88 protein-coding genes, 1 tRNA gene and 1 pseudogene are annotated in these 96,790 nt (G+C 66.0%); 29 read left to right on the forward strand and 61 right to left on the reverse strand.

Features of this window, described 5'->3' with window-relative positions; translation table 11 throughout:
• Window positions 1–65: 65 nt before the first annotated feature.
• The 7 genes from gltA to ASD15_RS16295 form a co-directional block, all read right to left on the reverse strand.
• A complete protein-coding gene (gltA, locus tag ASD15_RS16265) occupies window positions 66–1,367 on the reverse strand; it encodes a citrate synthase (RefSeq protein ID WP_057155971.1) in 1,302 nt (433 codons plus the stop codon).
• 99 nt (window positions 1,368–1,466) lie between these two features.
• Window positions 1,467–1,739: a succinate dehydrogenase assembly factor 2 gene (locus ASD15_RS16270; RefSeq protein WP_373888185.1), complete on the reverse strand. Its 273-nt coding sequence runs from the start codon at window positions 1,737–1,739 to the stop codon at window positions 1,467–1,469.
• Window positions 1,740–1,749: 10 nt separating this feature from the next.
• Complete coding sequence (locus ASD15_RS16275) at window positions 1,750–2,460, reverse strand: succinate dehydrogenase iron-sulfur subunit (protein ID WP_057155973.1); 711 nt, start codon at window positions 2,458–2,460, stop codon at window positions 1,750–1,752.
• A 15-nt stretch (window positions 2,461–2,475) separates the two neighbouring features.
• Window positions 2,476–4,254 carry a succinate dehydrogenase flavoprotein subunit gene (sdhA, locus tag ASD15_RS16280; protein ID WP_057155974.1) on the reverse strand — a complete coding sequence of 593 codons (1,779 nt, stop codon included), beginning with the start codon at window positions 4,252–4,254 and terminating at the stop codon, window positions 2,476–2,478.
• 2 nt (window positions 4,255–4,256) lie between these two features.
• Complete coding sequence (gene sdhD, locus ASD15_RS16285; RefSeq protein WP_057155975.1) at window positions 4,257–4,622, reverse strand: succinate dehydrogenase, hydrophobic membrane anchor protein; 366 nt, start codon at window positions 4,620–4,622, stop codon at window positions 4,257–4,259.
• A gap of 1 nt (window position 4,623) precedes the next feature.
• Complete coding sequence (sdhC, locus tag ASD15_RS16290) at window positions 4,624–5,046, reverse strand: succinate dehydrogenase, cytochrome b556 subunit (protein ID WP_057155976.1); 423 nt, start codon at window positions 5,044–5,046, stop codon at window positions 4,624–4,626.
• 207 nt (window positions 5,047–5,253) lie between these two features.
• Window positions 5,254–6,099 carry a GntR family transcriptional regulator gene (locus tag ASD15_RS16295; protein WP_057155977.1) on the reverse strand — a complete coding sequence of 282 codons (846 nt, stop codon included), beginning with the start codon at window positions 6,097–6,099 and terminating at the stop codon, window positions 5,254–5,256.
• Between the two features lie 289 nt (window positions 6,100–6,388).
• On the opposite strand from ASD15_RS16295, the gene ASD15_RS16300 reads away from it, so the two are divergent.
• The 5 genes from ASD15_RS16300 to ASD15_RS16320 all read left to right on the forward strand — a co-directional run bounded on the left by ASD15_RS16300 (window position 6,389) and on the right by ASD15_RS16320 (window position 13,202).
• The gene (locus ASD15_RS16300; RefSeq protein WP_057155978.1) at window positions 6,389–7,378 is read left to right on the forward strand and encodes a malate dehydrogenase; all 990 of its coding nucleotides are present in this window, start codon (window positions 6,389–6,391) and stop codon (window positions 7,376–7,378) included.
• A gap of 159 nt (window positions 7,379–7,537) precedes the next feature.
• Entirely contained in the window at window positions 7,538–8,539 is a 1,002-nt protein-coding gene (locus tag ASD15_RS16305) for a CoA ester lyase (protein ID WP_057155979.1), read from the forward strand.
• Window positions 8,539–9,045 carry a hypothetical protein gene (locus ASD15_RS16310; RefSeq protein ID WP_057155980.1) on the forward strand — a complete coding sequence of 169 codons (507 nt, stop codon included), beginning with the start codon at window positions 8,539–8,541 and terminating at the stop codon, window positions 9,043–9,045. Before ASD15_RS16305 ends, ASD15_RS16310 begins: the two co-directional genes overlap by 1 nt.
• 62 nt (window positions 9,046–9,107) lie before the next feature.
• A complete protein-coding gene (gene acnA, locus ASD15_RS16315; protein ID WP_057155981.1) occupies window positions 9,108–11,816 on the forward strand; it encodes an aconitate hydratase AcnA in 2,709 nt (902 codons plus the stop codon).
• Between the two features lie 120 nt (window positions 11,817–11,936).
• Complete coding sequence (locus ASD15_RS16320) at window positions 11,937–13,202, forward strand: DUF2863 family protein (protein ID WP_057155982.1); 1,266 nt, start codon at window positions 11,937–11,939, stop codon at window positions 13,200–13,202.
• Between the two features lie 72 nt (window positions 13,203–13,274).
• Here ASD15_RS16320 and ASD15_RS16325 read toward each other — a convergent pair whose 3' ends face one another.
• The 5 genes from ASD15_RS16325 to ASD15_RS16345 form a co-directional block, all read right to left on the reverse strand.
• Window positions 13,275–13,562 (reverse strand): hypothetical protein, encoded by a 288-nt coding sequence (locus ASD15_RS16325; RefSeq protein WP_057155983.1) that lies wholly within the window; start codon window positions 13,560–13,562, stop codon window positions 13,275–13,277.
• Window positions 13,563–13,590: 28 nt separating this feature from the next.
• A complete protein-coding gene (locus ASD15_RS16330; protein ID WP_057155984.1) occupies window positions 13,591–14,055 on the reverse strand; it encodes a CYTH domain-containing protein in 465 nt (154 codons plus the stop codon).
• Window positions 14,056–14,057: 2 nt separating this feature from the next.
• On the reverse strand, window positions 14,058–15,182 hold the full coding sequence (locus tag ASD15_RS16335) for a M14-type cytosolic carboxypeptidase (RefSeq protein ID WP_057155985.1): 1,125 nt from the start codon (window positions 15,180–15,182) through the stop codon (window positions 14,058–14,060).
• Window positions 15,183–15,261: 79 nt separating this feature from the next.
• Window positions 15,262–16,728, reverse strand: coding sequence for a catalase (locus ASD15_RS16340; RefSeq protein ID WP_057155986.1), 1,467 nt, complete (start codon window positions 16,726–16,728; stop codon window positions 15,262–15,264).
• Window positions 16,729–16,804: 76 nt separating this feature from the next.
• Window positions 16,805–18,343, reverse strand: a complete 1,539-nt coding sequence (locus ASD15_RS16345) for a succinate CoA transferase (RefSeq protein ID WP_057155987.1) — start codon at window positions 18,341–18,343, stop codon at window positions 16,805–16,807.
• Between the two features lie 97 nt (window positions 18,344–18,440).
• On the opposite strand from ASD15_RS16345, the gene ASD15_RS16350 reads away from it, so the two are divergent.
• Entirely contained in the window at window positions 18,441–19,352 is a 912-nt protein-coding gene (locus ASD15_RS16350; protein ID WP_057155988.1) for a LysR family transcriptional regulator, read from the forward strand.
• On the opposite strand, the gene ASD15_RS16355 is transcribed toward ASD15_RS16350, so the two are convergent.
• The gene (locus tag ASD15_RS16355; RefSeq protein ID WP_057155989.1) at window positions 19,318–20,382 is read right to left on the reverse strand and encodes a patatin-like phospholipase family protein; all 1,065 of its coding nucleotides are present in this window, start codon (window positions 20,380–20,382) and stop codon (window positions 19,318–19,320) included. The two genes, ASD15_RS16350 and ASD15_RS16355, sit on opposite strands and share 35 nt — an antisense overlap.
• 127 nt (window positions 20,383–20,509) lie before the next feature.
• Here ASD15_RS16355 and ASD15_RS16360 point away from each other — a divergent pair, with 127 nt between their 5' ends.
• The 3 genes from ASD15_RS16360 to ASD15_RS16370 all read left to right on the forward strand — a co-directional run bounded on the left by ASD15_RS16360 (window position 20,510) and on the right by ASD15_RS16370 (window position 23,083).
• Window positions 20,510–20,689: a hypothetical protein gene (locus ASD15_RS16360; protein WP_057155990.1), complete on the forward strand. Its 180-nt coding sequence runs from the start codon at window positions 20,510–20,512 to the stop codon at window positions 20,687–20,689.
• A gap of 139 nt (window positions 20,690–20,828) precedes the next feature.
• A complete protein-coding gene (locus ASD15_RS16365; protein ID WP_157200969.1) occupies window positions 20,829–21,155 on the forward strand; it encodes a PEP-CTERM sorting domain-containing protein in 327 nt (108 codons plus the stop codon).
• Window positions 21,156–21,262: 107 nt separating this feature from the next.
• Window positions 21,263–23,083, forward strand: coding sequence for an FAD-binding protein (locus ASD15_RS16370; protein ID WP_057155992.1), 1,821 nt, complete (start codon window positions 21,263–21,265; stop codon window positions 23,081–23,083).
• A 136-nt stretch (window positions 23,084–23,219) separates the two neighbouring features.
• Here the strand turns inward: ASD15_RS16370 and ASD15_RS16375 are convergent.
• Window positions 23,220–23,296 (reverse strand) — tRNA-Pro (locus ASD15_RS16375).
• 62 nt (window positions 23,297–23,358) lie between these two features.
• Between ASD15_RS16375 and ASD15_RS16380 the strand changes: the two genes are divergently transcribed.
• Window positions 23,359–24,201 carry a Sir2 family NAD-dependent protein deacetylase gene (locus ASD15_RS16380; protein ID WP_057155993.1) on the forward strand — a complete coding sequence of 281 codons (843 nt, stop codon included), beginning with the start codon at window positions 23,359–23,361 and terminating at the stop codon, window positions 24,199–24,201.
• On the opposite strand, the gene ASD15_RS16385 is transcribed toward ASD15_RS16380, so the two are convergent.
• Both ASD15_RS16385 and ASD15_RS16390 read right to left on the reverse strand, forming a co-directional pair.
• Window positions 24,198–24,911, reverse strand: a complete 714-nt coding sequence (locus tag ASD15_RS16385; RefSeq protein ID WP_373888179.1) for a fumarylacetoacetate hydrolase family protein — start codon at window positions 24,909–24,911, stop codon at window positions 24,198–24,200. The two genes, ASD15_RS16380 and ASD15_RS16385, sit on opposite strands and share 4 nt — an antisense overlap.
• 5 nt (window positions 24,912–24,916) lie before the next feature.
• Entirely contained in the window at window positions 24,917–25,528 is a 612-nt protein-coding gene (locus ASD15_RS16390) for a TetR/AcrR family transcriptional regulator (protein WP_057155994.1), read from the reverse strand.
• A gap of 125 nt (window positions 25,529–25,653) precedes the next feature.
• On the opposite strand from ASD15_RS16390, the gene ASD15_RS16395 reads away from it, so the two are divergent.
• Window positions 25,654–26,142 carry a GNAT family N-acetyltransferase gene (locus ASD15_RS16395; protein WP_082551872.1) on the forward strand — a complete coding sequence of 163 codons (489 nt, stop codon included), beginning with the start codon at window positions 25,654–25,656 and terminating at the stop codon, window positions 26,140–26,142.
• Between the two features lie 15 nt (window positions 26,143–26,157).
• Here the strand turns inward: ASD15_RS16395 and ASD15_RS16400 are convergent, their stop codons facing one another.
• The 3 genes from ASD15_RS16400 to ASD15_RS16410 are packed head-to-tail and all read right to left on the reverse strand — an operon-like array spanning window position 26,158 to window position 31,915.
• Window positions 26,158–27,579, reverse strand: coding sequence for an efflux transporter outer membrane subunit (locus ASD15_RS16400; protein WP_057155995.1), 1,422 nt, complete (start codon window positions 27,577–27,579; stop codon window positions 26,158–26,160).
• A 1-nt stretch (window position 27,580) separates the two neighbouring features.
• Window positions 27,581–30,721 carry an efflux RND transporter permease subunit gene (locus ASD15_RS16405; RefSeq protein ID WP_057155996.1) on the reverse strand — a complete coding sequence of 1,047 codons (3,141 nt, stop codon included), beginning with the start codon at window positions 30,719–30,721 and terminating at the stop codon, window positions 27,581–27,583.
• A gap of 12 nt (window positions 30,722–30,733) precedes the next feature.
• Complete coding sequence (locus tag ASD15_RS16410) at window positions 30,734–31,915, reverse strand: efflux RND transporter periplasmic adaptor subunit (protein WP_057155997.1); 1,182 nt, start codon at window positions 31,913–31,915, stop codon at window positions 30,734–30,736.
• A gap of 299 nt (window positions 31,916–32,214) precedes the next feature.
• Here ASD15_RS16410 and ASD15_RS16415 point away from each other — a divergent pair, with 299 nt between their 5' ends.
• Complete coding sequence (locus ASD15_RS16415; RefSeq protein ID WP_057155998.1) at window positions 32,215–33,723, forward strand: ATPase domain-containing protein; 1,509 nt, start codon at window positions 32,215–32,217, stop codon at window positions 33,721–33,723.
• Window positions 33,724–33,728: 5 nt separating this feature from the next.
• A complete protein-coding gene (locus ASD15_RS16420) occupies window positions 33,729–35,234 on the forward strand; it encodes a response regulator (protein ID WP_057155999.1) in 1,506 nt (501 codons plus the stop codon).
• A gap of 125 nt (window positions 35,235–35,359) precedes the next feature.
• On the opposite strand, the gene ASD15_RS16425 is transcribed toward ASD15_RS16420, so the two are convergent.
• Window positions 35,360–37,246 carry an MFS transporter gene (locus ASD15_RS16425; protein WP_057156000.1) on the reverse strand — a complete coding sequence of 629 codons (1,887 nt, stop codon included), beginning with the start codon at window positions 37,244–37,246 and terminating at the stop codon, window positions 35,360–35,362.
• Window positions 37,247–37,344: 98 nt separating this feature from the next.
• Window positions 37,345–38,076, reverse strand: coding sequence for a helix-turn-helix transcriptional regulator (locus ASD15_RS16430; protein WP_057156001.1), 732 nt, complete (start codon window positions 38,074–38,076; stop codon window positions 37,345–37,347).
• Between the two features lie 132 nt (window positions 38,077–38,208).
• On the opposite strand from ASD15_RS16430, the gene ASD15_RS16435 reads away from it, so the two are divergent.
• From ASD15_RS16435 to ASD15_RS16450, 4 genes are read left to right on the forward strand one after another with little or no spacing between them, the layout of a single operon-like run.
• Window positions 38,209–38,646, forward strand: a complete 438-nt coding sequence (locus ASD15_RS16435) for a hypothetical protein (RefSeq protein WP_057156002.1) — start codon at window positions 38,209–38,211, stop codon at window positions 38,644–38,646.
• A 1-nt stretch (window position 38,647) separates the two neighbouring features.
• Window positions 38,648–39,445, forward strand: a complete 798-nt coding sequence (locus ASD15_RS16440) for a DUF2145 domain-containing protein (protein WP_057156003.1) — start codon at window positions 38,648–38,650, stop codon at window positions 39,443–39,445.
• Between the two features lie 34 nt (window positions 39,446–39,479).
• The gene (locus ASD15_RS16445) at window positions 39,480–42,812 is read left to right on the forward strand and encodes a DUF2339 domain-containing protein (protein WP_229418213.1); all 3,333 of its coding nucleotides are present in this window, start codon (window positions 39,480–39,482) and stop codon (window positions 42,810–42,812) included.
• On the forward strand, window positions 42,809–44,290 hold the full coding sequence (locus tag ASD15_RS16450) for a DUF3999 family protein (RefSeq protein ID WP_057156005.1): 1,482 nt from the start codon (window positions 42,809–42,811) through the stop codon (window positions 44,288–44,290). Before ASD15_RS16445 ends, ASD15_RS16450 begins: the two co-directional genes overlap by 4 nt.
• On the opposite strand, the gene ASD15_RS16455 is transcribed toward ASD15_RS16450, so the two are convergent.
• Both ASD15_RS16455 and ASD15_RS16460 read right to left on the reverse strand, forming a co-directional pair.
• On the reverse strand, window positions 44,287–45,573 hold the full coding sequence (locus tag ASD15_RS16455; protein ID WP_057156006.1) for a sensor histidine kinase: 1,287 nt from the start codon (window positions 45,571–45,573) through the stop codon (window positions 44,287–44,289). The genes ASD15_RS16450 and ASD15_RS16455 overlap by 4 nt on opposite strands.
• Window positions 45,573–46,214, reverse strand: a complete 642-nt coding sequence (locus tag ASD15_RS16460) for a response regulator transcription factor (RefSeq protein ID WP_057156007.1) — start codon at window positions 46,212–46,214, stop codon at window positions 45,573–45,575. The genes ASD15_RS16455 and ASD15_RS16460 overlap by 1 nt, the downstream gene beginning before the upstream one ends.
• Window positions 46,215–46,362: 148 nt before the next feature.
• Between ASD15_RS16460 and ASD15_RS33210 the strand changes: the two genes are divergently transcribed.
• Window positions 46,363–46,998: an energy transducer TonB gene (locus tag ASD15_RS33210; protein WP_057156008.1), complete on the forward strand. Its 636-nt coding sequence runs from the start codon at window positions 46,363–46,365 to the stop codon at window positions 46,996–46,998.
• On the opposite strand, the gene ASD15_RS31775 is transcribed toward ASD15_RS33210, so the two are convergent.
• The 29 genes from ASD15_RS31775 to ASD15_RS16610 all read right to left on the reverse strand — a co-directional run bounded on the left by ASD15_RS31775 (window position 46,950) and on the right by ASD15_RS16610 (window position 73,609).
• A complete protein-coding gene (locus tag ASD15_RS31775; RefSeq protein ID WP_162249906.1) occupies window positions 46,950–47,567 on the reverse strand; it encodes a 4'-phosphopantetheinyl transferase superfamily protein in 618 nt (205 codons plus the stop codon). The genes ASD15_RS33210 and ASD15_RS31775 overlap by 49 nt on opposite strands.
• A 36-nt stretch (window positions 47,568–47,603) precedes the next feature.
• Window positions 47,604–48,131: an Sbal_3080 family lipoprotein gene (locus tag ASD15_RS16475; protein WP_082551874.1), complete on the reverse strand. Its 528-nt coding sequence runs from the start codon at window positions 48,129–48,131 to the stop codon at window positions 47,604–47,606.
• 12 nt (window positions 48,132–48,143) lie between these two features.
• Window positions 48,144–48,593, reverse strand: coding sequence for a hypothetical protein (locus ASD15_RS16480; protein ID WP_057156010.1), 450 nt, complete (start codon window positions 48,591–48,593; stop codon window positions 48,144–48,146).
• A 31-nt stretch (window positions 48,594–48,624) separates the two neighbouring features.
• Entirely contained in the window at window positions 48,625–49,353 is a 729-nt protein-coding gene (locus ASD15_RS16485) for a class I SAM-dependent methyltransferase (RefSeq protein ID WP_057156011.1), read from the reverse strand.
• 3 nt (window positions 49,354–49,356) lie between these two features.
• Window positions 49,357–49,953: a hypothetical protein gene (locus ASD15_RS16490; RefSeq protein ID WP_057156012.1), complete on the reverse strand. Its 597-nt coding sequence runs from the start codon at window positions 49,951–49,953 to the stop codon at window positions 49,357–49,359.
• Window positions 49,954–49,971: 18 nt separating this feature from the next.
• Window positions 49,972–51,204, reverse strand: a complete 1,233-nt coding sequence (locus ASD15_RS16495) for a beta-ketoacyl-ACP synthase (RefSeq protein ID WP_057156013.1) — start codon at window positions 51,202–51,204, stop codon at window positions 49,972–49,974.
• Window positions 51,201–51,926, reverse strand: coding sequence for a 3-oxoacyl-ACP reductase FabG (fabG, locus tag ASD15_RS16500; RefSeq protein WP_057156014.1), 726 nt, complete (start codon window positions 51,924–51,926; stop codon window positions 51,201–51,203). The genes ASD15_RS16495 and fabG overlap by 4 nt, the downstream gene beginning before the upstream one ends.
• Window positions 51,919–52,398, reverse strand: coding sequence for a hotdog family protein (locus ASD15_RS16505; protein WP_057156015.1), 480 nt, complete (start codon window positions 52,396–52,398; stop codon window positions 51,919–51,921). The genes fabG and ASD15_RS16505 overlap by 8 nt, the downstream gene beginning before the upstream one ends.
• Complete coding sequence (locus tag ASD15_RS16510; RefSeq protein ID WP_057156016.1) at window positions 52,395–53,579, reverse strand: beta-ketoacyl-ACP synthase; 1,185 nt, start codon at window positions 53,577–53,579, stop codon at window positions 52,395–52,397. Before ASD15_RS16510 ends, ASD15_RS16505 begins: the two co-directional genes overlap by 4 nt.
• Window positions 53,576–54,148, reverse strand: coding sequence for a DUF3261 domain-containing protein (locus ASD15_RS16515; protein WP_057156017.1), 573 nt, complete (start codon window positions 54,146–54,148; stop codon window positions 53,576–53,578). The genes ASD15_RS16510 and ASD15_RS16515 overlap by 4 nt, the downstream gene beginning before the upstream one ends.
• Window positions 54,132–56,501, reverse strand: a complete 2,370-nt coding sequence (locus ASD15_RS16520) for an MMPL family transporter (RefSeq protein WP_373888180.1) — start codon at window positions 56,499–56,501, stop codon at window positions 54,132–54,134. The genes ASD15_RS16515 and ASD15_RS16520 overlap by 17 nt, the downstream gene beginning before the upstream one ends.
• Window positions 56,502–56,515: 14 nt before the next feature.
• Window positions 56,516–57,118 carry an outer membrane lipoprotein carrier protein LolA gene (locus tag ASD15_RS16525; RefSeq protein ID WP_057156018.1) on the reverse strand — a complete coding sequence of 201 codons (603 nt, stop codon included), beginning with the start codon at window positions 57,116–57,118 and terminating at the stop codon, window positions 56,516–56,518.
• Window positions 57,115–57,549, reverse strand: coding sequence for a thioesterase family protein (locus ASD15_RS16530; protein WP_057156019.1), 435 nt, complete (start codon window positions 57,547–57,549; stop codon window positions 57,115–57,117). The genes ASD15_RS16525 and ASD15_RS16530 overlap by 4 nt, the downstream gene beginning before the upstream one ends.
• Window positions 57,542–59,098 carry a histidine ammonia-lyase gene (gene hutH, locus ASD15_RS16535; RefSeq protein WP_057156020.1) on the reverse strand — a complete coding sequence of 519 codons (1,557 nt, stop codon included), beginning with the start codon at window positions 59,096–59,098 and terminating at the stop codon, window positions 57,542–57,544. The genes ASD15_RS16530 and hutH overlap by 8 nt, the downstream gene beginning before the upstream one ends.
• Entirely contained in the window at window positions 59,085–60,029 is a 945-nt protein-coding gene (locus ASD15_RS16540) for an acyltransferase (RefSeq protein ID WP_057156021.1), read from the reverse strand. The genes hutH and ASD15_RS16540 overlap by 14 nt, the downstream gene beginning before the upstream one ends.
• Window positions 60,026–60,781 carry a glycosyltransferase family 2 protein gene (locus ASD15_RS16545; RefSeq protein WP_229418214.1) on the reverse strand — a complete coding sequence of 252 codons (756 nt, stop codon included), beginning with the start codon at window positions 60,779–60,781 and terminating at the stop codon, window positions 60,026–60,028. Before ASD15_RS16545 ends, ASD15_RS16540 begins: the two co-directional genes overlap by 4 nt.
• Window positions 60,774–61,862 carry a cyclopropane-fatty-acyl-phospholipid synthase family protein gene (locus ASD15_RS16550; RefSeq protein ID WP_057156023.1) on the reverse strand — a complete coding sequence of 363 codons (1,089 nt, stop codon included), beginning with the start codon at window positions 61,860–61,862 and terminating at the stop codon, window positions 60,774–60,776. The genes ASD15_RS16545 and ASD15_RS16550 overlap by 8 nt, the downstream gene beginning before the upstream one ends.
• Window positions 61,863–61,876: 14 nt before the next feature.
• The gene (locus tag ASD15_RS16555) at window positions 61,877–63,649 is read right to left on the reverse strand and encodes an AMP-binding protein (RefSeq protein ID WP_057156024.1); all 1,773 of its coding nucleotides are present in this window, start codon (window positions 63,647–63,649) and stop codon (window positions 61,877–61,879) included.
• Window positions 63,650–63,667: 18 nt separating this feature from the next.
• The gene (locus ASD15_RS16560) at window positions 63,668–64,213 is read right to left on the reverse strand and encodes a hypothetical protein (RefSeq protein WP_057156025.1); all 546 of its coding nucleotides are present in this window, start codon (window positions 64,211–64,213) and stop codon (window positions 63,668–63,670) included.
• 1 nt (window position 64,214) lies between these two features.
• The gene (locus ASD15_RS16565; protein WP_229418215.1) at window positions 64,215–64,487 is read right to left on the reverse strand and encodes an acyl carrier protein; all 273 of its coding nucleotides are present in this window, start codon (window positions 64,485–64,487) and stop codon (window positions 64,215–64,217) included.
• A 1-nt stretch (window position 64,488) separates the two neighbouring features.
• Window positions 64,489–64,749 carry a phosphopantetheine-binding protein gene (locus ASD15_RS16570; RefSeq protein WP_057156026.1) on the reverse strand — a complete coding sequence of 87 codons (261 nt, stop codon included), beginning with the start codon at window positions 64,747–64,749 and terminating at the stop codon, window positions 64,489–64,491.
• Window positions 64,742–65,515: a 1-acyl-sn-glycerol-3-phosphate acyltransferase gene (locus ASD15_RS16575; protein ID WP_057156027.1), complete on the reverse strand. Its 774-nt coding sequence runs from the start codon at window positions 65,513–65,515 to the stop codon at window positions 64,742–64,744. Before ASD15_RS16575 ends, ASD15_RS16570 begins: the two co-directional genes overlap by 8 nt.
• The gene (locus tag ASD15_RS16580) at window positions 65,508–66,248 is read right to left on the reverse strand and encodes a beta-ketoacyl synthase chain length factor (RefSeq protein WP_057156028.1); all 741 of its coding nucleotides are present in this window, start codon (window positions 66,246–66,248) and stop codon (window positions 65,508–65,510) included. The genes ASD15_RS16575 and ASD15_RS16580 overlap by 8 nt, the downstream gene beginning before the upstream one ends.
• Before the next feature lie 156 nt (window positions 66,249–66,404).
• The gene (locus ASD15_RS16585) at window positions 66,405–67,454 is read right to left on the reverse strand and encodes an AbrB family transcriptional regulator (RefSeq protein WP_057156029.1); all 1,050 of its coding nucleotides are present in this window, start codon (window positions 67,452–67,454) and stop codon (window positions 66,405–66,407) included.
• 5 nt (window positions 67,455–67,459) lie between these two features.
• Complete coding sequence (locus ASD15_RS16590; RefSeq protein WP_057156030.1) at window positions 67,460–68,527, reverse strand: ABC transporter ATP-binding protein; 1,068 nt, start codon at window positions 68,525–68,527, stop codon at window positions 67,460–67,462.
• 39 nt (window positions 68,528–68,566) lie between these two features.
• Window positions 68,567–70,351, reverse strand: coding sequence for an iron ABC transporter permease (locus ASD15_RS16595; RefSeq protein ID WP_057156031.1), 1,785 nt, complete (start codon window positions 70,349–70,351; stop codon window positions 68,567–68,569).
• 30 nt (window positions 70,352–70,381) lie between these two features.
• Window positions 70,382–71,467, reverse strand: coding sequence for an ABC transporter substrate-binding protein (locus ASD15_RS16600; protein WP_057156032.1), 1,086 nt, complete (start codon window positions 71,465–71,467; stop codon window positions 70,382–70,384).
• 40 nt (window positions 71,468–71,507) lie between these two features.
• Window positions 71,508–72,515, reverse strand: a complete 1,008-nt coding sequence (locus tag ASD15_RS16605) for a tripartite tricarboxylate transporter substrate-binding protein (protein ID WP_082551875.1) — start codon at window positions 72,513–72,515, stop codon at window positions 71,508–71,510.
• A gap of 32 nt (window positions 72,516–72,547) precedes the next feature.
• Window positions 72,548–73,609 (reverse strand): porin, encoded by a 1,062-nt coding sequence (locus tag ASD15_RS16610; RefSeq protein ID WP_057156033.1) that lies wholly within the window; start codon window positions 73,607–73,609, stop codon window positions 72,548–72,550.
• Window positions 73,610–73,810: 201 nt separating this feature from the next.
• On the opposite strand from ASD15_RS16610, the gene ASD15_RS16615 reads away from it, so the two are divergent.
• The 5 genes from ASD15_RS16615 to ASD15_RS16635 all read left to right on the forward strand — a co-directional run bounded on the left by ASD15_RS16615 (window position 73,811) and on the right by ASD15_RS16635 (window position 79,535).
• Window positions 73,811–74,506, forward strand: a complete 696-nt coding sequence (locus ASD15_RS16615; RefSeq protein WP_057156034.1) for a response regulator — start codon at window positions 73,811–73,813, stop codon at window positions 74,504–74,506.
• 113 nt (window positions 74,507–74,619) lie between these two features.
• A complete protein-coding gene (locus ASD15_RS16620) occupies window positions 74,620–76,002 on the forward strand; it encodes a sensor histidine kinase (protein WP_229418229.1) in 1,383 nt (460 codons plus the stop codon).
• 167 nt (window positions 76,003–76,169) lie between these two features.
• Entirely contained in the window at window positions 76,170–77,603 is a 1,434-nt protein-coding gene (locus ASD15_RS16625; protein ID WP_057156035.1) for a sensor histidine kinase KdpD, read from the forward strand.
• Window positions 77,593–78,177 (forward strand): hypothetical protein, encoded by a 585-nt coding sequence (locus tag ASD15_RS16630; RefSeq protein ID WP_057156036.1) that lies wholly within the window; start codon window positions 77,593–77,595, stop codon window positions 78,175–78,177. The genes ASD15_RS16625 and ASD15_RS16630 overlap by 11 nt, the downstream gene beginning before the upstream one ends.
• Window positions 78,177–79,535 (forward strand): sigma 54-interacting transcriptional regulator, encoded by a 1,359-nt coding sequence (locus ASD15_RS16635; RefSeq protein ID WP_057156037.1) that lies wholly within the window; start codon window positions 78,177–78,179, stop codon window positions 79,533–79,535. Before ASD15_RS16630 ends, ASD15_RS16635 begins: the two co-directional genes overlap by 1 nt.
• Before the next feature lie 87 nt (window positions 79,536–79,622).
• On the opposite strand, the gene ASD15_RS33670 is transcribed toward ASD15_RS16635, so the two are convergent.
• Complete coding sequence (locus ASD15_RS33670) at window positions 79,623–81,236, reverse strand: methyl-accepting chemotaxis protein (RefSeq protein ID WP_057156038.1); 1,614 nt, start codon at window positions 81,234–81,236, stop codon at window positions 79,623–79,625.
• Between the two features lie 310 nt (window positions 81,237–81,546).
• Here ASD15_RS33670 and ASD15_RS16645 point away from each other — a divergent pair, with 310 nt between their 5' ends.
• Window positions 81,547–81,873: a BON domain-containing protein gene (locus ASD15_RS16645; protein WP_057156039.1), complete on the forward strand. Its 327-nt coding sequence runs from the start codon at window positions 81,547–81,549 to the stop codon at window positions 81,871–81,873.
• Window positions 81,874–81,970: 97 nt separating this feature from the next.
• Here the strand turns inward: ASD15_RS16645 and ASD15_RS16650 are convergent, their stop codons facing one another.
• From ASD15_RS16650 to ASD15_RS16660, 3 genes are all read right to left on the reverse strand, one after another.
• Window positions 81,971–83,269: a right-handed parallel beta-helix repeat-containing protein gene (locus ASD15_RS16650; RefSeq protein ID WP_057156040.1), complete on the reverse strand. Its 1,299-nt coding sequence runs from the start codon at window positions 83,267–83,269 to the stop codon at window positions 81,971–81,973.
• A gap of 124 nt (window positions 83,270–83,393) precedes the next feature.
• Window positions 83,394–84,716, reverse strand: a complete 1,323-nt coding sequence (locus ASD15_RS16655; protein ID WP_057156041.1) for a homoserine dehydrogenase — start codon at window positions 84,714–84,716, stop codon at window positions 83,394–83,396.
• Between the two features lie 53 nt (window positions 84,717–84,769).
• Window positions 84,770–86,002 (reverse strand): pyridoxal phosphate-dependent aminotransferase, encoded by a 1,233-nt coding sequence (locus tag ASD15_RS16660; protein ID WP_057156042.1) that lies wholly within the window; start codon window positions 86,000–86,002, stop codon window positions 84,770–84,772.
• Between the two features lie 200 nt (window positions 86,003–86,202).
• Between ASD15_RS16660 and ASD15_RS16665 the strand changes: the two genes are divergently transcribed.
• The 3 genes from ASD15_RS16665 (at window position 86,203) to ASD15_RS16675 (ending at window position 89,225) form a co-directional block, all read left to right on the forward strand.
• Window positions 86,203–86,580 (forward strand): Mth938-like domain-containing protein, encoded by a 378-nt coding sequence (locus tag ASD15_RS16665; RefSeq protein WP_057156043.1) that lies wholly within the window; start codon window positions 86,203–86,205, stop codon window positions 86,578–86,580.
• Window positions 86,581–86,697: 117 nt separating this feature from the next.
• On the forward strand, window positions 86,698–87,162 hold the full coding sequence (locus tag ASD15_RS16670) for a peroxiredoxin (protein WP_082551877.1): 465 nt from the start codon (window positions 86,698–86,700) through the stop codon (window positions 87,160–87,162).
• Window positions 87,163–87,383: 221 nt separating this feature from the next.
• On the forward strand, window positions 87,384–89,225 hold the full coding sequence (locus ASD15_RS16675) for a PhoH family protein (RefSeq protein WP_057156045.1): 1,842 nt from the start codon (window positions 87,384–87,386) through the stop codon (window positions 89,223–89,225).
• Between the two features lie 57 nt (window positions 89,226–89,282).
• Here the strand turns inward: ASD15_RS16675 and ASD15_RS16680 are convergent, their stop codons facing one another.
• Window positions 89,283–90,047: a DUF4349 domain-containing protein gene (locus tag ASD15_RS16680; RefSeq protein ID WP_057156046.1), complete on the reverse strand. Its 765-nt coding sequence runs from the start codon at window positions 90,045–90,047 to the stop codon at window positions 89,283–89,285.
• 107 nt (window positions 90,048–90,154) lie between these two features.
• Between ASD15_RS16680 and ASD15_RS16685 the strand changes: the two genes are divergently transcribed.
• On the forward strand, window positions 90,155–90,355 hold the full coding sequence (locus tag ASD15_RS16685) for a heavy-metal-associated domain-containing protein (RefSeq protein WP_057156047.1): 201 nt from the start codon (window positions 90,155–90,157) through the stop codon (window positions 90,353–90,355).
• Window positions 90,356–90,358: 3 nt separating this feature from the next.
• Here ASD15_RS16685 and ASD15_RS16690 read toward each other — a convergent pair.
• Window positions 90,359–91,065: pseudogene (locus ASD15_RS16690) on the reverse strand (glutathione S-transferase).
• A 100-nt stretch (window positions 91,066–91,165) separates the two neighbouring features.
• Here ASD15_RS16690 and ASD15_RS16695 point away from each other — a divergent pair.
• Entirely contained in the window at window positions 91,166–91,927 is a 762-nt protein-coding gene (locus tag ASD15_RS16695; RefSeq protein ID WP_057156131.1) for a sulfite exporter TauE/SafE family protein, read from the forward strand.
• On the opposite strand, the gene cueR is transcribed toward ASD15_RS16695, so the two are convergent.
• From cueR to ASD15_RS33220, 3 genes are all read right to left on the reverse strand, one after another.
• Entirely contained in the window at window positions 91,917–92,303 is a 387-nt protein-coding gene (gene cueR, locus ASD15_RS16700) for a Cu(I)-responsive transcriptional regulator (protein WP_057156048.1), read from the reverse strand. The two genes, ASD15_RS16695 and cueR, sit on opposite strands and share 11 nt — an antisense overlap.
• A 14-nt stretch (window positions 92,304–92,317) precedes the next feature.
• Window positions 92,318–93,169, reverse strand: coding sequence for a FecR domain-containing protein (locus ASD15_RS16705; protein ID WP_057156049.1), 852 nt, complete (start codon window positions 93,167–93,169; stop codon window positions 92,318–92,320).
• The coding region (locus tag ASD15_RS33220) for a filamentous hemagglutinin N-terminal domain-containing protein (RefSeq protein ID WP_057156050.1) at window positions 93,138–96,790 on the reverse strand (3,653 nt) is incomplete at its 5' end. The genes ASD15_RS33220 and ASD15_RS16705, both read right to left, overlap by 32 nt.

Here is a 96,790-nt window from a genome sequence, read left to right on the forward strand (position 1 = left end):
TCGCGACCGGACATAAAAAAAGCGGGCCGAAGCCCGCTTTCTGTTGTGCTGCTACCGGCCGGCGATTAACGCTTGTCCAGCGGCGGCACGTCGCGGTTGGTAGCGCCGACGAACAGCTGGCGCGGACGGCCGATCTTCTGCTCTGGATCGGCAATCATTTCGTTCCACTGCGCGATCCAGCCGATGGTACGGGCCATGGCGAAGATACCGGTGAACAGCGACACTGGGATGCCCAGCGCGGACTGCACGATGCCCGAGTAGAAGTCCACGTTCGGGTACAGCTTGCGCGACACGAAGTATTCGTCGTTCAGTGCAATCTTTTCCAGTTCCATGGCCAGCTTGAACAGCGGGTCGTCCTGCAGGCCCAGCTCTTCCAGCACTTCGTGGCAGGTTTCGCGCATCAGCTTGGCGCGCGGGTCGAAGTTCTTGTACACGCGGTGACCGAAGCCCATCAGCTTGACGCCGGAGTTCTTGTCTTTCACTTGCGCGATGAAGGCAGGGATGTTCTCGACCGAGCCGATTTCCTTCAGCATGGTCAGTGCCGCTTCGTTGGCGCCGCCGTGGGCAGGGCCCCACAGGCAGGCGATACCGGCAGCGATACAGGCGAACGGGTTGGCGCCCGACGAACCGGCCAGGCGGACGGTCGAGGTCGATGCGTTCTGCTCATGGTCCGCGTGCAGGATCAGGATGCGGTCCAGCGCGCGCACCAGCACGTCGTTGACCTTGTATTCTTCGCAAGGATTGCCGAACATCATGCGCATGAAGTTGGCGCTGTACGACAGGTCGTTGCGCGGGTACACGAACGGCTGGCCGATCGAGTATTTGTAGGCCATGGCGACCAGGGTCGGCATCTTGGCGATCAGGCGGATGGCCGATACTTCACGGTGCTTGGCATCGTTGATGTCCAGCGAGTCGTGGTAGAACGAGGCCAGCGCGCCGACGGTGCCGACCAGCACCGACATCGGGTGCGCGTCGCGGCGGAAGCCGCGGAAGAAGAATTGCATCTGCTCGTGGACCATGGTGTGCTTGGTCACGGTGTCGACGAATTTGGCCTTCTGCTCGACATTCGGCAGTTCGCCGTTCAGCAGCAGGTAGCACGACTCCATGAAGTCGGCGTTCACGGCCAGCTGTTCGATCGGGTAGCCGCGGTACTGCAGCTCGCCCTTGTCGCCGTCGATGTAGGTGATCGACGAGTTGCACGCTGCGGTGGACATGAAGCCCGGGTCGTAGGTGAACTTGCCGGTGCCGGCGTACAGTTTGCGGATGTCGATGACGTCCGGGCCGACCGTGCCCTTGTAGATAGGGAACTCGACCGATGGGCTGCCGTCAGAGAACGACAGTGTAGCTTTGTTGTCAGAGATGTTCATGGACTCTTCCTTCTTGGAGAGATGCGGCTTATAAAAAAAACTTCTAAACTTCCGGCGGCGCGGGCGGCCCGCCCAGCATATGGGCCGCCCTGGCGCAGATCAGGCGAGACGCAGACGTTGCAGCAGTGCGCGCACATGCGGCAGATCGATCTCGCCTTCCGGCTCTGCGCGAGCCAGCACCAGATCCATCAGCGCATTGTCCGACAAGTCGAGGAGCCGCGTGAACGCGTCCACTTCCTCGTCGGTCAATTCAGTTTCATGCGCATCGAGGAAACGAGTCAGGATGATATCGTTTTCCAGCAAACCCCGGCGTGCGCGCCAGCGCAGGCGCGCACGGTTTGCCGGGTCGGCCTGATGCGCAGGCTTTTCCATGTCGCTCATATCAAATCGAGCGGCGAACCATCAGTTCCTTGATCTTGCCGATCGCCTTGTTCGGGTTCAGGCCTTTAGGGCAGACGTCGACGCAATTCATGATCGAGTGGCAGCGGAACAGGCGGTACGGGTCTTCCAGGTTGTCCAGGCGCTGGCCGGTCGCTTCGTCGCGCGAGTCGGCGATGAAGCGGTAGGCTTGCAGCAGGCCGGCAGGACCGACGAACTTGTCCGGATTCCACCAGAACGACGGGCACGAGGTCGAGCAGCACGCGCACAGGATGCATTCGTACAGGCCGTCGAGTTCTTCGCGTTCGGCAGGCGACTGCAGGCGCTCTTTCTCCGGCGGGATCGAATCGTTGATCAGGAACGGCTTGATCGAATCGTACTGCTTGAAGAACTGGGTCATATCGACGATCAGGTCGCGGATCACCGGCAGGCCTGGCAGAGGACGCAGCACGATAGGCTCGGTCAGCTCGTTCAGGTTGGTGGTGCAGGCCAGGCCGTTCTTGCCGTTGATGTTCATGGCGTCCGAACCGCACACGCCTTCGCGGCACGAGCGGCGCAGGGCCAGCGAGTCATCGACGTCGGACTTGATGCGCTGCAGCGCGTCCAGCAGCATCTTGTCGGTGTCTTTCAGTTCAACCGTCAGGTCCTGCATGTACGGCTTGGCATCCTGGTCCGGATCGTAGCGGTAAATCTTGAATTTGAGAGTGCGTGGCATGGTAATGAGCCCTACTTAGAAAGTACGTGGTTTCGGCTTGAAGGTATCGACCGTCAGCGGCTTGGTGACGACAGCCTTGTATTCCAGGCGGTTGCCTTCCGAATACCACAGGGTGTGCTTCATCCAGTTGTCGTCGTCGCGGTTCGGGAAATCGCTGTGCGCGTGGGCGCCGCGCGATTCCTTGCGCGCTACTGCCGAAGTGATGGTCGCTTTCGCCGTTTCGATCAGGTTGTCCAGTTCCAGCGCTTCCACGCGGGCGGTGTTGAACACCTTGGACTTGTCCTTGAACGACACGTGCTTGCGGCGCTCGTCGAGCACCATGATTTCCTTGGCGCCCTGGGTCAGCAGGTCGTCGGTACGGAACACGCCGCAGTACTTCTGCATCGTGGCGCGGATGTCGTTGGCGACGCCCTGCACTTTTTCCGAGCCGGTCGAGGTTTCCAGCTTGTTCAGGCGGCCCATTGCGAAGTCGGCGGCGTCCTTCGGCAGAGGCTTGTTCTCTTTCTGCTTCAGGTTCTGCGCCACCACGTGGTTGCCGGCCGCGCGGCCGAACACCACCAGGTCGAGCAGCGAGTTGGTGCCCAGGCGGTTGGCGCCGTGCACCGATACGCAGGCGCATTCGCCGATCGCGTACAGGCCGTTGACCACTTTCTGGCTGCCGTCGCCGTTCGGCGTGACCACCTGGCCGTGGATGTTGGTCGGGATGCCGCCCATCTGGTAGTGGATGGTCGGTACGACCGGGATCGGCTCCTTGGTGGCGTCCACGTTGGCGAACTTGTGGCCGATTTCCAGGATCGACGGCAGGCGCTTGGCGATGGTGTCGGCGCCGATATGGCGCAGGTCCAGCATCACGTGGTCCTTGTTCGGACCGCAGCCGCGGCCTTCCTTGATCTCCTGGTCCATCGAGCGCGACACGAAGTCGCGCGGCGCCAGATCCTTCAGGGTCGGCGCATAGCGCTCCATGAAGCGTTCGCCTTCCGAGTTGATCAGGATACCGCCTTCGCCGCGCACGCCTTCGGTGATCAGCACGCCCGCGCCGGCCACGCCGGTCGGGTGGAACTGCCAGAATTCCATGTCCTGCAGCGGCAGGCCGGCACGCGCCGCCATGCCCATGCCGTCACCGGTGTTGATGAAGGCGTTGGTCGATGCGGCGAAGATGCGGCCTGCGCCGCCGGTGGCGAAGATGGTGGTCTTCGCTTCCAGGATCATGCATTCGCCGGTTTCCATTTCCAGTGCCACCACGCCCACCACGTCGCCTTCGGCGTCGCGGATGATGTCGAGCGCCATCCACTCCACGAAGAAGTGGGTGCGGGCGCGCACATTGCGCTGGTACAGCGTGTGCAGCAGCGCGTGGCCGGTGCGGTCGGCCGCGGCGCAGGCGCGCTGCACGGCTTTTTCACCGAAGTTGGCGGTGTGGCCGCCGAACGGACGCTGGTAGATGGTGCCGTCCGGATTGCGGTCGAACGGCATGCCGAAGTGTTCCAGCTCGTACACGACCTTCGGTGCTTCGCGGCACATGAATTCAATCGCGTCCTGGTCGCCCAGGTAGTCGCCGCCCTTGACGGTGTCGAACATGTGCCAGAACCAGTTGTCCTCGGCCATGTTGCCCAGCGAGGCGCCGATGCCGCCCTGCGCCGCCACGGTGTGCGAGCGGGTCGGGAACACTTTCGACAGCACGGCCACGTTCAGGCCGGCTTCCGCCAGTTGCAGGGAGGCGCGCATGCCGGAACCGCCGGCGCCGACGATGACCGCGTCAAAGCGGCGGGTAGGGATTGCAGATTTGATTGCTGCCACGATTACACACTCCAGAGTATTTGTACCGACCAGACGGCGCAGCCAACCAGCCAGCCGATGGTGATGATTTGCAGCGTCAGACGGAGGCCCACGGCTTTCACGTAGTCCATCCAGATGTCGCGCACGCCTACCCATGCGTGGTAGAACAGGCCGAACAGGGTCACGGCGGTAAACAGCTTGAACCACTGCTGGGCGAACAGGCCGGCCCAGCCTTCGTAGGAGAAGTTGCTGCCGGTGAGGAAGCAGATCAGCAGCACGGCGGTGTAGATCACCATCAGTACCGCGGTCACGCGCTGGGCCAGCCAGTCGCGCATGCCGTAGCCGGCGCCGACGACCAGGCGCTTAGGTCCGATATTGTTGTTTGCCATGTCAGAATACTCCAAACAGTTTCAGTGCGACCAGGGCGGTCAGCGCCAGGCTGATGACCAGCACAGTGGCTGCCGACTTGCGCGCCGAGTCTTTATCCAGGCCCACGTGGGTGTCCATGATCAGGTGGCGTACGCCAGCGCAGAAATGCTGCATGTAGCCCCATACCAGCGCCAGGATCACCAGCTTGACGAACCAATGCGACGCGATGCCCTTGAAATGCTCGAAAGAGATCTCAGATAGCAGGCTCTTCTCCAGCAGGTACAGCACCACGGGCAGCAGCGCGAACATCAGGAAACCGGAAATGCGGTGCAGGATGGACACTACGCCGGCCAGCGGCAGGCGGTAGTTGGACAATTCAGTGACGTGGATATTGCGAAATTGCGGCCGTTCTTTTTTTGGTGCTTCTCTTACGGCTTCTGACATGACGAGACCTCCCTATACGTGATGCTAAATTTGTGAGACTGCGATTTTCGCCGATTTTCGCAGTCCAGACCAATATGTATTGTTACATATAACCAAAATTATGTTTTGTCGTAGCCAGCCTTTGCAAAATATGCAAGGTAGCGTGTTGTTAGCGCAACATGGCCCGACCGGCGTCCGGGCAGCGCGTCTCCCTTATTTGGTCACTGCCTAGTTCAAGTCATTCTGGTAATGATGCCGTTCGGTCGAATAGAGGCCACGGCGCAGCTCCACCGGCTTGTCGCCGTAGGTGAAGGACACGCGTTCGGCCATCAGCAAGGGTGTGCCTTGCGCGACCTGCAGCAGTGCGGCAGCGCCCTCGTCGGCGCTGCAGGCACGGATTTTCTCGGCGGCGCGGATCATGCGGGTGCCGAACTCGGATTCGAACAGGCCGTACATCGGCCCCTTGTACTCGACCAGCCGCTCGGCGGTCAGTCCCTTGAAGATCAGCCCGGGCAGCCACAGCTCCTCGACGATGGTGGGCATGCCGTCGAAGGACTGCACGCGCTTGATGAACACCACGGCGTCGCCGGACTTGAGCTCCAGCAGGCGCGCCACGTCGGCCGGCGCGCGGGTGCGCTTGACTTCAATGAACTTCGATTCTGGGTAGTGCGGCACGCCCTCGTCGGGCATCAGGCGCAGGAAACGGAAATGGGCGCGCGCCTCGTGGTGGGTGGACACAAAGGTGCCCTTGCCCTGCTTGCGCATCACCAGGTTTTCCGCCGCCAGCTCGTCGATGGCCTTGCGCACCGTGCCCTGGCTCACCTTGAAGCGCGCCGCCAGCTCCACTTCGCTCGGGATCAGCTCGCCCGGCTTCCACTCGCCCGATTGCAGGCTTTGCGTGATCAGGGCCTTGATCTGCTGGTACAGCGGGGAGAAGGTGGGCGAGGGAGCGGCCGATGGGGCTGCGGCGGGCGCTGCGGACGGGGCAGCGGAGGCTGCCGGCGCCGGCGTCGGGCTGACCGTGCCGCTCGCGGCGGCGCCATTGTTGGTCAGATTGGACGAGGCGGAATTCATAGACCCGGATTTCACCACAAAAGCCCGATCCCGTCCAGCAAAACCCGACAACTTATCTGTCTTATATAAGACATAAGATATGATTGACAGAAGCGACATACCAGCCTACACTCGGCGGCGATGTCCCTCTTGGCCTTCGCGCGCCCGCGCGCGCCGGAACAAGAAGAGCATAGTCGCTGTACCGGTCAAAGGCAATCAATAAACCCGGCCGGTTTTGGTATCATTACAGTTTTCCGCAAGCGTAGGCCCAGCTTCAAGATCGTTTTCTATTCCACTTTGGAGATTCATCATGGCTAAAACCCCAATGCGTGTTGCCGTTACCGGCGCCGCCGGCCAGATCGGCTATTCCCTGCTGTTCCGCATCGCCAACGGCGACATGCTGGGCAAAGACCAGCCGGTCATTCTGCAACTGCTTGAAATCGCTGACGAAAAAGCGCAAAAAGCGCTCAAAGGCGTCATGATGGAAATCGACGACTGCGCATTCCCGCTGCTGGCCGGCATGAGCGCCCACTCCGACCCGATGACCGCCTTCAAGGACGCCGACGTGGCCCTGCTGGTGGGCGCACGCCCACGCGGCCCGGGCATGGAACGCAAGGACCTGCTGGAAGCGAACGCGCAGATCTTCACCGTGCAGGGCAAGGCGCTGGACGCGGTCGCTTCGCGCAACGTGAAAGTGCTGGTGGTGGGCAACCCGGCCAACACCAACGCCTACATCGCCATGAAATCGGCGCCGTCGCTGCCGGCCAAGAACTTCACCGCCATGCTGCGCCTGGACCACAACCGCGCGCTGTCGCAAGTGGCCGCCAAGACCGGCACCCAGGTGAAAGACATCGAGAAGCTGTGCGTCTGGGGCAACCACTCGCCAACCATGTACGCCGACTACCGCTTCGCCACCGTTGACGGCAAATCCGTCAAAGAGCTGATCAACGACCAGGAATGGAACGCCAACACCTTCCTGCCGACCGTGGGCAAGCGCGGCGCCGCCATCATCGAAGCGCGCGGCCTGTCGTCGGCTGCTTCGGCCGCCAACGCCGCCATCGACCACGTGCGCGACTGGGTACTGGGCACCAACGGCAAGTGGACCACCATGGGCATCCCATCGGACGGCTCCTACGGCATCCCGGAAGGCACCATGTTCGGTTTCCCTGTGACCACCGCGAACGGCGAATACACCATCGTTCAAGGCCTGGAAATCGACGCTTTCTCGCAAGAGCGCATCAACATCACGCTGAAGGAACTGACCGAAGAGCGTGAAGGCGTGAAACACCTGCTGCCATAACCGGCCAGCCTGGCTATGGAACCGGTTAAGCCGACCATACGCCGCACCCGCCGCACTGCCGAGAGCAGTGCGGCGGTTCCGTCTGCGCCCGCCGCAGCACCCGCTTCCCCCGCAGCAAGCCCTTCTGCACCTTCCGCACCAACAACTCCTACTTCCCGCATGCATCCATCCGAGGTTTTATTCCAGGGCACGCGCCAGCCGCTGCTTTTGCCGGCCTGCGACCACTACGCCGGCTCCGAAAAGCTGATGCGCAAATCGATTGCCTTGCAACAAGAACTTGGCCCCCTGTTCGACATCACCTTCGACTGCGAAGACGGCGCCTCCGCCGGCAACGAGGAAGCGCATGCGCGCCTGGTGGCCGCATTGCTGCTCAGCGAAGACAACAAGTTCAACCGCGTCGGCGCGCGCGTGCACGACCTGCACAGCCCGCACTTCGAGCGCGACGTCGACATCATCTGCGGCGCGGCCGCGCACAAGCTGGCCTACGTGGTGCTGCCCAAGCCGGACAGCGTGCAGCAGGTCATGCGCGCCATCGACGTCATCAACGCCTACGCGCAGAAAGCCGGCCGCACCAACCTGCCGGTGCACGTGCTGATCGAAACCCACGGCGCGCTGCACGACGTGTACGCCATTGCCGCCCTGCCCCAGGTCGAGTGCCTGTCGTTCGGCATCATGGACTTCGTGTCCGGCCACTACGGCGCCGTGCCGGGCAACGCCATGCGCACGCCGGGCCAGTTCACGCATCCGCTGGTGGTGCGCGCCAAGCTGGAGATTGCCGCCGCCTGCCACGCGCACGGCAAGGTGCCCTCGCATAACGTGACCACCGAAATCAAGGACCCCGCCGTGGTGGCCAACGACGCCCAGCGCGCCGCCGCCGAGTTCGGCTACACGCGCATGTGGAGCATCCACCCGAACCAGATCAAGCCGGTGATCAAGGCCTTCACGCCGCGCCTGTCCGAAGTCAACGAAGCCACCCACATCCTGCAGGACGCCGAACGCGCCCAGTGGGGTCCGATCTCGCAAAACGGCCGCCTGCACGACCGCGCCAGCTACCGCTACTACTGGACCGTGCTGCAGCGCGCGCGCCTGGCGGGCCTGGCCCTGCCGGAAGCGGCGGCCGCCCTCATCACCCCTGTCGAACCCGCAACGGAAGGCAAGTAATGTCCATCTCCAAACTATTCGTGGCCTGCAGCTTCGCGCTCGGCTCGCTCTCGCTGTGCCTGGCGCCCGCCGCCCAGGCCGAAGTCAACACCGTCGCCAAGAAGACCGCCAAGGGCGCCAAGAAAGCGGCCAAGCCGTCCGAAACGGGCGCCGCCCCGCCGGTGTCGCCGGAAGACGCGGAAGAAGCCGCCGAACCGGGCGTGGAAGGCTCGGCCGTGGTCGACTTCCACTGCGAGCTGGGCAACAAGATCACCATCTACCAGAACGCCGGCGACGACAACTTCATCGCCCTGCGCTGGAAGAAGCGCCTGCACCGCCTGAAACGCGTGGGCACCACCACCGGCGCGCTGCGCTTCGAAAACAAGCTGTATGGCCTGATCTGGATCGGCATTCCCGCCAAGGGCATGCTGCTGGACTCCAAGCAGAACCGCCAGCTGGCCAACGAATGCCGCAACGCCGAGCAGCTGCAGCCGGCAGCGGCTACCGAACCGGCGGCGCAAGGCTGAGTTTTTAGTCCAAGGCAGTACTCGTAAATTAATAACAGACGATACCCACTGAAGGAGAGGTCATGTCCCGCAACACACTGAACACGCTGAAGGATTTCAACATTGCTGGCAAGAAGGGGAAGTTCTACTCCCTGCCGGCGCTGGAAAAGAGCCTGGGCATCAACGTCTCCCGCCTGCCGGTATCGATCCGCGTGGTGCTGGAGTCCGTCCTGCGCAACTGCGACGGTAAGAAGGTCACCGAAGAGCACGTCAAACAGCTGGCCGGCTGGGGCGCGACCGCAGAACGCACCGACGAGATTCCATTCGTTGTGGCCCGCGTGGTGCTGCAGGACTTCACCGGCGTGCCGCTGCTGGCCGACCTGGCCGCGATGCGCAACGTGGCCTCGAAAATGGGCGTCAACCCGAAGAAGATCGAGCCGCTGGTGCCGGTTGACCTGGTGGTCGACCACTCCGTCACCATCGACCACTTCCGCGAGCCGAAGGCGCTGGACCTGAACATGAAGCTGGAATTCTCGCGCAACAATGAGCGCTACCAGTTCATGAAGTGGGGCATGCAAGCTTTCGACACCTTCGGCGTGGTGCCGCCGGGCTTCGGCATCGTGCACCAGGTGAACCTGGAGTATCTGGCGCGCGGCGTGCACAAGGCCGCCGACGGCGTGTACTACCCGGACACCCTGGTGGGCACCGACTCGCACACCACCATGATCAACGGCATCGGCGTGGTGGGCTGGGGCGTGGGCGGCATCGAGGCGGAAGCCGGCATGCTGGGCCAGCCGGTCTACTTCCTGACCCCGGACGTGATCGGCGTAAACCTGACCGGCGCGCTGCGCGAAGGCTGCACCGCGACCGACCTGGTGCTGACCATCACCGAACTGCTGCGCAAGGAGAAAGTGGTGGGCAAATTCGTCGAGTTCTTCGGCGAAGGCACCGAGACGCTGTCGCTGACCGACCGCGCCACCATCGCCAACATGGCCCCGGAATACGGCGCCACCATGGGCTTCTTCCCGGTCGACGACGCCACCATCGACTACTTCAAGGGCACCGGCCGCACCAAGGCCGAGATCGACGCCTTCGAAGCCTACTTCAAGGCCCAGAACCTGTTCGGCGTGCCGAAAGCGGGCGAAATCGACTACACCCGCGTGGTGGCGCTGGACCTGACCAGCGTGACGCCATCCCTGGCCGGTCCCAAGCGCCCGCAGGACCGCATCGAAATCGGCAACGTGAAGAACAACTTCACCGAACTGTTCTCGAAACCGACCACCGAAAACGGCTTCAACAAGAATCCGGCCGATCTGACCTGCGAATACACCACGTCGAACGGCGTCAAGGTGCACAACGGCGACGTGCTCATTGCCGCCATCACCTCCTGCACCAACACCTCGAACCCGTCGGTACTGCTGGCGGCCGGCTTGCTGGCCAAGAAGGCGGTGGAAGCCGGCCTGACCGTGGCGCCGCACATCAAGACCTCGCTGGCCCCCGGCTCGCGCGTGGTGACCGAGTACCTGACCGCCGCCGGCCTGCTGCCCTACCTGGAACAACTGGGCTTCGGCGTCACCGCCTATGGCTGCACCACCTGCATCGGCAACGCCGGCGACCTGACGCCGGAACTGAACGCGGCCATCGCCACCCACGACATCGTGGCCTCGGCCGTGCTGTCGGGCAACCGCAACTTCGAAGCGCGCATCCACCCCAACATCCGCTCCAACTTCCTGGCCTCGCCGCCGCTGGTGGTGGCCTACGCCATCGCCGGCAACATGACGCGCGACCTGATGACCGAACCGGTCGGCAAGGGCAAGGACGGCAAGGACGTGTACCTGGGCGACATCTGGCCGACCTCGCAGGAAATCGGCAAGCTGATGAAGTTCGCCATGAACTCGAAAGTGTTCAAGGACAATTACGCCGACGTCAAGGGCGCACCGGGCGAGCTGTGGGAAGCCGTGTCGACCACCGAAGGCCAGGTCTACAACTGGCCTGACTCGACCTACATCGCCGAGCCGCCGTTCTTCGACGGCTTCGAGATGACCCCGAAAGCGGCCGCCTCCGGCATCACCGGCGCGCGCGCACTGGGCGTGTTCGGCGACTCGATCACCACCGACCACATCTCCCCGGCCGGCTCGATCAAGGAAGACGGCCCGGCCGGCAAATGGCTGAAGGACAACGGCGTGCTGAAAGCCGACTTCAACTCCTACGGTTCGCGCCGCGGCAACCACGAGATCATGATGCGCGGCACCTTCGCCAACGTGCGCATCAAGAACAAGATGATCCCGGCCAAGGCGGACGGTTCGGCGGTGGAAGGCGGCATCACCATCCACCAGCCATCGGGCGAACAGCTGTCGATCTACGACGCGGCCATGAAGTACGTGGCCGAAGGCACCCCGACCATGATTTTCGGCGGCGAAGAGTACGGCACCGGCTCCTCGCGCGACTGGGCCGCCAAGGGCACCCAGCTGCTGGGCGTGAAGGCCGTGATCACCCGCTCGTTCGAGCGCATCCACCGCTCCAACCTGGTCGGCATGGGCGTGCTGCCGCTGCAATTCATCGGCACCGATTCGGTTGAATCGCTGGGCATCACCGGCAAGGAAGTGTACGACCTGAAGGGCCTGGAAGGCGAGATCAAGCCGCAGCAACTGGCCACCCTGGTGATCCACCGCGCCGACGGCTCGTCGCAGGAAGTCAAGGTCCTGCTGCGCATCGACACGCCGATCGAGGTGGACTACTACAAGCACGGCGGCATCCTGCCGTTCGTGCTGCGCCAGCTGCTGGCCGCGTAACCGGCCCGCCCTGCTGTCAAAAACGCCGGATTCGTCCGGCGTTTTTTATTTGGGCCGCCTCCCCGGCCCGAATCCACTACAATACGGATAACAGAACTTTCCAGAGACTAGTACAGCGCTATGCGTCGCCCATCCAAAGAATCGCCACACAAACTCACTGCCGACAGCCAGCGCCTCGTCACCCTAGCCCAGGCCGTCGGCCAGGCCGCCAGCCGCCTCGAAGAGCGCAGCTGGGAACACAGCCTGGACGCCCAGCTGCAGAAGCTGCTCAAGACCGGCCACCAGGACACCATCGACGCCGCCTTGAACGGCCTGTTCCGGGAAGACCTGAACGCCTACGACGTGCTGATGGACGGCGTGGAAGCGGTCAGCGAGTCCAGCACCATCACGGTGGAGGCGGACGGCGCCAGCACGCAGTACGACGTGCTGCTGGTGGCCGCGCCGATCCTGGCCTGGACCCGTTTCGCCATCGCTTCCGGCCCGATCCCGGCCGACGTGCTGAACACCTTGTCGGCGCACTTCTCGGCCCACCTGCTGGCCGACGGCACGCACATGGCCATGGCCTCGATGCTGTATTCCATCGACCAGCTGCCGCGCAGCCACGCCGAGGCCTACAGCAAGACCCACAAGCTGGCCCAGGCCGCGCTGAAGGGCGTGGCCTTCAAATCGGAAGCCAAGGCGCCGGACACCGCGCCCTTCCTGGCCGACACCCGCTATCTGCTGGTAGCCGTGGTGGCGCCGCACGGCGGCCCGATGTTCCGCTGGCAGATGCCGGCGCTGCAGGCGAACTTTGCCGAAGAGCGCAAGGCCGCGCTGGAGCAGTGGCGCATCCAGGCGCTGCCGACCGTCAACCGCCTGCTGCCGGGCTGCGGCGTCGAGCTGCTGCTGCCCGAAGCGTACTACATGGCCTGCCGCGAAGCGGACAAGCTGATCCGGCCGGTGTCGATCCGCGCCGCGGTGCACTACCTGACGCACACCCTGTCGGTGGAGCCGTCCGAGTTGCGCGCCGTGATCGCCGGCTTCGGCGAGGAGGCGGCCGACGGCCAGATCGACGAATACCGCGTCGCCTTCACCCCGCGCCAGAGCGCGGACGTGGTGTACGGCGTGGTGTGGCCGCTGTACGGCCAGGAAGACGAGGAAGGTACGCCGCCGGAAGGGCCGATCTCGGGCAGCATCGCCGAGCTGCTCAAGCCGCGCACCCCGGTGGAAGAGATCGTCGAGCACCTGAACGCGCTGGGCGTGACGCAAGTGAAGAAGCTGGGCGAGCGCTACGTGTCCGAATACTGCGACGACTGCGGCGCGCCGCTGTTCGCCGACCCGACCGGCGAGCTGGTGCACGCCGAAATGCCGGAAGACACCCCGGCCGGGAACGAGCACTTCCATTAAGCGTTCATCGGCGGGTTACGCAGGGCAAGCCCTGCTAACCCGCCCTGCGCAAAAAGCCCTCGCGAGAGGGCTTTATTTTTTCGGCTGCGGCTGGGGCCGCTGTTCCGGCGGCGCGGCCGGAACATAGATGACTATGGGCTGCTGAGCCTGCTGCCCTGGCTGCGCGGCCGGCGGCGACGCCGGTTTCAACGTATTCGTTATTCCCACGAACAGCCCGCCAAAACCGATAAACAGGCCTATCACCGTTGCCAGCGTCCAGCGCGCGAAATCAGCGCGCAAGGCCTCCACGTCGGCCTTGGTCGCCAAGGTCGCCAAGGTCGCGTCGATACGCGCGGCGAACTCTTTCCAGTCGTCTTCCATCCTGTCAGTCTAGGATGGAAGACGGCATTTACCAAGCGGAGTACGGGTGCTTGATCAGGTTGGAGTTGAGGTAGCGCATATCGTGCGTGACTTCTTCCCCGGCCCAGTCCGGCTTGTCGAAGGCCTGGTCTTCGGATGGCAGCTCGATTTCGGCCACCACCAGCCCGGCGTTCACGCCGAGGAACTCGTCCACTTCCCACACGAAGCCCGCGTGCGGAATGCGGCGGCGGTATTTCTCGATGATGGGCTGCTCGCACAGCTTCTCAAGAAACTCCTGCGCGTCCGCCATCGGGATCTCGTACTCCCACTCGCCCCGGCTGGCGCCCACGTTCTTGCCCTTGATGGTCATCACCGCGCGCTCGCCTTCGATGCGCACGCGCACCACGCGCTGCGCGTGCGAGGACAGGTAGCCCTGGCGCAGCAGCACGGGTTCGCCCTGCTGCATCCAGGCGTCGCTGGTGACCAGGAACTTGCGTTCGATCTCGACGCCCATGCTCAGTCGTCCAGCGACAGCAGGATGGGCTGCAGGATGGCGCGGCCCAGCGCGGCGCTGCGGGCGCCGTTCCAGCCCACGTAGGCGTCCGGCAGGTCGGCGTTGTCCTTGAACGGCATCTCCAGGGTCAGCGCCAGGCACTTGAAATGGTGGCCGATGTACTTGGAGGCCAGGGTCAGCATGTCTTCCTTGTACTTGCTGGCGGCGTAGCCGTATTTATCCTGGAAGTCCGGGCTGGCGTTCTTGTAGCGCTCGATGAAGGCCTTCTGCGACGCGGCCTGTTCGGGCGTGAAGTTTTCCAGCATCTCGTTGCCGGCCACGAAGTTGTACGGCAGCGCCTCGTCGCCGTGGATGTCGAAGAACATGTCGACGCCGGTTTCGTGGATCTTGTTCTTCACGTACAGCACTTCCGGCGAGCGCTCCAGCGATGGCGTCATCCACTCGCGGTTCAGGTTGGCGCCGGCGGCGTTGGTGCGCAGATTGCCGCGCACCGAGCCGTCCGGGTTCATGTTCGGCACGATGTAGAAGCAGCAGCGCTGCAGCAGCTTGCGCGCGATCGGATTGGCATCGTCCAGCAGCGCATCGACCAGGCCTTCGACGAACCACTCGGCCATCGATTCGCCCGGGTGCTGGCGCGCGATGACCCACACTTTCTTCTCCGCCTCCGGTTCGCCGATGACGACCAGGTTCATGTCGCGCCCGTCCACCGTGCTGCCCAGGTCCAGCACGCGCGCGGCCGGATTCTCGGCCACTTCGCCCAGCAGGCGCAGGTGGCGTTCCCACGAATACGGCTCGAAGTAGGCGTAGTAAACGCTGTCCAGGTCCGGCGTGTGCTTGATGGTCATCACCTCGCCGTCGAAGGAGGTCGGCACGCGGAACCAGTTCTCGCTGTCGTAGCTGGCCACGGCGTTGTAGCCCTCGTAGCCCTTGGCGTAGGTGGCCTGGCCCGCATTCAGGAAACGCATGGTGACGGCCTGGCCGCGCGCGCCCTGCAGGCGGAAGTGGAACCACTGGCGGATGTCGGCAGCGTTGTCGTCGCGCAGGTTCAGTTCTATGGTGGCGGCGCTGTCGGCGCGCAGCACCTCGATGGCGCCGGAGTCGAAGTTCTGGCTGATTTTGATGGTCATGGCGGTCCCGTGTAGATAGATCCAAGACCGTCATTTTAACCGCAGCGGGGCGGGGGCGCAGCGCCCCCTTGCCCTCGCTTTAGTCCACGTTGCACCCGCGCGCCTTCAGGGCCGCGCGCACGCCGGCGCCGTAGGCCGGGTCGGCCTTGTCGAAATGCCCCAGCTGGCGCTGGATAATCTCGTCGCTGACCTGGCTCATGGGACCGGCCAGGTTGTTGAACAGGTTTTGCCGCTCCTGGGCCGGCATCAGCCGGAACAGGTTGCCGGCCTGGGTGTAGTCATCCTCGTGCCCACGGCCGTCGTAGCGCGCCGCCGCGCCGGCCAGCGCCAGCTCCGGTTCGCCGTTGCCCAGCCCCTTGCCATGGATGCCGCCCGCCTCCACCGCCGCGTAGTTCTGCGCCGCGCCGCCGTTGCTGACGGCCATGGCGCCGTCGCGCTGCTGGTTGTGGAAGGGGCAGCGCGGCGCGTTCACCGGCAGGTGCTGGTGGTTGGTGCCCACGCGGTACAGCTGCGCGTCGTGGTAGGCGAACAGGCGTGCCTGCAGCATCTTGTCCGGCGAATAGCCCATGCCCGGCACCGCGTTCGACGGCGACAGCGCGGCCTGCTCCACTTCGGCGTGGTAGTTGACCGGGTTGCGGTTCAATTCGAACAGGCCCACCGGCTGCAGCGGGAAGTCGCCATGCGGCCAGACCTTGGTCAGGTCGAACGGATTCCAGCCGGTGCGCTCGCCCCACGCCGCCAGCTCGGCGTCGGTGGCGACCTGGATTTTCACATCCCACTGCGGGAAATCGCCGGCGGCGATGGCGCCGAACAGGTCGCGTTGCGCGTAGTCCGGGTCTTCGCCGGCGATGCGGGTCGCCTCTGCCGCGCTCAGGTTCTTGATGCCCTGGCGTGTCTTGAAGTGCCACTTCACGTACACGCGCTCGCCCGCCTCGTTGATCAGGCTATAGGTGTGGCTGCCGAAGCCATCCATGTGGCGGTAGCCGTCCGGGGTGCCGCGGTCCGAGAACAGCATGGTCACCTGGTGCAGGCTTTCCGGCGCCTTGCTCCAGAAGTCGAACATCATGGCGGGCGATTTCAGGTTGGTCTGCGGATCGCGCTTCTGGGTATGGATGAAGTCCGGGAACTTGATGCCATCCTTGATGAAGAACATCGGGGTGTTGTTGCCCACCAGGTCCCAGTTGCCTTCCTCGGTGTAGAAGCGCACCGCGAAGCCGCGCGGATCGCGCTCGGTGTCGGCGCTGCCCTTCTCGCCACCCACGGTGGAAAAGCGCACGAAGGTTGCCGTCTGCTTGCCGATGGCCGAGAACAGCTTGGCCTTGGTGTAGCGGCTGATGTCGTGCGTGACAGTGAACGTGCCGTAGGCGCCGGAACCTTTGGCGTGCACCACGCGCTCCGGAATGCGCTCGCGGTTGAAATGCTGCAGCTTCTCGATCAGGTGGAAGTCCTGCAGCAACACCGGCCCGCGCGGGCCGGCGGTGATGGAATTCTGGTTGTCGGCGACGGGGATGCCGGACGCGGTCGTAATTGGTGGCTGCTGGCTCATTGCTTGCTCCTCAAGAATATTGTTCGGTGTGAATTCATTCTAGAGAAGCAGGCAACATTTACAAAGACAATTGATTTTATTGGTTCAATAGTTTTTTATAATTACCACCCTGCCACAGCTCGCGCATCGTGCCCTGCTCGCGGTAGCGCGTGTGCCAGCTATAGGCTTTCTCCAGCACGTGCGGAGTCTGGCCGCCGCGCGGCAGCGCTTCTTCCAGATAGGCGCGCAGCTGCGGGCGGTAGTCCGGATGCGCGCAACGCTCGATGATGAGCGGCGCGCGTTCGCGCGGCGCCAGCCCGCGCAGGTCCGCCAGGCCCCATTCGGTGACCAGCACGTCCACGTCGTGTTCGGTGTGGTCGACGTGCGGCGTCATCGGCACCACGCTGGAGATGGCGCCGTCCTTGGCCACCGATTTGCTGACGAAGAAGGACAATTGGCCGTTGCGGGCAAAGTCGCCCGAGCCGCCGATGCCGTTCATCATGTGGGTGCCGCCCACGTGGGTGGAATTCACGTTGCCGTAAATGTCGAACTCCAGCGCCGTATTGAGCGCGATGACGCCCAGGCGCTTGACCAGCTCCGGGTGGTTGCTGATCTCTTGCGGGCGCAGCACGACGCGGTCGCGGTAGCGGCCGATGTCGCGCAGGAAGCGCTCATGCATCGCTGCCGACAGGGTGATCGAGGAGGCGGACGCCATGCCCAGCTGGCCCGAATCCAGCAATTCGATGGCGCTGTCCTGCAGCACTTCCGAATACATGGACAGGTTGCGGAAAGACGAGCCGGTGAGACCGTGCAGCACGGCGTTGGCGATGGTGCCGATGCCCGCCTGCAGCGGCAGCAGCTCCGGCCCCATGCGCCCCGCCGCCACTTCCGCCTCCAGGAAGGCGATGATGTGGCCGGCGATGGCCTGGGTTTCCGCGTCCGGCGGCAGCACGTTGGAGGGGCTGTCCGGGCTATCGGTGATAACGATGGCGGCAATGCGCGCCGGGTCGATATCGATGGTGGCGGCGCCGATGCGCTGGCCGGTGTGCGTGAGCGGAATCGGCTCGCGGCCGGGCCGCTGCGCGGGCAGGTAGATGTCGTGCAGGCCTTCCAGCGCCAGCGGCGCGCTCAGGTTGATTTCGATGACGACTTGCGCAGCCTGCGCGGCGAAGCTGGCCGAATTCCCGACCGACATGGTGGGCACGATGCCGGCGGCATCGCCCTGCCGCGTGATGGCCACCGCTTCGATCACCGCGATGTCGACCGGCGTCAGGCTGCCGCCGCGCAGCTGCTCGGCGGTTTCGGACAGGTGCTGGTCGATGAACATCACCTCGCCGCTGTTGATCTTCCTGCGCAGCGCGGCGTCGGACTGGAACGGCATGCGGCGCGCCACCACGCCCGCATTGGCCATCAGGCCGTCGCTGTCGCTGCCCAGCGATGCGCCGGTGATCAGCGTGAGCGCCAGCGGTTCGCTGCGGGCGCGCTCCACCAGCGCCAGCGGCAGCGCCTTGGCGTCGCCGGCGCGGGTGAAACCGCTCATGCCGACCGTCATGCCGCTGCGGAACAGCCGCGCGGCGTCGGCCGCCGTCATTACCTTGTCCATCAGCGCCGGCAGGCGGATACGGTCTTCATGCATGATGTGCTCCAGGTCATTATGTTTTGGTGGGACCAGTATAAAATCGGGCATTCATGCATTGCATGACTTAATTTCCTCAACTCCAGTCGGAAAACTCATGGATATCCGTTCGCTGCGCTACTTCATCGAAACCGCCCGCCTGAGCAGCTTCACGCAAGCCGCCGAAGCGCTGCACGTCACCCAGTCCACCATCAGCAAGATGGTGCGCCAGCTGGAGCATGAAGTGGGCGCGCCGCTGCTGGTGCGCGACGGCCGCCGCCTGACGCTGACCGACACCGGCGCCGTGGTCTACGCGCGCGGCGAGGAAATGCTGGCCACCTTGCGCCGGCTGCAGCTGGAAGTGCGCGACACGCAGGCGCGCCAGCGCGGCACGCTGGCGATCGGCATTCCGCCCATGATCAACCTGCTGTTCACGCCGGTGCTGAAAGCCTTCCGCGAGCGCCATCCCGGCATTGCGCTGGCGCTCAGCGAGGACACCGGCCAGGCCATCGAGCGGCAGGTGGCGGCGGGCGAACTGGAGCTCGGCATGACGGTGCTGCCGGCCGACGCCACGCTGGCCCTGCAGGCCGAGCCCATCGCCAGCTATCCGCTGTACGCGCTGGCGGCCGCCGGCACCTTCCAGCGCAGCCGCCGCACGCTGCGGCTGAAGGAGCTGGCCGCGCTGCCGCTGGTGTTACTGAAAGACGATTTCGCCTTGACGCGCGCGCTGCGCAATGCCTTCGCGCAGGCCGGCATCACGCCAGCCATCGCGGCGCAAAGCGGCCAATGGGACTGGCTGGTGGAAATGGCATCGGTCGGCATCGGCGTGGCGCTGGTGCCGGAGCCCTTTGTGCACCGGCTGGCCGACGAGCGCCTGCACGCGGTGCGCATCGTGGAGCCGGCGCTGGCCTGGGATGTGGCGCATGTCTGGAACGGCCGCTACCTATCGCACGCGGCGCGCGCGTGGCTGGCGGTATGCCAGGACGTGCTGGGCCTTAAAAGTCCTCGTGGATCGCCACGCCCTCGATAGGATCGACCACGCTGTCCCACGGGCGGGCCGCCAGCGCGCGCCGGGTATCCTCGTAGCCGGCCTTCCAGCGGTGGTGGATGCCGGCGGCGGTGAAGTCGATGTCCTTGGTGTGGTCTTCGCTGTCCAGGCGCGGCGCCTTCAGCATCACGATGTGCATGCGGCTGCCGCACCCCCAGCCGGCCAGTTCGCGCGCTTCCGGGCTGCGCCGCATCTCGGGCGGCAGCTGCAGGGTGAGCTGGCGTATCACGTGCCGCAGGCGGTGCATGCGGCGCTGCTGCTCGATGTTGGCGACGCGGCTGGCGTACTGGATTTCCTTGTGCTTCTCAAGCACGTCAAGCACGCTTTGCGGCTCCTTGCCGTCCGGGTTCCATACCTGCACCGAGAAGATCACCGAGTCGAGCCGGGGCTCGTCATCCAGCACCGCTTCGATCGGCGTGTTGGAATAAATGCCGCCGTCCCAGTATGGCTCGCCGTCGATGCGCACTGCGGGAAACGCGGGCGGGATCGCCCCGGAGGCCATCACGTGTTCCACGCTCAGCGCCTCCTTCTTGCTGTCGAAGTAGCGCATCTCGCCGTTGCGCGCATTGACGGCGCCCACCGTGAAGCGGGTGCCGTTGCTGTTCAGGTAGTCGAAATCGACCAGCATGGCGAGCGTCTTGTGCAGCGGGCCGGTACGGTAGAAGGACGCGTTCTCCACGCCGACCTTGGCGTTCGGGTTCCACCAGGTTGCCGGGTTCAGCGCAAAGAAGGCCGGGATGCCCTGCGACAGCGTAAGCGCGTTGGCGAACTCGCGCGGCATGCCTGGATACAGGGCCGAATGCTGCTCCATCATGGTCCAGAATTGGCGCAAGCGCTCCACCCGCCGCGCCGGCGGATTGCCGGCGATAATGGCGCCATTGAGCGCGCCGATGGAGGTGCCGATCACCCAGTCCGGCTCGATGCCAGCTTCGTTCATGGCCTGGTACACGCCCAGCTGATAGGCGCCCAGCGCGCCGCCGCCCTGCAGTACGAGCACCACTTGTCCCGGCATTGCCGCTGCGTTGGGTTTCACTTGCTCTCCGAGTAAGGGGGTATAAGCTGATTGTACCCAAAGTCAACCGAACGCTGGTTCGCGGCGGAAATCGCTATCATTGCAGTGCACAAAAACAGGAGCCGCCATGCACACTCAACAGCCCCAACGCAGCAACCAGGTCCTGGCGCGCCACGTCGACGAAGGACTGACCATCGACCGCCGCATCGGCGCCGCCAATGCCTGGGCCTACATGCTGCACAAGGCGGTGCCGGCCGGCGTCATCACGCGCGTGCTGGCCTATCCCGAACAGCGCCGCCGCAGCTGAGCGGCAAGGGTAAACCAAGGTCAAGGAAACTTTTGCATCGCAGCAGAAACATTGCAAATTTGAAATTATTAATCAAGCGACATCCCGTCCGATTTCGTGCTAAGGTGGCCGCAGATACGCAATCGCTCTGGGAGTCACCATGCAAAATGTATTGAAGAAAAGCCTGCTCGCACTACTGCTGGCAGGCGCCGCCACCGGCACCGCACGCGCTGCCGATATTTTGTACCAAGCAAGCAACAAGGCCCTGCTGCCGCCGGTCCCCGGCGAAGTCAACTATCTGAATGAAGCGGATTTGATCAGCCTGGCCAACGCGGCGCCCGCCGCCAGTGCGGCGCAAGCGCAGCTGCCGGCCGTCAGCCCGATTCCGGAACCCCCCATGTATATCATGCTGCTGATAGGCGTAGGCCTGGTCAGCCTGGTAGCGCGACGATCGGCGCCGCCGCCAAAATTCAGCACAGAAACATAAGCTCCCCCGGCCCGCCCCGGCCTGCCCCGGTTCGCCCCATTTCCTTCGATTCAGCGCGCACTTTGCACTAATCTGGCCTCCGTCATGAACTGCCGGAGGCTGGCCCGATGAAAAGAAGAACCTTGCTGAAACTGGCGGCGCTGCCCCTGGCACTGTCCGCGCTGCGCCCTGCGTTTGCCGGCGCTATCGCCCCGCTGACCGGCCTGCGCGCACGGGTCCGCCCCGGCGATCGGGGCTGGCCGTCAGCCTCCAGCTGGGCCGGCTTGCGCCGTAGCGTGACCGGCAAGCTGAGCAAACTTGAACCCTTCTTTGCCGCCTGCCAGGCTGGCCAGACCAGCCCCGCCTGCACCACCGCGCTGGCCCACCTGGCCAATACTTTCGAGATTGGCGACCAGCCCGCCCTGACGCAAACCAGCGGCTGGATCGACGCGTGGACGTCGCAGCCCAGCGCCTATGCACTGGCCGCCGCCAACACGGCCGACGTGGTTGCCGCCGTCAATTTCGCCCGTACACACAAGCTGCGCCTGGTGGTCAAAGGCGGCGGCCACAGCTACCAGGGCACGTCCGATGCGCCCGATTCGCTGCTGGTGTGGACCCGCCGCATGAACGAGGTGCACCTGCACGAGGCCTTCGTGGCGCAAGGCTGTGCGGACGCGCCCCAGCCCGCCGTCAGCATGGGCGCCGGCGCCATGTGGATGGACGCCTACGATGCCGTCACCACGCGCGGCGGCCGCTATGTGCAGGGCGGCGGCTGCACCACGGTGGGCGTGGCCGGACTGGTGCAAAGCGGAGGCTTCAGCAATTTCTCCAAGAACTACGGCACGGCAGCGGCCGGGCTGCTGGAAGCGGAAGTCGTCACCGCCGACGGCCTGGTACGCATCGCCAACGCCTGCACCAACCCGGACCTGTTCTGGGCGCTCAAGGGCGGCGGAGGCGGCAGCGTCGGCGTGATCACGCGGCTGACCTTGCGCACGCGCGAACTGCCGGCCACGTTCGGCGCCGTGTTCTTCAAGGTCAAAGCGCTGTCGGCATCCGCGTACCGCGAACTGATCGCCCGCCTGGTCGCCTTTTACGCCAGCGCGCTGTTCAATCCGCACTGGGGCGAGCAGATCTGCTTCAACGCAGACTCGGTCGACGTCTCGCTGGTGTTCCAGGGACTCAGCCAGCAGCAGGCCGATGCCGTCTGGGCGCCGCTGCTTGATTGGCTGCGCGCCCGGCCCGAGTACATTGTCGACAAGCCCTATCAGTCGCTCGCCCTGCCGGCCCGGCATTTCTGGGACGCGGAATTCTTCCGGAAAAATGCGCCCGGCTATATGGTGCCCGACGGGCGCCCCGGCGCGCCGCCCCACCACGCGCTATGGAAAGGCGACCTGGAGCAAGCCGGCTGGTACATCCACGGCTACCAGTCCGCGTGGATGCCCGCGTCGCTGCTGGATACGGAGCGGCAAGCCGCACTGGCCGAGGCCATCTTCCGCGGCAGCCGCCTCTGGCAGCTGGGCTTCCACTTCAACAAAGGCCTGGCCGGGGCGCCGGCGGCGGAAATCGCAGCGGCGCGCGACACGGCCATGCACCCCGGCGCGCTGGACGCATTCGCCCTGCTCATCATTGCCGGCGGCGAAGGGCCGCAATTCCCCGGCATGCCGGGCAGCGGCCCGGACCGGGCGCACGCAAGAAACCGTGCCCGCCAGATCGGCAAGGCCATGGACGAGATGCTGACAGTGGCGCCCGGCGCCGGCGCCTACGTGTCCGAAAGCGACTACTTCCAGCGCGACTGGCAGACCGCTTTCTGGGGCAGCAACTACCGGCGGCTGGCGCAGATCAAGCAGAAATACGATCCGCAAGGCCTGTTCTTCGTCCACCACGGCGTGGGCAGCGAACGCTGGAGCAGCGACGGTTTCACGCCGGCCAAGGCCGCGTCGAACACCTGAAGCCCGGATCGTGGCAGAGCTAATCGGCGTGAAGACGACGACGTCCCGGGTGCCCATGGGCGCCGCGAAGGTGGGCATCTGGACCGCAGAATAGAAAAAGCCGGCGACTGCCGGCTTTCAATGAAAAATTAGTTGTTGGTCGGGGCGAGAAGATTCGAACTTCCGACCCCTTGCACCCCATGCAAGTACGCTACCAGGCTGCGCTACGCCCCGACGAACGAAAGCATTATAGCAGCAGGTTTGGGATTTTGGTAAGAGTGCTTTATGCTTAACATATGATTAATTCCATCAACCTTGCCGCCGAGCTGATTGCCCAGGCCGATGCGCTCATCGTAGCTGCCGGCGCCGGCATGGGCGTCGATTCGGGGCTGCCGGATTTTCGCGGCAACGAGGGCTTCTGGAATGCCTACCCTGCGCTGGGCCGCGCGCGGCTGGACTTCAGCAGCATCGCATCGCCGCAGGCGTTCCGGGACGATCCGGCGCTGGCCTGGGGCTTTTACGGGCACCGGCTGGCGCTGTACCGCGCCACCGTGCCGCACCAAGGCTTCGCGCTGCTGCGCGAATGGGGAGTCCGCATGGAACACGGGGCCAGCGTCTTCACCAGCAATGTGGACGGGCAGTTCCAGTTGGCGGGCTTCGATCCGCAGCGGGTGCTGGAGTGCCACGGCTCCATCCACCATTTGCAATGCATGCGGCCCCGCAGCGGCCGTGGCTGCGGCGGTATCTGGCGCGCGGACGGCTTCGTGCCGGAAGTGGACACCGATGCCTGCCGCCTGCGCAATGCGCCGCCCGCCTGCCCCCACTGCGGCGCGCTGGCGCGGCCGAATATCCTCATGTTCGGCGATGGCGAGTGGCTGGAGGACCGCACGGCGGCACAGGAGGCACGCATGCATGCCTGGCTGGCGCGCGTGCGCCGGCCGGTGGTGGTGGAACTGGGCGCGGGCACGGCGATTCCGTCGGTGCGCCACTTCAGCCACAGCGTGGTGCAGCACTACGGCGGGCGGCTGGTGCGCATCAATCCGCGCGCGCCGCAGGTGCCAGGCCCGCGCGACGCCGGCATTGCCATGGGCGCGCTCGACGGCCTGCGGGCCATCGCCGCCGCCCTCGATAAGCTTTAGACCACCTTCAGCGCGATCGGCGCCAGGCCTTCGATCTTCGCCACCATGGTCTGGCCGCGCGTGACCGCGCCGACGCCTTCGGGCGTGCCGCTGAAAATCAGGTCGCCCGGCTGCAGGGTGAACAAGGTGGACAGGTTGGCGATGGTTTCGCTGATGGACCAGATCAGGTGCGTGATGTGGCTGGACTGCCTGACCGCGCCATCGACCTCCAGCGTGATGGCGGCCTGCGCGATGCCGTCCGCCTGCGCTGCGGGCGTGATCACGCCGATGGGCGCCGAGTAGTCGAAGGCCTTGCCGATTTCCCACGGCCGTCCGGCATCCTTCATCTGGCCTTGCAGGTCGCGCCGGGTCATGTCGAGGCCGACCGCGTAGCCGAATACGTGCTGCAGCGCGTCCTCCACGGCGATATCGCTGCCGCCCTTGCCGATGGCCACCACCAGTTCGCACTCGTAGTGGTAATTGCTGGTCTTCGGCGGATACCGCAGCTCGGACACGCCCTGCGGCGGCACCGGCAGCACGGCCATGGCGTCGCCCGGCTTGCAGAAGAAGAACGGCGGTTCGCGGCTGGGATCGGAGCCCATTTCGCGGGCGTGGCCGGCGTAGTTGCGGCCGACGCAGTAAATGCGGCGCACCGGGAACCGCGCGTCCGTGCCGGCCACCTGCAGCCCGGCGATGTCGTGGGCGGGGAAGATGTAGGAAGTGGTCATCATGTCCTTTATGAGAACAGCATGGCCTTCATGGCGATGCTCATATAGCGCGACAGCGCCGGCTCGTTCAGTTTCGGATTATGCACCACACGCACGTCCAGCCCCTGGAACAGGCAGATCATGGCTTCGACCAGGCCGTCCATGGTGAAGTCGTCGGTGGGCAAGCCGTGCCGCTCGCGGGCGGCCTTGAGGATGGCGCGAAACTGCAGGCGCGCACGCACGTCGGCATCGTGCACCACTTCAGCGATCTTGGGATTGCGCGCCGATTCGGCCGATATCTCCAGCGCCAGCGGCCAGGTATTCGGGTCGAGGTGCTCGTTCACGTGGCGCGGCGCGTCGTCCACCATCGACTGCAGCGGGTCGGCCTGCTGCTCCAGGTCGCGCATCAGCTGCGACACCCGTTCCACGTTCTGTTCGACGAAGGCGGCAATGATGGCGTCCTTGCTGTCGAAGTAGTTATAGATATGGCCTGCGCTCATGCCGGCCGCCTTGGAAATTTCGGCCATGCTGGCGCCGTGAAAGCCGCTGCGCCCGAAACAGGCCGCCGCCGCGTCCAGCACCTGCTTGCGGCGCACCAGCGCGCGCTCCGGGTCGATATGGCGTTTTTCGGTGGTGCTCATGCGGGATTCCTCGTGTTCGATGCGGTACTGTGGCCAACACCGCGCATTTTGTCAATTTGGCGTGTAACAGCGAGCCGGATTGGTGATACCATAAAGACAACATAAACCAGCACAGGGTGTCGTCCATGATGACCTACAAGACCGCGCCATCGATTGAGCTACGCCCAGCCACGCCGGCCGACCAGCCCTTCCTGCAGCGCCTCTACGCCAGCACGCGCGGCATGGAATTCCGCCTGCACGGCTGCGACGCGGCCACCGAGGCGATGTTGCAAAATGTCCAATTCAAGGCGCAGCAGACCGATTTCCAGCTGCAATACCCGGACGCCGAAGCCACCATCATCGTCGAGCGCGAACGCCCGATCGGCCGCCTGTATGTGCAGTACAGCGACGACGAGGTGCGGCTGATCGACATCACCCTGCTGCCCGAGTACCGGGGCCGCGGCATCGGCAAGGGCTTGCTGCGCGGCCTGCAGGCGCACGGCCAGCGCCTGCACCTGCCGGTGCGGCTCAATGTCCTGATCGGCAATCCGGCGCAGCGGCTGTGCCAGCGCTGCGACTTCATCATGCAAGGCCTGGACGGCCTGCACGCCGCCATGGAATGGCGGCCGTCCTAGCCGCAGCCCCCATCGTTACCGGTAACCGCCGCCCAGCACCTTGTACAAGGTGACCTGGTTGTCGGCGCGCGCCAGGCGGGCCGAGATCAGGCTTTGCTGGGCCGCGTACAGCGCGCGCTGCGACACCAGCGCGTTCAGGTAGGACTCGGAGCCTTTCTGGTAGCGCGCTTCATGGATGCGGAAGCTCTTTTGCGACGCGTCCGCCAGCGCCACCTGCGAGGCCAGGCGCTCGTCCAGCGTGCCGCGCTGGGCCAGCGCATCCGCCACTTCGCGGAAGGCCGACTGGATGGCCTGCTCGTAGCGCGCCACGGCGATGTCGCGCTCCACCTTGGCCACGGTCAGGTTGGCCGTGTTGGCGCCGCCGTTGAAGATGGGCAGATGAATCTGCGGCAGGAAGCTCCAGGTGCCCGAACCGGCCTTGAACAGCCCGGACAGGTTGCCGCTGGCGCTGCCGGCCGTGCCGGTCAGCGAAATGCTGGGGAAGAAGGCCGCGCGCGCCGCGCCGATATTGGCGTTGGCCGCTTGCAGCGTGCGCTCGGCGCCCAGCACGTCCGGACGGCGCTGCAGCACTTCGGACGGCAGGCCGGCCGGCAGCTCGGCCATCGCCGCCACGCTGGCCAGCGGCGCCTGCTGCTGTTGCAGCTCGGCCGGCACGGCCGCGCCCACCACCAGCGCCAGCGCATTCTCGCCCTGCGCCACCTGCGCGGTGTATACCGCCATGTCGTTGCGGGCCGCTTCCACGCTGGTCTGCGCTTCGTACATGTCCAGCCCGGAGGTGGCGCCCGCCGCGAAGCGGCGCTTGCTCAGCTCATAGGTGATCTGCTGGCTTTTCAGCGTGTCCGCCGCCAGGCGCAGGCGCTCGCGGTCCGCTTGCAGCGCCAGCCAGGTGCTGGCCGTTTCGGCCACCAGGCTGATTTGCTGCGCGCGGCGCGCTTCCTCGGTGCCCAGGTACTGCTGCAGGGCCGCCTCCGACAGGCTGCGCACCTTGCCGAAGAAGTCCAGCTCGTAGGACACGCCCAGGTTGGCCGTGTACTGGCGGTTGATTTGCCCTTGTCCGCCGGCGCTCATATTGTCCGCGGTGCGGGTGGCGCTCTGGCCGCCGGAGGCGGTTACGCTGGGCACCAGCGCGGCGCGCTGGATGCCGTACTGCGCGCGCGCCTTCTCGATGTTGAGCGCCGAAACGCGCAGGTCGCGGTTGTTGGCCAGCGCCAGCGCGATCACCTGGCGCAGGCGCTCGTCGGCAAAGTAGTCGCGCCAGGCGATGTCGGCGGCCGGCTTGGCGTCCGCCGCCACCGGGGCCGGCTGGTAGGCATCGCCTTGCGGCCAGCCCGCCGTCACCGGCGCGGCCGGGCGTTGGTACACCGGGGCCAGGCTGCACGCGCTCAGGAAGGTCGCCGCGCAAGCCGCGGCGGCCAGGGAAAGTAAAGTCTTTTGCATATCAATGCACTCCTGCTACGGTGCTGGCAGCGGCGGCAGGCTCGTGTTTCTGGAACAGGCCGCGCACCAGCACGAAGAATACCGGCACGAAGAAGATGCCGAGGAAGGTGGCCGTCAGCATGCCGCCCAACACGCCAACGCCGATGGCGTTCTGGCTGCCCGAACCGGCGCCGCTCGCGATGGCCAGCGGCAGCACGCCCAGGCCGAAGGCGATCGAGGTCATCAGGATGGGACGCAGGCGCAGGCGCACCGCTTTCAGCGTGGCCGCCTTCAGTTCCATACCCTGCTCCTCCAGCTCCTTGGCGAATTCCACGATCAGGATGGCGTTCTTTGCCGCCAGGCCGACCACGGTCAGCAGGCCGACCTGGAAGTACACGTCGTTCGCCAGGTGGAAGCCCCAGGTGGCCAGCACCGTGCCGATCACGCCCAGCGGCACCACCAGCAGCACCGAGAACGGCACCGACCAGCTTTCGTACAACGCGGCCAGGCACAGGAACACCATCAGCAGCGACAAGGTGTACAGCACCGTGGTCTGGGAACCCGAATCGCGCTCCTCCACCGACAGGCCATTCCACTCGAAGCCGATGCCGGCCGGCAGCTGGGCCGCCAGCTTTTCGATTTCGGCCATGGCCGCGCCCGAACTGACGCCCGGCGCCGGCATGCCCTGCACGTTCACCGACGACAGGCCGTTGAAGCGTTCCAGGCGCGGCGAGGCGTAGATCCACTGGCCGCTGGCGAAGGCGGAGAACGGCACCATCTCGCCGGCGTTATTGCGGACGAACCACTTGCCCAGGTCTTCCGGCGCCATGCGCGAATCCGGCTGGCCTTGCAGGTACACCTTCTTCACGCGGCCGCGGTCGACGAAGTCGTTCACATAGGACGAGCCCCAGCCCGTGCTCAGCACGCGGTTCACGTCGGCGATGGACAAGCCCAGCGCGGTGGCCTTCTGCTGGTCCACGGTGATCTTGTACTGCGGCGTATCGTCCTGGCCGTTGGGGCGCACACCCACCAGCAGCGGGCTCTTGGAAGCCATGCCCAGCAGCTGGTTGCGCGCGCCCATCAGGGCTTCGTGTCCCAGCCCGGCCTGGTCCTGCAGCTGCAGGTCGAAGCCGCTGGCGTTGCCCAGCTCCAGCACCGCAGGCGGCGCGAAAGCGAACACGAAGGCGTCGCGGATCTGCGAGAAGCTGCCCATGGCGCGGCCGACGATGGCTTTCACGTTGGCTTCCGCGCCCGGACGCTCGGCCCAGTCCTTCATGCGCACGAAGGCGATGCCGGTGTTCTGGCCGTTGCCGCCGAAGCTGAAGCCGGCCACGGTGAAGATGGAGGCCACGTTCTGCTTTTCATTGGTCAGGAAATGCTGCTCCACCTGTTCGATCACTTTCAGGGTGCGCTGCTGCGTGGCGCCGGCCGGCAGCTGGATCTGCGCGAACAGCACGCCCTGGTCCTCTTCCGGCAGGAAGGAAGTGGGCAGGCGCATGAACACCACCGCCAGGATGGCGATCAGCACGCCGTACAGCAGCATGGAGCGCTTGCCGCGCTTGAGCATGCCGCCCACCCAGCCTTCGTACTTGCTGCTGCCGCGCTCGAACGTACGGTTGAACCAGCCGAAGAAACCGGTGCTGGCAGGCTGGTGGCCCTTGGCCACAGGCTTGAGCAAGGTGGCGCACAGCGCCGGAGTAAACACCATGGCCACCAGTACCGACAGCGTCATGGCCGACACGATGGTGACGGCGAACTGGCGGTAGATCACGCCGGTGGAGCCGCCGAAGAAGGCCATCGGCACGAACACGGCCGACAGCACCAGGGCGATGCCCACCAGCGCGCCGGTGATCTGGCTCATGGACTTGGTGGTCGCCTCTTTCGGCGGCAAGCCTTCTTCCGTCATCACGCGCTCGACGTTTTCCACCACCACGATGGCGTCGTCGACCAGCAGGCCGATCGCCAGCACCATGGCGAACATGGTCAGGGTGTTGATGGAGTAGCCCAGCACCGACAGCACGCCGAAGGTCCCCAGCAGCACCACCGGCACGGCCATGGTCGGGATCAGCGTGGCGCGGAAATTCTGCAGGAACAGATACATCACCAGGAACACCAGGATCACCGCCTCCACCAGCGTCTTCACCACTTCTTCGATGGACAGCTTGACGAAGGGCGTGGTGTCGAAGGCCACTTCGGCCTTCATGCCGGCCGGGAACTGCCTGGACAGCTGCTCGATCTTGGCATTGACGGCCTTGGCCGTGTCCAGCGCGTTGGCGCCGGTGGCCAGCTTGATGGCCACGCCGGTGGCGGCGTTGCCGTTAAAGCGGGCCACGGTGTTGTAGCTCTCGCTGCCCAGCTCCATGCGGGCCACATCGCGCAGGTGCACGGTGGCGCCGCTGGCGGTGGTCTTCAGCAGGATGGCGCCGAACTGCTCGGCCGTCTGCAGGCGGCTCTGCGCCGACACGGTGGCGTTCAGCTGCTGGCCCGGCATGGCGGGCGCGCCGCCCAGCTCACCGGCCGACACTTCCGTGTTCTGCGCGGTGATGGCAGCCGTCACGTCGGCCGGGGTCAGCTGGTAGCTTTGCAGCTTGGTCGGGTCCAGCCAGATGCGCATGGCGTACTGGGAGCCGAACAAGGTCACGTCGCCCACGCCTTCCACCCGGCTCAGCGGGTCGATCACGTTGGCGGCCACGTAGTCGCCCAGGTCGGCCTGCTTCATGCTGCCGTTTTCGGACACGAAGCCCAGCACCATCAGGAAGTTCTTGGTGGACTTGGAGACCACCAGGCCTTGCTGCGTGACGGCGGCCGGCAGCAGCGGCGTGGCCAGCTGCAGCTTGTTTTGCACCTGCACCTGCGCGATGTCCGGGTTGGTGCCGTTGTTGAAGGTCAGCGTGATGCTGATGCCGCCGGTGGAATCGCTGCTCGAGCTCATGTAGCGCAAGCCGTCGATGCCCTTGAGCTTCTGTTCGATCACCTGGGTGACGGCGTCTTCCACCGTCTTGGCCGAAGCGCCCGGATAGGCGCCGCTGATGGTGATGGCCGGCGGCGCAATGCTGGGGTACTGCGCGATCGGCAGGCCGAGGATGGCGATCAGGCCGCCCAGCATGATGACGATAGCCACCACCCAGGCGAAGATCGGCCGGTTAATAAAGAAACGTGCCATGGTCGTCCTCGCTTACTGCGCCGCGCGCTTGGTTGCCGCTGCCGCGGTGCCGGGGGTGGAAGGAGCCGGAGCCGCCGCCACCTGCGCCGGCGCGCCCGGGCGCACTTTCTGCAAGCCGTCGATGATGACCCGGTCGCCCGCCGCCAGGCCGGACTTGACCAGCCACTGGTCGCCCACGGTACTGCCGGTGGCCAGCACGCGCTGCTCCACTTTGCCTTCCTTGTTCAGGATCATGGCGGTCGCTTCGCCTTTCGCGTTGCGGGTCACGCCTTGCTGCGGCACCAGGATGGCCTGCTCGTCCACGCCGCTGGACACCACGGCGCGCACGAACATGCCCGGCAGCAGATCATGCTTCGGATTCGGGAACAGCGCGCGCAGCACCACGTTGCCGGTGCCGGGGTCCACGCTGGCGTCGGCGAACTGCAGCTTGCCTTCCTGCGCGTACTTGCTGCCGTCGGCCAGCAGCAGCGTCACTTTGGCCTGGCCGCCCTCTTTCTTCAGGCTGCCGCTTTCCAGCTCGCGCTTCAGGCGCAGCATGTCGGTGCTGGACTGGGTCACGTCGACGTAGATCGGGTCCAGCTGCTGCACGGTGGTCAGCGCGCCGGCCTGGCCGGCGGTCACCAGCGCGCCGGGCGTGACGTTGGAACGGCTGATGCGGCCCGAAATCGGCGCGGCCACCCTGGTGTAGTCGAGATTGATGCGCGCCGTGTCCAGCGCGGCCGCAGCCGCCTCCACGTCGGCCTTGGCCTGTTCGGCGGCGGCCACCGCGTCGTCATAATCCTGGCGGCTCACGCCTTCAATTGCCACCAGGTCCTTGTAGCGCGCCACTTTCGGGGTGGCGGCCATCAGGTTGGCCTTGGCCTTGGCCAGCGCGGCCTTGGCCGAGTTGTAGGCGGCCTTGTAGGTGGCCGGATCAATCTGGTACAGCTGGGCGCCGGCCTGCACGTCCCCGCCTTCGGCGAACAGGCGCTGCTGGATCAGCCCGCCCACTTGCGGGCGCACTTCGGCGACCTGATAGGCGGCGGTGCGGCCCGGCAATTCGGTGGTGATGGCCAGGCTGCGCGGGGCCACGGTGTGCACGGCCACGGCCGCCACCTGCGCCGGCTTTCCGGCGCCAGGTGCTGCGGCAGTGGTGGGTTGGCAGCCGGCGCTGAGTGCGGCTGCGGAAAGAAGGAGCAAGGAAACAGGTTTCATGGTTCGCTTTCGACGGTGTCGGATTTTATCTTTTTATAGAATGAACGATCATTCTAAGTCTGTCAAGAAAAAAAACCCGCCAGCGGCGGGTCGGAACACTGCAGCAGGGGCACTGCAGCGGGGAGTAAAACCGGGTTTTACCCGCCTATTGTAATAAATCGACAATGCTTCAACTAACACAATTGTAACCAGATGTAGTTTTCCAGAATCAACTAATTGCCAAATGTGCTCTAACGTACAGTGCCTTTTTTTTGCCTGCGTTATTATTTTCACGACCTATCTCCCAATGGCGACACACTATGGAACAGCAAAATAACGATTCGAGCCGCTTTCTTTCCTCCGGCGTTCCTGGCCTGGACAATATCCTGGCGGGCGGCTTGACACGCGACCGTTTGTATCTGGTCGAGGGCGAACCCGGAACCGGCAAGACCACGCTGGCGCTGCAGTTCCTGAATGAAGGCAAGCGCCAGGGGGAATCGGTGCTGTACATCACGCTGGCGGAGACCACGGTGGAACTGAGTTCGGTGGCGCAGTCGCACGGCTGGACGCTGGACGGCATCCACATCGAAGAAATCATCCCCGACCAGGCCTCGCTCGACCCGGACCAGCAATACTCGATCTTCCACCCCTCCGAAATCGAGCTCGGCACCACCACCCAGCGCATCCTGGCGGCCATCGAGAAGTACAAGCCCACGCGCGCCGTGCTCGATTCGCTGTCCGAACTGCAGCTGCTGGCCGAGAGCCCGCTGCGCTACCGGCGCCAGGTGCTCGCGCTCAAGCAGTACCTCACCAGCCGCAACTGCACCACCATCTTCCTGGACGACCGCACCGCCCTCAGTACCGACCTGCAAGTGCGCAGCGTGGCGCACGGCGTGGTCACGCTGGAACTGGCCAGCCAGTCCTACGGCAGCGAACGGCGCCGCCTGCGGGTGGTGAAATACCGCGGCATCGCCTTTCGCGGCGGCTCGCACGACTACCGCATCCTGCATGGCGGGCTGCACGTGTTCCCGCGCCTGGTGGCGGCCGAAACGCGGGTCTCCAGCACCCGCCGCCAGCTCTCCAGCGGCCTGGCCGCCATGGACGACCTGCTGGGCGGCGGCCTGGAAGAAGGCATGAGCACCCTGGTGGCCGGGCCGCCGGGCAGCGGCAAATCCACCGTGGCGGCGCAGTTCGTCTCGGCCGCGTGCCGGCGCGGCGAGCGCGCCGCCATGTTCCTGTTCGAAGAGTCGCGCAACAATATGCTAAACCGCGCCGAAAGCCTGGGCCTGGACCTGAAACGGGCCATCGACGACGGGCTGCTCACGGTGCAGCAAGTGGATCCGGCCGAGCTGACCCCGGGCCAGTTCACCCAGGCCGTGGTGAGCGCGGCCGCCGCCGATGCGCGCGTGATCGTCATCGACAGCCTGAACGGCTACCTGAACGCGGTGCCGGACGAGCGCTTCCTGTCGACCTACCTGCACGAGCTGCTCACCTATCTGGGCCAGCGCGGCGTGGTCACCATCGTGGTGGGGGTGCAGGCCGGCATGATAGGCGGCGCCATGACCACGGCGGTGGATGCCAGCTATATCGCCGACAACGTCATCATGCTGCGCTACTTCGAAGCCGAAGGCGAAGTGCGGCAGGCGATCTCGGTGTTCAAGAAACGCGGCAGCCGGCACGAGCGCACGCTGCGCGACTTCAGCATCGGCAAGGGCGGCCCCATGGTCGGCGCGGTCCTGGCCGGCTTCCACGGCGTGCTGACCGGCGTGCCGACCTATATCCACCCCGCCACGGACGCGGCGCACGGCCCCGCCAGCCGCCAGCCCTGAGCGCCATGGAAAAACGCATCCTAGTCTACGCCCCGACCGGGCAGAACGCCGCCTTGTGCCGCAAGGTGCTGGAGATGGCGCGCATCGACTGCCACGTGTGCGAGACGGTGGGCGAACTGCGCCAGGAGCTGATGCAGGGCGCGGGCGCGGTGCTGACGGTAGAAGAAGCGCTGTCGGCCAGCGGCTTCCGGCTGCTGGCCGACTACGTGGAGCAGCAACCCAACTGGTCCGACTTGCCGATTTTGCTGCTCACCCATCGCGGCGGCGACTCGCTGCTGGTGCGGCGCGCCGTCATCAGCCTGGGCAACCTCACGCTGCTGGAGCGCCCGGTGCGCACGGTGACCCTGATCGCGGCCCTGCACGCCCAGCTGCGCGCGCGCGACAAGCAGTACCAGATGCGCGAAGTGACGCGCCGCAAGGACGAATTCCTGGCCAGCCTGGGGCACGAGCTGCGCAATCCGCTGGCGCCGATCCGCACCTCGGCCGCGCTGCTGCCCAATCTGTTCCCGGACTCCGAGCCGGCCGAGCGCATCAAGCAGGTGATCGAGCGCCAGGTGGTGCACTTGACGCGGCTGGTGGACGACCTGCTGGACGTGGCGCGCATCACCAGCGGCAAGATCGAACTGCAGCGCGGGGCGATCGAGTTCGGCGTAGTGATGCGGCACGTGCTGGAGCTGAGCCAGCAAGCCGCCATGGCCAAGCGCATCCACCTGGACCAGGACCTGCCGGACGAGGACACGGTGCTGGAAGCGGACTACGCGCGGGTGGTGCAAATCTATTCCAATGTGCTGTCGAACGCCATCAAGTTCACCCCGCAGGGCGGCCACGTGGCGCTGCGCGCCTGGCGCGAGGCCGGCATGCTGTGCGTGAGCGTGCGCGACACCGGCATCGGCCTGGAGGCCGACGCGATTCCCAAGATCTTCAATATGTTCGAACAAAGCCGCACGGTGACGGGGCAGATGTCGAGCGGCCTGGGCATCGGCCTGAGCCTGGCGCGCCAGTTCGCGCAGATGCACGGCGGCAGTATCGAGGCGCACAGTCCCGGCATAGGCCAGGGCAGCGAATTCGTCATCAAGCTGCCGCTGCCGGGCCAGCCGACGGCGGCGCCGGCCGCGCCGCTGCCCTACGTGGCCGAAGCGGGCGCGGGCAGGCGCACCCGGGTGCTGGTGGTGGACGACAACCGCGACGCCGCCGACTCGCTGGGCGCATTGTTCGAGATGGAAAATTTCGACGTCAGCACCGCCTACGACGGCTACGCCGCCGTGGCGGCCGCCACCCAGCAGCAGCCGGACATGATCGTGATGGACCTGGGCATGCCGGGCATGGACGGCTACGAAGCGGCGCGCCTGATCCGCCAGCAACCCGGCGGCAATGCGATCCAGCTGGTCGCGCTGACCGGCTGGGGCCAGACCGACGCCCGCCGCCGCACGCTGGACGCCGGCTTCGACCAGCACCTGATCAAGCCGGTCGACTTCGACGACCTGCTGCGCCTGGCCGCCCCGCCCCACTAATCCGATCGCAACCGCGCTTTCCCGCCAAGCGAGCTGAGCCGCATTTCACCCACTTCGGGGTCTGACCCCGATTGTGGTGCAATGGGGCTCAGCTCGCTTGTAGGAATTGTCTCCAGTCGTAGGATTTATTTCCAGTCGCCTCGCAATTCGGCAACTTGGGCGCGCAGCAGCTCGGGGGTGGCGTCCAGCGGGGCGACGGGCTGGCCGACGGCCAGCGCCAGCCGCGAGCGCCAGCCTTTGCGGAAGGTGCGCTCAAATACGTTCTCGTTGCTGCGGCTGAGCAGATGGCCCCACAGGCCGCGCAGCGCCATCGGGATCACCGGCACTTTGCTGCGTTCGATGATCTTGGCGATGCCGCCCTTGAATTCGTTCAACTCGCCCGTGGTGGTCAGCCGCCCTTCCGGGAAGATGCACACCAGGTCGCCCTCGTGCAGCGCCTGCGCGATGTCGATGAAGGCCTTCTCCATCAGCCACGGGTCTTCCTTGGCCGGCGCGATCGGGATCGCCTTGGCGGTGCGGAAGATCCAGCCCAGCAGCGGCGTCTTGAAGATGCGGTGGTCCATCACGAAGCGGATCGGACGCGGGCTGGCCGCGCCGATGACGATGGCGTCGACGTAGCTGACGTGATTGCACACCAGGACCGCCGGGCCGCTTTCAGGGATGCGGTCGGCGTCGATGGTCTTCACGCGGTGCAGCGTGTGGATCAGCATCCAGGCCAGGAAGCGCATCAGGAATTCCGGCACCAGCGAGAAGATGTACACCGCCACCAGCGCGTTCAGCACCGCCGTGGCCAGGAACAGCTCGGGGATGGTGAAGCCCTGCCCCAGCAGCAGGATGGCGACGCCGGCGGCGGCCACCATGAACAGCGCATTCAGGATATTCATGCCGGCGATGGTGCGCGACAGGTGGGCCGGCTCGCAGCGCACCTGGATCAGCGCGAACAGCGGCACGATGAAGAAGCCGCCAAACACGCCTATCATCACCACGTCGAACAGAATGCGCAGCGCGCTGTCTTGCGCCAGGAAACTGAGCCACTGCACCGCGCCGGTGTTGGCGTAGCCCAGGCTGGCGAAGTACAGGTCCATGCCGAACAGCGACAGGCCGATGGAACCGAACGGCACCAGGCCGATTTCCACCTTGTGGCCGGACAGCCGCTCGCACAGCAGCGAGCCGGTGCCCACGCCCAGCGAGAACACCGTCAGCAGCAGCACGAACACGCTGTGGTCGCCGTGCAGGTATTCCTTGGCGTACACCGGGAACTGCGCCAGGATCAGCGCGCCGTAGAACCAGAACCACGAGTTGCCCAGCATGGACAGGAACACGGTGCGGTTCTGCCTGGAGAAACTGAGGTTGCGGATGGTTTCGCTGACCGGATTCCAGTTGATCGTCAGGTCAGGCGCCGGGGCCGGCGTGAGCGGCACGCGGTAGCTGGCCAGCAGGCCCAGCACGGCCACCGCCAGCGTGGCGCCGGCCACCAGCTCGATGCCGATATTGCCGTAGGCGACCAGCACCGCGCCCAGCACCTGGCCCAGCAGGATGCCGACGAAGGTGCCCATCTCGATCACGCCGTTGCCGCCCATCAGCTCCTCGGGCTTGAGCTGCTGCGGCAGGTAGGCGTACTTCACCGGGCCGAACAGGGTGGAATGCACGCCCATGCCGACCACCGCCGCGATCAGCAGCCACAGCGTGTGCGACATCCAGCCCACCCCGGCCATCAGCATGATGCCCACTTCCAGCCACTTCACCAGGCGCGACAGGCCGGCCTTCTCGAACTTGTCGGCGATCTGGCCGGCGGTGGCGGAGAACACCACGTAGGGCAGGATGAACAAGCCGGGGATCAGGTTGGTGACCATGGAGGCGGACATGGTGGTCCAGCTGGCCGCTTCGAAGCCCAAAATCACCATCAGGGCGGTCTTGAACAGGTTGTCGTTGAAGGCGCCCAGGAACTGGACCCAGAAGAACGGGGCGAAGCGGCGCTGCGTCAGCAGGGAAAACTGGCTCGGCTTGCTCATGGTGGTGGTCTTTGCAAAAGTAGAATGTTGACAAAATACATCAGGAACCCCGGGCCGACAACCCGGTTTACCGCAACTGCGCGCCGACCGGCCTTGACCTAGCGCATCAAGGCCTTGAAAGCCGTCGGCATCCAGGGCCGCGCCGCCAGCATGAAGGTCAGCGAGTGGCGCTGCTCATACGGCAGCCGGGCGTCTTCCTGGTGCTGCCGGGAAAACTCGTCGGCCACCTGCTTCAGCCGCTCCAGCAGCGCCTTGGCGGAGCGCGGCGACAGCATCACGCTGACCAGCTTCATGAGCTCCTGGTCGCCGGCAAAGCGCGCATCCAGGAAGTCGCCGTAGGCCTCGCCGCGGAACCAGGTCTGGATCGGACCGTTCGGTATCCAGCTGAAGGTGCGCGCCACCAGCAGCTTGACGCGGTTGTTCGGCAGCAGCGTCAGGAAACCGATCTTATCCAGCCGCAGCAGATACTTCACCGCTTCCGCCTCACTGATCTTATACACCGCCACGATACGCTCCAGTGGAATCATGTTCAGCGCCGCCACCGCCACCACCAGCAATTTCATGTCGCCGATGATTTCCTGCTCCTGCGCATAGGTCAGTTGCGCAATCAGCTGGGGGGCGTCGGTGGCCGCCTGCACCAGTTCGGCGAAATCCATGCCCACCGCGTCCAATATCTGTTCCAGGCGCTCCAGCGTGAAACTGCGCTGGGCAAACATGCGCTTGACGCTGGCCTCGGACAAGCCGATGCGCCGGGCCAGCTCCGCGTACGTCACGGCTTTCAGCTTCAATTGCCGTTTCAGTGCGTCAATCATGAGGCTGGAATTGGACATGGCGGTAGCCCTACGCAAAAAGTATCGAAAGATAATACCATGCGTGCGATTTTTGGCAACTAGTAGCATATACGTTGCCGGATTGGCCATCCGGGGCGATGATGCAGTCCATCAACCAACCGGAGACTTAACATGAAACGCCTGCTGCTGATTTCCCTGCTGTCGCTTGCCGCTGTATCCGCCACATCCTCGGCCAATGCGGCCGGTGCCGGCGCAGGCGCCGGCGGGTCCGAACTGTCGCGTGCTTCCGAAGCGCTGTCCGGCGCGGCCGGCATCGTCTTGCTGGGATCGATGTCGGCGGTGGCCGCTTCTGGCTACGTCGTCATCGCCAGCGTGGACGCGGCGGCAGACGGCAGCGTGGTGGTGCTCAAGGGCGCGTCCGACGCAGCCACGGCCTCGGTGAAACTGAGCGCCAAGGCGACCGAAGGCCTGTCGCGCGCCGTGGGCCAGGCGGTGACGGTGACGGCCATCTCCACCGGCTACGTGCTGGTCCTGTCCGGCAAGGCCATCGCCTTCATCCCGAACGAAGTGGGCCAGGCCCTGATGCACCACAGCCGCGTGGGGCAATAACATGCGCCGCACGACCCTCGCCTGCATCGCCGCCGCGCTGGCCGCCCTGGCTTTGCAGCCTTGCGCCGCGCAAGCCGGCAACAGCTGCGAAGACAAGCCGCTCGAACTGCAGTCTGTCGTCAAAGGCATGGACCTGGCGCTGCGCACCAGCCGCGCGCTGGACGAAAGCGGCGCGCAGATCGCCTTCCTGTCGCGGGCCGGGCAGGACTTGAGCAAGTACCGCCTGCGCTACTCGCACATGGCGCTGGTGTGGCGCGACCAGGAACGCGGCCGCTGGCTGGTGGTGCACGAACTGAATGACTGCGGCAGCGCGACCTCCGGCCTGTTCAACGAAGGCCTCGGTAACTTCTTCCTGGACGACATGTTCCTGTACGAGGCGCAGTTGGTGATCCCGAGCCCGGAGATACAGGCCCGGCTGGCGCGCGTGCTGTCGACCAGCACGCCGCGCCGCCTGCACCACAGCAACTACAACATGCTGTCCTACGCCTATTCGACGCGCTACCAGAACTCCAACCAGTGGGTGCTGGAGAGTTATGCCGCCGCCAGCGCCGAACCGGGCCAGGTGGAGACCCGCGCCGAAGCGCAAGCGTGGCTGAAGCAGGCCGGCTACCGCCCCATCACCGTCGAGATCCCGGCCATGACGCGGCTCGGCGCGCGCATGTTCCGCGCCAACGTGGCGTTCGACGATCACCCGCACGAGCGCCGCATGGCGGGCCAGATCGACACCGTGACCGTCGACTCGGTGGTGCGCTTCATCAAGACGCAGGACAAGGACGCGCGTACGCTCACGATACGCTGACAACATACCGGCAGAGGTCATCATGGAATGGATCATGGTTGGATTAGTCGCGGCAGCGGTGTACTGGATCGGGATGCCGATCTATTGCATCGCCGCCGCGCGTCGCGCCAGCCGGCAGGCTGCCGGCAACGAAAGCGATGTGCAGCAACTGCGCCATCTGGTTGGGGAGTTGCGGGCGCAAGTGCGCGATCTGCTCGCCGAGCACACGCAGCCCGCCCCCCCGCCGGCACCGGAGGCCGCCGCGCCCCAGCAGGCCGCAGCGCCGGCGCAGGCGCCGATGCCGCCGCCGGTTCCGGCCCGGTCCCCGGCCCCAGTCGTATCGCTCCCGTTCCCGCCATCAACTCCGGTGCCGCCTGCCGCGACGGCAGTTCCCGCCTCGCCTGCCCTGCCGGGCGCCGCTGACACGTACGCGCCTCCGGGTGCTGCGGCCGGCGCCTCCCCTCCCGCCACGCCTGCGCCGATGGACCCGGCAGCCAGCACGCCATCCGCCAGATCGGCGTCCCGGGCAGCCCCGGCAGCGACTGCAGCGACTGCAGCAACAGGAACAGCCGCACCGGCAGCACCAGCGGCGCCAGCCTGGCTGGTGGCGGCGCGCGACTGGCTATTTGGCGGCAATGTCGTCGCCAAGCTCGGCCTGCTGATCCTGTTCATGGGCGTGAGCTTCCTGCTCAAATACGCCGCCGCCAATTTCAACACCCCTATCGAACTGCGCCTGAGCGGCGTGGTGCTGGCCGACCTGGCCCTGCTGGCCTGGGGCTGGCGCATCCGCGATAGCCGCCCCGGCATCAGCCTGCCCGTGCAAGGCACCGCGATCGCCGTCCTGATCCTCACCACTTTCGCTGCCTTCCGCGTCTATCACCTGCTGCCCGCCACGCTGGCTTTCGCCCTGCTGACCGTCTTGGTCGCCTTTGCCTGCGTGCTGGCGGTGCTGCAGAACGCCGTCTGGCTGGCCGTATTCGGCATCATCGGTGGCTTCGCGGCGCCGGTGCTGGTCTCCACCGGCAGCGGTAACCACATCGCCCTGTTCAGCTACTGCGCCATCCTCAACGCCGGCATCCTCTATATCGCCACCAAAAAATCCTGGCGCGCCCTCAATGTGCTCGGCTTCGCCTGCACCTTCGTGCTTGGCACTTCGTGGGGCGTGCTGCGCTATACGCCGCACCACTACCTGTCCGCGCAGCTGTTCCTTGGCCTGTTCCTGCTGATGTACATCGCCATCGCGGTGTTCTACGCACAACGGCAAGCGCCCAAGCTGGCGCATTACGTGGATGGCACCCTGGTGTTCGGCACGCCGCTGGCCGCCATCGGCCTGCAGCACGGCCTGGTGCAGCACATGGAATTCGGTATGGCCTGGTCCGCCCTGGCCATAGGCCTGCTCTACGCCGGACTGGCCTTGGCGCTGTGGCGCCGCCTGGGCGCCACGAGCCGGCTGCTGTGCGAATCCTTCCTCGCGCTCGGCGTCGTGTTCGGCACGCTGGCGCTGCCCTTCGCGCTGGACGGCCGCTGGACCGCCGCCGCCTGGGCGCTGGAAGGCGCCGGCGTGGTATGGGTTGGCTTGCGCCAGCAGCGCAAGCTGGCCTGGACCTTTGGCTTGCTGGTGCAGGGCGCCGCCTGGATCGGCTTCCTCGGCGACATCATCAGCCTCGACGCCGCCGTGCTGGCTAACGCCAACATCTGGCTCGGCTTCCTGATCCTGGCCGCCGGCACCTTCATCGTCGCGGTGCAATTCCGCGGCGCCGGCCAGGCCGTGCCTGCCGCCGTGCGCGATCCGCTCGCCACGCTGCTGCTGGCGATAGCCGCCGCGTGGCTGCTGGCCGGCACCTGGTACGAAGTGGTCAGCCGCAGCAGCGGCGCCACCCAGCTCAACCTGCTCACCGCCAGCGCGCTGGTGGTGGCAGCCTTACTCGGCGTGATCGCTGCCCGCATGCGCTGGCGCATCGCCGGCGGCTACACGGTGGCCGTGCAACTGCTGGCCGCCGGCGTCTTCCTGTACCGCACGCGCTGGGACTGGCTGGACAGCCGGGTCGCCCTGCTCGACGGTCCCTTCCTGAGCGCCCTCATGCTGGGCGCCGGCCTGTGGCTCTCCAGCCTGTTCTTCCACCGCCACGCCGTCCGCAGCGCCGACGAAAAAGAGCGCACCTCGCTCGCCCTCACATCGGAGGCGCTGCTGCCCGGCGCGGGACTGGCCTGGTACGTCATGGCGCTGGCGCCGCTGGCCGCCTGCCTGGCGGACCAGTACGGCCTGCGCCCCGGCTTCCAAGGCGTGCACGACCTGCCCGCCATGCTCTCGTTCTACGCCATCGGCGCCAGCCTGCTGGCCTTGCTGGCCCAGCATCTGGCGTGCCGTATGGACTGGCGCGGCCTGCGCAAGCTGGCCATGCCGGTATGGCTGGTGCAAGCCGGCATCAGCGGCGCCATGCTGCTGATGATGCATTTCACCGGACACACACCCGGCGCGCTGGCCTGGTGCGCTTATGCCGCCGCCTGGACCGCCTCCGAGTACACGCTGCGGACGTGGACCCGTATGGCGTGGCCGCTGCCGCACGCCGCCCTGGTAGCGGTGCATCTGCTGCGCATTGCCGCGCCGTGGCTCATGATCTGGCCGGTGCTGAACCACGCCATCGCCGGCTGGCTGCTGGCGGGCGGCACAGCGGAGCAAATTCGCATGCTGCTGGACGGCTGGGAAGTCAGCGGAGGCTGGGCGCGCTACCTGCCGGCATGGGCCATGATGGCGGCCACCGCCGTCCTGCTGCGGTGCCGGGCGGACGAATGGCCGCTCAATCCGCTGGCAGCCTGGCACCAGCGCTTCCTGCTGCCCGTTGCCGCCGTGTGGACGCTGTTGCTGGCAGCGCGCTGGAACTTGCTGTACAGCGGCGCCATGGCCCCGCTACCCTACCTGCCACTGCTCAATCCGCTGGACCTGACCACCGGCTTCGCGCTGCTGCTGGCCGCAGCCGCCTTCCGCCGGCACCGCTTTGCCCCGCAGCGCAAAGGGGCCGCCGCCGGCGCCGGCTACGTGTGGTTCAATCTGATGCTGCTGCGCTCCGTGTCGAACTACATGGATGTGCCCTACCAGTTCAACGCGCTGATGGCCTCACAGTTCGTGCAGGCGCTGCTTTCGCTGGTGTGGACCGTCAGCGCCATGGTGCTCATGCGGATGGCTGCGCGGCGCGGCATGCGCACGCTGTGGGGCATAGGCGCGGCACTGCTCGCGGTGGTGGTGCTCAAGCTGTTCGCGGTGGACCTGTCCAATGCCGGCGGCATCGAGCGCATCGTGTCGTTCATCGGTGCCGGCTTGCTGATGGTGGCCATCGGATACGTCGCCCCGCTGCCCCCTGCCGCCCCGCGTGCGGAAGTGGCGCAATGAGCGCGCTGCTGCGCCGCGCCGCTGCCGCGGCATTGCTGCTGGCAGGCGCCTGCCATGCAGCCGCGCCTGCGGACAGCGCCGCCGGCTATAGCCACACCATCCCGCTCAACGTGCAAAAGGACAGCGGCCTGGCTGCGCTGCGCCTGCCGCAGCAGGTCTACCTTGCTTCCCGCTCACGCTCGCTCGACGATCTGCGCGTGTTCGACCGCGACGGCGCCAGCGTCCCGTTCGCGCTGCTGGCGCCTCCGGCGCCAACGCACACGACAGTGGCGGATCTGCCGGTACGCGTCTTCCCGCTGCGGTCCGTCCAAAGCGGCGATGACGGTGCGGCAGGTAGGCGGCTGGATATCCGGACCGACGGCAGCGGGCGCCTGCTGTCGGTCGCCAGCAGCCCGGCGTTTCCGGCGGCGGCGCGCCAGGAATCGCTGTCCCGGCTGATACTGGAAGTCGATGCGGCAAAAGATGCACAAGGCCAGCCGCCCCCGGTGTCCGCGCTGCGCTTCGAACTTCCGCCTGGCACGCGCAGCTACAGCGCGCAGCTGTGGCTGGAAACCAGTAGCGACTTGCAGCGCTGGGAACCCGCCGGCGCCGCCGAACTGAGCTGGCTATCGAACGCGGACGCGCAAACGCTGTCGAACAGCCGCATGGCCATCCAGCCTGCACGGTTCCGCTACGCGCGCCTCAGCTGGCGCAGCGGGACGCCGCTGGTGTTTGCGCGCATCGTCGCCGAAACCGAAAGCACGGCCGACGCCGGCCCGCCCATGGACACGTTGACGCTGCAACCCACGGTGGCAAAAAACGGCACCGACCTGGTCTACCGCAGCGGCATTGCCATCCCGGCAGAGCGCATCGGCATGCAGTTCGAGGCCGCCAACGCCGTCTTCCCTGTCACCCTGGGCCGCTACGAATCGGCGCCGCGCCGTCACCGCAGGCGCCAGCCAGAGTTGTTCTTTGTCCCAGTGCTGAACACCACGTTCTACCGTATCACCCAGGAAGGCATGGAACGCAAATCCGGCGACGCGGCCATCGCCGCAACCCACACCGACACCTGGGTGGCGAAAACCGAACAAGGCGCGACGGCGCGGCCCGCGCTGCGCATTTCCTGGACACCATCCACGCTGCTGCTGCTCGCCAACGGCAAGGGCCCCTACCAGCTGGCCTACGGCCGCGACGGGGCCGAAAGCTCTGCGCTGCTGCCGTCCCAGATCGCACCCGGCTTCAGCGCCGACGAACTGCGCGCCCTGCCGCAGGCGCACGCCGCACTTACCGTCGCGCCAGCCGGCCATGGCGCGCCGGCGCCGTCCATTGCGGCAGGACTGCCGGGCCAGCAAGAACGGCAGGAATCGGCCGCGACGGTCCAGCGCACCGCCATCCTCTGGTCCGTGCTGCTGGCAGGCCTCGCCCTGCTGGCCTACTTCGTCCGCACGCTGCTGCGCCAGATGAACGGCAGCGAGCAAGGCCGCGAAAAACAGAACTAGCGCGACGCCAGCGGCAGGCGAATGGTGATGGCGGTGCCTTCATGGCCAGTAGCGATGGCAAGGCTGCCGCCAAAAGCATCGGCGCGCTCGCGCATGCCGATGATGCCGATGCCGGCCGACGCCAGGGCCGGATCGTATCCTTTGCCGTTGTCGGCAACCTCGATCAGCAGCGCGCTGTCCTGCGGCGCTGCCGCACGCCGCAGCGCAACCGTCACGCGCGTGGCCTTGGCATGCTTGACCACGTTGGACAAGGCTTCCTGCACGGTGCGGTAGGCCGAAATAGCGACCGCGCCGTCCAGCCCGGAGAAATCTCCTTCGGCGTGGAACTCGAAACGGCAGCCGGCGCCGGCGCGGTCGTAATGCCGCACCATTTCCTCGATCGCGCCCTGCAGGCCGAGCATGTCCAGCACTTCCGGGCGCAAGCGCCGCACCAGCGCACGGCCGCTGTTGTACAAGCCGAGCGCCAGCTGGATTACGCCTTGCGCGCGGGCGGCGATTTCCTGCGCCTCGGCCCCTTGTTCCAGCTTGCGCGCCAGGTCCACCACGCGCTGCGACTCCAGGCGCACCGCGATCAGCGTAGCATTCAGCTCGTCGTGAATCTCCAGCGCGATGCTCTTGCGCTCCTCCTCCACCGCGCCGTTCACCTTGCGTATCAGGCGGCGCTTCTCGGCGTCGGCCTCGCGCAGCGCGCGGATGGAAGCGTTCAGCGAATGGTTGAATTGCTTCGCCAGTTGCCATGCCAGCAGCACGCAGACCAGCAAGCCCAGGCTGGCCACCAGCAGCGCGAAGTAGAAGCGGCCGGTCTGCTTGCGCAGCATGGCGGTCGGCGACATCGTCACCCGCACATGGCCCACGGTCTCCACTGTCATTCCTTCAGGGCCCGCGGTGCGGGTCTGCATATTCATCCAGATCAGGCGCCGCAGTATGGGCGCCTCGTAGTAGGCGGGCTCCGGCTGGCCTCCGCTGCGGCTCACGATATGCAGCAGGGGCCGGCGCGCCTTGTCGAACAGTTCCACCTTGTAGATGCCGCTGTCCGACTGCACCATGCGGCTGACGCTGGCCCTGAGTTCATCCAGCTTGCCGGCAGTGACGCTGTATTCGCTGCTGTCGGCCAGCACCTTGGCCAGCAGCGGGCCGCGCTCGGCCAGTTCCTCGCGCACCGCGGTCAAGCGCGACTGCCACGCGTACACGACAAAGGTGATGAACATGTACGCGGCCGGCAAAATGATGATGGACAGCAGCCGCGTGCGCACGCTCCAGCCCCGCCATGGCGCCAGCGCCATCAGGGCTCAATCAGCCCGTGCTTGACGGCCAGCCGCGTGATCAGCGCTGGACGGTGCACGCCCAGCTTCTCCTTGACCGCCTGGCTGATATTGCTGATGGTCTTGGTTGACACGTCCAGCTTCTCGGCGATTTCGGCATTGGTCCAGCCCTCGGCCATCAACGTGAAGATTTCCAGCGCGCGCTCGTCCAGCTGCGACTGCGGCGACTGCTCGCCCTGCACCGACAGCTGCGCCAGGCGCTCGGCGATCTGCGGCGGGAAGTACAGCCCGCCCTCGTGCGCGCGCCGCACCGCAGCCGCCAGGTCGGCCGGGTCGCAGTCCTTGGTCAGGAAGGCGCGGCCGCCCAGGCGGTAGGTTTCCTTGATCAGGCTGTCCTGGTCGAACTGGCTTAGAAAGACTATCTTCGCGGCGGGCGCCTGCGCCAGCACCTGCTTGGCCACGTCCAGCCCGGTGAGCTCCTCGCCGAAACGGATGTCGAGCACCAGCACGTCCGGTTGCAAGGCGCCAAATTGCGCGATGGCGTCAGCCGGCGTACGCGCCTGCCCCGCCACTTCCATGCCATGGCTTTCCAGCGACATGGCGAATCCCGTCATCACGATCGGATGGTCATCCGCCAGCAACACCCTTATTTTCCGTTCCATCTACCACCCCATCGCAAATTAACTTCCATTGAAAGGAAGCATATCACACGATGCATTTCCACAGAAATTGCTTTTCAAGTTCTATTTGATGGAATAATATTCTTCCACAACCTAGCAATTCAAGGTTCCACACGAACTCGGAGCGCACATGAAAAACGAAAAAAACCTCACCGGCATCACGGTCGTCGCAGTCCTGCACGTTGCGCTGGCCGTTCTGGTCATGAGCAGTTCCAGGATCACCATATTCCATGTGCCGGAGACGACGGTGGACCTGGTCAAGGAACTGAAAGAGCCGCCGCGCAAAGTGGAGTACACCGACCTCCCTCTGGAAGCGCCACGCCAGCCGGACATTTACGTACCGCCGGTGCCGGACAACGTCCCGCAGCAGCAGCCATCCAATGTGACGGCCAGGCCGCTGACCGACAGGGTGCAGCCGTCCGTTCCAGGCCCGGTGGCGGCGGCAGACAGCGGCGGCGACCGGGTCGTCCCCGCCAAGGGTCCGGTGCACGTGGCCGCCGTGGTGGATGCGGCCAACTGCGCCAAGCCGGACTACCCCAAGAACGCGCTGCGCAATGGTGACGCCGGCGCCGTGACGCTGGCCCTGCTGATCGGCACCGACGGCCGTGTGGCCGATTCGAAGATAGAAAAATCCAGCGGCTTCCGCGACCTGGACCGCGCCGCGCAAGTGGGCCTGGGCCTGTGCAGGTTCAAGCCCGGCACCATCGACGGTGTGCCTCAGCAGTCCTGGACGCGCATGCAGTACGTGTGGAACCTGGACGAGTGAATCGGCTGTGCTGCGCACAGCGCGATGGCCAAGCTGGGGTGCGGCAAGGGGTGATAATAGGATGGCGTCATCCCTAGCTTGAACTCCGCTTCGCGGCGGCTCCACAAGGAATAAAATGCATAAGGACGTTCACTCTCAGGCAAAGCCGCGATGGCCTTGGCTTCGTGTTCGCAGAACACATGCGCCGCCAGAGCGCCAAAATCGCGCCCGGCACGCATGATCTCAATATCGATGCCGACTGGCGTAACACTACTAACGGCACAGCCAATCCAGCGGCCACTATGCGACAGACTGAAATATGGCGTCTGAGCCAAACCGGCTATGTGCACGACAGGCGCATGACCATGCCTCTCGACCACCGAAATGGCGTGCGGATGAATACCTGCATCCCTAAAGGCGCGGCGCAACAGCACGCGGCCAGCCAAAAACTGCGTTCGGCGCACCTCCCGTTTGAAACTGTGAAAACGGTGGAGTTCGCTCTCTCCCAATTGTGCAAGCCAGGCAGCGACGAGCGCCGCGTCCAAGTCGGCGCTATCCAGCAACCACACTGATGCGGAGGGATTCTCCAATGCGTGCGCCTCTTGCATTAATCGGGCCGACAGTACTCAGCTACCGGCGCCGCCAGGGAACAATTGATTAACGAGCTCAACTATCTTCTTGTCGGCATCGATCCATTTCCCCGTGTTCATTCCGGCTTGCTTGGCATCGTATTTGGCTTCCCCAATAGCTTTTCCGTTCCTGTAGACCTTAATCTCCGCATACGACATGTACAAGGCAAGATCCCAACGCCATGTCGCCGCATAGGTCGATGTTACCGGGCAATCCGTAATAGAAGCCGAGGCCGGCATGCGGCGAACCAGGTATCCCTTGTTTTCCAGCGCACGCTTGTAGCTTTCGACAAATCCTTGGCGAACTCTGGTGTCCTCAATCAGGCAGACTTGCTTCTCCGCGAATATCTCGACGGGCGTCACGTTCTGATGGATAGCACAGCCGGTTAAAGACAAGGTGCAGGCGGCGAGTACGGCTATCTTTTTCATAAATTTATTTCGGTAAAGTGATATGCGTCCGCGTCTGTCATGCGGCTGGAAGCCGGAAAGCTCGCCGCGGGCAATGGACTCTGCCTGGGCTTGCATCCGGCCATCGTATTACTGCTCGACCTTGACGAACTCGCCTTTCAGGGCAACACCGGACATGATGGCGCCGTCATGGCATTCGAATTCGGTTTCGCTGGACATGGGAACATTGCCGTAGTTGCTCACGATGTTCACTACCGCATTGGCGCCCACAGCCAGGGCGCGCTTCTGCAGCTGCAGCATGGCCGACAGGAAGGCCCAGTTGCAGGAACGCTCCGGCGTTTTACCAAAACTATTGGTCTTCTGGCTGGTTTGGTCAATGACCAGGCGCTCCAGGATCTTGGGCGTGGCCTGATTGCCAAAGTAGAACTTCACGGAGTCGCCGAGGCGGCCGCGCGCGTTGTTGTCCGCCATGGCACTCTCGATACGCATCATCAGCTTGGTGTCGCGTGCGAACGCCGGTACGGTGGACAAGAACGAGGTGCCCAGTGCGGCGGCGATCAAACAGGTTTTCATTTTCATAGTGGACTCCAAAAATTGATAACGGCCGGCTTCAAGCTGCCGGCTTACACGCGACCAGGTTGATCAGCGTTTCCTCGCGCACGGCGGGCGGTTTGATACGAAATACCGTTTCCATCATGCCCAAATCCTCGCGGCTCCACCACAGGAACGGATAAGACACCGCGCTGTCGGGCACTGAAAACCCCGCTGCGCGCACCATGTCCAGGTATTCCGGCGCAGTCTTTTGCACATCCATCGGATGGCGAAACAGCAGGCGGATAATCCAGGAATGGATGTAGCGCCGGGTCGATTCGGCAAATAACAGCATCCCGCCCGGCTTCAGAACACGGAAGAATTCTGCGATCGCGCGTTCCTGGTCGATTAGGTGATGGAAGGTCTGGTGGCAGAACAGCAAGTCCACCGAATTGTCTTCCAACCTGATGTTGGAGCTGGAACAGCAAATGAACTCAGCCGGTATGTTCAGCTGCGCCACTTCGGCTGCCGATGCCTGCAGCATCTCCGGGTCGATATCCATGCCGATCAGCCGCTCCGGCGCGAAGCGCTGGTGCAGCTTGCCCAGCGAGCGGCCGAAGCCGCACCCCACGTCTGCCACCACCGGGAAGCTGCGCGCCTCGCCCTGCATCAGGCGCTGCAAGTCCTCCAACGCGCGTTCCAGCACATGGACAGTCCAGGTATTGGTGCGCAAGAACCATTTGCCAAAGGCCGTTTCCGGCACGTGCGGATCGGCCGGCGGCTGCAACAAGTCAAGGTTGGAGCTCATGGCTTACGGCTTCGGGTTGAGGGCAACGTTCGCGTCCTCGGCACCGGTCGGGCCGCCTTTGGCGGTCTCGTAGTTAGCGATGACGTAGCCGCTGGCCAGGTTGGCTACGCGGGTCAGCATCATGTTGTCATGCACGCCCATGGTAAAGCCGGCCCCCATGGCTGCGGCGCGCTGGAAGAATTCCGGCGAAGCCACCACCTGGCCTTGGCCGTCGCGGATATTCAGGCGCATCAGCACACCGGAACTGCCGGCCAATGGCCCCAGCAGCACGCGCTTGGCGCCGTGCTTGAACGACAGCTGTTCCACCACGGGCTCGATCACCAGCGCGCGGCCATTGGCGGGACGGGCATTCCATTCGGCCAGGCGCGGCGTCAAATCCTTCTGCAGGTTCTCATTGATCTTGGCCAGCCCGCTGACGTCACCACGATAGCCATCCTTGAACACGACCGGGCGCAGCTCGATCCGGGCATACTGCTTGAATTCGGCGGCTGGCGCCGGATTGTCGGTCGAGGATGCCTTGATGCGCGTGGCGCAGCCTTGCAAGGCTGCCAGCGTCAGAATGGCTGCGCACAGCAAGGCGGTGTTGATACTTTTCTTCATGTAGTTCCTTTTCAGGGGTCAGGTGGAATGGCGTTTGAAAATCAGTGAGGTATTGATGCCGCCGAAGGCGAAATTGTTGGACATGACATACTCGCAATCCAAATGCCGGCCTTGGCCGGCGATATAGTCCAATGGGGCGCATGCTGGATCGACCTGTTCCAGGCTGATGGTGGGCGCGAACCAGCCCTCGCGCATCATCTGGATGCTGATCCATGCTTCCAGCGCGCCGCACGCGCCCAGCGTGTGGCCCATATAGCTCTTCAGGGAACTGATAGGCACGCCGCCGCCGAACACCGCCATCGTAGCCTGCGACTCGGCCACGTCGCCTTGCGCGGTAGCCGTGCCGTGGGCGTTGATGTAGCCGATGTCGGCCGGCTGCAGCCTCGCATCGGCCAGCGCCAGCTGCATCGCCTTTTGCATGGTGACGGCATTCGGCTGCGTGACGTGGCAGCCGTCGCTATTGGTGCCGAAGCCGACCAGCTCCGCGTGGATTGCCGCGCCGCGCGCCTGCGCGTGCTCCATGTCCTCCAGGATCAGGCAGCCCGCCCCCTCGCCGATCACCAGGCCGTCGCGCCCGAAGTCGAACGGACGCGGCGTGCTGGCCGGCGCATCGTTGCGCGTGCTGGTGGCAAACAGCGTGTCGAACACCGCCGCCTCGGTGGCGCACAACTCCTCGGCGCCGCCAGCGATCATCGCCAGCTGCTTGCCGCTGCGGATCGCCTCGCAGGCGTAGCCGATGCCCTGGCTGCCGGAAGTGCAGGCACTGGATGTGGTGATGACGCGGCCGGTGACGCCGAAAAACACGCCGATGTTGACCGGCGCCGTGTGCGCCATCATCTTGATATAGGTGGTGGCGTTGATGCCGCGCGTACTGCGTTCCTCCATCATGCGGCCGAAATCGCCGATGGCGCTGGGCGTGCCAGCCGATGAGCCGAAAGAGACCCCCATGTCGCCGCTGCGCAGCAGATCCGACTCGAGCAGGCCGGCGTCTTCCAGCGCCAGTTCGGTGGCGCGCGTGGCCATCAGCGCCACGCGGCCCATGCTGCGCATGCTCTTGCGGTTGAAGCGCCCGCTCAGCTCGAACGCGGCGGCGGGCGCGCCCAGCTGCGTGTTCAGCCCTTCGTAGTCGGCCCATTCGCCCATGCGCACGATGGCGTTGCGGTACTCGCCTAGGCGGCTGCGGATGCTGGCCCAGTCGTTGCCGATCGGGCTGATGCCGGCCATGCCGGTTACTGCCACCCGGCGGCTCATGCCAGGCCTCCGTTGACCGAAATCACCTGGCGCGTAATGTAGCCGGCTTCCTCGCCGACCAGGAAGCTGACCGCCGCCGCCACTTCATCGACCGTGCCGACGCGGCGCGCCGGGATCATCTTCAGCACTTCGTCCATCGGCAGGTCTTGCGTCATGTCGGTATCGATCAGACCCGGCGCCACGCAATTGACGGTGATGGCGCGCTTGGCTAGTTCCAGCGCCAGCGCCTTGGTGGCGCCGATGATGCCGGCCTTGGCCGCGCTGTAGTTGACCTGGCCGCGGTTGCCCACCAGGCCGGACACGGAGGCGAGCGTCACGATGCGCCCCGGCTTGCGGCGCTGAACCAGCGGCATCACCAGCGGATTGAGCACGTTGTAGAAGCCGTCCAGATTGGTCTGCAGCACAATGTCCCAGTCCTCGCCCGACATGGCCGGGAAGGCGTTGTCGCGCGCCACGCCCGCGTTGCACACCACGCCGTAGTAGCAGCCGTGCTGCGCGATGTCCGCTTCCAGCGCCGCTGCGGTGGCCGCGCGGTCGCCGATGTCGAACTGCAGCACGCGCGCCGCGCGGCCCATGCCGGCGATGTCACCCGCCACGGCGTCGGCCTCGGCGCGCTGGCTGCGGCAATGCACCACCACGTCGAAACCGTCGCGCGCCAGGCGCAGCGCAATGGCCTTGCCGATGCCGCGCGACGATCCCGTCACCAATACACTCTTATTCATTTTTAGTCTTCTCCTGCAGAAATTCATTTACGTCGTCTGGCTGAAACACGGTCAGCGTGCCGCTGGCCAATGGCGCCGGCTCGGCACCACAGTCGCCGCCGGCGCGCACGATGCGGCATTCGAATGCCGCCAGGCCGTTCTCGCCGCGCAGCACCTGCTGCACGTACACGTGCAACACGTCGCCGCAGGCAAATTGCGGCTGCGTAGTGCTGTAGCGGCGCGAGCCAAGCAGGAAGCCGGGTTTGACGGCCTGGCCCTTTTGTTGCGCCAGCCAGCCCGCGTGCGCCGCCACCGCCTGCGCCATGTACTCGACGCCGACCCAGCTGCCCACACCGCCGTCGGTGCAGAACATGCTGCCCGGGTGGATGCGCACTTCCGCGCGCAGCGTCTCGGCCGTCACGTCCAGTACGCGGTCCAGCAGCAGCATCGCGCCTGCGTGCGGCACCAGACTGCCGATAGCGGGCGGCGTCATGCCTGACTCCCGAGCACCAGCGCGGCATTGGAGCCGCCGAACGCGAAAGAATTGCTCAGCACGCGGCGCAGCGGACGGCCCAGTTGCGCGCCCGGCGCCGCCACGTTCAAGGCCGGCAATTCCGGATCGGCCGCGCCATCCCACAGCTGCGGCGGCAGGCTGCCGCGCGGATTTTCGTCCTGCATCAGCAGCCAGCACAGGGCCGCCTCCACCGCAGCTGCGGCGCCCAGCGTGTGGCCGGTAAAAGGCTTGCTCGAGCTGACAGGCACCGCAGGGCCGAACAGACCGGCCACCACCTTCGCTTCCATCGCATCGTTCTGGCGCGTGGCGGTGCCGTGCAGGTTGATGTAGTCGATCTCGGAAGGGGCCAGCCGGGCGCGCCGCAAAGCCTGTTCTATCGCCAGCCGAGCGCCGCTGCCGGCCGGGTCGGGGGCCGAGATATGGTGGCCGTCCGACGACTCCCCCCAGCCCAGCAGCGCCACGGCGGCCGGCTCGCGCGACATCAGGAACAGCGCCGCGCCCTCGCCGATGTTGATGCCGTTGCGGTTCGCGCTCAGCGGATTGCAGCGCGCCGCGCTGACCGATTCCAGCGCCGAAAAACCGGCCACCGTGAAGCCGCACAGGCTGTCCACACCGCCCGTCACCACCGCGTCGCACAAGTCCATGGCGATCAGGCGCGCGGCGCTGGCCATGGCCTTGGCGCTCGACGAGCAGGCGCTAGAATGTACATAGGCCGGTCCGCCCGCGCCCAGTTCGGCCGCCAGCACTTCGGCTGGGGATCCCATTTCCTGCTGGCCGTAGTGGAAACCCTCGGGCAAAGCGCCCCCGTGCTCCCGCGCGCGCAACGCGGCTTCCGTTTCAGCGATGCCCGAGGTGCTGGTGCCCAGCACCACGCCGACCCGGTGCGCGCCGTAGCGCGCAATGGCGGCATCGGCGGCGCAGCGGATCTGAGCCAGCGCCGCCAACGCAAGCTGATTGTTGCGGCTGCGCAGCCGCAATGGCAGGTGCGCCACCGGCGGCAGCTGCGCCGCGTCGACGCATCCCAGCGGCAGCACACGGCCCGGCGAATAGCGCTCGGTCGGCAACACGCCGCTGGCGGCGTCCAAGAGGGCGGCGCGCACTTGTTCGCCGCCGCTGCCCAAGGCGCAAACGATGCCGCAGGCGTTCAGGTAAAACGTCATGGCTGGCCCTCCCCGCCGTCGAACTGTATTGTCAGGCGATAGCGGTAGCGCAGGTTTTCCAGCTGTACCGTGCCGCTCCAGCGCGGCATGCCGCTGTAGCTGATCACCATGATGGGCACGCCGTCCAGCGACAATGTGCGGCGCAGGCCCTCATCCGCGATGCGCCAGCCGGCCGGCAACGCGGCGCGGATCGCCTCGGCGGGCCACAGCGTCAGCTGCACGTCTTCCAGCACATCCTCGGCGCGCACCTGCGACGGCAGCATCACGTGGCGCCACGTGCGCAAATCCTTGCCGTCGTAGCTGAGTGACAGCACACGCTGGCCCAGGGCCAGTCCCACCAGCTCGATGCGGGCCGCGTCCGCTTCCAGCGCCACGTCCAGGTCGTCGCTGCGGCCATTGCGCTCCACGCGCAGATGCTGCTGCACCGCGATCGATGCGCCCAGCGCGGCCGGCGCCAGTTTCAGGCCCAGGCGCGCGGCCGGCGGCGGCGCGGTGGCGCAGCCGGCCATCGTCAGCAGGCCCGCCAACAAAGCCGCCAGCAAGGCGGCGCGCTTAAACTGCTGCAGCATCTGGTTCTTCCTTTTTAGTTGCGAAACAGGGCACCAGCAGCCACACCAGCGCGGTCCCGATCAGCATGGTCAGCCCGAAGGCCTGCAGCGCCGGCGTTTTGCTCAGGCCCAGCAAGCCGAATGAGAGTATGGTGTTGGCGGCCGACAGACCCACCGCCAGCCAGGGCGTGGCGTCGCGCCGGTCCGGCTGCTCCTGCATGAAGATGCCGTAGTCGACGCCGACGCCCAGCAGCAGCATCAAGGCCAGCACATGGAACAGCTGCAAGCTGTGGCCCAGGTAGCCCACCGCCGCCAGCGTTGCGAGGCTGGCCAGCGCGGTCGGCGCCAGCACGCGCCAGGCGCGGCCGCGGTAGCGCGGCAGCAGCAACGCGAACACCACCGCGTAAGCCGCCAGCACCACCCAGCCCATGTACACCCGGTAGCGCCCCAGCACGCTGGAGATTTCGCCCACCTTGTCCACCCATTGCACACCCGGCAAGCCATCGGCCGCCCGGCGCAGCGCGGGCAGGCCGGCATAGTCCATACCGCGCAGCGCCACGATGCTGGCCACCACGCCCTCGGTGCTGCCCAGCCACAAGTGGCGCCACGGTTCGCTGGACGGCGCCGCCAGGAAGGCCGGCAGCGTGAGCGGCTGCGCGGCGGCCTGCTGCAGCGCCACCGTGGCGGAAACCCAGTCCGCATCCTCGTCCACTTGCGCCGCCACGCCGCGCAAAGGACCGTCGGCGGCAAGCAGCTTCTGTTGCAGCAGCGCGCGGCGGCTGTCCTGGGTGCGCAGCGACGGGACCCAGTTCGACACCGCCTGCCAGCCGCCTATCACACCTTGCGCCGCCAGCGGCGCAAGGCGCTGCTTGAGCGCTTCCTCGCGCTGCAGCACTTCCTCCTCGCTGACGCCGCGCACCAGGTAGTACTGCACCGGCGTCGGCGCATCGAGCAGCTTGCCGAGGCGGAGCTGATCGGCCACCAGCTGCTTGGGCGAATTCTGCAGCAGGCGGATATCGTCGTTCGGATGCAGGCGCAGCACGCCGGGCAGCGCCACCGCCGCGAACAGCGCCGCCAGCGCCGCAGTGCTCCAGCCCGGGCGCAGCACGGGCCAGCGTTGCAGCAGGGCGCCATAGCCGCGCGCCAGCGCGCCCGGCTTCAGCGCGCCGCCGGCCAGCAGCAGCGGGAACCAGCACACCACTGTCAGCCAGGCGAACACCAGGCCCAGCGCCGAGAATACCGCCATCGCTCGCAGGCCGGGGAATGGCGTAAAACCCAGTCCCATGTAGCCGATCACCGCCGCCAGCAGGGTCAGAATCAAGCCCGGCATCAGGCGCTTGAGCAGCGCGCGCGAACTGAGCGCCGGATCGGCCGCCATGCGGTTGAACAGGAAATAAATGCCGTAATCCTGCGCCACGCCGATCAGGCTGGCTCCGAACACCAGGGTCAGCAGGTGCACGCGGCCGAACAGCAGCCAGCACACCGAGAAGGCGCCCAGGCAGCCGACCGCGATCGACAGCAGGATCAATACGATGGGGCGCAGCGAGTGGAAGGTCAGCCAGGTGAGCAGCACGATGCCTGCCAGCGAGCCGAGGCCGATGGTCGACATTTCGCCGTGCGCCTGGCCGCTGGCGGCGGCCGCGTGCAGGATGACGCCGGCCGGGATCAGGTCGACGCCCGGCGCGGCCTGGCGCGCGGCGGCGGCGGCCTGCTCCAGCAGCGGCAGCACGGTGTCCTGCGCGGTGATGGAAAAGGCGGGCACGGTCAAGGTCATCGGCAGCAGCACATACTGGCGCGGGTTGCGGCCGTCCCGGTCCGCGACGAAAAGGTAGCCGTCGCGCGGACGCACCGGGGTTTCCTGCGCGCGCTCCTGCACCCAGCCCGCGAACAGGCCGAAGGGATCGTCCTGCCAGCTGCCCAGCTTCGGGCCGCCGAAGGCGTTGTACATGCGGCCCAGCGCGGCCTGTTCCCAGAACGCGGTCGGCTCGCTGCGCAGCTGCCGCTCCTGCTCCGCCGTCAGCAAGGCCAGGCGGTGGCGCTGGAACAGCGCCAGCCAGTCGTCCTGCGTCTTGTCGTTGACGGCGGTGGCGGCGAACATGCCGGGCCGGCTGGCCAGCACGCCGCGGTAGGCGTCGGCCGCGCGCCTGGCGTCGCCCCACTCCTCCGCCCCCACCAGCACCACCAGGCGCTGCTGGGCCGAGTCCACCATATGGGCGAACGATTGCTGCAGCACCGGGTCGCGCTCCTGCACCGGCAGCAGCGCCAGGATGTCGGTGTCCGGCGTGATGCGCTGGCCCAGCCACAGCCAGGCGTTATGGCCCAGCAGCAGGCCGACCGCCAGCAGCCACAGCAGCGCCAGCCGCTTGCCGCGCATGAGCATATCCAGCTTCAAAACAGCGCCGCCTCATCCGGCGCCATCGCCGCCGGGCCGGCCTGCATGGCCGAGAACACGATGGTGGTCTTGTCGCCGCTGGCTTCCTGCATCACGATGCTCTTCACGTACGCGCCGCCTTCCAGGCTGATGGCGCCGATGGCCTTGGCCAGCGCCGGCTCGCGCGCTTTCAGCGCCACCTGCCAGCCCGCCGCATCGGCCGTGCCGTCCACTTCGAACAGTTGGTCCAGCTGCGCCAGGTCGCCGCCCAGGAGCGAGAACATGACACCGTTAATCATGCGCACCACCGGTTCGTTCTTCGCTTCCAGCCGCATTGCCACGCGCTCACCCTGCAGATGAACGATCTCGTCGCGCGTCAGGCGCAAGGTGTTGGGGAACGGCTTCAGCGTGCGCCACAGCACCCCCTTGCCCGCCACCACGCAGAAACGGCCGTTCGACGCCAACGGCTTCTTCAGGCCCGCCAGCTGCTTGGTCTGGTCGAAGCGGCCGCACAGCACATCCGGCTTGGCCAGCATGGCCTGGATCTTCGCCACAGGTGCGGCGGCGCACGCCGCGGCGCAAGCGGCCAGCAGGGCCGCAGCGGTCACAATTTTTTTCATGTCGGTTCGATTCCCAGTTTGTCGAACAGCACCTGCGGCGACACAAAACACATCTCGCCGCTGGCGATATCCACCGCCACCTGCATGGTGCTGGCGCGGTTCAGGCGCTTGCCGGTGGCGGCATCGCTGATCACATAGTCGATTTTCAGGCGGCTCTCCCACTCGACGATATCGGCGCGCAGCTTGAGCACCTGGCCGAAGGTGGCCGGCGCGGCGTAGCGCAGATGCATGTCGATGATAGGCCAGGCGTAGCCGGACTCCTTCATCTGCGTGTAGTTGTAACCTATTTTGTCCAGCAGCTCGCAGCGCACCATTTCCAGATACTTGACGTAGCGGCCGTGCCAGACGATCTGCATCGGGTCCAGGTCGAAGAACTGGACCTTGGTTTCAATCTCCGCGAACCAGCGGCTTTCCCTGGCCTGCCTACGCATACAGCTCCCATGCCTGGCTGCGGATCCGTTCCAGCAGCACGCGCAGCTCCGGGTCCAGGCGGCGGTCCTCCACCACGGCGGCGATGTCCTGGGACAGCAATTCCTGCATGCGCGCCAGCGCGGCGTGCGGCACGGCTTCAGGATAGTCGCGGCAGCGCAGCCACACGCCCTGGCGCACGGTGACCAGCAGCGCGGCCGCCACCTGCTCCGTCAGCTCCAGCACGCGCAGGCAGTCGCGCGCGGCGATGGTGCCCATGCTGACCTTGTCCTGGTTGTGGCATTCGGTGGAACGCGAGAACACTGAAGCCGGCATGGTCAGCTTGAGCGCCTCGGCGGTCCAGGCGGACGCGCTGATCTGCAGCGCCTTCAGGCCATGGTTGATCGCCGCGCGGGCGCCGGTTGCGCCGACCAGATTGGCCGGCAGGCCGTGGTTGTAGCGGCTGTCCACCAGCAGCGCCATCTGGCGGTCCAGCAGGTCGGCCAGGTTGGCGACGGTATTCTTCATGCCGTCCATGGCGAAGGCGATGTGGCCGCCGTAGAAATGGCCGCCGTGCAGCACCCGTTCGCCCACCGGGTCGATCAGCGGATTGTCGTTGGCGCTGTTGAGTTCATTTTCAATCAGGCTGCGGAACAGCGGCAGCGTGTCCGCCAGCACGCCGATCACGTGCGGCGCGCAGCGGATCGAATAGCGGTCCTGCAGGCGCTTGCCGTTACGCTCCCACTGGTCGGTCGGGAGATCCTGGCGCAGCCAGGCTGCCACCTGCTGCATGCCGGGATGCGGCTTGACGGAGAACAGCACCTCATCGAAGTGATGCGCATTGCCATCCAGCGCGAAAGAGGCCATGGCGGTGATGCGGGTGGTCAACCGCGCCAGGTACTCCGCGCGCCCGTAGGCGATGCAGGCCAACGCTGTCATGACGGCCGTGCCGTTCATGATGGCCAGGCCTTCCTTCGGGCGCAGCCGCAGCGGCGTGATACCCGCCTCGCGCAAAGCCTGTTCGGCCGGCACCTGCTCGCCGTTGCGCCACACTTCGCGTTCGCCGCACAGCACGGCCGCCAGGTAGGAAAGCGGCGTGAGATCGCCGCTGGCGCCGACCGAGCCTTCCGATGGGATCAACGGCAGCAGGCCTGCATCCAGCAGGCGCACGATCTGGTCCAGCAGCTCGACGCTGACGCCGGAAAAGCCCTTGGCCAGCGAAGCCAGGCGCGCAGCCAGGATGGCGCGCGTCTGCGCCGGCGAGAAGTTCTCGCCCAGGCCGCAGCCGTGGTAAGTGTACAAGTGGTGCGGCAACTCGGCGACCAGCTCGGCCGGAACGGTGGTGGTGCAGGAATCGCCGTAGCCGGTCGTCACGCCGTAAACGGTGCCGTCCTCGCGCAGCAGCTGGTCGAGGAAGTCGGCGCCGCGTGAAATGGCGGCGCGGAAGGCCGGATCGTCCGACAGGACCGCGTTGGCCCTGCCCTGCGCGATGTCCACGATGTCTTCTATCGTCAGCCGCGATTGGTCGAAGCGCACGTCGCGGCGCGTATTTTTAAGGTCAGCCAGGTGCATCGGAGGTATCCTGTTTTGGTAGATGCCAGAAGTCGTAGAAGTTAAACCACTGCAGCGGGGCCTGCACGCAGTAGTGCTGCAGGCGTCCGGCGTAGTCCGCCGCCAGCGCCGCCAGCGCCGCGTCGCGCGCCTCCCGGGGCAGGTGCAGCGTCTCGCGGAACAATTCGAAATGCAGTTCGGCGCCGCCGCCGGGACGCTGCAAGGAAAACAGCAGGTAAACCGGGCAGCGCAGCGCGCTGGCCAGCACATAGGGGCCGATCGGGAACGCGGCCGGCGCGCCCAGGAAGTCCGCCAGCGCCACGCGCGGCCGGCGCGAGACCGGCACCCGGTCACCGGCGATCACCACCAGCTCGCCGCGTCCCACGCGCTCCGCCAGCAGCATGGCGGTGGCCGCCGTCAGCTCAGTCACCTGCATCAGGTTCAGCTCGCTGTCCGGGTTCAGGCGGGCCAGCATGCGGTTGAAGGCCTGCGCGTGGCGCGTGTGCACCAGCACCGTCAGCTTCACATCCGGGCGCCGGCGCGACAGCACGCGGCACAGCTCCAGGTTGCCGAAGTGGGAACAGATCAGCAGCCCGCCCCGGCCCGCCGCCAGCATGCGGTTGAAGCCGTCCACGCCATGCAGGGTCACGCTGTCCACGTCATACTGGCCGCCCCACAGCAGCATCTTGTCGAGAATGCTGTCGGCGAAGGCGGCGAAATGGCGCAGCACGCCCAGGCGCGGCACGGGCGCGTAGGCGTCCACGCGCGCCAGGTAGGCCGTCGAAACGCGCCGCGCGCGCCCGCTGGTGAGCAGATACCAGCACAGCACCGGGTACAGCAGCACCCGGAACGGCCAGCGTCCCAGCACGCGGAAAATCCAGAACAGCAGGCGCATGCCGGCCACGAAGCTCACTTCGTTGATGGCGGCCCAGTGGCGCGGCGCGGCACTCATGCGCGGCTTCCCGTCCGGCCCAGTTTGCGCGCCAGCAGGCGCGGCGAGCGCAGCAGCATGCCGCAGAACAGCGTCGCATGCAGGCGCGAGATCAGCGCGTTGTCCAGCCACAGGCGAAAGTGCGACACGCCGTCGGACGGATAACCGACCCGGGTCGGCAGATTGACCATATCGACGCCGTCCCAGTGCAGCCGCACCAGGATCTCGATGTCGAAGTTCATGCGGCGGCCCAGCGCGCGGCGCTCGATCAGCGCCAGCACCGGCGCCAGCGGGTAGACCCGGAAGCCGCACATGGAATCCCTGATCTGCAGCGACAGCGTGTTAATCCAGACCCAGATGTGGGTGGCGTAGCGCCCATACAGGCGCCCTTTCGGCACCGACTCGTCGTACACCGGGCAGCCCACCACCAGCGCATGCGGCCGGGCGCGCGCCTTCGCCAGGAAGGCCGGCACGTCGTCCAGATTGTGCTGGCCATCCGCATCCACCTGCAGCGCATGGCTGTAGCCCAGTTCCGCGGCCTTGCGGAAACCGCTCATGACGGCGCCGCCCTTGCCCTGGTTGAGCGCGTGCGGCACCAGCACCACCTGTTGCGGATGCAGCGCCGCCAGCCGTCGCAGTTCGGCCGCGCAGCCGGGGCCGCTGCCGTCGTCGACCAGGATGCAGCGCAGCCCGTGCGGCAGCAGACCGGCCAGCACCGCGCCTATCGCGTGCTCGTGGTTGTAGACCGGGACGATGAAGCAGGCATCAAACACCGGCGCCCCCTGCGCGCGCAAAGCGCAGCAGCGAATGGCAGTAGCCGATGCCGTCGCGGGCGGTCAGCAGGCGCAGGCCGGCCGCTTCGGCCAGGCGCACATAGTCTGCACTCTGGTAGATCTTGCTGTTGCCGCTGGCCATGGCGGTGAAGTACGGCGAGGTGTTGATCAGGCAGTAGGACGCGATGTCGTACTGCTGACGGTCCCAGAAAGTGTCCATGATCAGGACCTGGCCGTCCGGCGCCAGCGCTGCCGCCGCGCGTTGCAGTATGCTGGCAATGGCAGGCTCGCTGAAGCAGCTCAGGAACTGGCTCATCCAGATCAGGTCCATGGCCGGCGGCAGCGGGACGGCGGCGTCCAGCATGTCCACCGCGTGCAGCTGCGCGCGCTCGCGCACGCCGGCCGCCAGCAGGTTCTGTTCCGCCATCGCCAGTTGGCGCGGCAGGTCCACCAGATGCAGTTGCACGTCGGCGCTGTACTCCAGCGCGGCCAGGCTGAACTTGCCGGTGTTGGCGCCGATATCCATCACGCGGCGCGGGCCGGTGGCAAACACGTCGGGCAGGATCTCCGGGAACGAGGTGTCCGAATAGTGGTGGTCGAAGGCGAACCAGCTGCTCTTGGCCGGCTCTTCCAGGTGCGACAGCCCCTGGTACAGCGTGGGCCAGTCGCCCAGTTTCTTCAAGCCATGCGGCTGCTCGCCGTCCAGCGATTTCTCCAGGTCGTGCAGCCCCAGGTAGCAAACGTCATGGTTGAAGTCCAGATTGACCTGGGTGATCTTGTCGGTCAGGACGCAAAACCCCACCTTGTCGAGCACATAGCGCCCGCCGCGCAGCTGCACCGCGCCAGCCGACAGGCAGGACTCCAGCACCACCTTCAGCACGTACTCGCTCCACTTGCCGCTCGCCGCCATCTCCTCGACGCTCAGGCCGGTCGAGCAGGCGTCGGCCAGGGCCTGCAGCATGCCGCGCTTCCATGCATAGCGCACGCACTGGAACACCACCGGACCGAAGGCGATCTTCTGCGCTTCGTAGCGGGCTGCGAACGCGCTCTGGCGCACGGGAGAGAATGATTTATCTTGCATCGACTGCTTTCAGGTTATGGTGTCACGAACAAGATGCGTCCGCTGGCATGCTGCCCGGCGGCGGACAAATAGCGGAACTGCACGCTGCCCTTGGCGGCATCATGCTGCAGTTCGAGCCGCACCACGGCGCCGGGCCGGATCACCTGCTGAAATTTCAGCGCGGCGACCTCGCGGAATACGGCCGGCAGATCGAAATAGCGGCGGCAGTAGCCTATCGCCCAGTCGAGCTGGGCGACGCCCGGCAGCACCGGGGCGTTTGGAAAATGGCCGTCGAAATACAACAAGTCGGCGGGCACGGTCAGTTCCAGCGCCACGCTGCCGGCCGAGCGATCCAGCTCGCGCAGCTGCGGTTCGCGCGGCCTGGCGCCGGCTGGCGCGGCATGGCCCGGCCCCGCCGCCGTCAACAGTTCGAGCAGCGCGGCATGGGTGGTCTTGCCCTGCGCATTGACCGGCAGCGTGGCCGGATAACGCCAGCGGCGCGGTAAGGCCACCGCTTCGGCGAACGGGACCAGCAGCGCGCGCAGCGCGCGGTTCATGGCAAGCTTGCCGCCTGCCGCCAGCTGCGCCCGGCCAGCTTCGGACAACACCACAACGCCGGCCAGCTGGCCGCGCGCGCTATCGTCCTGCAGCACGCGCGCCTGCGCCACCAACGGCGACTGCGACAGGGCACGCTCCAATGCGTCCAGCGAAATGCGTTTCTCCGCCACCTTCACGATGCGGTCGGCGCGCCCCAGCAGTACAAAGCGGCCGCCGTCGGCCGCCGCCACGCGGTCGGCCAGCGCCAGCCAGCCTTCGCCCGGCAGGGGCGGCAGATGCGGCGAACGCACTTCCAGGGCGCCGTCATCGGCAGCGATGCGCCACGCCACATTCAGGAAGGGTTGCCAGGCGGCGCTATCCCCGGCCGCGCTGCGCTGGCGCCAGGCCACGCCACCGCTCTCCGAACTGCCGTACACTTCCATCGGCACCGTCCCGAGCAGGCAGGCGCAGGCATGCGCCGCCTCCTCCGGCAGCGGGCCGCCCGACGAATACACCGCCCGCAGCTGCGCGCGCGCGCCGCGCCAGTCCAGATGCGCCGGCAAGCGCGCCAGCTGGGCCGGGCTGCTGACCAGCACCGCAGGCCGCAGCGCCAGCAGCTCGGCCAGTTGCTCAGGGTAGGCCGCGCTGGCGGCATGCAGCGGGCGTGCAGCGCACAGCGGCCACAGCACTTTGAACAGCAAACCGTAGATGTGCTGGTGCGACACGGTGGCCAGCACGCTGGCGCCGCGCAGCTGCGCGCCGAACATCCGCTCCAGCACCGACAGCTCGCTCGACAGCTGCGACAGGCGCTTCGGAATGGCTTGCGGCGCACCGCTGCTGCCCGAGGTATGCACCACCAGCACGTCGGCCGCCGCATCGAGCGGCGGCAGCTGCGGCAACGCCGGCTGGGCGCCGCTGCCGGCTGCCGGCGCCGCAGCGGGCTGTATCGGGGCCAGCGCCGCCGGGAACTCGCCGAGGAAACCGTCCACGTGCTGCGCCAGCGCGGCGCAACTGGCGGGCAGCGCGTCCGCCGTCAGCCACACCGTCTTGCCGGCGTGCCAGGCGCCCAGCAGCGCGGCGGCAAATTCCAGGCTGTCTTCGATGTACAGCGCATAGTGGCGTCCGGCGCTGCCGGCCAGCGCGCCACGCCACGCATGCAGGCGCGCTGCCAGCTCACCATAGCCGACCGGCATGCCGGCACGCCAGCCGGCCACGCCGTCGGGATCGCGTGCCGCCAGCGCGGCGGCCAGATGGGATAGATGATCAGACATGGCAACGTTAGTCTTAAGTTACTTTTGATACTGGCGACGGAAATGGCGGCGCGCCAGCAGTTCGCCTGCGAAAAGCAGCCCCATCAGAACATAGGCAATGACGCCGTTGTAGAGCGACCACACTGCCTCCGAAGTCCAGAGGGCAGTGGCGAGCGCACAGCCGCCGTTAAGCAGAAAAAATACGCACCACAGCTGCGTCACCCGGCGCGTATAAGCAACCGCCTCAGCCGGCAGATCCGGCTCGCGCAAGCGCGCCAGCCGCTCCACCATGGACACCGGCGTGGTTAAGCTATAGCCGAAGGCCGCCAGGAAGGCGGCATTCACCAGCACCGGATACAGCTTCAGCGGTAACAGCAGATTGCTCCACAGCGCACAGGCGGCCAGCACAAGCGCGCCGCCAACCGACCAGCGCGCCGCGCTGCTCAGCTTCATCGCCGGCAAGCGGGCGCCTGCGGCCACCACCAGCAGCAGCGCCAGCCAGCGCGGCTCAAACTGCCCGTGTCCCAGCCAGATCGCCAGCGGATACAGCAGCGTGACCAGGACCGCGAGGGCCGTCCACGCCATCTCAGGCGGCCTGCTCGACCGCCAGCCCGGCCAGGGCATCGACAACATCGCTGATGGTACGGATAGTCTTGAACACTTCGGGCTGCAGCCGCTTGCCGGTCAGCTGTTTCAGTTTGACAGCGAGGTCCACCGCGTCGATGCTGTCGATATCCAGATCCGCATACAGATTGGACTGCGGCGTCAGTTCCGCCGCATTGAGCTCAAACATCTCGGCCAGCAGTCCGATCACCCACTGCTGCATCTGTTCCCGGTTCATTGCATTCAGGTCGATCATGTCACGCTCCCTTCTTGCCCTGGCTTTCCACCAGGGCCGCGAGCGCGCGCACCGAAGCGAAATGGCGGCGCGTATCGGCCGAGTCGGCCGATAGCGAGATGCCATACCGCTTCTGCAGCGCCACGCCCAACTCCAGCGCATCGATAGAATCCAGCCCCAGGCCTTCCACGAACAGCGGTTCGTCGGCGTTGATATCGGCTGGCGTAATGTCTTCCAGTTGCAGCACTTCGATAATCAGTTCTTTGACTTCTTGTTCAAGCATGATGCTGGTACTTCCCCGTAAAATATTGTTGTAGGTACTCGGTCAGATTGCGCGCCGCCATGACCTCGCTGGCGCCCTCCCCGATAAAGGCGGCAATCGGCAAATCGTCCTGCACTGCGATGCTGAAGCGCGCCAGGCGCGGCGGCACTTTCCACCACGGCTCCCCTTTGCGCAGCGTGGCCGGCCGGCACTGAATCAATACCGGCGTAATGTCGCGCGCGCCGCGCACGGCGATGTTGGCCGCGCCGCGCTTCAGGCTGATTTCACCGCTGCCCGCGGTGCGCGTCCCTTCCGGGAAGATAATCAGGTTGTTGCCGCGCTCCAGCGTGGCAATGCAGTCGGCCACCAGATCCGCGCCGCCGTTGTTGGCGATATAGCCCGCCGCGCGCACCGGACCGCCAGTAAAAGCGTTGTTCCACAATTCAGCCTTCACCACGCAGTCGGCCCGCTTCACGAACGCCATCAGGAACACCGTGTCCAGCAAGGTCGGATGATTGGCCAGGATCAGCAACCCTCCGCGATCCAGCTTTTCCAGTCCGTGCAGCTCGTAGCGCAGGACACCCAGGACACGCATCAGATCGATATAAGTGCGGAAGGCCGCGCGTATCACGCGGCGTGACCACGCCACTCGCCGCTCGGGATCGCGCACCAGCAATTGCAACGCCGGGAACACTGCCACGCGCAGCAGCAAGCCGCCAAACCCGAACAACGCAAAACTGAACCCGGTGGCGAACACCCGCCAGCAGAGAAAGGCCTTATCAAGCATCGCGGCTCCAGCGCCAGCGGCGGTTGCTTGCAGCGCGCTCCAGCGCCGGCGCACCGCTCAGGTAAAAGCGCAGCACATCCAGCGTGCCGGGGCCAGCGGCCGCCGCTTCGGCACCGGCGTCGGCATCGGCCTGCCAGGACAGCGTCATACTGTCTTCTCCGGCTGGCGCCAACAGCCATGCGAACGCGTGCGGCTGTTCGGCGCAGTCCTCGAATTGCTGCAAAAATTCCGGCAAGGGGCAGTCGCCCGCCACCAGCAGCACTTGGGGCGCCCCGTCCGCCAGCAAGCCGCACGCCTCGATCACGGCGTGCTCCAGCGAGCTCGCGCCTGCAGCCAATGCCACATGATTGGAGCGTTCGGAGCGGGCTATCGAAAACAGGCCGGCTGTCGCGTTATGAACCGCCATGCCGAAAGCGGCCGGAGATAATGCCTCCGCACGCGCCAATTGCCCCAGCAATTCCATGGCACGGCCAACTTCGCCATGCCTGGAACAAAACACCATGGGAACGCCGGAATTATCACCAAGGCAATCATACGCAACTTGCAATACCATTTTCCCCAACTGGCCGGCACGGCGGCGCAGCATGGCCGGCATTTGCTTCACTCCCGGCTCCCCCTCCCGCTCAATCGGCGCGGGTGCACGGCTCCAGCGCATCCAGGCTTCGGGCGTTTCAACGCCTGGAGCCCATGCAGCATGCCGCACAATGGTGAATGAAATTGCCGGTGCACGCATGGGATAAACTGATTGAACGCGCTATGCGCTAGGCCGCCCATTATAAACGGTGGTATTTCTTTTGACCAAGCCAAACGTTCAAAATGCAAGAGACGGATTTATATTGCACAAATCTATCCAATTCTCACATTAACAAAACAACATACTAAAATTACATTAATCGCGGAATTTTCTCCGCCGCATGCGGCGGAACAGCGGCCCTATCGCCAGCACCAGTACCACCATGCGCGAGACATGGAAAGCGGTGACGATGGGCACGCCGAGGTGCAGGGTCTGCGCCGTGAGCGACATTTCGGCGATGCCGCCGGGCGAGGTGGCCAGGATGGCGGTGCCGGGATTCAGGCCCGCCAGTTGCGCGAGCACCAGGCCGAAGGCGGCGGCCAGCGCCAGCGCCAGCGCGCTGCAGGCCGCCACGCTGGCCAGGTAGCGCGGCGCGGTGCGCAGGAAGCCGGGCGCAAAGCGCGTGCCGAGCGAGATGCCGATGAACAGCTGGCCAGCCTTCACCATCCAGTCCGGCAAGCGGCTCAGGTGCACGCCGAAGGCCGTCAGCAGCAAGGCCATCAGCAGCGGGCCTATCACCCAGGCATTGGGCAACCGGCCCTTCTTCAGCGCCAGCGCGGCGCCGCTGGTGAGCAGGATCAGCGCCAGCAGGCCAAGCGGCTGCACGCTGCGCGCGCCGGGAACGAACAAGTCCGTGCCCAGGCCCAGGCCGTGCCTGCCCCAGTACTGGATCGCGAACGGGATAATCCCGACCACCATCATGATGCGCAAGCTGTGCGCGGCGGCCACCCGTTCCACGTTGGCGCCATGGTGCTCGCCCTGCACCGCCATTTCCGATGCGCCGCCGACGGCCATGGCGAAGAAGGCCGTGGTGCGGTCGGTGCGGGACAGTTTGTGCAGCAGCCAGCCGCAGAAGCAGCCCAGCGCCAGCGCAAAGGCGACGGCGGCGGCGATCCAGCCCGCCCGCGCCGCCAGCACGGCCAGCACCGGCGCCGTGAAGTACAGGCCGAGCGCCGTGCCGATGGCCCACTGCCCCGCTTCGCGTGCCGAGACCGGCGCGCTAAGGTCGACGCCGCACAGGCGCAGCGCGGCGGTGGCAAAGAGCGGGCCTATCATCCACGGCAGCGGCGTGTTCAGGTACACGCACAGCAGCGCGGCAACGATGCCGGCCGCCAGTGCGGAGAGAAAGGCCGGCCCCGGTTTCACGCCGTTCAGAACACCCAGAGTTTATCGGCCGGCAGCTGCAGCCAGTAGCTGCCCGCGTCCAGCCTGTACTTCGAGTATGCGCGCAGGCTGATGTCGCCGCTGGCGCTCTTGAACAGGCATTCCCAGCGGTCGCCCAGGTACATGCAGGTCAGCAGCGGGATCTCGACGGCGTTGTCCACTTGCGTCGAACTGACCCGTACCTCCTCCACGCGGATCAGCGTGGCCGGTTCGGCCATGCCGGCGCCGCGCGCCGTGCCTTGCAGCCTGGCGCCGTTCACTTCCAGCGTCACCTGCGCGCCGTCGCGCGACAGCACCTTGGCCGGCAGGCGGTTGTTGCTGCCCATGAACTCCGCCGTGAACAGCGTCTCCGGCGTTTCGTACATGCTTTGCGGCGTGCCCTGCTGCTCGATCTTGCCGTTGTTGAGCAGCAGGATGCGGTCGGAGATCGCCATCGCCTCGCCCTGGTCGTGCGTCACCATCAGCGCCGACAGGCCCAGGCGCACGATCAGCTCGCGCAGGAAGGCGCGCGCCTCCTCGCGCAGCTTGGCGTCCAGGTTGGACAGCGGCTCGTCCAGCAGGATCACGGGCGGGTTGTACACCAGGGCGCGGGCAATCGCCACGCGCTGCTGCTGGCCGCCGGACATCTGGTGCGGATAGCGCTCGCCCAAATGGCCCAGGCCCAGCTGCTTGAGCACCTCCATCACGCGTTCCTTGATCTCGGAAGCGCCCATCTTGCGCAGCTTCAAGCCGTAAGCGACGTTGTCGAACACAGTCTTGTGCGGCCACAGCGCGTAGGACTGGAACACCAGGCCCAGGTTGCGCTGCTCGGCCGGCATCTCGAACGAGTTCGATCCGTCGAACATGGTGCGGTCGCCGATATGGATGGTGCCCAGCTTGGGACTTTCCAGGCCGGCCACCGCGCGCAGCAAGGTGGTCTTGCCGCTGCCGGATGGTCCCAGCAGGGCAACCACTTCGCCCTTCTTCAGGTGCATCGACACGCCCTTGAGGATGGGGTTGGCGGTGGCGCCCTGGCCATATTCCAGGTGCAGGTCGTTGACGCTTAATTCGTTCATGGCGAGGTCTCGTTTCATGATAGTTCTCTCTTTGTGCGCTTAGTTATGCAGCTTGACGCCGAAGCGCAGCGCAATGCCGAGGCCCACGGCCACCAGCGTAATGTTAATGAAGGACAGCGCCGCCACCAGGTCGGTCGACCCGCCGGCCCACAGCGACACCAGCATGGCGCCGATCACCTCGGTGCCTGGCGACAGCAGGTACACGCCGGTCGAGTATTCGCGCTCGAAGATCAGGAACACCATCAGCCATGCACCGAACAGGCCGTACTTGATCAGCGGCAGGGTCACGTCGCGCGTCACCTGGCCGCGCCTGGCGCCCACGGCGCGTGCCGCCTCTTCCAGTTCCGGGCCCACCTGCAGCAGCGCGGTCGAAATCAGCCGCATGCCGTAAGCCAGCCACACCACCGAGTACGCCAGCCACACCGCGAAGATGGTGGAGCGCAGCGAACGCAGCGCCGGCACCAGGTGCTCGCTCAGCCACAGGGCCAGGCCGTTGTCCATGCCCTTCAATATGCCGTCCAGCCAGGAAGGCACGAACAGGAACACCCACAGGAAGGCCAGGCCAGCCAGCAGGCCCGGCACGGCGCGCGGCACCAGCACGCTGTAGTCCAGCGCGCGGGTGATGCCGTCCGGCTTGCGGTGCATGGCCAGCGCGATGGCGCTGTAGCAGGCCACGGCCAGGCCGCCGCCGATCACGCCGATCAGCACTGTGTTGACGATGCCGCGGATCAGCGAAGGTTCGGCCAGGATGTCGCGGAAGTGGTTCAGCGTCAGCACGTCGGCCAGGTGCACGCCCTCGCCCCAGTACTGCACAAAGGAGCGCAGCACGATGCCGGTCAGCGGCATGACGATGGTGAACAGCAGCCAGGCGGCCAGCAGGCCGAAGGCCAGCCACTTCCACTTACCGAGCGGCATGGCCTTGCTGCGCGCGCCCTTGCCCTTGATGGACACGTACTTGTTGGCCGACTTGAGCAGCCAGCGCTGTATCATCACCAGCGGCAGCGTCACCATCACCAGGCACACGGCGACGGCGGCCATCAGGTGGTAGGACGGGGTGCCCAGCTTGTTGGTCAGCTTGTACAGGTAGGTCGGCAGCACCAGGTGGCCTTCCGGGTCACCCAGCACCAGCACCAGGCCGAACACTTCGAAGCCGAGGAAGAACACCAGCACGCCGGCATAGGCCAGCGCCGGCATGATCATCGGCAGCGACACGTTCACCATCACCTGCAGCGGCGAGGCGCCGGCCACGCGGGCCGCCTCCTCTACGTCCGAGCCCAGGCTTTTCAGGGCGGACGAGGCGTACAGGTAGACGTGCGGCACGTGGGTCAGGCCGGCGATGATGACGATGCTGGTGAAGGAGTAGATGTTCCACGGCACGAAGCCGAGCAGCTCCTTGGCCCAGGTGGAATAGAAACCCACCGGCCCCATCGACACCACGTAGCCGAAGCCCATCACCATCGGCGAAACGAAGATCGGCACCAGCAGCATCGGCGCGATCCAGCCCCGGCCCGGCAGGTCGGTGCGTATCATCAGGAAGGCCAGCGCGCCGCCCAGCGGCACGGCGATCAGGGTCAGGCCGGTGGCCAGGGTCAGGCCGTTCTTGAAGGCCATCGCGAAGTCCGGGTCGTCGATGATGAAACGGTACGCGTCCAGGCCGAGCACCTTGTCCGGCATGAAGAACGGCGCCGACAGGAAGCTCTGGTAGAAGATCAGGAACAGCGGCAGGAAGATGGCGATCACGGTCAGCGTCACCACCACTCCGCGCGGCCAGTTCAAGCTTCGGCGGCCGCTGCCGCTGATGCTGGATGGGGTCAATGTTTGCATGATAGTGCCTCGGTTTTCAGCGTGCTGGGCTTACTTCTTGCCCGCGGTTTCTTTCCACTGCTTCAGGAAGGCCATGCGCTTGGCCGGCCCCAGGAACTGCAGCACGATGGGGTGCACCGGCACCGGCTTGACGTTGTCCTTGCCGATCTGCTTGATCAGGTCGGCCGACGTGGTTTCACCGGTGACGTCGGCGCGAATCGCGTACAGCTTGGAGTCGTTGGCGATCACGGTCTGGCCGCGCTGCGACAGCATGAAGTCCAGCCACAGCTTGGCCGCGTTGACGTTCTTGGCGGCCTTGTTGATGAACATCACGCGCGACAGGATCAGCGTGTAGTCCTTCGGCAGCACCACGCCGATCGACGGATCGGTCTTGGCGCGCACCAGCGCGTAGGAGCCCAGCACGTTGTAGCCGATCAGGTTTTCACCCGACGAAATGCGCTCCATCATGGTGCCGGTGGACGACTGCACGCGCACCTTGGCCACACCGAAGGCGTTTTCCAGTTCGAGGAACTTGGGATTTTCGCGCGCGTCCTGGGTCATGAACATGAAGCCGACGCCGGATTTCTCGATGTCGTAGGTGGTGACCTTGTCCTTGAACTTGGGTTGCTGGATCAGCCTGGTGAAGTCGGCGTGCGTCTGCGGCACTTCCTTCGGGTCCACCAGGCGCTTGTTGTAGACGATGGCGGCCGGCTCGAAGGTGGTGCCGTAGGCCTGGTCGTCCCACATGGCCCAGCCCGGGATCTTCGGCGCTTCGACCGATTTGTATTTCATCGCGTGGCCATCCGAGGCCAGGCGCATTTGCAGGTCCATCGCGGAGGACCACACCACGTCGGCGGTGTTGCCGCCGGCGGCCGCTTCGGAGATGAAGCGGTTGTAAACCTCGGTGGAATTCATGTCGTTGTACTCGACCGAAATGCCGGGATACATGGCGCTGAACTCCTTGATCAGCGGCTGGGTCGCCTTGCTGTCGGTGGCGCCATAGACCACCAGCTTGCCCTCTTTTTTCGCGCCGTCGATCAGCTTCTGGTAGTCGGCCGGGTAGCCGGCGGGTACTTGTGCAAAAGCTGCGGACGCGACGAGGGAGGCCGCGACGGCCAGGGTCGATTTGATGAACATGTGAGTCTCCAGTTAAGTTGGTTTTTTGTAGCTAGCTTGCTTAGCGCACCAGGCCGAATTCGCTGGCGCGCTTGCCGTAGTCGTCCACGGCTTTGCGCACATGGTCGGCGAGCGCATCGCCGGTCAATACGAAGGGATACAGGCCGTAGGCTGCGCGGGCCTCGGCAAATTGGGGGGTCGCCATCATGCGGTCGAACAGCCGTACCCACTGGCGGTAGTCCTCCTCGGGCACGTGGGGCCCCATCCACACGCCGCGGATGATGGGCCAGACCACGTCCACGCCCTGCTCGCGCGCGGTGGGCACGCCCGCCAGAACGCCTGGCAGGCGCTGTTCGGCCAGCACCGCCAGCACGCGGGTCTTGCCGTTGCCGGCGTACAGCGTGGCCTCGGACGCGTCGCCCGACACGACGTGCACATAGCCGGCGTCCATCGCCGTGAAAGCCTCGCCGCCGCCTTCGAGCGCCACGAAGCGCAGCACCTTCGGGTCCACGCCGGCGGTGCGCATCACCAGCGCGATCTTCAGCCAGTCCTGGCTGCCGATGGTGCCGGACACGCCGATCAGCACTTTCTCTGGATGCTTCTTCAGCGCCGCCACCAGGTCGCCCAGCGTTTTGTAGGCCGAGTCGGAACGCACGGCGATCATGCCGTAGTCCGCGCCCAGCGCCGCCACCCAGCGCACGTCGTCCGCCTTGGCCTTGCCGAACTTGCCCTGCGCCAGATTGAGCAGCGAGCCGCCCGAGAACACCACCAGCGTGTTCGGGTCGGCGCGCCGCCGCGTCATCAGCGAATGCCAGGCCACCGCGCCTATGCCGCCGGGCACATAGCTGATGTGCACGTCGCGCGGGGCGCCGCCGGCCAGCGCCTGCAATCCCTTCTGCGCCAGCTTGCAGGTCAGGTCCATCGCGCCACCCGGCTTGGACGGCACGATGCACTCGACGCGGCCCGGCACGGCGGCGGCAGGCCTGGCCGGCTTGGCTGCATCGGCCGCAGCGGCGCCCGCCGTCGCCAGCACGGCAAGCGAGAACAAGAAGGAGGACAGGGCTTTCATGGCTGGGGTTCCGTAGCTGAAGTTCCGTGCGCTTAGAAGCGGTGCTGGATGCCGGTGACCACGCCGCGCTGGTTGGTGTCGAAGCCGGCGTCGTCGCGCGACAGGCCGGTCAGCTGGCCGTTCTTCGACTTGGCGTAGGCCGCCGCCACGTATACGTCGGTGCGCTTGGACAGCGCGTAACGGTAGCGCGCCACGAACATGGTCGGATCGGCATCCTTGCCGGCGGCGACGTTCTTCACGTTCACGCGGTACACCGCGCCGGTGAGGGTGGTGTTGGGGATGCCCTTGTAAGCCACGCCGGTCCACCATGTGGTGGCTTTCACGTCCGCCGTGGCGGCCTTGCCGGACACCAGTTTGTAGTCGCGCATCACGCCCCAGAACTTGAACGGGCCGGTTTCATAGCTGGCGCCCAGGTGGTAGACGGTGTTCTCGTCGCGGTTGCCGGTGACGGCCACGGTGTTGCCATTGATGCGTTCCCAGGTCGCCATCAAACCCAGGCCGTTGGCGGCGTAAGCCACGTTGCCCGCCACCTTGCGGCTGTCGGACTGGCCGGTGGTCTGTTCGCCCATGCCGTAGGTGGCGCCGTATTTGAAGTTGCCGGTGCTGCCGGTGTACTTGATCAGGTTATCGAAAGCCGTGGTGAAGCCGTACTTGCCCGGGCCGGTAGCCGGGCCGCTGGTGGCCCACGAGTAGTAAGGCGCGAAGCCCATCGGATCGTAGGAGATCACGGTGTCGTACACGGAGGTGAAGGAGCGGCCGATGACCACGCGGCCGAAGCTGCCCTCCAGGCCCACGTTGGCCTGGCGCTTGAACAGCGGGCCGTCCTGGGCGCCGCTGTCGAGCAGGATGCCGCCTTCCAGCTGGAACACCGCTTTCAGTCCGCCCCCCAGGTCCTCGGTGCCGCGCAGGCCCCAGCGCGACGTGTTCATGCCGCCGGAAATCACGCTGGTCTTGGAACCCCCGGTCGGCGTGGCGTTGGAAGCGCTTTCGACGCCAGCGTCGATCAGGCCATAAACCTGCACGTTCGACTGCGCGTGGGCCGCGCCGGCCAGAGCGCAGGCTGCCGCCGCCATCGCCAAAGTGGACTTCTTCATGGGTGTCTCCTATAGATATAATTGTTGGTGATATGCCTGATCACTGAAATCAGGGCTCCACTATAGGTTTCACTTCCTTTCAATTCTCTTTCACTGCGAATTCACTGCGAATCTTGTCGTCATGTCACCACAAGGAATTTACTTTTGGCGGCGCGGCGAGGAAGATGCAGGCCTGAGCATACACCGGGCAACACCAATATCATGCGCATCCTCCTCGTTGAAGACCACATCGAACTGCAGCACTGGCTGGCCAAAGCCCTGCGCGACTCCCATCTGACCGTGGAATGCGCGGACAACGGCGCCGACGCCGACGCCCTGCTGCACACGCAGGAATACGCGCTGGTGATCCTCGATCTGACCTTGCCGCGCATGGACGGGCTGGAGGTGCTCAAGCGCCTGCGCGCGCGCGGCGGCCCGCGCGGCAAGACCCCGGTGCTGATCCTGACCGCGCGCGGCGGGCTGGAAGAACGCGTGCAGGGCCTGAACCTGGGCGCCGACGACTACCTGGCCAAGCCGTTCGAACTGGCCGAACTGGAAGCGCGCGTCAAAGCGCTGCTGCGCCGCAGCGTGGGCAACGAAGCGCTTGTGCACAGCTGCGGCGCGCTCAGTTTCGACACCATCACCCGCATGTTCAGCTACCACGGCGCCGCGCTGGCGCTCACGCCGCGCGAGCACGCGGTGCTGGAAGCGCTGATCAGCCGCAGCGGGCGCGCCGTGTCCAAGGAAAAGCTGTTCGACGAAGTGTTCGCGCTGGCCGACGACGCCAACCTGGACGCGATCGACCTGTACATCCACCGCGTGCGCAAGAAGCTCGAAAGCAGCCTGCCGGGCGCCGCCGCCATCACCACCTTGCGCGGCATCGGCTACCTGCTGCAACCGCGCGAGCCGGCCGAGTAATGGACCGCGAGCGCGCATCCGGCCCGCCGGCGCAGGCCATCCCGGTTCCAGCCCCCGCGCCGGCCAGCGCCGCGCAGGCCGCCACCCCATTGGGCAGCCTGCGCGGCCAGCTGATGCGCTGGCTGCTGGTGCCGCTGATCTTCCTGATGGCGCTGGACGCGGTCTCGGTCTACCGCAACGCGCTGGACGCGGCCGACATGGCCTACGACCGCTCGCTGCTGGCCTCCACGCGCGCGCTGGCCGAGCGCGTCTCCGTCCAGGATGGCAAGGTGGTGGCCGATGTGCCCTACGTGGCGCTGGACAGCTTCGAGACCGACACGCTGGGCCGCATCTTCTACAAAGTCAGCGGCATCAACGGCGAAACCGTGTCCGGCTTCGCCGACCTGCCGCCGGTGCCTGCCAACGTGCCGCGCTCGGAAGCCTATCCGGCGCTGGTGCGCTTCTACCACGCCCGGTACAACGGCCAGCCGGTGCGCATCGCCGCACTGCTGCAGCCGGTGTACGACGACAGCATGCGCGGCATCGCCCTGATCCAGGTGGCCGAGACGCTGGACGCGCGGCGCGGCCTGTCGAACCAGATCCTGCTCGACACGCTGCTGTGGCAGGCAGGCCTGATCCTGGCCACGGCGCTGCTGGTCTGGTTCGCCGTGCGGCTGGTGCTGAAACCGCTGATGCGGCTGAAGGAAGCGGTGGAAACGCGCAGCGTGTCCGACCTGTCCGACGTCGATCCCGCGCTGGTGCACAAGGAAGTGCGGCCGCTGGTGGAAGCCATGAACGGTTCCATGTCGCGCATCCAGAGCCTGATCGCCAGCCAGCGCCGCTTTATCGCCGACGCCTCGCACCAGCTGCGCACCCCGCTCACGGTGCTCAAGACCCAGTCCGAACTGGCGCTACGCGAAGCCGACCGCGCCCCCTGCGACACGGCCGCGCTGCGCAGCATGGTGCAAGGCATCGCCGCCACCACCGACTCGGCGGTGCACCTGGCCAACCGCCTGCTGATGCTGGCGCGCATCGAGCACAGCGGCGGCGCCGACCCGGTGCCGGTGGAACTGCGCGCGCTGATGCAGCAGGTGGCGCTGGAACTGGCGGTGCCGGCGGTCAGCCGCAACATCGACCTGGCGCTGGAGGCCGAGCAAGAGGCGGTGGTCCCAGGGCAAGCCCTGCTGCTGCACGAAATGGTGGCCAACCTGGTCGACAACGCGCTGCGCTACACGCCGGACGGCGGCAGCGTCACCCTGCGCGTCGGCCCCGGCGCAACCGGCGCCGGCACCGTGCTGGAAGTGGAAGACAGCGGCCCCGGCATCCCGGAAAGCGAGCGCGAGCGCGTGTTCTCGCCCTTCTACCGCGCCGCCGCCTCCATGCAGCGCAACCCCGGCGGCGCCGGTCTCGGCCTGGCCATCGTGCGCGATATTGCCGCACTGCATGGCGCCACCATCGCTCTCGGCGACGGCGCCCACAACCAAGGCCTCAAAGTATCCGTATCCTTTCCCACCTGAAGCATCTTCCTACAAGCGAGCTAAGCCGCATTTCGCCCACTTCGGGGTCAGACCCCGAATTCGGGCAAATGCGGCTCAGCTCGGCAGGTGCAATCGGACGCGGAGTTTGGGCGTTTTCCCCTATGATGCGCGGGATACGCTGCTGAGCCGTCCGGCCCCCGTTTCCTATGTTTCCCAAGCTGTCATTCCGCCATTTGCTGCTGGGCGTGTTTTTGCTGATCGCCGTGCTGCTGAGCGCGACGTCGGTGCATGCCCTGCTGACCCTGGACCGCCTCGCCGCCCATAGCCGCGAGGCGGGCCAGCACGCCATCGCGCTGACCGAGAATGCGCAGCGCCTGGCCGAACGCAGCGTGGCCATGGAGCGCAGCGCGCGCCAGTTCCTGGTGCTGGACGATCCGGCCTTCCGCCAGCGCTACGCCGAGGCCTGGCGCGACGCCCAGGCGGCCCTGGCGGCCGTGGCCGCCGGCCTGCCCGGCGCGCCGCCGCAAACCTTTGCCGACTGGAACCAGCGCAGCGCGGCGGCGTGGGCGGTATTACAGACCCCGCGCGCGCGCCGCGCCGGACGCCAGCAGGCGCTGAACCAGGCCTTGAACCAGGCCCTGGGCGGCCTGCCCGCCATCAGCCAGGCCTTGGAGGACGAGGTGAAACGCGAAGTGGAGCGGCGCAACCAGATGCTGCTCGATGAGCTGGACCAGCGGCGCGGCGTGCTCACCGGCCAGGTGGCCGCCGCCATCGCCGTCGCCGCGCTGCTGGCGGTCGGCTTCGGCGCCTGGGTGTCGCGCCCGCTGAAACAGATCGAACAAGCCATCCACCGCCTCGGCGAGAACCGCTACGGCGACGCCATCGCCGTCGAGGGGCCGAACGATTTGCGCCGCCTGGGCCAGCAGCTGAACTGGCTGCGCCAGCGCCTGTCGGACCTGGAGGCCGACAAGTCGCGCTTCCTGCGCCATATTTCGCACGAGCTGAAAACGCCGCTGGCCGCGCTGGTGGAGGGCGTGGCGCTGCTGGAAGACCAGGTGCTGGGCGCGCTCACGCCCCAGCAGCGCGAAATCGCCGTCATCCTGCGCCAGAACACCGCCTCGCTGCAGAACCAGATCGAAGACCTGCTGCGCTATAACGCGGCCAATTTCGACGCCCAGCACTTGCTGCGCGCGCCTTGCGAACCGGCCGCGCTGCTGCACGAGGTGATCGCCAACCAGCAGCTGCAGCTGCAGGCGCGCGCCCTGGTCGCACGGGTCGACGGCGCGCCGCGCGCCATGCCGATGGACCGCGACAAGATGGCTATCGCGCTGGGCAACCTGCTGTCGAACGCGGTGCGGTTCAGTCCACAGGGCGGCACGGTGCGCTTCACGCTGGACGAGCACCAGGGGCTGCTGCGCATCGATTGCATCGACCAGGGCCCCGGCGTAGCGAAAGAAGACGCCGAGCGCGTCTTCGAGCCCTTTTATCAAGGCGAACGCCAGCCGCCCGGCGCACGGCGCGGCAACGGCATTGGCCTGTCCATCGTGCGCGAATACGTGCAGGCGCATGGCGGCAGCCTGCATCTGCTTCCCTCCCAGGCGGGAGCCCATTTTCGGATCGAACTTCCTTATGACCAGTAAATTGCTGTCCCTGCTGCCCGCGCTGCCCTTGTTGCTGCTGGGCGCCTGCGTGACGCCGGCCCCGCCGCCACCGCCGCCGCCGGTGATGGTGGCGCCGCCGCCAGTCGCGCCGCTGGCGCAAACGCCGCTCACGCATGTCTCGCCGCAGGACGAGGCCGCGCCGCTGCTGGCCTACCATCAAAGCCTGCGCCGCATGGCGCAAGGCGAGCTGCTGAAAGAACTGAGCGGCTTGAGCCTGCAGCAATCCACGCCCAAGCTGTCGCTGCAGATCGGCATGATCCTGATGCTCACACGCGGCACCGGCGACCTGGCGCGCGCGCAGGCGCAATTCGACAGCGTGGCCACGTCCAACGAGCAGGCGGCGCAATCGATCAAGCCGCTGGCGCAGCTGCTCTCGAGCCACTGCGCCGAGGCGCGCCGCCTGTCCGAGGCCAACGAGAAGCTCATCGCGCAGCTGAAGGAAAACCAGCGCAAGACCGAACAGCTGAACGATATGCTGGAGGGTTTGAAGGCGATCGAACGCAACCTGCCGGTGCGGCCGCCGCCGCAATCGTCGGCGCAGGGAGGCCGCTGATGGCCGGCGCCCACATCCTGCTGGTCGACGACGATCCGGACCTGCTGCGCCTGCTGTCGCTGCGGCTCAGCGCCAACGGCTACCGCGTGACGGCGGTGGGCAGCGCGGAGGCGGCGCTGGCGCGGCTGTCGATCGAGCTGCCGCAGCTGGTGGTGAGCGACATCCGCCTTCCCGACCGCGACGGCATGGCGCTGTTCCAGGAGATCCGCTCGCAGTACCCGGCGCTGCCGGTGATCCTGCTGACCGCACACGGCACCATACCGGACGCGGTGGAAGCGACCACCTTGGGCGCCTACGCCTACCTGACCAAGCCGTTCGACGCCAAGGTGCTGCTGGAGCGCATCGAGCAGGCGCTGAGCCTGACCGCGCCGGCGCCGGTGCACGGCGGCGGCGACGAAAGCTGGCGCGAGGAGATCATCAGCCGCAGCCAGTCCATGGCCGAGCTGCTGGCCGAAGCCAAGCTGGTGGCCGCGTCCGACGCCAGCGTGCTGATACGCGGCGAGAGCGGCACCGGCAAGGAGCTGCTGGCGCGCGCCATCCACCGCGCCAGCCGGCGCGCGAAAGCGCCCTTCATCGCCGTCAACTGCGGCGCCATTCCCGAGCAACTGCTGGAATCGGAACTGTTCGGCCACGTGAAAGGCGCCTACACGGGTGCCGTCAACAGCCGCGAAGGCCTGGTGCAGGCGGCCGACGGCGGCACCCTGTTCCTGGATGAAATCGGCGACATGCCACTGCTGCTGCAAGTGAAGCTGCTGCGCGTGCTGCAGGAGCGCGTGGTGCGCCAGCTCGGCTCCGACCAGGGGCGGCCGGTGGACGTGCGCATCCTGTCCGCCACCCACCGCGACCTGGACACGGCCATGCTCGAGGGCCAGTTCAGGGAGGACTTGTATTACCGGCTCAACGTCATCACGCTGACCTTGCCGCCGCTGTCCGAGCGGCGCGAAGACGTGGCGCTGCTGGCCACGCGCTTCCTGCATGCGCTGGCGGCCAAGTACCAGAAGACCGTCAGCGGCTTCGCGCCGGGCGCGCTGGAGGCGCTCACGCGCGCTTCCTGGCCCGGCAACGTGCGCCAGCTGTACAACGTGGTCGAGCATGTGTGCGCGCTGGCCACCGCCCCGCTGGTGCCGCTCACGCTGGTGCAGCGCGCGCTGCGCGTGCCGTCGCTGGAAGTGCTCAGCTACACCGAGGCCAAGCAGCGCTTCGAGCGCAACTACCTGGTGCAGCTGCTCAAGCTCACCGACGGCAACGTGGCCGACGCGGCCCGCCTGGCCGACCGCAACCGCACCGAGTTCTATCGCCTGCTGCAGAAATACGACCTCAACGCCGCCCAGTTCCGCGCCGACGGCGCCGAGTCGTAGGGCCGCTGGCAACCCGCCATGGCAGGCATGGCGCCGGCGGCCTGCGCGTTGCGCGCCCGGCGCGCGCCGCCAGTCCGCCCTGCGGCTTCACCTGAGCGCCAGCGCCCGGCTGGAGGCCGGGTTGTGGGCATGCTGGCGCGCGGCGCCCGCTTCGATCTTGAACACGCTGACCGCCTGCGCCAGGCTGGCCGCCTGGTCTTGCATGGCCTTGGCGGCGGCCGCAGCCTGCTCGACCAGCGCCGCGTTCTGCTGCGTGACGTGGTCCATTTCGATGATCGCCTGGTTCACCTGTTCCACGCCGGTGGTCTGCTCGCCGCTGGCCAGCGCGATCTCGCCGATGATGGCGCTGACCCGCTGCACGCTCGCCACCACTTCCGTCATGGTGGCGCCAGCCTGGTCCACCAGTCTGGCGCCCAGGTCCACGCGTTCCACCGAGTCGCTGATCAGCGCCTTGATCTCCTTGGCCGCCGCGGCCGAGCGCTGCGCCAGGTTGCGCACTTCGGACGCCACCACCGCGAAGCCCCGGCCCTGCTCGCCCGCGCGCGCCGCTTCCACCGCCGCGTTCAGCGCCAGGATATTGGTCTGGAAGGCGATACCGTCGATCACGCCGGTGATGTCTTCGATCTTGCGCGACGCGTCATTGATGCCTTGCATGGTGGACACCACCTGCGCCACCACTTCGCCGCCGCGCACGGCCACGCTGGCCGCATTCGAGGCCAGCTGGTTGGCGTGGCGCGCGCTGTCGGCATTCTGCTTGACCGCCGAACTGATTTCCTCCATCGACGCGGCCGTTTCCTCCAGCACGCTGGCCTGGCTCTCGGTGCGCGAGCTCAAGTCCATATTGCCTTGCGCGATCTCGGCGCTGGCGGTGGCCACGCCATCGGCATCCTCGCGCACCGTGGCCACGATGCCCTGCAGGCTGGCCCGCATGTTTTCCAGCGCCTGCAGCAGCTGCGCCGTCTCGTCCTTGCCTTCCACCCGCATGGCCACCGTCATGTCGCCCTCGCTCATGCGGTGCGCGCTGCCCACCGCCACCGCCAGCGGATTGGTCACGTGCCGGCTGACCGCAAAGCCGAGGAACACGCCCGCCGCCAGCCCGGCCAGCACCAGCACGATGGTGACGTTGCGGCTGCCGGCGTACAGCTCCGTGTTGGCGTCGGCGACAGCTTTGGCTTCGCTTTCCTTGAGCTGGGACAGCTTGGTCATGGCCACGCCCAATTGCACGCTGGGCTGGACCACGTTGGCGCGCATGTATTGCTGCAGTTCGCTGTCGGCGTGCATCTCGCTGCTCTTGATGCGTCCCATCAGCCCGTCGGCGGCCGCCTGGTCGGCACGAATGACGTCCTGCAGCTGCGCCACCTGGCGGCGCCCCTCTTCTGTCGTAAACAAAGGGCTCGCCTTTTCGATAAAGGCCTGGCTCTTGGCGCGGCCATCCGCGATGCGGCCCCAGGCGTTGTCGCGCTCGGCCTGGCTGGTGGCGAGGATGGCGTCGCGCAGGCCGACCACGGCCTTCAGGCGCTCCACATTGGCCTCCTTGAAGTATGACAGGCCCATCAATTCCTTCTGGTAAAGACGGGTGTCGGCGTCGCTGATGCGCTTCATGTTGTAGATGGCATAGGCGCCCAGCAGCGCGCCTATCGTGGCCACCGCGATGAATGCCAGCACCAGCTTGGTAGAAGTCTTGTAGTTGGACAATTGCATGAGCAGGTCTCCTTGGGTGGGTGTTCAGACTCTACCCAATCGCCGCGCGCCGAGCCATAGCCTTTTTTTCTGTCGTTGCGTGGCGACAGAAAAATGTCCTTGTTATTCAGTGACTTATGAAAATCGCTTGGGAAGCTGTCGCCATATCACGACAAATCATGTGGTGAATCTGCTGCCTGTCGGCAAGTTAATCTTGGCAAATTTACCAAACCCTTGATTTTATTGGAGTTTTTAGAGCTGGCACACCGCTTGCAATAGGATGGATAACGTCACAAGGCGTTCCTTTAAAAACCTTTATGGAGTAGCAAACATGACGAATACCAAAATGATCACCCGCCTGCTGGCCGCCGCCACCCTGACCGCCGCTTCGATTACCGCCGCCTACGCCGTGCCACAGCAAGAAGGCGCGATGGCTGGCGTCGGCACTGCCGCCACCGCCACCGACAGCGCGCTGAGCAAGAAAGTCCAGGCCGCGCTGGGTGACTACAAAGGCGTGGGCGTTACCGCTGCCCAGGGCGTGGTCACGCTGACCGGCCAAGTCGCCAACACCGATATCGGCACCAAAGCTATCCAGGCCGCCTCCGCCGTTGAAGGCGTGAAGGAAGTGAAAAGCGAACTGACCGTCGCCAGCAAGTAATCAAGTTGTAGCGAAGTTTTTGTAGCACCCGCAGTTGATGTTGTAGTACCTACCCAGAGTAAGACCTTTTCGCCGGGCCGCGTTTCGCGCAGCCCGGCTATTTTTTTGCCTGTGCGCGCGGCTCGAACGCGCCCAGGCCCGGCGCGGCGCCACTGAACGGCAGCCCGACGTCCACGCCTTGGGCTGTCAGCGCGCTGCCGGCGCGCGGCCGGTAGTTGGGCAGGACGGGCAGGCTGCCGTCTGCCTGGCGCGGGGCATCCCAGCCTGCGGCGGAGACGCTGTCGAAGTCGGTATCGCGCAGGGTGAGCGGCAGGGTCCAACTGTTGTGGGCCTGGTCGGCGCCGGCGGCATTGCGCACGGTGCGGCCGATGTTGTTGCGCAGCAGGCCGAAACTGGCGGGCGCGCCGTCCGGGGCGATGCCGCGCATGTCGTAGTCGGCGCCGTTGCCGAAGGCGGTGTTGTTGAAGAACTCGAGCGCCAGCGGGTGGTGGTTGGCGTAGAAGCCTGCGGCCTTGTTGTTGAAGGCAACCGAGAAGCGCACGGTGTGCTTGACGCCGTTGGCCGCGTACACGCCGCCGTAGCCGCCGGCCTTGATGCCGTTGCCGTTGCCTGCCGCCAGCGGTGTGGCGGTGCCGGGCAGGTAGCCGTGCTGCCAGGCCCACGAATACTCTATCGTCACCGGGGAATAGGCTTTGATGAGGTCGAAGCCGTCGTCGGTGTTGGCCCACGCGCGGCAGCCGCGGAACACGTTGCCGGGCTGGTTGGCCTTGATGTGGGCGCCGAAACCGTCGGCACTCTGCCCTGCGCCGTTGGACGTGTAGGGGTCGTAGTTGTGGTGCGAGTCGCTGTTCAGCACGAGGTTGTGGCTGCCGTCGGCGATGAATACGCCGGGGCCCATGTTGTGGTGGGCGTCGAGCTGTTCGAACACGTTGTGGCTGCCCTTGATCCACAGGCCCCAGGATTCGTGGTTCAGGCGGTTTTCCGGCTGCTGCGGCGCGCCGGTGATTTCCAGGCCTTTCAGGTGCAGCCAGCTGGCCGAGACGTTGATGCCTTTCACGCGGCAGTCGTCCTTCATGGCGGAAAAGTCGAACACCGGCGTTTCGCCGGGGTAGGCCCAGTAGCGGATGGGGGCGCCTTCGCTGCCGCTTTTATTGAGCGTGACGGCGTCCACCACGGCGGTGCGGCTGGCGCACGCTGTGGTGGCGGCGCTATAGGCGTAGCGGCCGCCGCGCAGGTAAACGGTGTCGCCGGGCGCGGCGGCGCCCTGGGCGCGGGCGATGGAGCGCCAGGGGGCGTCCTGCGCGCCGCTGGCGGCGTCGTTGCCGGCGGGAGAAACGTACCAGGTGGCGGCGCTGGCGTGGCCGGCGGCCAGTAGCAGCAAGATCAGTGGCTTCAAGGCGGGCTCCGGTGAGAGCGCCAAGGTTAGCACCTGGCGCCGGCGGCGGATGATCGAGTTGCTGATTATTGCGGGCGAAAAAAAGGCGAGCCCAGGCTCGCCTCTGATCTCAAGCGACAGCGGCTCAGCTCAGGTTTTCCAGGCGGATCTTGGTCACGTTGCCCACCACGGTGGACAGCCCTTCCATCTTGGCGATGGCGGCGTTGACGTTCTTCTCCTGGGTCTGGTGGGTCAGGATGATGATATCGGTGCGGGTCTCGTTGTCGCCAGGTTCCTTCTGCATCATGGCGTCGATCGAGATGGCGCCATCGGCCAGGATGCGGGTCAGGTCGGCCAGCACGCCCGGCTGGTCCACCACGTGCAGGCGCAGATAGTAGCTGGTGGTGATCTCGGACATCGGCAGGATCTGGATGTCGGTCATGGCGTTCGGCTGGAACGCCAGGTGCGGCACGCGGTGCTCCGGGTCGGCCGTGGCCAGGCGGGTGATGTCGACCAGGTCGGCAATCACGGCCGAGGCGGTCGGTTCGGCGCCTGCGCCCTTGCCGTAGTACAGCGTGGCGCCCACCGCGTCGCCCTGCACCAGCACCGCGTTCATGGCGCCTTCCACGTTGGCGATCAGGCGCTTGGCCGGGATCAGCGTCGGGTGCACGCGCAGCTCGATGCCTTCCACGCCGTTGACCTTGGCGCGCTTGGCGATGCCCAGCAGCTTGATGCGGTAGCCCAACTGCTCGGCGTACTTGATGTCCACCGCCGCCAGCTTGGAAATGCCTTCCACGTGCGCCTTGTCGAACTGCACCGGGATGCCGAAGGCAATGGCCGACATGATGGTGGCCTTGTGCGCCGCGTCCACGCCTTCGATGTCGAAGGTGGGGTCGGCTTCGGCGTAGCCCAGTTCCTGCGCCTGTTTCAGCACGGTAGCGAAGTCCAGGCCCTTGTCGCGCATCTCGGACAGGATGAAGTTGGTGGTGCCGTTGATGATGCCGGCAAACCAGTCGATGCGGTTGGCGGTCAGGCCTTCGCGCAGCGCCTTGATGATGGGGATGCCCCCGGCCACGGCCGCTTCGAACGCCACCATCACGCCCTTTTCCTGGGCCGCGGCGAAGATTTCATTGCCATGCACGGCCAGCAGCGCCTTGTTGGCGGTGACCACGTGCTTGCCGTTGGCGATGGCTTGCAGCACCAGCGCCTTGGCTTCGTCGTAGCCGCCGATCAGCTCGACGACGATATCGATTTCCGGATCGTTGACGATGTCGAACGGGCTGGCGACCACTTTCACTTTGCCGCCAGTGCGCTGCTTGGCGCGTTCCAGGTTGCGGGCCGAGACGGCCACCACTTCAATGCCGCGCCCGGCGCGGCGGCGAATCTCTTCCTGGTTGCGTTCCAGTACGTTGAACGTGCCGGAGCCGACATTGCCGACACCTAACAGGCCTACTTTGATGGGTTTCATAATGGTGAGTTCCTTGCAGCACGGCCGGCGGCGCCGGCCCGGCGCTGTGATTATCAGATGGGGCTGCCGTGGCGCTTGCGATAGCCTTCCATGAAGCGCGCGATACGTCCGAACGCTTCCGTCATGTCGTCGGTGTTCGGCAGGAACACGACGCGGAAGTGGTCGGGCGCAATCCAGTTGAATCCGGTGCCCTGGACTATCAGTACTTTGGTTTCTGCCAGCAAGTCGTAGGCGAATTGCTGGTCGTCCGCGATCGGATAGATCTTCGGATCAAGACGCGGGAACATGTACAGCGCGGCTTTCGGCTTGACGCAAGTGACGCCCGGAATGTCGGTCAGCAGCTTGTAAGCCAGATCGCGTTGCTTTAACAGGCGCCCGCCGGGGCCCACCAGGTCTTGTATGCTCTGGTAGCCGCCGAGCGCAGTCTGGATGGCAAACTGGCCCGGCGCGTTTGCGCACAAACGCATCGAGGCCAGCATGTTCAGGCCCTCGATGTAATCTTTTGCATGGCGTTTCTCGCCGGAGACCACCATCCAGCCGGCACGGTAGCCGCAGGCGCGGTAGTTCTTCGACAGGCCGTTGAAGGTGACCATCAGCACGTCGTCCGCCAGCGAGGCGATCGAGGTATGCTGCGCTTCGTCGTACAGCACCTTGTCGTAGATCTCGTCGGCGTAGATGATGAGCTGGTGCTGGCGCGCCAGTTCGATGATCTGCAGCAGGATCTCGTCCGGATACAGCGCGCCGGTCGGATTGTTCGGGTTGATGACCACGATGGCCTTGGTGTTGCTGGTGATCTTGCGGCGCATGTCCTCGATGTCGGGGAACCAGTCCTGCTGCTCGTCGCACACATAGTGCACCGGGGTGCCGCCGGACAGGCTCACGGCGGCGGTCCACAGCGGATAGTCGGGCGCCGGCACCAGCACTTCGTCGCCGGTGTTGAGCAGCGCGTTCATCGACATCACGATCAGTTCGGACGCGCCATTGCCCAGGTAGATATCGTCGATGCCCACGCCGGCGATATTCTTGCCCTGCGTGTAATGCATGACCGCCTTGCGCGGCGCGAACATGCCCTTGGAATCGGTGTAGCCGGCCGCGCCATGCAGGTTGACCATCATGTCGTGGACGATTTCGTCCGGCGGATCGAAGCCGAACACCGCCAGGTTGCCGATGTTGAGCTTGGTGATCTTGTGGCCTTCCTCTTCCATCTGCCGCGCCTTCTCCGGCACGGGACCGCGGATTTCATAGCAAACTTCGGCCAGCTTGTTCGACTTGTTAATCGGTCGCAAAATCTAATCCTATCGAGATAACGGGGCCCGTGGCGGGCGATGCGCGCAAATGGTGCATTGCGAAAATACCCATTCTGCCGAAACCGCTTGATTAAATCAACCTTCGCGGGCCGCAGATCAAGGGAAAACGTTACAATAACGGTCTGAATCGCGTGCCTTTACGCCACTTTACGTACAGATACTTACGCATAAACTTTATTATGAAGCTCCACCCCAACAGCACCCAGGCCTACCAGACCGTCACCGGCTACTTCGCCGGCGGCGTGGAAATCAACGCCCAGCCTTACGACTACAGCCTGATCGTGCTGCCGGAAACGCCGCCGCGCGCCTGGCCGGTGGCCGGTTTCGAGCAGCTGACGGTCGAGCATTTCGAGCAGCTGCTGGCCGACACGCCCGACGTGGTCATCCTCGGCACCGGCGAGCGCCAGCGCTTCGTGCATCCGAAGCTGAGCGCCCCGCTGGTGAACAAGCACATCGGCGTGGAGTGCATGGACACCAACGCCGCCTGCCGCACCTACAACATCCTGATGGCCGAAGGCCGCAAGGTGACGCTGGCACTGATCATCGAAAAGCAATAACAAATATCAGCCGAACAAGCTTGAATAACAGTACATCATCCCCATCTATGCGCCGCTGGGTACGCTGCCAGCGCCAACAATGCCCACGCACCAGCGCCACCGTCCAGGAGAGCACCTGTGGCTGATAGCCCATCCGTAGCAACCGTCGCCGACTTTTCCGCCGCCATGACCAGCGGCCAGACCTTCCAGTTGTCGGGCCGCCCGGCCAAGCACACCGTGCTATTCTTTTATCCGAAGGACAACACCCCTGGTTGCACGACGGAAAACATGGCCTTCCGCGACCTGCACGAGCAGTTTCTGGCGGCCGGCGCCGAAATCTACGGCATCAGCCGCGACTCGCTGAAGTCGCACGAGAACTTCAAAGCCAAGCTGGGCCTGCCCTTCGAGCTGATTTCCGACCCCGACGAAGCCGTGTGCCAGGCCTTCGGCGTCATGAAGATGAAGCAGATGTACGGCAAGACCGTGCGCGGCGTCGAGCGCAGCACGTTTGTCATTGACGGTAGCGGCCGATTGGTGAAAGAATGGAGAGGCGTGAAGGTTCCTGGTCACGTCGATGAAGTACTGGAATTTGTCAAATCATAGAACGTAATACCTCTGACGCACCTACATTCGATTTTGAGTCTGCAAAGTTCTCCCACCAACTGTACCAGGTGGCTGCGGCCACCAACCGGTACATTCAACGGGCGTTACCCGCCCGCGGCAGTTCTTATATTTCTTTTCGTCAGCATCCACCCCATGCGCCGCTCCCTGCGGGACGTGTGCTATGGGCGGACCCTTCCAGCATTTTTTAGATCGAGATCCTGATGCCACTGCCAAAACTGCCTACCAAGCCGGCAACCCTGTTGCTCGCGAAAGATTACCCGAAGGCCAGCGGCGTTCGTCCCCAGCCTTTGCCTGTTGTTGAACTGGCGCCTGCCGCGCCGAAAAAAGCTGTCAAGGCAGCGCCGGCGGCCAAGTCCGCCAAAGCCGTTGCCCCGGTCGCTGCGCCAGCCGCACCGATTTCCGTTGTCGCCGCACCGGCCGCCAAGGCCAAGACCGCCGCCGCGAAACCGGCGCCAAAGAAAGCCGCACTGCTGCAGGCCGCGCCTGCTCCCGCAGCGCCCGCAGCACCGTCGCCGAAGGCCAAGTCGCCGCGCGGCAAGTCCGCGCCGGTGCTGGTCGAAGCGCCGCATCCCGCCAAGCACAAGCCGGTGGAAGTGACCATCAAGTCCTCCACCAGCCGCCATGCCGACCAGGAAGGCAGCACCAAGCTGTTCGTGCTCGACACCAACGTATTGATGCACGACCCGTCGTCGCTGTTCCGCTTCGAGGAGCACGACGTCTACCTGCCGATGATGACGCTGGAAGAGCTGGACAATCACAAGAAAGGCATGACCGAAGTGGCGCGCAACGCGCGCCAAGTTTCGCGCACGCTGGACGCGCTGGTCGGCAGCACCGACGACGACGCCATCGAGAGCGGCATCCCGCTGTCCAAGCTGGGCAACAAGGACGCCAAGGGCCGTTTGTTCTTCCAGACCAAGCTGCAGATCGCCGAACTGCCGTCCAGCCTGCCGCAAGGCAAGGCCGACAACCAGATCCTGGGCGTGGTGCGTTCGCTGGAAGACGAGCAGCCGGGCCGCGCCGTGGTGCTGGTGTCGAAAGACATCAACATGCGCATCAAGGCGCGCGCGCTGGGCCTGCCGGCCGAAGACTACTTCAACGACCACGTGCTGGAAGACACCGACCTGCTGTACTCGGGCATCGTCCAGCTGCCGGACGACTTCTGGAACAAGCACGGCAAGGACATGGAGTCCTGGCAGGAGAACAAGAACGGCCAGAGCGCCACGTTCTACCGCGTCACCGGCCCGGTCATCCCGACCCTGCTGGTGAACCAGTTCGTGTTCCTCGAGCCGGCCAACGGCGAAGCGCCGTTCTACGGCCAGGTCAAGCAGATCAATGGCAAGACCGCCGTGCTGCAAACCCTGCGCGACTACAGCCACAACAAGAACAGCGTGTGGGGCGTGACCGCGCGCAACCGCGAGCAGAACTTCGCGCTGAACCTGCTGATGAACCCGGAGTGCGACTTCGTCACGCTGCTGGGCCAGGCCGGTACCGGCAAGACCCTGCTGGCCCTGGCGGCCGGCCTGGCGCAGGTGCTGGAGACCAAGCTGTACAACGAGATCATCGTCACCCGCGTCACCGTGCCGGTGGGCGAGGACATCGGTTTCCTGCCGGGCACCGAGGAAGAGAAGATGTCGCCATGGATGGGCGCCTTCGACGACAACCTGGAAGTGCTGAACAAGTCCGACAGCGATGGCGGCGAATGGGGCCGCGCGGCGACGCAGGACCTGATCCGTTCGCGCATCAAGATCAAGTCGCTCAACTTCATGCGCGGCCGCACCTTCGTCAACAAGTTCCTGATCATCGACGAGGCGCAGAACTTGACGCCGAAGCAGGTCAAGACCTTGGTGACGCGCGCCGGTCCCGGCACCAAGATCCTTTGCCTGGGCAACATCGCGCAGATCGACACGCCTTACCTGACCGAAGGTTCGAGCGGCCTGACCTACGTGGTGGACCGCTTCAAAGGCTGGTCGCACAGCGGCCACGTGACCCTGGCGCGCGGCGAACGCTCGCGCCTGGCCGACCACGCCAGCGACGTGCTGTAACAACATCGGCTTCAATGCCAAGCCAGCCCCGCCCGCCTCACCGCGTGCGGGGCTTTTTTACTTCCGCTTGAACTTTCGCCAGAGCCTGCGTCCGCCCAGCCAGGCCATGAACGCCGCCAGCAACCAGGGCAGCAGATACGCCAGGCCCGTGACGAGGCTCGATACGCCCTGCGACAAGTTCTGCGTGAATTCGGATAACGCGCTGCCGATCAGCGACCAGAACGACCTGTGGTGGTGTGCGTCGATCCGGACCGTCAGCAGATCCAGGTTCACGCGCTCCAGCAGGTGCGCATTCTGGCCCGTGGCCTGCTCCAGCTCGGACTGCACCGAGGCCAGTTCTTTGGACAGCTTCATCAGGGTATCGATGCTGTTGCCCGCCTTGTCCTCCAGGCCCTTCAGCTTGCGCTCGTAGTCCCGCAGCATGTCGAGCCGCTTGTTGCTGTCGATGATGGACTTGGCCAGGTCGTCGACATGGGTCTGCCGGCTCTGCACGCTGCCGCCGGCCGACGCCAGCGCCACCAGCCGGGCCACGCCGGCCGGCTTGGCGCGCAGCTTCACATGCGCGCTCGGATCGCGCCCCTGGCTGCTGCCGGACTCCAGCAAGGTGCAGTTGTTCTCGCGGTCCGCCTGGCAGGCGGCGACCAGCTTGTCCGCCAGCGGCCGTACCTGGGCCTCGTCGGTATCGATGGACACCGTGTGCTCGTAAGCGAGGAACTGCCCCCTGCCGCCCTCCTTCAGGGCGGCACCGCCCTGCGCGCCGGTCTCCACCGGGCCGCCGCACGCAGTCAGCGCCAGCAGGCCCATCCATAACCATCGTTTCATGCTGCTCCCGTTCAATGAATTGTGCTGTCAAAATAACACAGCTTTAGCGCTTGACCTTCCTACGATGGGAAGGAGTACAGTGATCACATCACAACAAGGAGGTCGATATGTATCAGCTGCAAGTGGAAGAAATGAGCTGCGGTCATTGCGTGGCGAGCGTGACCAAAGCGGTGAAGGCGGTCGACGCGCAGGCGAGCGTTGAGGTGGACCTGGCGTCCAGGCAGGTGAAGGTGCAGTCTGGCGCGGCGCTGGACGCGGTGAAGGCGGCCATCGCCGGCGCGGGCTTCCCGGTCAGCGCGGCGCAGTAATGCCTACTCGAGTTCAGGGTAACGGCGGAAGATGCCGTCCTCGTTGAAGGGTATGCGGCGTTTCGATGCCAGGTAGGCGGCAATATTGGGACGCTGGGCCACCATGGCGTGCAGGGCCAACAAGCCCGGCCAGCCGGGCTTCAGCCTCGCCATCGCCTTCGGGAAGGCATAGCGCAGGCCCTCGACCAGCTGGAACAGGGACAGGTCCACGTAGCTCAGGCGCTTGCCCACCATGTAGCGGCCGCCATTGTTCTGCAGGATTTGTTCGAAGTAGCCGAGGAACTTGGGAATGCGTTCGGCCGTAAAATCGGCCGCGCGCTTTTTCGCTTCCTTCTTCTGGTCTTCGTAATACAGATTGGTGGACACGGGGTGGTGCGTGTCGTGCGCTTCGTTGACGATGTCGGCGATGGTGAGCTGCAGCTGGTGCGCCCACAGCAACCCGCTTCGGCGCGTGGCGCCAGGCCGTGGCGGCGGCCCAGGTAAAGCAGGATATTGGCGGTCTGTCCGATGAGCAGTTCGCCCGCGCGCAGCACCGGCGGCGCAAATGCGGCGCGCTCTTCTTCGGCGGGATCGATGGATGCCTCGGTGGGCTTCATGCCGCCTTTGCCGCGCGCCACGTCCTTGTAGGCGGCGCCCGCCTCCTCCAGCGCCAGCCGCACAAATTCGCCACGGCCCTGGATGGTGGGCCAGTAATACAGTTCATAAACCATCGCCGCCTCCCCGCGCATTGCTGAAACGGCCATGATGCCCGAAACCGCGCCGGCCCGGCGCGGCCGAGCGGCGGCGGGTCGGCCCGGCTATAATCCCCGCATGTCTCCCGTCCCTCCCCTCGAACTCCACACCGTCCTCCTGATCGCAGCCGCCGGCCTGTTTGCCGGGGTGCAGAACGCCCTGGCAGGCGGCGGCTCCTTCATTACCTTCCCGGCCCTGCTGCTGGCCGGCCTGAACCCGGTGGCGGCCAACATGACCTCCACCCTCGCCATGTTCCCCAGCCAGACCACTTCCGCCATCGCCGGCCGCAAGCTGGTGGGCGGTGTGGGCGGGCTGACGTTCAAGCAGCTGTTCGCTATCAGCATAGTCGGCGGCGTGCTTGGCGCCATCCTGCTGATGGTAACGCCGCCGCTGTTCTTCTCCAAGCTGGTGCCGTGGCTGGTGCTGTTCGCCACCTCGGTGTTCGCCTGGGGCAGTTTCCGCAGCCAGCCGCTGCACGCCGTGAGCGGCATGCCCACCGGCGCGCTGGTGGCGGTGCAGAGCTGCATCGCCGTCTACGGTGGCTATTTCGGCGGCGGTATCGGCTTCCTGATGCTGGCCGCGCTCACCATTGCCGGCCAACAGATCCGCATGGCCACCGCCACCAAGAACATGCTGGCGATGGCCATGAATGCGTCCGCCGCGGCGATCTTCGCCTTCTCGGGCATGATCAGTTGGCCCGCCGCGCTGGCGCTGTGCGCGGGCGGCATTGTGGGCGGCCTGTGCGGTTCGTGGCTGATCCACCGCATGCCGGAAAAGCTGATGCGCGGCTTCGTGGTGGCGGTCGGCGCGGCGCTGACCGTGTGGATGTTTATTCGCTGAGCGTTTGCAGGATGGGGCAGTCGGGACGCTGGTCGCCGTGGCAGCACGATGCCAGCGTGGCCAGCGTGTCGCGCATTTCCGTCAGCTCGCGGATGCGCTGATTCAGTTCGTCCACGTGCGAGAGCGCGATCTTTTTCACGTCGGCGCTGGCGCGTCCGCTGTCCTGCCACAACGACAGCAACTCGCGGATCTGCTCCAGCGAGAAGCCCAGCTTGCGGGCGCGCTTGATAAAGCGCAGCGCATGCAAGTCCTTGTCGCCATAGATGCGGTATCCCGCCTCGCTGCGCCGACTTTCGCTGACCAGCCCTATGCTTTCATAGTAGCGGATCATCTTGGCGGTCACGCCCGATGCCTGCGCTGCCTGGCCGATATTCATGGCTTGCTCCGGGTTTAGCGGACTTCGCAGTCGACGGCGTTGGACTTGGGCTGCGAGCTGGTACCACTGACCGGCGGCGGAGCCGAGAATGCCGGGGGCGGCAAGAAGATGAGGCCCGGATTCTTCGGCACGATGACCGGCGCCATTATCGGGTTGGCCGTGTAGCCGAACTGGCCAGCCGAAAATTGCTGCGCTCCGCCCTTGTTGCTGACATTGATCAGGCCATCGATCACCTGCACGTACAGGCCGGGCGGCAAGACCGGCGCGCCGACCGGCGGCCGTGTCATCGACGGCGACGCCTGCGCCAGTTGCAGCGGCGCGATCGGCATCACGCTCTCGCCCAGCGCGGCGGTGCTGGCGTTGAGCCAGGCTTGCAGCGACGCCATGGCGCGTTGCTCTTCCTCCGGCACGAAGTCGGCGATGAAGGTGGTGCCGCGGATGCCGATGGTGGCGCTAGGCGTCTTCAGTTCAAATTTTTCCTTGTTGCGCTTGCCCAGCAGGCCGGTGACGGAACGCAGGCCGCCTTTCACCAGGCTGAAATTGGCGCTGTCCTGGTCCGGCTTGGCGTTGTCGAAGGCGTAGCTGTCTATCTTCATGGTCGTCGACGGCTTGAGGGTGATCTCGCTGTTGTCGATGAAGCGCACCAGCGCGTAGGTGTTCTTTTCCGTGACCAGCGTGTCGCCGCTCTCGACCTCGGACTTGAGCGACAGGATCTTGACCGCGCCGCTGGCCTTGCGCGCCATCAGCGGGCCGCTCAGCTGCACGACGGTGCCCGCAACTTGCGCCGCCAGGGCCAGGGTGCAACTGCACCACAGGACCAGCAGCAACAAGGCTTTAGTTGCAGTACATTTTTTTAGCTGGCTCATTTTTGATTCCCGATTGGTCGTTTGAGGCGAGTTCTTTGGTGTCCGATTTGCTGTCGGTCTGGTCGTCCGGCGTGGAGGATGTGCCGGCCGGACCGCCGGTTTCCGGGCGCGGCCTGCTGGCGCTGACGGTCTTGATGACTTCATTGGCCGCGATCTGGACTGGCTTCACCGGCTCGCTGGCGGTCGGCGGCGACAGGACCTGGCACAGCGCCGAATTCGGCGCTATGGTGCAGATGTCCGCGCTTGGCGGCGGCGTTACCACGGGCGGCGTGACCGGCGGCTCGACCGGCGGCGTCACGGGCGGCTCCACCGGTGGAGTTACCACCGGCGGCGTCACGGGCGGCGTAACCGGTGGCGTCACCGGCGGTTCCACCGGCGGCGTCACCGGCGGCGTCACCGGCGGAGTAACCGGTGGCGTCACCGGCGGCTCCACTGGCGGCGTCACCGGCGGCGTTACAGGAGGCGTTACCGGTGGCGTAACTGGCGGAGTCACAGGCGGCGTTACCGGTGGCGTGACCGGTGGGGTGACTGGCGGGGTAACGGGTGGCGTTACTGGCGGTGTGACCGGAGGTTCGACCGGCGGCGTGACCGGCGGAGTAACTGGTGGCGTTACTGGCGGCGTGACCGGAGGTTCAACCGGCGGCGTGACCGGCGGATTAACTGGTGGCGTGACCGGCGGCGTCACGGGCGTATTCTGGTTCGCTTGTGTGACCAGTTTGCCCGGCGCGGTCTGCACGGTGGCGCTGTTCAGCCCGACAATGGCGGCGCCGGCGGTGAGCGTAACGCTGCCGCTGCCGGAGCTGACCAAGGCGCTGCTGCCGAAGCTCAGCACGTCCGTGGCGGCGCCGCTCGAACCGGCCACCAGCGAAATATCGCCCGAGGCCGTGCGCACGGCGCCGTTAATGGTCAGCGGGCTATGCGCGGCCAAGGTCACCTTGCCAGTATCCGTGCTCACAGTGCCGCCTGCGTCCAGCAGGGTGGCACCCGTATTGTGCAGCGTGATGGAACCGCCATTGCCGCTTGCCAGCGTGAGATTCTTGATGGTCAGCTGGGCCGCCTGGGCCGATACCGGATTGGCAGCGTAGTTGACGTTGTTGATATCGATGGAATGGCTGCCGCTGGCGGCCGTGCTGCGCGCCGACAGTTGCGACACCACCGTCGACAGTGGGTTGTCCGCCGCGCCGATACTGCCGCTGGCCGTCATGTCCAGCGCGTTGGCGGTGAGCTTGCCGCCGCCATTGCTGATGGCGCCCGCTTTCAGCACCAGCGTGTCCGCAACCGAAAGAACATCGCTCGCCACCGACAAATCCTGCGCCGTATTCAGTTGCAAGACGCCGGCCTGGATGGCAGCCAACTCGGCAGCCGACAGCGCCAACGCGCCACCGCCGCTGTCATTGCTCCCGCCGCCGCCCAATTGGATGCCAACGGTATCGCTGTAGGCGGACAGGCTGGCCAGGCCGCTGGCGCTGATGGCGCCCGCCGTGACGCCCAGTTCCATATGGTCCGAACGCAGCAAGACGTTGTGCGCCGCCAGCTTGCCGCCGGCGCCGAACCCGATGCCCGCCGCGCCGCCGTAGGTGCCCAGCGACAGCGTACCGTTGGCGCTGCTGGCTTGCACCGTGCTATTGACACCGATGTCGCCCGCGCTTTCGATGAAGAGGTTGCGCACCGTCGCCAGTTCCAGCGCGTCGGCTACCACCACGCCGCCACCGGCGCCGCTGCTGCCGATGTTCACATTCAGGGCCGAGATGCGCGCCAGGTCCGCCGGGGCCAGCGTCAGTTTGCCCTCGTGCATGCTGTTCGACACCAGGATGGCGCGGTCCGCCGTGTACGGCACGAAGGACACCGTGGTGCCCTCGCCCGCGCCGCCGCCGTCCACTTTGCCCTGCAGGCTGACATTGTCCGCCATGAAGAAGAACAGCGGCGAGTAAGCCGCATCGGAGTCGCCAGTCAAGCTGCCGCCCTGGCCCACCGCGATGCCGCCGCCGGACTTGTTCACGCGCAGGTCGGCGTCGCCCAGGCCGACACGCACGGCCGCGTTCAAGGCCACGCTGGCGCCGCTCAGCACCAGGTTGCCGCCGTTGGTCGACAGCGCACCGTTCACGTTCACCGCGCCGTAACCGCTGGCGGTATCGCCCAGGTTGGCCTGCAGAATCACCGGACCGCCATTGGTGGTCAGCGCGGCGTTCACGTTGATATCGCCGCCCGCCTGCGCCGACAAGCCTACGCCTTGGGACAAGATGTTGACCGCGTCCACGAAGGTAATGTCGCGGCGTGCCTGCAGCGCCACGTGGGTGGTGGCACTATTGAGGGTCTCCGGGGCGATCGAGGTGATGCCGCCGGCCAGGCCCGCACCGAAATTGGCCACGTCGTCGCGCGTGGCGGTGCCGCCGGTGGCGACGGTGATGAATTCAGGGTCCAGCAGCCACAGGCCGGCTTTTCCGTCCTTCGCCTGCGCCCGCGTATCGACGCGCACGCCGTCCACGTCCAGCAAGTGGCCGGAGGTTTCCACCAGCCCGCCGTTGCCCCCCGCCAGGCCGCCGCGCGCCGACAGCCTGCCATGCGCGCGCGCCGCCTGATCGCCCCAGACGATGACCTTGCCGCCGTCGCCGGACGCGCTGGCGTCGGCCGCGACACTGGCGTTCTGGCTGACGAAGCTGAACTGCGCGTTCGGCACCGCCGCGTTGTTACCTTGGTAGCCGCCGCCGATCAACACCGTGCCGCCGCCGGCCGCGCCGCTGGCGTCCACCGCCGCGTCGCCGGTCAGGCCCACGCGCTCGCCCAGCAGCTGGATCTCGCCGCCCCGGCCCGCGCTGTTGACGCGAAGAAATAGCGAAGCAGCAGCGGAGAAACAGTCGCCGCCGATCAACACCGTGCCGCCGCCGGCCGCGCCGCTGGCGTCCACCGCCGCGTCGCCGGTCAGGCCCACGCGCTCGCCCAGCAGCTGGATCTCGCCGCCCCGGCCCGCGCTGTTGACGGCGCTGGTGTGGCTGCCCGCTTCCAGCAGCGTGGTGCCGCTGGCGCCGCTGGCTTTCAGCACGATCTTGCCGTTCGCSCCCAGCGCCGCGCTGTCGGCGTTGATGCGCCCGCGCTGGTTCACCAGCGCGCCGTAGATGCCGACCTTGCCGCCCGCCGCCAGCACCTGGCCCAGGTTCAGCGCCTGGTCCGCCGRCGCCGACAGCACCACGTGCACGTCCGGGTTGGCCGAATCGACCAGCTGCACGCTCTTGCCGGCCGCCAGYATGACCTCGCCCTGCGGCGMAGTGATCACGCCGCTGTTTTCCACGCTGGCGCCGATCAGGTAGACCTGGCCGCCGCCCGGGGTGCTGATGCTGCCCTGGTTGACAACCTTGCCCGCGCCCTCGCCGCTGAAGCKGTTCCTGCCGGMCAGGAAGTCGCTATTGCTGATGGCCAGGCTGGAGGCCACCAGGCCGTTCACGTCCACCCGCGCATCCTTGCCGAACAACACGCCGTTCGGGTTGATCAGGTAGACCTTGCCGTTCGACTGCAGCGCGCCGAGGATCTTGCTGGGGTCCTGGCCGACAATACGGTTCAGCACCTTGCTGTCGCCGCYCTGCTGGATGAAGCGGGTGATCTCGCCGGCGTTGATAGAAAAGCTCC

The organism is Massilia sp. Root351 (assembly GCF_001425045.1).
GTDB lineage: Bacteria > Pseudomonadota > Gammaproteobacteria > Burkholderiales > Burkholderiaceae_D > Rugamonas.

Excerpts from the sequence above, each read along its gene's own strand:
- ASD15_RS16325 (WP_057155983.1), bottom strand. The coding sequence starts at position 13,562 with ATGGAAGACGACTGGAAAGAGTTCGCCGCGCGTATCGACGCGACCTTG.
- ASD15_RS16340 (WP_057155986.1), bottom strand. The coding sequence starts at position 16,728 with ATGAGCCAGCAGCCACCAATTACGACCGCGTCCGGCATCCCCGTCGCC.
- ASD15_RS16580 (WP_057156028.1), bottom strand. The coding sequence starts at position 66,248 with ATGCGTGCACCGGCAATTTCATTCACCATTGTGCGGCATGCTGCATGG.
- ASD15_RS16395 (WP_082551872.1), top strand. The coding sequence starts at position 25,654 with ATGATGACCTACAAGACCGCGCCATCGATTGAGCTACGCCCAGCCACG.
- ASD15_RS16530 (WP_057156019.1), bottom strand. The coding sequence starts at position 57,549 with ATGCGTAGGCAGGCCAGGGAAAGCCGCTGGTTCGCGGAGATTGAAACC.
- ASD15_RS16435 (WP_057156002.1), top strand. The coding sequence starts at position 38,209 with ATGAAACGCCTGCTGCTGATTTCCCTGCTGTCGCTTGCCGCTGTATCC.
- ASD15_RS16680 (WP_057156046.1), bottom strand. The coding sequence starts at position 90,047 with ATGAAACGATGGTTATGGATGGGCCTGCTGGCGCTGACTGCGTGCGGC.
- ASD15_RS16390 (WP_057155994.1), bottom strand. The coding sequence starts at position 25,528 with ATGAGCACCACCGAAAAACGCCATATCGACCCGGAGCGCGCGCTGGTG.
- ASD15_RS16505 (WP_057156015.1), bottom strand. The coding sequence starts at position 52,398 with ATGACGCCGCCCGCTATCGGCAGTCTGGTGCCGCACGCAGGCGCGATG.
- ASD15_RS16300 (WP_057155978.1), top strand. The coding sequence starts at position 6,389 with ATGGCTAAAACCCCAATGCGTGTTGCCGTTACCGGCGCCGCCGGCCAG.
- acnA (WP_057155981.1), top strand. The coding sequence starts at position 9,108 with ATGTCCCGCAACACACTGAACACGCTGAAGGATTTCAACATTGCTGGC.
- ASD15_RS16565 (WP_229418215.1), bottom strand. The coding sequence starts at position 64,487 with ATGATCGACCTGAATGCAATGAACCGGGAACAGATGCAGCAGTGGGTG.
- ASD15_RS16510 (WP_057156016.1), bottom strand. The coding sequence starts at position 53,579 with ATGACGTTTTACCTGAACGCCTGCGGCATCGTTTGCGCCTTGGGCAGC.
- ASD15_RS16385 (WP_373888179.1), bottom strand. The coding sequence starts at position 24,911 with ATGATGACCACTTCCTACATCTTCCCCGCCCACGACATCGCCGGGCTG.
- ASD15_RS16270 (WP_373888185.1), bottom strand. The coding sequence starts at position 1,739 with ATGGAAAAGCCTGCGCATCAGGCCGACCCGGCAAACCGTGCGCGCCTG.
- ASD15_RS16475 (WP_082551874.1), bottom strand. The coding sequence starts at position 48,131 with ATGCAAGCCCAGGCAGAGTCCATTGCCCGCGGCGAGCTTTCCGGCTTC.
- ASD15_RS16445 (WP_229418213.1), top strand. The coding sequence starts at position 39,480 with ATGGTTGGATTAGTCGCGGCAGCGGTGTACTGGATCGGGATGCCGATC.
- ASD15_RS16480 (WP_057156010.1), bottom strand. The coding sequence starts at position 48,593 with ATGAAAATGAAAACCTGTTTGATCGCCGCCGCACTGGGCACCTCGTTC.
- ASD15_RS33670 (WP_057156038.1), bottom strand. The coding sequence starts at position 81,236 with ATGCAATTGTCCAACTACAAGACTTCTACCAAGCTGGTGCTGGCATTC.
- ASD15_RS16370 (WP_057155992.1), top strand. The coding sequence starts at position 21,263 with ATGAAAAGAAGAACCTTGCTGAAACTGGCGGCGCTGCCCCTGGCACTG.
- ASD15_RS16555 (WP_057156024.1), bottom strand. The coding sequence starts at position 63,649 with ATGTCTGATCATCTATCCCATCTGGCCGCCGCGCTGGCGGCACGCGAT.
- ASD15_RS16275 (WP_057155973.1), bottom strand. The coding sequence starts at position 2,460 with ATGCCACGCACTCTCAAATTCAAGATTTACCGCTACGATCCGGACCAG.
- ASD15_RS16705 (WP_057156049.1), bottom strand. The coding sequence starts at position 93,169 with ATGAGCCAGCTAAAAAAATGTACTGCAACTAAAGCCTTGTTGCTGCTG.
- ASD15_RS16485 (WP_057156011.1), bottom strand. The coding sequence starts at position 49,353 with ATGAGCTCCAACCTTGACTTGTTGCAGCCGCCGGCCGATCCGCACGTG.
- gltA (WP_057155971.1), bottom strand. The coding sequence starts at position 1,367 with ATGAACATCTCTGACAACAAAGCTACACTGTCGTTCTCTGACGGCAGC.
- ASD15_RS16570 (WP_057156026.1), bottom strand. The coding sequence starts at position 64,749 with ATGCTTGAACAAGAAGTCAAAGAACTGATTATCGAAGTGCTGCAACTG.
- ASD15_RS16440 (WP_057156003.1), top strand. The coding sequence starts at position 38,648 with ATGCGCCGCACGACCCTCGCCTGCATCGCCGCCGCGCTGGCCGCCCTG.
- ASD15_RS16590 (WP_057156030.1), bottom strand. The coding sequence starts at position 68,527 with ATGAACGAATTAAGCGTCAACGACCTGCACCTGGAATATGGCCAGGGC.
- ASD15_RS16595 (WP_057156031.1), bottom strand. The coding sequence starts at position 70,351 with ATGCAAACATTGACCCCATCCAGCATCAGCGGCAGCGGCCGCCGAAGC.
- ASD15_RS16540 (WP_057156021.1), bottom strand. The coding sequence starts at position 60,029 with ATGAGTGCCGCGCCGCGCCACTGGGCCGCCATCAACGAAGTGAGCTTC.
- ASD15_RS16400 (WP_057155995.1), bottom strand. The coding sequence starts at position 27,579 with ATGCAAAAGACTTTACTTTCCCTGGCCGCCGCGGCTTGCGCGGCGACC.
- ASD15_RS16330 (WP_057155984.1), bottom strand. The coding sequence starts at position 14,055 with ATGGGCGTCGAGATCGAACGCAAGTTCCTGGTCACCAGCGACGCCTGG.
- ASD15_RS16605 (WP_082551875.1), bottom strand. The coding sequence starts at position 72,515 with ATGAAAGCCCTGTCCTCCTTCTTGTTCTCGCTTGCCGTGCTGGCGACG.
- ASD15_RS16615 (WP_057156034.1), top strand. The coding sequence starts at position 73,811 with ATGCGCATCCTCCTCGTTGAAGACCACATCGAACTGCAGCACTGGCTG.
- ASD15_RS16320 (WP_057155982.1), top strand. The coding sequence starts at position 11,937 with ATGCGTCGCCCATCCAAAGAATCGCCACACAAACTCACTGCCGACAGC.
- ASD15_RS16635 (WP_057156037.1), top strand. The coding sequence starts at position 78,177 with ATGGCCGGCGCCCACATCCTGCTGGTCGACGACGATCCGGACCTGCTG.
- ASD15_RS16365 (WP_157200969.1), top strand. The coding sequence starts at position 20,829 with ATGCAAAATGTATTGAAGAAAAGCCTGCTCGCACTACTGCTGGCAGGC.
- ASD15_RS16695 (WP_057156131.1), top strand. The coding sequence starts at position 91,166 with ATGTCTCCCGTCCCTCCCCTCGAACTCCACACCGTCCTCCTGATCGCA.
- ASD15_RS16350 (WP_057155988.1), top strand. The coding sequence starts at position 18,441 with ATGGATATCCGTTCGCTGCGCTACTTCATCGAAACCGCCCGCCTGAGC.
- sdhD (WP_057155975.1), bottom strand. The coding sequence starts at position 4,622 with ATGGCAAACAACAATATCGGACCTAAGCGCCTGGTCGTCGGCGCCGGC.
- ASD15_RS16525 (WP_057156018.1), bottom strand. The coding sequence starts at position 57,118 with ATGAAAAAAATTGTGACCGCTGCGGCCCTGCTGGCCGCTTGCGCCGCG.
- cueR (WP_057156048.1), bottom strand. The coding sequence starts at position 92,303 with ATGAATATCGGCCAGGCAGCGCAGGCATCGGGCGTGACCGCCAAGATG.
- ASD15_RS16360 (WP_057155990.1), top strand. The coding sequence starts at position 20,510 with ATGCACACTCAACAGCCCCAACGCAGCAACCAGGTCCTGGCGCGCCAC.
- ASD15_RS16415 (WP_057155998.1), top strand. The coding sequence starts at position 32,215 with ATGGAACAGCAAAATAACGATTCGAGCCGCTTTCTTTCCTCCGGCGTT.
- ASD15_RS16645 (WP_057156039.1), top strand. The coding sequence starts at position 81,547 with ATGACGAATACCAAAATGATCACCCGCCTGCTGGCCGCCGCCACCCTG.
- ASD15_RS16310 (WP_057155980.1), top strand. The coding sequence starts at position 8,539 with ATGTCCATCTCCAAACTATTCGTGGCCTGCAGCTTCGCGCTCGGCTCG.
- ASD15_RS16335 (WP_057155985.1), bottom strand. The coding sequence starts at position 15,182 with ATGACCATCAAAATCAGCCAGAACTTCGACTCCGGCGCCATCGAGGTG.
- ASD15_RS16345 (WP_057155987.1), bottom strand. The coding sequence starts at position 18,343 with ATGCATGAAGACCGTATCCGCCTGCCGGCGCTGATGGACAAGGTAATG.
- ASD15_RS16380 (WP_057155993.1), top strand. The coding sequence starts at position 23,359 with ATGATTAATTCCATCAACCTTGCCGCCGAGCTGATTGCCCAGGCCGAT.
- ASD15_RS16460 (WP_057156007.1), bottom strand. The coding sequence starts at position 46,214 with ATGGAACGGAAAATAAGGGTGTTGCTGGCGGATGACCATCCGATCGTG.
- ASD15_RS16655 (WP_057156041.1), bottom strand. The coding sequence starts at position 84,716 with ATGAAACCCATCAAAGTAGGCCTGTTAGGTGTCGGCAATGTCGGCTCC.
- ASD15_RS16665 (WP_057156043.1), top strand. The coding sequence starts at position 86,203 with ATGAAGCTCCACCCCAACAGCACCCAGGCCTACCAGACCGTCACCGGC.
- ASD15_RS16455 (WP_057156006.1), bottom strand. The coding sequence starts at position 45,573 with ATGGCGCTGGCGCCATGGCGGGGCTGGAGCGTGCGCACGCGGCTGCTG.
- ASD15_RS16430 (WP_057156001.1), bottom strand. The coding sequence starts at position 38,076 with ATGTCCAATTCCAGCCTCATGATTGACGCACTGAAACGGCAATTGAAG.
- ASD15_RS16420 (WP_057155999.1), top strand. The coding sequence starts at position 33,729 with ATGGAAAAACGCATCCTAGTCTACGCCCCGACCGGGCAGAACGCCGCC.
- ASD15_RS16550 (WP_057156023.1), bottom strand. The coding sequence starts at position 61,862 with ATGCAAGATAAATCATTCTCTCCCGTGCGCCAGAGCGCGTTCGCAGCC.
- sdhC (WP_057155976.1), bottom strand. The coding sequence starts at position 5,046 with ATGTCAGAAGCCGTAAGAGAAGCACCAAAAAAAGAACGGCCGCAATTT.
- ASD15_RS16620 (WP_229418229.1), top strand. The coding sequence starts at position 74,620 with ATGCGCTGGCTGCTGGTGCCGCTGATCTTCCTGATGGCGCTGGACGCG.
- ASD15_RS16410 (WP_057155997.1), bottom strand. The coding sequence starts at position 31,915 with ATGAAACCTGTTTCCTTGCTCCTTCTTTCCGCAGCCGCACTCAGCGCC.
- ASD15_RS16405 (WP_057155996.1), bottom strand. The coding sequence starts at position 30,721 with ATGGCACGTTTCTTTATTAACCGGCCGATCTTCGCCTGGGTGGTGGCT.
- fabG (WP_057156014.1), bottom strand. The coding sequence starts at position 51,926 with ATGAATAAGAGTGTATTGGTGACGGGATCGTCGCGCGGCATCGGCAAG.
- ASD15_RS16450 (WP_057156005.1), top strand. The coding sequence starts at position 42,809 with ATGAGCGCGCTGCTGCGCCGCGCCGCTGCCGCGGCATTGCTGCTGGCA.
- ASD15_RS33210 (WP_057156008.1), top strand. The coding sequence starts at position 46,363 with ATGAAAAACGAAAAAAACCTCACCGGCATCACGGTCGTCGCAGTCCTG.
- ASD15_RS16630 (WP_057156036.1), top strand. The coding sequence starts at position 77,593 with ATGACCAGTAAATTGCTGTCCCTGCTGCCCGCGCTGCCCTTGTTGCTG.
- ASD15_RS16600 (WP_057156032.1), bottom strand. The coding sequence starts at position 71,467 with ATGTTCATCAAATCGACCCTGGCCGTCGCGGCCTCCCTCGTCGCGTCC.
- ASD15_RS16560 (WP_057156025.1), bottom strand. The coding sequence starts at position 64,213 with ATGGCGTGGACGGCCCTCGCGGTCCTGGTCACGCTGCTGTATCCGCTG.
- ASD15_RS16490 (WP_057156012.1), bottom strand. The coding sequence starts at position 49,953 with ATGAAGAAAAGTATCAACACCGCCTTGCTGTGCGCAGCCATTCTGACG.
- ASD15_RS16520 (WP_373888180.1), bottom strand. The coding sequence starts at position 56,501 with ATGCGCGGCAAGCGGCTGGCGCTGCTGTGGCTGCTGGCGGTCGGCCTG.
- ASD15_RS16610 (WP_057156033.1), bottom strand. The coding sequence starts at position 73,609 with ATGAAGAAGTCCACTTTGGCGATGGCGGCGGCAGCCTGCGCTCTGGCC.
- ASD15_RS16685 (WP_057156047.1), top strand. The coding sequence starts at position 90,155 with ATGTATCAGCTGCAAGTGGAAGAAATGAGCTGCGGTCATTGCGTGGCG.
- ASD15_RS16355 (WP_057155989.1), bottom strand. The coding sequence starts at position 20,382 with ATGCCGGGACAAGTGGTGCTCGTACTGCAGGGCGGCGGCGCGCTGGGC.
- ASD15_RS16625 (WP_057156035.1), top strand. The coding sequence starts at position 76,170 with ATGTTTCCCAAGCTGTCATTCCGCCATTTGCTGCTGGGCGTGTTTTTG.
- ASD15_RS16305 (WP_057155979.1), top strand. The coding sequence starts at position 7,538 with ATGCATCCATCCGAGGTTTTATTCCAGGGCACGCGCCAGCCGCTGCTT.
- ASD15_RS16495 (WP_057156013.1), bottom strand. The coding sequence starts at position 51,204 with ATGAGCCGCCGGGTGGCAGTAACCGGCATGGCCGGCATCAGCCCGATC.
- ASD15_RS16425 (WP_057156000.1), bottom strand. The coding sequence starts at position 37,246 with ATGAGCAAGCCGAGCCAGTTTTCCCTGCTGACGCAGCGCCGCTTCGCC.
- ASD15_RS16515 (WP_057156017.1), bottom strand. The coding sequence starts at position 54,148 with ATGCTGCAGCAGTTTAAGCGCGCCGCCTTGCTGGCGGCTTTGTTGGCG.
- ASD15_RS16295 (WP_057155977.1), bottom strand. The coding sequence starts at position 6,099 with ATGAATTCCGCCTCGTCCAATCTGACCAACAATGGCGCCGCCGCGAGC.
- ASD15_RS16675 (WP_057156045.1), top strand. The coding sequence starts at position 87,384 with ATGCCACTGCCAAAACTGCCTACCAAGCCGGCAACCCTGTTGCTCGCG.
- ASD15_RS16575 (WP_057156027.1), bottom strand. The coding sequence starts at position 65,515 with ATGCTTGATAAGGCCTTTCTCTGCTGGCGGGTGTTCGCCACCGGGTTC.
- hutH (WP_057156020.1), bottom strand. The coding sequence starts at position 59,098 with ATGCACCTGGCTGACCTTAAAAATACGCGCCGCGACGTGCGCTTCGAC.